Origin of the sequence: Novosphingobium aquimarinum, assembly GCF_009746585.1 — a bacterium.
Classification (GTDB): Bacteria; Pseudomonadota; Alphaproteobacteria; order Sphingomonadales; family Sphingomonadaceae; genus Novosphingobium; species Novosphingobium aquimarinum.
The window spans coordinates 1-115,343 of sequence record NZ_WRPO01000007.1 but is presented as its reverse complement, the minus strand read 5'-3'; the positions used below and the strand labels follow the sequence as shown (position 1 = coordinate 115,343).

93 protein-coding genes (1 of these 93 running past the window's edge) are annotated in these 115,343 nt (G+C 63.7%); 54 read left to right on the top strand and 39 right to left on the bottom strand.

All coding sequences use genetic code 11. From position 1 onward, the window contains the following. The 7 genes from GQO94_RS09900 to GQO94_RS09870 all read left to right on the top strand — a co-directional run. Positions 1 to 337: the 3' portion of a YaiI/YqxD family protein gene (locus GQO94_RS09900; RefSeq protein WP_156841040.1), read on the top strand. Its footprint begins 113 nt before the window's first position; only the last 337 of its 450 coding nucleotides appear in the window; its start codon lies off the left edge, out of view; it ends in the stop codon at positions 335 to 337. A 61-nt stretch (positions 338 to 398) separates the two neighbouring features. Beyond that, a complete protein-coding gene (locus GQO94_RS09895) occupies positions 399 to 1,025 on the top strand; it encodes a TetR/AcrR family transcriptional regulator (protein WP_156840992.1) in 627 nt (208 codons plus the stop codon). 389 nt (positions 1,026 to 1,414) lie between these two features. Next, positions 1,415 to 1,828, top strand: coding sequence for a hypothetical protein (locus tag GQO94_RS09890; protein WP_156840991.1), 414 nt, complete (start codon positions 1,415 to 1,417; stop codon positions 1,826 to 1,828). 65 nt (positions 1,829 to 1,893) lie between these two features. Next, complete coding sequence (locus tag GQO94_RS09885) at positions 1,894 to 3,111, top strand: efflux RND transporter periplasmic adaptor subunit (protein ID WP_156841039.1); 1,218 nt, start codon at positions 1,894 to 1,896, stop codon at positions 3,109 to 3,111. A 41-nt stretch (positions 3,112 to 3,152) separates the two neighbouring features. Further along, entirely contained in the window at positions 3,153 to 6,335 is a 3,183-nt protein-coding gene (locus tag GQO94_RS09880; RefSeq protein ID WP_156840990.1) for an efflux RND transporter permease subunit, read from the top strand. 10 nt (positions 6,336 to 6,345) lie between these two features. Continuing rightward, entirely contained in the window at positions 6,346 to 7,761 is a 1,416-nt protein-coding gene (locus GQO94_RS09875) for an efflux transporter outer membrane subunit (protein WP_156840989.1), read from the top strand. A 195-nt stretch (positions 7,762 to 7,956) separates the two neighbouring features. Beyond that, the gene (locus tag GQO94_RS09870; protein ID WP_156840988.1) at positions 7,957 to 8,658 is read left to right on the top strand and encodes a Crp/Fnr family transcriptional regulator; all 702 of its coding nucleotides are present in this window, start codon (positions 7,957 to 7,959) and stop codon (positions 8,656 to 8,658) included. Positions 8,659 to 8,709: 51 nt separating this feature from the next. Here the strand turns inward: GQO94_RS09870 and GQO94_RS09865 are convergent, their stop codons facing one another. Continuing rightward, a complete protein-coding gene (locus GQO94_RS09865) occupies positions 8,710 to 9,387 on the bottom strand; it encodes an OmpW/AlkL family protein (protein ID WP_156840987.1) in 678 nt (225 codons plus the stop codon). A gap of 226 nt (positions 9,388 to 9,613) precedes the next feature. Here GQO94_RS09865 and ccoN point away from each other — a divergent pair, with 226 nt between their 5' ends. From ccoN to GQO94_RS09820, 9 genes are all read left to right on the top strand, one after another. Continuing rightward, positions 9,614 to 11,278: a cytochrome-c oxidase, cbb3-type subunit I gene (gene ccoN / locus GQO94_RS09860; RefSeq protein ID WP_156840986.1), complete on the top strand. Its 1,665-nt coding sequence runs from the start codon at positions 9,614 to 9,616 to the stop codon at positions 11,276 to 11,278. Between the two features lie 22 nt (positions 11,279 to 11,300). Next, on the top strand, positions 11,301 to 12,050 hold the full coding sequence (gene ccoO, locus GQO94_RS09855) for a cytochrome-c oxidase, cbb3-type subunit II (RefSeq protein ID WP_156840985.1): 750 nt from the start codon (positions 11,301 to 11,303) through the stop codon (positions 12,048 to 12,050). After that, positions 12,047 to 12,229, top strand: a complete 183-nt coding sequence (locus tag GQO94_RS09850) for a cbb3-type cytochrome c oxidase subunit 3 (protein ID WP_156840984.1) — start codon at positions 12,047 to 12,049, stop codon at positions 12,227 to 12,229. The genes ccoO and GQO94_RS09850 overlap by 4 nt, the downstream gene beginning before the upstream one ends. Further along, a complete protein-coding gene (gene ccoP, locus GQO94_RS09845) occupies positions 12,222 to 13,136 on the top strand; it encodes a cytochrome-c oxidase, cbb3-type subunit III (RefSeq protein ID WP_156840983.1) in 915 nt (304 codons plus the stop codon). The genes GQO94_RS09850 and ccoP overlap by 8 nt, the downstream gene beginning before the upstream one ends. Then, entirely contained in the window at positions 13,123 to 14,583 is a 1,461-nt protein-coding gene (ccoG, locus tag GQO94_RS09840; protein WP_156840982.1) for a cytochrome c oxidase accessory protein CcoG, read from the top strand. The genes ccoP and ccoG overlap by 14 nt, the downstream gene beginning before the upstream one ends. Next, positions 14,580 to 15,041, top strand: a complete 462-nt coding sequence (locus GQO94_RS09835; RefSeq protein ID WP_156840981.1) for a FixH family protein — start codon at positions 14,580 to 14,582, stop codon at positions 15,039 to 15,041. Before ccoG ends, GQO94_RS09835 begins: the two co-directional genes overlap by 4 nt. A 4-nt stretch (positions 15,042 to 15,045) precedes the next feature. Continuing rightward, positions 15,046 to 17,184, top strand: a complete 2,139-nt coding sequence (locus GQO94_RS09830; RefSeq protein ID WP_156840980.1) for a heavy metal translocating P-type ATPase — start codon at positions 15,046 to 15,048, stop codon at positions 17,182 to 17,184. Continuing rightward, complete coding sequence (ccoS, locus tag GQO94_RS09825; RefSeq protein ID WP_156840979.1) at positions 17,181 to 17,333, top strand: cbb3-type cytochrome oxidase assembly protein CcoS; 153 nt, start codon at positions 17,181 to 17,183, stop codon at positions 17,331 to 17,333. The genes GQO94_RS09830 and ccoS overlap by 4 nt, the downstream gene beginning before the upstream one ends. A gap of 246 nt (positions 17,334 to 17,579) precedes the next feature. Next, positions 17,580 to 18,896 carry a radical SAM protein gene (locus GQO94_RS09820; RefSeq protein WP_156840978.1) on the top strand — a complete coding sequence of 439 codons (1,317 nt, stop codon included), beginning with the start codon at positions 17,580 to 17,582 and terminating at the stop codon, positions 18,894 to 18,896. Positions 18,897 to 18,969: 73 nt separating this feature from the next. On the opposite strand, the gene GQO94_RS09815 is transcribed toward GQO94_RS09820, so the two are convergent. Both GQO94_RS09815 and GQO94_RS09810 read right to left on the bottom strand, forming a co-directional pair. Further along, positions 18,970 to 19,611 carry a flavin reductase family protein gene (locus GQO94_RS09815; RefSeq protein WP_232332865.1) on the bottom strand — a complete coding sequence of 214 codons (642 nt, stop codon included), beginning with the start codon at positions 19,609 to 19,611 and terminating at the stop codon, positions 18,970 to 18,972. Positions 19,612 to 19,613: 2 nt separating this feature from the next. After that, complete coding sequence (locus GQO94_RS09810; protein WP_156840977.1) at positions 19,614 to 20,552, bottom strand: carbon-nitrogen hydrolase family protein; 939 nt, start codon at positions 20,550 to 20,552, stop codon at positions 19,614 to 19,616. 127 nt (positions 20,553 to 20,679) lie between these two features. Between GQO94_RS09810 and GQO94_RS09805 the strand changes: the two genes are divergently transcribed. Further along, a complete protein-coding gene (locus GQO94_RS09805) occupies positions 20,680 to 21,807 on the top strand; it encodes a cupin domain-containing protein (protein ID WP_156840976.1) in 1,128 nt (375 codons plus the stop codon). 16 nt (positions 21,808 to 21,823) lie between these two features. Continuing rightward, entirely contained in the window at positions 21,824 to 22,735 is a 912-nt protein-coding gene (locus GQO94_RS09800) for a fumarylacetoacetate hydrolase family protein (protein ID WP_156840975.1), read from the top strand. An 80-nt stretch (positions 22,736 to 22,815) separates the two neighbouring features. On the opposite strand, the gene GQO94_RS09795 is transcribed toward GQO94_RS09800, so the two are convergent. From GQO94_RS09795 to GQO94_RS09780, 4 genes are all read right to left on the bottom strand, one after another. Then, positions 22,816 to 23,232: an acyl-CoA thioesterase gene (locus GQO94_RS09795; protein ID WP_156840974.1), complete on the bottom strand. Its 417-nt coding sequence runs from the start codon at positions 23,230 to 23,232 to the stop codon at positions 22,816 to 22,818. A 15-nt stretch (positions 23,233 to 23,247) separates the two neighbouring features. Further along, entirely contained in the window at positions 23,248 to 23,769 is a 522-nt protein-coding gene (locus GQO94_RS09790) for a MarR family winged helix-turn-helix transcriptional regulator (RefSeq protein WP_232332864.1), read from the bottom strand. A gap of 205 nt (positions 23,770 to 23,974) precedes the next feature. Further along, the gene (locus GQO94_RS09785) at positions 23,975 to 26,263 is read right to left on the bottom strand and encodes a bifunctional salicylyl-CoA 5-hydroxylase/oxidoreductase (protein ID WP_156840973.1); all 2,289 of its coding nucleotides are present in this window, start codon (positions 26,261 to 26,263) and stop codon (positions 23,975 to 23,977) included. Positions 26,264 to 26,354: 91 nt separating this feature from the next. Next, complete coding sequence (locus tag GQO94_RS09780; protein WP_156840972.1) at positions 26,355 to 26,825, bottom strand: MarR family winged helix-turn-helix transcriptional regulator; 471 nt, start codon at positions 26,823 to 26,825, stop codon at positions 26,355 to 26,357. An 80-nt stretch (positions 26,826 to 26,905) separates the two neighbouring features. On the opposite strand from GQO94_RS09780, the gene GQO94_RS09775 reads away from it, so the two are divergent. Genes GQO94_RS09775 through GQO94_RS09765 form a run of 3 tightly spaced genes read left to right on the top strand, consistent with a single transcriptional unit; the run spans position 26,906 to position 31,325 of the window. After that, on the top strand, positions 26,906 to 27,685 hold the full coding sequence (locus tag GQO94_RS09775) for a cyclase family protein (protein WP_156840971.1): 780 nt from the start codon (positions 26,906 to 26,908) through the stop codon (positions 27,683 to 27,685). 7 nt (positions 27,686 to 27,692) lie between these two features. Beyond that, a complete protein-coding gene (locus GQO94_RS09770; RefSeq protein ID WP_156840970.1) occupies positions 27,693 to 29,822 on the top strand; it encodes an indolepyruvate ferredoxin oxidoreductase subunit alpha in 2,130 nt (709 codons plus the stop codon). 15 nt (positions 29,823 to 29,837) lie between these two features. Next, positions 29,838 to 31,325: an indolepyruvate oxidoreductase subunit beta family protein gene (locus tag GQO94_RS09765; RefSeq protein ID WP_156840969.1), complete on the top strand. Its 1,488-nt coding sequence runs from the start codon at positions 29,838 to 29,840 to the stop codon at positions 31,323 to 31,325. A 235-nt stretch (positions 31,326 to 31,560) separates the two neighbouring features. Here GQO94_RS09765 and GQO94_RS09760 read toward each other — a convergent pair whose 3' ends face one another. From GQO94_RS09760 to GQO94_RS09740, 5 genes are all read right to left on the bottom strand, one after another. Further along, on the bottom strand, positions 31,561 to 32,886 hold the full coding sequence (locus GQO94_RS09760) for an amidohydrolase family protein (RefSeq protein WP_156840968.1): 1,326 nt from the start codon (positions 32,884 to 32,886) through the stop codon (positions 31,561 to 31,563). A gap of 22 nt (positions 32,887 to 32,908) precedes the next feature. Further along, positions 32,909 to 34,729, bottom strand: a complete 1,821-nt coding sequence (locus GQO94_RS09755; RefSeq protein ID WP_156840967.1) for a DUF885 domain-containing protein — start codon at positions 34,727 to 34,729, stop codon at positions 32,909 to 32,911. A gap of 211 nt (positions 34,730 to 34,940) precedes the next feature. Continuing rightward, positions 34,941 to 37,226, bottom strand: coding sequence for a TonB-dependent receptor (locus GQO94_RS09750; protein ID WP_156840966.1), 2,286 nt, complete (start codon positions 37,224 to 37,226; stop codon positions 34,941 to 34,943). A 122-nt stretch (positions 37,227 to 37,348) separates the two neighbouring features. Next, positions 37,349 to 37,855: a hypothetical protein gene (locus tag GQO94_RS09745; protein WP_232332862.1), complete on the bottom strand. Its 507-nt coding sequence runs from the start codon at positions 37,853 to 37,855 to the stop codon at positions 37,349 to 37,351. A gap of 122 nt (positions 37,856 to 37,977) precedes the next feature. Beyond that, on the bottom strand, positions 37,978 to 39,210 hold the full coding sequence (locus tag GQO94_RS09740; RefSeq protein ID WP_232332861.1) for an amidohydrolase family protein: 1,233 nt from the start codon (positions 39,208 to 39,210) through the stop codon (positions 37,978 to 37,980). Between the two features lie 327 nt (positions 39,211 to 39,537). Here GQO94_RS09740 and GQO94_RS09735 point away from each other — a divergent pair, with 327 nt between their 5' ends. From GQO94_RS09735 to GQO94_RS09725, 3 genes are read left to right on the top strand one after another with little or no spacing between them, the layout of a single operon-like run. Beyond that, positions 39,538 to 41,358: a DUF885 domain-containing protein gene (locus GQO94_RS09735; protein ID WP_232332860.1), complete on the top strand. Its 1,821-nt coding sequence runs from the start codon at positions 39,538 to 39,540 to the stop codon at positions 41,356 to 41,358. Next, a complete protein-coding gene (locus GQO94_RS09730; protein WP_232332859.1) occupies positions 41,358 to 41,585 on the top strand; it encodes a DUF3311 domain-containing protein in 228 nt (75 codons plus the stop codon). Before GQO94_RS09735 ends, GQO94_RS09730 begins: the two co-directional genes overlap by 1 nt. Continuing rightward, on the top strand, positions 41,582 to 43,033 hold the full coding sequence (locus GQO94_RS09725; protein ID WP_156840963.1) for a sodium:solute symporter family protein: 1,452 nt from the start codon (positions 41,582 to 41,584) through the stop codon (positions 43,031 to 43,033). Before GQO94_RS09730 ends, GQO94_RS09725 begins: the two co-directional genes overlap by 4 nt. Here the strand turns inward: GQO94_RS09725 and GQO94_RS09720 are convergent. Continuing rightward, positions 43,001 to 43,954, bottom strand: coding sequence for a LysR family transcriptional regulator (locus GQO94_RS09720; RefSeq protein ID WP_156840962.1), 954 nt, complete (start codon positions 43,952 to 43,954; stop codon positions 43,001 to 43,003). The genes GQO94_RS09725 and GQO94_RS09720 overlap by 33 nt on opposite strands. A gap of 172 nt (positions 43,955 to 44,126) precedes the next feature. Here GQO94_RS09720 and GQO94_RS09715 point away from each other — a divergent pair, with 172 nt between their 5' ends. From GQO94_RS09715 to GQO94_RS09685, 7 genes are all read left to right on the top strand, one after another. Next, positions 44,127 to 45,047: a dihydrodipicolinate synthase family protein gene (locus GQO94_RS09715; RefSeq protein ID WP_156840961.1), complete on the top strand. Its 921-nt coding sequence runs from the start codon at positions 44,127 to 44,129 to the stop codon at positions 45,045 to 45,047. 5 nt (positions 45,048 to 45,052) lie between these two features. After that, positions 45,053 to 46,228, top strand: a complete 1,176-nt coding sequence (locus GQO94_RS09710; RefSeq protein WP_156840960.1) for an NAD(P)/FAD-dependent oxidoreductase — start codon at positions 45,053 to 45,055, stop codon at positions 46,226 to 46,228. Between the two features lie 4 nt (positions 46,229 to 46,232). Continuing rightward, the gene (locus GQO94_RS09705) at positions 46,233 to 46,502 is read left to right on the top strand and encodes a (2Fe-2S)-binding protein (RefSeq protein ID WP_156840959.1); all 270 of its coding nucleotides are present in this window, start codon (positions 46,233 to 46,235) and stop codon (positions 46,500 to 46,502) included. Next, entirely contained in the window at positions 46,495 to 47,865 is a 1,371-nt protein-coding gene (locus tag GQO94_RS09700) for an FAD/NAD(P)-dependent oxidoreductase (RefSeq protein WP_156840958.1), read from the top strand. The genes GQO94_RS09705 and GQO94_RS09700 overlap by 8 nt, the downstream gene beginning before the upstream one ends. Positions 47,866 to 47,982: 117 nt before the next feature. After that, positions 47,983 to 48,471 (top strand): VOC family protein, encoded by a 489-nt coding sequence (locus tag GQO94_RS09695; RefSeq protein ID WP_156840957.1) that lies wholly within the window; start codon positions 47,983 to 47,985, stop codon positions 48,469 to 48,471. A gap of 17 nt (positions 48,472 to 48,488) precedes the next feature. Continuing rightward, positions 48,489 to 48,890 (top strand): RidA family protein, encoded by a 402-nt coding sequence (locus GQO94_RS09690; protein WP_156840956.1) that lies wholly within the window; start codon positions 48,489 to 48,491, stop codon positions 48,888 to 48,890. A gap of 48 nt (positions 48,891 to 48,938) precedes the next feature. Next, the gene (locus GQO94_RS09685) at positions 48,939 to 49,694 is read left to right on the top strand and encodes a hypothetical protein (protein ID WP_156840955.1); all 756 of its coding nucleotides are present in this window, start codon (positions 48,939 to 48,941) and stop codon (positions 49,692 to 49,694) included. Positions 49,695 to 49,771: 77 nt separating this feature from the next. On the opposite strand, the gene GQO94_RS09680 is transcribed toward GQO94_RS09685, so the two are convergent. The 6 genes from GQO94_RS09680 to GQO94_RS09655 all read right to left on the bottom strand — a co-directional run bounded on the left by GQO94_RS09680 (position 49,772) and on the right by GQO94_RS09655 (position 55,850). Continuing rightward, on the bottom strand, positions 49,772 to 50,620 hold the full coding sequence (locus GQO94_RS09680; protein WP_156840954.1) for a TorF family putative porin: 849 nt from the start codon (positions 50,618 to 50,620) through the stop codon (positions 49,772 to 49,774). A gap of 308 nt (positions 50,621 to 50,928) precedes the next feature. Continuing rightward, positions 50,929 to 52,470 (bottom strand): SulP family inorganic anion transporter, encoded by a 1,542-nt coding sequence (locus GQO94_RS09675; protein ID WP_156840953.1) that lies wholly within the window; start codon positions 52,468 to 52,470, stop codon positions 50,929 to 50,931. Further along, entirely contained in the window at positions 52,467 to 53,156 is a 690-nt protein-coding gene (locus GQO94_RS09670) for a carbonic anhydrase (RefSeq protein ID WP_156840952.1), read from the bottom strand. The genes GQO94_RS09675 and GQO94_RS09670 overlap by 4 nt, the downstream gene beginning before the upstream one ends. Positions 53,157 to 53,302: 146 nt before the next feature. Beyond that, positions 53,303 to 54,628: an ATP-binding protein gene (locus GQO94_RS09665; protein WP_156840951.1), complete on the bottom strand. Its 1,326-nt coding sequence runs from the start codon at positions 54,626 to 54,628 to the stop codon at positions 53,303 to 53,305. Positions 54,629 to 54,644: 16 nt separating this feature from the next. After that, positions 54,645 to 55,373 carry a response regulator transcription factor gene (locus GQO94_RS09660; protein ID WP_156841034.1) on the bottom strand — a complete coding sequence of 243 codons (729 nt, stop codon included), beginning with the start codon at positions 55,371 to 55,373 and terminating at the stop codon, positions 54,645 to 54,647. Positions 55,374 to 55,568: 195 nt separating this feature from the next. Beyond that, positions 55,569 to 55,850 carry a hypothetical protein gene (locus GQO94_RS09655; protein WP_156840950.1) on the bottom strand — a complete coding sequence of 94 codons (282 nt, stop codon included), beginning with the start codon at positions 55,848 to 55,850 and terminating at the stop codon, positions 55,569 to 55,571. A 285-nt stretch (positions 55,851 to 56,135) separates the two neighbouring features. On the opposite strand from GQO94_RS09655, the gene GQO94_RS09650 reads away from it, so the two are divergent. Next, on the top strand, positions 56,136 to 57,629 hold the full coding sequence (locus GQO94_RS09650; RefSeq protein WP_156840949.1) for an AMP-binding protein: 1,494 nt from the start codon (positions 56,136 to 56,138) through the stop codon (positions 57,627 to 57,629). Here GQO94_RS09650 and treY read toward each other — a convergent pair. The 5 genes from treY to GQO94_RS09625 are packed head-to-tail and all read right to left on the bottom strand — an operon-like array spanning position 57,626 to position 66,341. Then, the gene (treY, locus tag GQO94_RS09645; RefSeq protein WP_156840948.1) at positions 57,626 to 60,094 is read right to left on the bottom strand and encodes a malto-oligosyltrehalose synthase; all 2,469 of its coding nucleotides are present in this window, start codon (positions 60,092 to 60,094) and stop codon (positions 57,626 to 57,628) included. The two genes, GQO94_RS09650 and treY, sit on opposite strands and share 4 nt — an antisense overlap. Further along, positions 60,091 to 62,073 carry a 4-alpha-glucanotransferase gene (gene malQ / locus GQO94_RS09640; protein ID WP_156840947.1) on the bottom strand — a complete coding sequence of 661 codons (1,983 nt, stop codon included), beginning with the start codon at positions 62,071 to 62,073 and terminating at the stop codon, positions 60,091 to 60,093. The genes treY and malQ overlap by 4 nt, the downstream gene beginning before the upstream one ends. Beyond that, complete coding sequence (gene treZ, locus GQO94_RS09635) at positions 62,060 to 63,778, bottom strand: malto-oligosyltrehalose trehalohydrolase (protein WP_232332868.1); 1,719 nt, start codon at positions 63,776 to 63,778, stop codon at positions 62,060 to 62,062. Before treZ ends, malQ begins: the two co-directional genes overlap by 14 nt. Continuing rightward, complete coding sequence (gene glgX, locus GQO94_RS09630; RefSeq protein ID WP_156840945.1) at positions 63,778 to 65,895, bottom strand: glycogen debranching protein GlgX; 2,118 nt, start codon at positions 65,893 to 65,895, stop codon at positions 63,778 to 63,780. Before glgX ends, treZ begins: the two co-directional genes overlap by 1 nt. Positions 65,896 to 65,903: 8 nt before the next feature. After that, positions 65,904 to 66,341 (bottom strand): DUF2934 domain-containing protein, encoded by a 438-nt coding sequence (locus tag GQO94_RS09625; RefSeq protein ID WP_156840944.1) that lies wholly within the window; start codon positions 66,339 to 66,341, stop codon positions 65,904 to 65,906. 244 nt (positions 66,342 to 66,585) lie between these two features. On the opposite strand from GQO94_RS09625, the gene GQO94_RS09620 reads away from it, so the two are divergent. Genes GQO94_RS09620 through glgB form a run of 3 tightly spaced genes read left to right on the top strand, consistent with a single transcriptional unit; the run spans position 66,586 to position 75,034 of the window. Next, the gene (locus tag GQO94_RS09620) at positions 66,586 to 69,666 is read left to right on the top strand and encodes an alpha-1,4-glucan--maltose-1-phosphate maltosyltransferase (RefSeq protein WP_198045911.1); all 3,081 of its coding nucleotides are present in this window, start codon (positions 66,586 to 66,588) and stop codon (positions 69,664 to 69,666) included. Next, positions 69,663 to 72,866, top strand: coding sequence for a maltose alpha-D-glucosyltransferase (gene treS / locus GQO94_RS09615; RefSeq protein WP_156840943.1), 3,204 nt, complete (start codon positions 69,663 to 69,665; stop codon positions 72,864 to 72,866). The genes GQO94_RS09620 and treS overlap by 4 nt, the downstream gene beginning before the upstream one ends. Then, positions 72,863 to 75,034 carry a 1,4-alpha-glucan branching protein GlgB gene (gene glgB, locus GQO94_RS09610; protein ID WP_156840942.1) on the top strand — a complete coding sequence of 724 codons (2,172 nt, stop codon included), beginning with the start codon at positions 72,863 to 72,865 and terminating at the stop codon, positions 75,032 to 75,034. Before treS ends, glgB begins: the two co-directional genes overlap by 4 nt. A 91-nt stretch (positions 75,035 to 75,125) precedes the next feature. On the opposite strand, the gene GQO94_RS09605 is transcribed toward glgB, so the two are convergent. Both GQO94_RS09605 and GQO94_RS09600 read right to left on the bottom strand, forming a co-directional pair. Continuing rightward, positions 75,126 to 75,734, bottom strand: a complete 609-nt coding sequence (locus GQO94_RS09605; RefSeq protein ID WP_156840941.1) for a flavodoxin family protein — start codon at positions 75,732 to 75,734, stop codon at positions 75,126 to 75,128. A gap of 91 nt (positions 75,735 to 75,825) precedes the next feature. Further along, a complete protein-coding gene (locus GQO94_RS09600; RefSeq protein ID WP_156840940.1) occupies positions 75,826 to 77,217 on the bottom strand; it encodes an alpha,alpha-trehalose-phosphate synthase (UDP-forming) in 1,392 nt (463 codons plus the stop codon). Positions 77,218 to 77,475: 258 nt separating this feature from the next. Between GQO94_RS09600 and GQO94_RS09595 the strand changes: the two genes are divergently transcribed. Both GQO94_RS09595 and GQO94_RS09590 read left to right on the top strand, forming a co-directional pair. Continuing rightward, the gene (locus GQO94_RS09595; RefSeq protein ID WP_232332858.1) at positions 77,476 to 81,069 is read left to right on the top strand and encodes a PAS domain S-box protein; all 3,594 of its coding nucleotides are present in this window, start codon (positions 77,476 to 77,478) and stop codon (positions 81,067 to 81,069) included. Between the two features lie 39 nt (positions 81,070 to 81,108). After that, entirely contained in the window at positions 81,109 to 81,477 is a 369-nt protein-coding gene (locus GQO94_RS09590) for a response regulator (protein ID WP_156840938.1), read from the top strand. Positions 81,478 to 81,536: 59 nt separating this feature from the next. Here the strand turns inward: GQO94_RS09590 and GQO94_RS09585 are convergent, their stop codons facing one another. Further along, positions 81,537 to 81,707, bottom strand: coding sequence for a hypothetical protein (locus GQO94_RS09585; protein WP_156840937.1), 171 nt, complete (start codon positions 81,705 to 81,707; stop codon positions 81,537 to 81,539). A 112-nt stretch (positions 81,708 to 81,819) separates the two neighbouring features. On the opposite strand from GQO94_RS09585, the gene fumC reads away from it, so the two are divergent. Then, positions 81,820 to 83,208, top strand: a complete 1,389-nt coding sequence (gene fumC / locus GQO94_RS09580; RefSeq protein WP_156840936.1) for a class II fumarate hydratase — start codon at positions 81,820 to 81,822, stop codon at positions 83,206 to 83,208. 97 nt (positions 83,209 to 83,305) lie between these two features. On the opposite strand, the gene GQO94_RS09575 is transcribed toward fumC, so the two are convergent. After that, a complete protein-coding gene (locus tag GQO94_RS09575) occupies positions 83,306 to 85,426 on the bottom strand; it encodes a catalase (RefSeq protein ID WP_408636611.1) in 2,121 nt (706 codons plus the stop codon). A gap of 204 nt (positions 85,427 to 85,630) precedes the next feature. Between GQO94_RS09575 and GQO94_RS09570 the strand changes: the two genes are divergently transcribed. From GQO94_RS09570 to GQO94_RS09550, 6 genes are all read left to right on the top strand, one after another. Continuing rightward, positions 85,631 to 86,482, top strand: coding sequence for an SDR family oxidoreductase (locus GQO94_RS09570; RefSeq protein WP_156840935.1), 852 nt, complete (start codon positions 85,631 to 85,633; stop codon positions 86,480 to 86,482). Then, a complete protein-coding gene (locus GQO94_RS21255) occupies positions 86,475 to 86,603 on the top strand; it encodes a hypothetical protein (protein ID WP_269748752.1) in 129 nt (42 codons plus the stop codon). Before GQO94_RS09570 ends, GQO94_RS21255 begins: the two co-directional genes overlap by 8 nt. A gap of 118 nt (positions 86,604 to 86,721) precedes the next feature. Next, positions 86,722 to 87,360, top strand: a complete 639-nt coding sequence (gene paoA, locus GQO94_RS09565) for an aldehyde dehydrogenase iron-sulfur subunit PaoA (protein WP_156840934.1) — start codon at positions 86,722 to 86,724, stop codon at positions 87,358 to 87,360. Further along, positions 87,357 to 88,310 (top strand): FAD binding domain-containing protein, encoded by a 954-nt coding sequence (locus tag GQO94_RS09560; RefSeq protein ID WP_156840933.1) that lies wholly within the window; start codon positions 87,357 to 87,359, stop codon positions 88,308 to 88,310. Before paoA ends, GQO94_RS09560 begins: the two co-directional genes overlap by 4 nt. Before the next feature lie 2 nt (positions 88,311 to 88,312). Next, positions 88,313 to 90,499, top strand: a complete 2,187-nt coding sequence (gene paoC, locus GQO94_RS09555; RefSeq protein ID WP_156840932.1) for an aldehyde oxidoreductase molybdenum-binding subunit PaoC — start codon at positions 88,313 to 88,315, stop codon at positions 90,497 to 90,499. Between the two features lie 114 nt (positions 90,500 to 90,613). Then, positions 90,614 to 93,079, top strand: a complete 2,466-nt coding sequence (locus tag GQO94_RS09550; RefSeq protein WP_232332856.1) for a PhoX family protein — start codon at positions 90,614 to 90,616, stop codon at positions 93,077 to 93,079. A gap of 69 nt (positions 93,080 to 93,148) precedes the next feature. On the opposite strand, the gene GQO94_RS09545 is transcribed toward GQO94_RS09550, so the two are convergent. From GQO94_RS09545 to exbB, 7 genes are read right to left on the bottom strand one after another with little or no spacing between them, the layout of a single operon-like run. After that, positions 93,149 to 93,475 (bottom strand): PepSY domain-containing protein, encoded by a 327-nt coding sequence (locus tag GQO94_RS09545; RefSeq protein ID WP_156840930.1) that lies wholly within the window; start codon positions 93,473 to 93,475, stop codon positions 93,149 to 93,151. Further along, positions 93,459 to 94,064, bottom strand: a complete 606-nt coding sequence (locus GQO94_RS09540) for a ferric reductase-like transmembrane domain-containing protein (RefSeq protein ID WP_156840929.1) — start codon at positions 94,062 to 94,064, stop codon at positions 93,459 to 93,461. The genes GQO94_RS09545 and GQO94_RS09540 overlap by 17 nt, the downstream gene beginning before the upstream one ends. Further along, positions 94,061 to 94,744 (bottom strand): Fe2+-dependent dioxygenase, encoded by a 684-nt coding sequence (locus tag GQO94_RS09535; RefSeq protein WP_156840928.1) that lies wholly within the window; start codon positions 94,742 to 94,744, stop codon positions 94,061 to 94,063. The genes GQO94_RS09540 and GQO94_RS09535 overlap by 4 nt, the downstream gene beginning before the upstream one ends. A gap of 54 nt (positions 94,745 to 94,798) precedes the next feature. Continuing rightward, on the bottom strand, positions 94,799 to 97,135 hold the full coding sequence (locus GQO94_RS09530) for a TonB-dependent receptor (RefSeq protein ID WP_156840927.1): 2,337 nt from the start codon (positions 97,133 to 97,135) through the stop codon (positions 94,799 to 94,801). 12 nt (positions 97,136 to 97,147) lie between these two features. Continuing rightward, on the bottom strand, positions 97,148 to 97,891 hold the full coding sequence (locus GQO94_RS09525) for an energy transducer TonB (protein WP_156840926.1): 744 nt from the start codon (positions 97,889 to 97,891) through the stop codon (positions 97,148 to 97,150). Next, the gene (gene exbD / locus GQO94_RS09520) at positions 97,891 to 98,316 is read right to left on the bottom strand and encodes a TonB system transport protein ExbD (protein ID WP_156840925.1); all 426 of its coding nucleotides are present in this window, start codon (positions 98,314 to 98,316) and stop codon (positions 97,891 to 97,893) included. Before exbD ends, GQO94_RS09525 begins: the two co-directional genes overlap by 1 nt. Before the next feature lie 21 nt (positions 98,317 to 98,337). After that, positions 98,338 to 99,117 carry a tonB-system energizer ExbB gene (exbB, locus tag GQO94_RS09515; RefSeq protein WP_156840924.1) on the bottom strand — a complete coding sequence of 260 codons (780 nt, stop codon included), beginning with the start codon at positions 99,115 to 99,117 and terminating at the stop codon, positions 98,338 to 98,340. A gap of 241 nt (positions 99,118 to 99,358) precedes the next feature. On the opposite strand from exbB, the gene GQO94_RS09510 reads away from it, so the two are divergent. Beyond that, the gene (locus GQO94_RS09510) at positions 99,359 to 101,527 is read left to right on the top strand and encodes a TonB-dependent receptor (RefSeq protein ID WP_232332855.1); all 2,169 of its coding nucleotides are present in this window, start codon (positions 99,359 to 99,361) and stop codon (positions 101,525 to 101,527) included. An 89-nt stretch (positions 101,528 to 101,616) separates the two neighbouring features. Here the strand turns inward: GQO94_RS09510 and GQO94_RS09505 are convergent, their stop codons facing one another. Then, complete coding sequence (locus GQO94_RS09505; RefSeq protein ID WP_156840922.1) at positions 101,617 to 103,797, bottom strand: FG-GAP repeat domain-containing protein; 2,181 nt, start codon at positions 103,795 to 103,797, stop codon at positions 101,617 to 101,619. Between the two features lie 139 nt (positions 103,798 to 103,936). Between GQO94_RS09505 and GQO94_RS09500 the strand changes: the two genes are divergently transcribed. Continuing rightward, positions 103,937 to 104,878, top strand: a complete 942-nt coding sequence (locus GQO94_RS09500; protein WP_156840921.1) for an aminotransferase class I/II-fold pyridoxal phosphate-dependent enzyme — start codon at positions 103,937 to 103,939, stop codon at positions 104,876 to 104,878. Continuing rightward, positions 104,871 to 105,656: an SDR family NAD(P)-dependent oxidoreductase gene (locus tag GQO94_RS09495; protein ID WP_198045910.1), complete on the top strand. Its 786-nt coding sequence runs from the start codon at positions 104,871 to 104,873 to the stop codon at positions 105,654 to 105,656. Before GQO94_RS09500 ends, GQO94_RS09495 begins: the two co-directional genes overlap by 8 nt. Here the strand turns inward: GQO94_RS09495 and GQO94_RS09490 are convergent. Both GQO94_RS09490 and GQO94_RS09485 read right to left on the bottom strand, forming a co-directional pair. Then, the gene (locus tag GQO94_RS09490; RefSeq protein WP_232332853.1) at positions 105,653 to 106,948 is read right to left on the bottom strand and encodes a glycosyltransferase family 4 protein; all 1,296 of its coding nucleotides are present in this window, start codon (positions 106,946 to 106,948) and stop codon (positions 105,653 to 105,655) included. The genes GQO94_RS09495 and GQO94_RS09490 overlap by 4 nt on opposite strands. 4 nt (positions 106,949 to 106,952) lie before the next feature. Beyond that, positions 106,953 to 108,098 carry a polysaccharide biosynthesis/export family protein gene (locus tag GQO94_RS09485; protein WP_198045909.1) on the bottom strand — a complete coding sequence of 382 codons (1,146 nt, stop codon included), beginning with the start codon at positions 108,096 to 108,098 and terminating at the stop codon, positions 106,953 to 106,955. 350 nt (positions 108,099 to 108,448) lie between these two features. Between GQO94_RS09485 and GQO94_RS09480 the strand changes: the two genes are divergently transcribed. The 7 genes from GQO94_RS09480 to GQO94_RS09450 all read left to right on the top strand — a co-directional run bounded on the left by GQO94_RS09480 (position 108,449) and on the right by GQO94_RS09450 (position 114,081). Further along, the gene (locus GQO94_RS09480) at positions 108,449 to 109,036 is read left to right on the top strand and encodes an FMN-dependent NADH-azoreductase (protein ID WP_156840918.1); all 588 of its coding nucleotides are present in this window, start codon (positions 108,449 to 108,451) and stop codon (positions 109,034 to 109,036) included. 241 nt (positions 109,037 to 109,277) lie between these two features. Next, entirely contained in the window at positions 109,278 to 109,541 is a 264-nt protein-coding gene (locus GQO94_RS09475) for a DksA/TraR family C4-type zinc finger protein (RefSeq protein WP_156840917.1), read from the top strand. Positions 109,542 to 110,097: 556 nt separating this feature from the next. Further along, entirely contained in the window at positions 110,098 to 110,595 is a 498-nt protein-coding gene (locus tag GQO94_RS09470) for a hypothetical protein (RefSeq protein ID WP_198045908.1), read from the top strand. After that, the gene (locus tag GQO94_RS09465; RefSeq protein WP_156840916.1) at positions 110,592 to 111,404 is read left to right on the top strand and encodes a relaxase/mobilization nuclease domain-containing protein; all 813 of its coding nucleotides are present in this window, start codon (positions 110,592 to 110,594) and stop codon (positions 111,402 to 111,404) included. Before GQO94_RS09470 ends, GQO94_RS09465 begins: the two co-directional genes overlap by 4 nt. Next, complete coding sequence (locus tag GQO94_RS09460) at positions 111,405 to 111,854, top strand: hypothetical protein (RefSeq protein ID WP_156840915.1); 450 nt, start codon at positions 111,405 to 111,407, stop codon at positions 111,852 to 111,854. A 21-nt stretch (positions 111,855 to 111,875) separates the two neighbouring features. Further along, positions 111,876 to 113,732, top strand: coding sequence for a type IV secretory system conjugative DNA transfer family protein (locus GQO94_RS09455; protein ID WP_156840914.1), 1,857 nt, complete (start codon positions 111,876 to 111,878; stop codon positions 113,730 to 113,732). Next, a complete protein-coding gene (locus GQO94_RS09450; protein ID WP_156840913.1) occupies positions 113,725 to 114,081 on the top strand; it encodes a hypothetical protein in 357 nt (118 codons plus the stop codon). Before GQO94_RS09455 ends, GQO94_RS09450 begins: the two co-directional genes overlap by 8 nt. Before the next feature lie 97 nt (positions 114,082 to 114,178). On the opposite strand, the gene GQO94_RS09445 is transcribed toward GQO94_RS09450, so the two are convergent. Beyond that, the gene (locus tag GQO94_RS09445; protein WP_156840912.1) at positions 114,179 to 115,120 is read right to left on the bottom strand and encodes a hypothetical protein; all 942 of its coding nucleotides are present in this window, start codon (positions 115,118 to 115,120) and stop codon (positions 114,179 to 114,181) included. Between the last annotated feature and the right edge of the window lie 223 nt (positions 115,121 to 115,343).

The following is a 115,343-nucleotide window of genomic DNA, read 5'->3' as shown; positions in this document are numbered from 1 at the left end:
GATCCATGACCTCATCGATCGAGTGGTGGTCGACGACAGCTTCGATGCGGCCGACGACTGGATCGCCGAAGCATCGCACGAGCTGTGCGTCGTGATCACCTCGGACATCCTCCTGGCCGAGCGTTGCCTGAAAACCGGAGCAAGCGTCATCGCGCCGACCGGAAAGCCTTTCACCCGCGCTTCCATCGGCAATGCCGTCGCGGTTCGGGCGATCATGAGCGACTTGCGGGCGGGCGGCGAGCAGATCGGCGGACCGCGACCGTTCAGCAAATCGGATCGATCGCGGTTCCTGCAAGTGCTCGACACGGAACTGACGCGGATGGCGAACCGCCGCTAAACCCGGTTGCTTCAGGGTTGGCAGTGGACGTTCCCGAACGGCGCATTATATACAACACGTTATGCAAGCTGCTTCAGCCACCGCCTGCGCGGGATCCGCGCCGAGAGGCCGTCCCCGGGAGTTCGATCCCGATGAGGCCCTCGCCAGCGCGCTGCGCGTGTTTTGGCAAAAGGGCTACGATGGCGCCTCCATGGCCGAGCTTACCGAAGCCATGGGTATCACGAAGCCCAGCCTCTATGCCTGTTTCGGCAACAAGGAAGCGTTGTTCCGCAAGGCGCTCGATCTCTATGAGCGTGACAAGCTTTGCTATGTCCGATCCGCACTCGAGGAACCGACCGCGCGCCTCGTTGCCGAACGCATGCTCAATGGCGCGCTCGCAACGCATTGCGGCGACAGCGATCCGCAAGGCTGCCTCGGCGTGATCAGCACGATGCCGTGCGGAATCGAAGCGGAAACCATCCGTGCCGACGTGATCGCGCGTCGCCGCTCCTCGGAACAGGCGATGATCGCACGCTTCAAGCAAGCCAGGGACGAAGGCGACTTGCCCGACCATGTCGATCCCGAGGGGCTGGCGAATTACCTGACGACTGTCCTCCAGGGGCTGTCGGTGAAGGCGACCAGCGGCACCGATCGCGAATCCCTCAAACGCATCGTTCAGACTGCCTTGGCTTGCTGGCCCTGCGCCTGACCGCGAAGAATTTTCATTCATTTGCGGTTCAGCCCTTGAAACGGGCTCATCACACCTAATTTACCGCTTGGTACAGAAATAGCCTTGACCAAAACGTCAGGTCTAAATATGTACTGCTTAGTACAGAACGTAGCGTCGGCACGAGCCGAGAAGCGAGGCCGCATGGCACCATCCACTTTCCGCCGGTCGTCCTGACCGGCTGACCTGACGGGGCGCGAGCGCCCTTTCGAAATCACCGAACGGCTGCTGCCGCGCGAACCCTGTTCGTTTGCGATGCATCCGGCCGCCTATTCTCATGTCCGATGCCCCCCGCATCGGCATACCCCGGCGCGCGTATCCCCTTGCCCCCCCCGACGCGCGCCGGGGCTCTTACGACTGGAGACGCACCCATGGCGTTCATCGACTTCAAGGCCATCGAAGGATCCGCGTTCGAGACGCCGTCCTTGGCATCGGCCGGCTTCGCGCCTGTGCACGCAACAACCGAGGCCGAAGACCTCAGCCCGTTCGAATGGCGGGTGGTCGAACTCGCCAAAGAAGATGGACGCAGCACGCTGGCGCCGCGCCGCAAGCGCGGCTGGTTCGCGCGGCTCATTTTCGGGCCGCAGCCGCCCTCGCGCGAGTTGGCAAACGAGAGGCTCGAGGCGCTGCGCCGGCTCGCGGTGCATGCCTGGCATGACGGATACCTGCTGCCGGTATCGGCGATCAAGGATGCCGTCCGCATGGGCTATACCGAGTTGCAGGCCGGGCGCGTCATCGACCGCATCGTCGAACAGCGCCTGCTTCGTAAGGGAGCGGCGGCATGAATCTCCCATTCAAGCCGGACGATGCCACCTCGTACGAACCCGTTTCACAAGACTACCCGGAAGACATGCAAGGCAAGCATCGCCGTGGCCGCTGGCTCGGGATCGCCGCGCTTGCGCTGATCGTCACCGGCGGGATCGTCTGGACGACGCTCGATCACGGGCCGGAAGCGAATGCGGCCATACCGGCCGCGACGGTCGAAGTGGCAGCGCCGCTCAGCCGCGAAGTCCTGCTGTGGGATGATTACGTCGGCCGCTTTTCGGCGAGCAACACGGTCGAGGTCCGCCCGCGCGTTTCGGGCGCCATCACGGCTGTGCACTTCCGCGACGGCGACTACGTTCGCAAGGGCCAGCCGCTGTTCACTGTGGATCCGCGCACGTTCCGCGCCGCGCTCGCAGAAGCGCAGGCGGATGTCGCCTCGGCCCGCAGCGCGCTGGAATTGGCGCGCGCCGACTACGCGCGGGTGTCCGACCTCACCGGCGACGAGGCGATCGCCGCGAGCGAGATCGACGCCCTGCGCGCGAAAGTCCGCGCGACCACCGCCGCGCTAGCCGCCGCCCAAGCCCGCGTGCGCGGACGTGCGCTCGATCTGGAGTTCACCACGGTGCGTGCGCCGATCTCGGGGCGGGTCTCCGATCGTCGCATCGATGCCGGCAACCTCGTATCGGGCGATGGCGGTTCGTCCGCGACATTGCTGACGACCATCAATGCGATCGATCCCATCCGATTCGACTTCGATGCTTCCGAGGCGCTGTTCCTCAAAGCGCAGCGCGATCGCGCGGCCAAGCGCGACTTGTCCGATGTCGACGTTCGCCTGCAGGACGAGGCGAATTATCGCTGGCACGGCCGGCTCGACTTCACCGACAATGCCATCGATCCGCGGTCCGGGACGATCCGGCTGCGCGCCGAATTTGCTAATCCCGACGGGTTCCTCACGCCCGGCATGTTCGGCAACATGCGGCTCGCGAGCGGCGGCAAGGCCCAGGCGATGCTGGTACCCGATGCGGCGGTGCAGCCGGATCAGAGTCGCAAGATCGTCCTTGTCGTCGGCAAGGACGGAACCGTCGCCGCCAAGCCGGTGGAACCCGGTCCGCTGGTCGACGGCCTGCGCGTCATCCGCAAGGGATTGTCGCCTCAGGACAGGGTCGTCGTCTCGAATTTCGGCGCGGCGGTGCCGGGATCGAAGGTCGAGGCACGCCTAGGCAAGATCGTGCCGACGCGTGACACCACGACGCCTACGAGTCCCGAAGCGCCTGCAGCTGCCCAGGCCACGCTGATCGATTGACGCGCCCCCTGCGGCGCGCCTCAACAAACGGACATTCGAACATGCGCTTTTCCCGGTTCTTCATCGACCGGCCGATCTTCGCTGGCGTGATCGCGGTAATCATTACCGTGATCGGCACGCTGGCCTTTCTGGGCCTGCCGATCACGCAATACCCCGATGTCGTCCCGCCGACGGTCACGGTCACTGCCCAGTATCCCGGTGCCTCCGCGGAGACGGTGGCGGATACCGTCGCCGCGCCGATCGAGCAGGAGATCAACGGCGTCGACGACATGCTCTATATGAGCTCGCAGTCGACGGGCGACGGCAAAGTCACGATCACGGTGACCTTCGCGATCGGCACCGATCTCGATGCGGCGCAAGTCCTCGTGCAGAACCGCGTCGCCATCGCGACCCCGCGATTGCCCGAGGAGGTCCAGCGCTTCGGCATCGTCACGCGCAAGACCTCGCCAGACTTCCTGATGGTCGTGAACCTGCAATCGCCCGATGGTACGTTCGATCGCGGCTACTTGTCGAACTATGCGCTCACGCAAGTGCGCGACCGGCTCGCCCGAGTCGAGGGCGTGGGCGATGTACAGCTGTTCGGCGCGCGCGACTACGGCATGCGCATCTGGATCGATCCGGGCCGTGCCGCCGCGCTCGATCTGACGGCGGGCGAAATTCTGGCCGCATTGCGCGCGCAGAACGTACAAGTTTCCTCGGGTGCGCTCGGTGCGCCGCCGGTGGCTAACGGCAGCGCCTATCAAGTCGGCGTCGAGATGCAGGGCCGGCTGGCCGATCCCGAACAGTTCCGCGACATCGTCATCCGCACCGATCCGGACGGGGGGCAAGTGCGCGTGCGCGACGTCGCCCGCGTCGAATTGGGCGCGCAGGACTATACCATCAACACCTATCTCTCGGGCAAGCCGACGGTCGTCATCGCGGTGCTACAGCGCCCCGGCTCGAACGCGCTCGCAGCCGCCGACGCGGTGCGCGCCGAGATGGACAGTCTAGCGACGACCTTCCCCCAGGGTCTCGAGTACTCGGTCATCTACAATCCGACCGAATTCATCGGCCAGTCGATCGACGCGGTCTACCACACGCTGTTCGAAGCGGTCGTGCTCGTGGTGCTCGTCATCCTGGTGTTCCTCCAGAATTGGCGCGCCGCGATCATCCCGATCATCGCGATTCCGGTGTCGCTGGTGGGAACGGCGGTGATGCTCGCCGCGCTGGGCTATTCGCTCAACAACCTGTCGCTTTTCGGCCTGGTCCTCGCCATCGGGATCGTCGTCGACGATGCCATCGTCGTCGTCGAGAACGTCGAGCGGTACATCGAGGAAGGGCTGTCGCCACTGGAGGCCGCCCGCACTTCGATGGACGAGGTTTCGGGCGCGTTGGTCGCGATCGTGCTGGTGCTGTGCGCGGTGTTCGTGCCTACGATGTTCCTGTCCGGGCTTTCGGGTGCTTTCTACCAGCAGTTCGCGGTCACCATCTCGACTGCGACGGTCATCTCGCTGCTGCTTTCGCTGACGCTTTCGCCCGCGATGGCGGCGCTCCTGCTGCGCCCAAGGACTCGAGCAGCAAACGATGCGCCGCGCTGGCGCCGGATACTTCAGGGTGCCGGCGACCGGTTCAATAACGGCTTCGAGCGGCTGTCCGATCGGTATTCCCGCCTGACGAGTAAGTTAGTCTCGCGCCCGCGCAGCGTGATGCTGACCTACGGCGGTCTGATCGCCGCGACGGTCGGGATGTTCTGGGCCACGCCGACCGGCTTCGTGCCGCAGCAGGACCAGGGCTATTTCCTCGCCGCCGCGTTCCTTCCGCCGGGTTCCTCGCTCGAGCGTACCGACGCCGTGACGCAGGATCTGGCCAAGCGGCTCCTGCCGATCAAGGGGATCCGCGGCGCGGTAATGTTCGCCGGCTTCCACGGCCCCTCGCGCACCGCCTCACCCGATGCTGCCGCAATTTATTTCCCCTTCGACAGCTTCGAGGAACGGCAAAAGATCGGCGCCAACTACGACACGATCATCAAGCAGGCGCAGGAAGCCATTGCCGGCTACGACAAGGCGCAAGTGGTTCTGCTTCCCCCGCCCACGATCAACGGGATCGTGCCCGCCGGTGGCTACCGCATGATCGTCGAGGATCGCGAGGGGCGCGGCTACGGCCCGTTAGCGGAGGCCGCTGGCAAGCTGATCGGTCCTGCCAATCAGGCTGAAGGTCTGACGCAAGTCTACAGCCTGTTCAACATGGCCACCCCGCGCGTCTTCGCCGATCTCGACCGCCGGAAGGCCGACATGCTCGGGGTGCCCCCAGGACGCGTGTTCGAGGCGATGCAGATCTATCTCGGATCGGCCTTCGTGAACGATTTCAACCTGCTTGGCCGCACTTACCGGGTAACCGCGCAAGCCGACGCGCCCTATCGCGGCTCGACCGCCGACATCGCCAATCTCAAGACCCGCTCGGCGTCCGGCGCGATGGTTCCGATCGGCTCGGTCGCGACGTTCGAGAACAAGACCGGGCCCTACCGCGTGGTGCGCTACAACCTGCTTCCCGCGATCGAAGTCGATGGCAACTCGCTGCCCGGATTTTCGTCCGGCCAGTCACTGGCGACGATGGAAAAGCTGGCCGACGAGGTGCTGCCCGCAGGCTATGCGCATGAATGGACCGGGATTGCCTTTCAGCAGCAGTCCGCCGCGAATACTGCCGGTGTCGTGTTCGGCATGGCCGTGCTGTTCGTGTTCCTGGTGCTGGCCGCGCAATACGAGAGCCTGACGCTTCCGCTGGCGATCATCCTGATCGTGCCGATGTGCCTGCTGGCCGCGATGGCGGGAGTGAACTTGCGCGGGATGGACAACAACATCCTGACCCAGATCGGCCTGGTGGTGCTGATCGCGCTGGCGGCCAAGAACGCGATCCTGGTCGTCGAATTCGCCAAGCAGGGCGAGGAGGAACGTGGGCTAACGCCGGTCGAAGCGGCGGTCTACGCCGCGCGCACGCGCCTTCGTCCGATCCTGATGACCAGCTTCGCCTTCATCCTCGGCACCATACCGCTGGTCCTGGCCGAGGGTGCCGGGGCCGAGCTGCGGCAAGCACTGGGCACCGCGGTATTCTTCGGCATGGCGGGTGTGACCGGCTTCGGCCTGCTGTTGACGCCGACCTTCTACGTCGTGTGCCGCGCCTTGGGGGATCGGATGTCGCGCCCGCGCCCGGCCCGCGATGCCGGCGCCCTGCCGCAGCCCGCTGAATAGGAGCTTGAAAATGCGATATCGCACAATTTTCGTCGCCCTGCTCGCTGGGGCTAGCTTGGCCGCTTGCGCCGCCGGGCCCGACTATGTCGCTCCGGTCCCCAGCGTGCCGGCGCAGCAAGACTTCATCGGTACCGCGCGCAGCACGGCCGTCACCGCGCAAGCCCCCGAGGGCGACTGGTGGCGGCTTTATGACGATCCCGTGCTCGACCGGTTGGTGGAGGATGCACTTTCGGCCAATACCGACGTTCGTGTGGCCGTCGCGCGGATCGAACGTGCTCGCGCCTCGTTGCGTGGCGCTCGTTCCGACCGCTTGCCGGCGACGACCATTGGTGCCGGTGCGACTTATGGACGCGTGCCCGCAGCCCAGAGCCTGCCGGGGGTAGACCGCGAGCGACGCACCGTCGATGGCGGCATCGAGATCAGCTACGAAGTCGACTTGTTCGGGCGCGTTTCGCGCGGAATCGAAGCTGCGACCGGAGACTGGCAAGCCGCGCGCGAGGATGCGGATGCGGTGCGGGTGACCGTGGTGGCGGACACCGTGCGCGCTTATGTGGAAGCTGCCGCCAATGCCCGGCGCATCGCTGTCGCCCGCAGCACGATAGACCTGCTCGACCGCTCGCTGCGGATCACCGGGGTGCGCGCCGAACGCGGCCTGGCCGACAATCTCGACGTCATCCGCCTGCGCCAGCTTCGCGACCAGCAGGCCGCCGAGATCCCGCCGCTGCTGGCGGAGCGCGAAGGCGCCCTTTTCCGGCTGGCGACGTTGACCGGCCGTACGCCGTCCGAGCTTCCAGGCTATGCCGCCGCGCGCCAGGACACGCCCAAAGTGGCGCAGCCGATCCCGGTCGGCGATGGTCGCGAACTGCTCGCGCGGCGTCCGGACGTCCGGGCTGCGGAACGACGTTTAGCCGCCGATACGGCGCGGATCGGGATCGCGACGGCCGATCTCTATCCGCGCATCAGCTTCGGCGCATCGGCCGGATCGACCGCGGTCGGCGCGACCGATCTGTTCGGCGGCGGCGCGCTGCGCTGGCTGGTCGGGCCGCTGCTCTCGTGGGCGTTCCCCAATCAGGAAGCCATTCGCGCGCGCATCGGCCAAAGCCGCGCCGATGCCGCCGCCGATCTCGCCAGCTTCGACGGCACCGTGCTGCAAGCTCTCGAGGAGACCGAGACGGCGCTGACACGCTACCGCAACGCCCTGCTCCGCCAGGAATCGCTGGAACAAGCTCGCAACGCCGCTGCCCGCGCCGCCAAAGCCAGCCTGGCGCGACAGCGAGTCGGTCGCATCGACTTCCTCACAGTGCTCGATGCGCAGCGGACCCAGGCGAGTGCCGATCTCGACTACGCCGAATCCGAGGCTGCCGTGGCTCTTGCCCAGGTCGATCTGTTCCGCGCGCTTGGCGGACGTTGGGAAACCGCACGGTGATGCGGGCCTGCGTCGCCACAATCGCGCTCGATGCCCACGCGTCTCTCGAAGCGAACGAGCGTCAGCCTATCCCGTCCCAAGGGATCGATTAAGCGCAGATGAAACCGCGCGGAGACCGCCGGGATCGGCGAGCAGATCGGTAGCCCTTTCGCGAACAGTTTGATCGAACAGGTCCCCCGCCATATAGGGCCATGCATGGCATCCTGTGATTTTTGTGTAGTGCGCAACCGCGCGATCTGTTCAGCCCTCGAAGGGGCGGAGCTCGCCGCGCTCAACGCGATCGGCCGCACGCGCACGGTCGAGCCCGGCGAATCGCTGATCTGGGAGGGCGAGGATTCGATCCTCGTCGCCAACGTGATCGAGGGCGTCCTCAAGCTTTCCTCCAACACGGAAGACGGGCGCGAGCAGATCGTCGGCGTGGTTTACCCCTCGGACTTCATCGGCCGACCGTTCGGCGGGACCAGCGGCCACGGCGTCACCGCGCTGACGGAGGCGAAAGTCTGCGTGTTCTCGCGCGGCGATTTCGACGCCTTTGCGCATGAGCATCCCGCCCTCGAACACAAGCTTCTCGAACGAACCTTGGGCGAACTCGACCGGTCGCGGCGCTGGATGCTCCTGCTTGGACGCAAATCTGCTTCGCAAAAGCTGGCAAGCTTTCTGGTCGAACTGTCCGAACGCTTGTCGGGCAACGGCTGCGCGATCGATGCCGAAAAGCCGAACCGACGCACCATCACGCTGCCCTTTTCGCGCCAGCAGATCGCCGATGTGCTCGGCCTGACGATCGAAACGGTCAGTCGCCAGTTCACGCAGCTCAAGCAGGACGGCATCCTCGAACTTCCTTCGCGTCGCGAAGTGATCATCGCGGATTTCGACGCGCTCGTCGCCGAGGCCGGATGAACCGGCCATCGGCGACGCTCGACTGGCAGGAGCACCCTGCATCGACGCGGCTCAGAAGCGATAGCTGACACCCGCACTGAGCACCCAGGGATCGAGCTTGTGCTTGGTGGTCAGCACTTCGGCCTCGCCGGCCTTGACGTGAAGCGTGGTGTTTACCCAGTACTTCTTGGCGTCCAGCGAAAGACCGAAACCGCCATCGCCCAAAGCGACGTCCACACCGCCTTGTAGCGCCACGCCCAGTTCGTTGCTCATCTTCAGGCTGGTGGCACCCAGCGCCCGAGCGGTCTCGCCCGGTTTCTCTCCGAAGATCACGAAAAGGGTCGGGCCCGCACCGATATAAGGCTTGATCGGGCTACCGGTATCGAGGTGCGCTTTCAGCGTCACCGTGGCCGGCAGGATCAGCACGTGATTGACGATCCGCGTGCCCTCGAGCGCGCCCGACCCGTTGACGTGGTGCTGAGTGAAGCAGCAGATCGTCTCCACCGAGAAGCTCTTGTTGAAGAAGTATTCCGCCGCGAGCGTAGGCACGTAATTATCATTGGCCTTGGTCTGGCTACCGGTGGGCAGATTGAGATCGTCGCGCTTGAGCTTGTCGATCTTGCCGTCGGGAAGCACGGCGGTGCCGAGGACCTTGACCTGAATCTTTCCATCCGGACTGCCGGCCTGAACGGGGGTGGAGGCGAGAGCCGTCGCAGCCGCGATTGCGGCCATGGCGAGAGTCTTCTTCATGGATCTTTCACTTTCGAGCCGATGGGGACGCCCCTTGCGTCCAACCTTCGATGCGGCTGCCCATCCCCCCTGCCATGAGTGCGGCATACGCGAATTGATTGCGCTCAAATTCACCGGAATTCGGCCAATCCTTCCCGATTCCCTGCAAATTTGACTCGGGTCAATGTGAGGGAGCCGGCGATGCTGCACGGGGCCGGTCACGTTCAGCTTCAAAGAGTGCAACTTCATGGAAATCGTGCTCCAGCGCGCCGGCTTGTGGTTCGCCGTGCTCCTTCTCGCGGTGGTCGCCGCAGCGATGGCGGTGGATTCGGGCTTCGCCATTCATATGACCATCATCGCCACTGCCGCCTTCGTGGCGCTATGGGTGTCGGTGAGTTCGGCGGACTATGGCGCAATCGCACGCGGCATCCTGCGCATGCCCTCCGATCCCGGTCGATACGACGACGATCCGATTCGCTGGGGCGTCATTGCCACGGTCTTCTGGGGCGTCGCGGGCTTCGCCGCCGGGCTGCTGATCGCGGCGCAGCTGACCTGGCCCTGGCTGAACCTGGAGCCTTACCTCAATTTCAGCCGTCTGCGCCCGCTGCACACCAGCGCCGTGATCTTCGCCTTCGGCGGCAACGCCTTGGTCGCCACGAGCTTCTACGTCGTGCAACGCACGTGCCGGGCCCGGCTCGCGCTGCCCGGCCTCGCGCGCTTCGTGTTCTGGGGCTACCAGCTGTTCATCGTGCTCGCCGCGACGGGATATCTGCTCGGCATCACTCAGAGCAAGGAATACGCCGAGCCCGAATGGTACGTCGACTGGTGGCTGACGATCGTCTGGGTCGCCTATCTGCTGGTGTTCGTCGGCACGATCCTGAAGCGCAGCGAACCGCACATCTATGTCGCGAACTGGTTCTACCTCGCCTTCATCCTGACCGTGGCGATGCTCCACGTCGTCAACAACCTCGACATGCCGGTGAGCCTGCTCGGCTCCAAGAGCTATCCGCTGTTCGCCGGCGTCCAAGGCGCGCTGGTGCAGTGGTGGTATGGCCACAACGCGGTCGGCTTCTTCCTGACCGCCGGCTTCCTGGCGATGATGTACTACTTCGTGCCCAAGCAGGCCGAGCGCCCGATCTACAGCTATCGGCTGTCGATCATTCACTTCTGGTCGTTGATTTTCCTCTACATCTGGGCCGGCCCGCATCACCTCCACTACACCGCGCTGCCCGATTGGGCGCAGACGCTGGGCATGGTCTTCTCGGTCATGCTGTGGATGCCGAGCTGGGGCGGCATGATCAATGGCCTGATGACGCTCAACGGCGCCTGGGACAAGGTCCGCACCGATCCGATCATCCGCATGATGGTGATGGCTCTCGCCTTCTACGGCATGAGCACCTTCGAAGGCCCGATGCTTTCGATCAAGAGCGTCAACAGCCTCAGCCACTATACCGACTGGACCATTGGCCACGTCCATTCCGGCGCGCTCGGCTGGAACGGCATGATCACCTTCGGCGCGATCTACTACCTGGTCCCGCGGCTATGGGCGAGGGAGCGGCTCTATTCGCTGCGGCTGGTGAACTGGCACTTCTGGCTCGCTACCATCGGCATCGTCTTCTACGCGGCGAGCATGTGGGTCGCCGGCGTGACCCAGGGCCTGATGTGGCGCGAATATGGTCCGGACGGCTACCTGGTGAACAGCTTCGCCGACACCGTCGCGGCGCTCCATCCGATGTTCGCCCTGCGGGCGCTGGGCGGCCTCATGTATCTCGCCGGTGCCGGCATCATGGTCTGGAACGTGTGGGCGACGATTCTCGGTCACCTGCGCGAGGAGCCTCCGATGCGGGACGCTTCCTACGACGCCGCGGCCGACCGCCCCATCGTCGCGTCCGCGCCGCTCGGCACCAACTGATCCGAACAGGAAAGAACCTCCCATGACCAGCATGGCAGAACGCCACAAGACGCTCGAAAAGAACGTCACACTCCTGGGTCTGGCCGCCCTCGTCACGGTCGCCATCGGCGGCATCGTCGAGATTGCCCCGCTTTTCTGGATCGACAATACGATCGAGAAGGTGGACGGCATGCGGCCCTATACCCCGCTCGAACAGGCGGGTCGCGACATCTACGTGCGCGAGGGCTGCTACGTCTGCCACAGCCAGATGATCCGGCCCTTCCGCGACGAAGTGGAACGCTACGGCCACTACTCGCTCGCGGCGGAATCGATGTACGACCATCCGTTCCAGTGGGGCTCGAAGCGCACGGGTCCCGATCTCGCGCGCGTCGGCGGCCGTTACTCCGACGAGTGGCACGTCCAGCACCTCACCAATCCGCAGTCGGTGGTCCCGGAAAGCATCATGCCGAAGTTCGGCTTCCTTGCGGAGAACGAGTTGAACGTCGCGGACCCCGCCGCCAATCTCACGGCCCTGCGCCGCGTGGGCGTCCCCTATTCGGACAAGGACATCCAGAGCGCCCAGGCCGACCTCAAGGCGCAGGCCGATCCCGAAGCCGATGCGGGCGATCTCGCGAAGCGCTATCCCAAGGCGCAGATCCGCGACTTCGACGGCGATCCCGCGCGTGTGACCGAAATGGACGCACTGGTCGCCTACCTGCAGATGCTCGGTACGCTTGTCGATGTCGACAGTGCCGCCGCGCAAGAGGAACTGGCTTCGGAGAAAGGGCGATGAACCTCTCCGCGAGCGTACATTCCACCTACGAGTTGCTGCGGCACCTCGCCGATAGCTGGGGCCTCGCCGCGATGGTCCTCGTGTTTGCCACTCTGGCGCTCTGGCCCTTCCGGCCCGGCGCCAGGAGCAAGAACGAGGATGCGGCTCGCATGATCTTCAAGGACGAGAACGATGGCTGACAAGCGTATCGATGAAGCCACTCAGACCGAAACCGTAGGCCATGAGTGGGATGGCATCGAGGAACTCAACACGCCCCTGCCCCGCTGGTGGCTGTGGACCTTCTATGCGACGATCGTCTTCGCGATCGGCTACTGCGTCGCCTATCCGGCCTGGCCGCTGGTGAAGCAGGGCACCGAAGGCGTGCTCGGCTGGTCCAGTCGCGGTCAGCTCGCTGATGAGATGAGCGCCGCCGATCAAGCCCGCACCAGCGTGCGCGAGGCGCTCGCCCGCATCCCGATCGAGCGCCTTCCGGAGGACGGCAACCTGATGCGCCAGGCCGTCGCCGGCGGTGCCGCCGCATTCAAGGTCAACTGCGTGCAGTGCCATGGTTCGGGCGCCGCGGGATCGAAAGGCTACCCCAACCTCAACGACGACGACTGGCTGTGGGGCGGCGATCTCAGAGCGATCGAGACTACGCTCATTCACGGAATCCGGCAGCCCGGCGACGCTCAGACCCGCATGAGCCTGATGCCGGCCTTCGGTGCCGTGCTCGAGCCCGCGCAGATCCAGGACGTCACCAGCTTCGTTCTCAGCCTCTCCGGGCGTGAGGCCCAAAGCGCCGCGGCGCAGCGCGGAGCGCAAGTCTTCGCCCAGAACTGTGCGGTCTGCCACGGCACCGACGGCAAGGGGCTGCGCGAATTCGGCGCGCCGAACCTTGCCGATGCCATCTGGCTCTACGGCAACAGCCGCGAAGCGGTGGCGAGCCAGGTTACCAACCCGAAGATGGGCGTGATGCCCGCCTGGGATCGCCGGCTCGATCCGCCGACGATCAAGATGCTGGCGGCCTATGTCCACTCGCTCGGCGGCGGAGAGGATTTTGTGGAGGTCGCGGCTGATCCTGCGGTGAAAGTCGATGAACAGCCCTGATCCGATCAAGACCGAAGACCGGCCGCTCTCGCTCTACGCGAAGCGCGAGCCGGTCTTCAACAAGCGCATCGACGGCAAGTTCCGGCGGATCAAGTGGGCGATCATGGTGGTCTGCCTGCTGGTCTACTGGATCACGCCGTGGCTGCGCTGGGATCGCGGGCCTTACGCGCCGGACCAGGCCGTGCTGGTCGACCTCGCCCATCGCCGCTTCTACATGTTCGACATCGAGATCTGGCCGCACGAGTTCTACTTCGTCGCCGGGCTGCTGATCATGGCGGGGATCGGCCTGTTCCTCGTCACCAGCGCCGTGGGACGCGCCTGGTGCGGCTATGCCTGCCCGCAGACGGTCTGGACCGACCTGTTCCAGCATGTCGACCGCTTCTTCGATGGCGATCGCAACGCCCGCTTCCGGCTCTACAAGGCCCCGTGGGGACCGGCAAAGATCGCGCGCCGCCTGGCGAAGTGGAGTGTCTATCTGCTGATCAGCTTCGCTACCGGCGGCGCCTGGATCTTCTACTTCGCCGATGCGCCGACGCTGCAGCAGGAATTCTGGTCGGGCACCGCCGCCCCGGTCGCCTACGCGACCGTCTTCGTCCTGACGATGACGACGTTCGTGCTCGGCGGTTTCATGCGTGAGCAAGTCTGCATCTACATGTGCCCGTGGCCACGCATCCAGACCGCCATGCTCGACGAAAAATCGCTGACGGTCACGTACAAGGACTGGCGCGGTGAGCCCCGCGGCAGCCTCAAGAAAGCCGCCAAAAACCCGGGTCAGTTCGGAGACTGCATCGACTGCAATCAATGCGTGGCCGTATGCCCGACCGGCATCGACATCCGCGAGGGTCCGCAAGTCGGCTGCATAACCTGCGCACTCTGCATCGATGCCTGCGACCGCGTGATGGCCGAGACGGGGCGCCCACGGGGCTTGATCGATTACGCGACGCTGGAAGATGCCGAACAGGAAAAGCGCGGCGAACCGCCCACGCGCCACATGAAGCTGATCTGGCGGCCGCGCACGCTGCTCTATTTCGGTGTCTGGAGTGCGATCGGGTTTGCGCTGCTGTTCTTGCTCGACGCGCGCGTGCACACCGATCTCACGGTCGCCAAGGATCGCAACCCGCCCTTCATTCTGCTGAGCGACGGTTCTGTCCGCAACGCATACACGCTGCGTCTTCGCAATATGGAGGGCCGTCCGCGCCGGATGGAAGTGAGCCTCGACGGGCTGCCAGGCGCGGTCATGTGGAACGAGGAAACGTCGGCCAAGCAAGCCGCGCGCACGATCTCGCGCGTGGTCCCAGCCGATGAGACGATGCCGATGCGCGCCTATGTCATGATGCCGCAAGGCGCCACCGGACAGGACTTCACGTTCGTGGTGCGTGCGCTCGACGACCAAGGCGAGGAAGCCCGCGTCGAAACCCACTTTGCCGCCCCCGGAGACGAACGATGAAGCGCGATGCAACCAGCAAGCCGTTTACCGGAAAGCACATGAGCCTCATCCTCGTCGCTTTCTTCCTGGTGGTCTTCGCGATCAACATGGCAATGGCGCGGCTCGCCACTTCGACGTTCGGTGGCGTGGTCGTCGAAAATTCCTATGTCGCCAGCCAGCATTTCAATCGCTGGCTCAACGAGGCTGCCGAAGAAAAGGCGCTCGGCTGGACGGTCGCGGCAGAGCGGCGCCCCGACGATCGGATCGAACTCCAACTCGCCAAGGTCCCGGCGGACGCACGTGTCACCGCAGTGGCCCGCCATCCCTTGGGACGCTTGCCCGATCAGGAGCTCTCGTTCGTCCAGAGCGCCGACGGGGGTTATGTGAGCAGCCAGCCGTTGCCTGCTGGCCGCTGGACCTTGCGGATCCTCGTCCGGGCCGATGCGGCTGTATGGCGTACCGAGCTAGCGCTGCATTAACGCCATGAACGCCCCCATCCCCACGGACCTCGGACCCACCGCCGTTTGCATCGACAGTAGGTTTACCGTGCCCGGCATGCGCTGCGCCGGCTGCATCGGCAAGATCGAGCGCGGTCTCGGTGCCGTGCCGGGGGTCGCGGCCGCGCGAGTCAACTTCTCGGCCAAGCGCGTCGCGGTCAGCCATGTCGCGGATCTCAGCGAAGACCAATTGCTGGAGCATATTCGAAAGCTGGGGTTCGAGGCGGAGCGGGCGTCCGAAAATCCGCTTGCGCGCGATGATGCCGAAACGCGCCGCCTGCTGAGGGCTCTGGCAGTGGCAGGCTTCGGCATGATGAACATCATGCTGCTCTCGGTCAGCGTCTGGGCCGGTGCCGGCGGTGAAACGCGATCCATGTTCCATTGGATCAGCGCGCTGATCGCAATTCCCGTGATTGCTTATGCCGGGCGTCCTTTCTTCGCCTCGGCGGCCATGGCGCTACGCTACCGACGGACGAACATGGACGTCCCGATCTCCATCGGGGTGATTCTCGCCACCGCGCTTTCGCTCTACGATACCGCGACGGGCGGCCCGGAAGCCTACTTCGACGGCGCGGTCATGCTGCTGTTCTTTCTGCTGGCCGGCCGCGCGCTGGACGCGATGATGCGGGCTCGGGCCCGCGCGGGAATCGAGGCGCTGCTCGGGCGCATGGGCCAGGGTGCGCACGTGGTCGAAGCCGATGGCAAGACCCGCTGGGTCTCTGCCGAGCATCTTGCCCCCGATATGGTCGTTCTCGTCGCGGCGGGCGAAGCGCTCGCTGCCGACGGACAAATCATCGAAGGCAACACCAGCTTCGATGCCTCGATGCTGACCGGAGAGAGCGAACCTCACCCTGCCCGGACCGGCGATCGGGTTTACGCCGGCACGATCAACGTGTCCGCCCCGGTGCGTGTGAGAGTCACCGCAGCAGCGCAGGACACCGCGATTGCCGACATCGCGCGGCTGATGGACGAGGCGGGACAATCGCGCTCACGCTATGTGCGAGTCGCGGATCGCGCAGCGAGGCTTTATGCACCTGCAGTCCATAGCCTCGCCGTGCTCGCCTTCGTCGGCTGGCTGGCGGCTGGCGCCGGCGCGCATCAGGCACTGACCATCGCCGTATCGGTCCTGATCATCACTTGCCCGTGCGCGCTGGGCCTCGCGGTGCCGGCGGCGCAAGTCGTGGTCGCCGGCGCGCTGCTCAAGCGCGGCCTGCTGATCAAGGACGGAAGCGCGCTGGAACGGCTGGCCGAAGTGGATATGGTGCTGTTCGACAAGACCGGCACGCTGACTTTGGGCGAGCCACGCCCCGTCGATCTCGGCGTCCTCGACGAAGACATGCGCAGTCTCGCACTGGCACTGGCGCAAGCCAGCCGCCATCCCTTGAGCCGCGGACTGGCTGCGGCACTGCGGGAAACCGGAACCACGCCTGTGCAGCTGGACACCATCGAAGAAACGCCCGGTTCGGGCTTGACCGCGTGCTGGCAAGGAAATTCCATCGCCCTCGTCCCCCCGGAAGACCAGAGCATAGGCCTCGCTTGCGATCTTCTCATCGAAGGCGGTCGCACGCGCATCGCCTTTGCCGATCCCCGCCGCCCGGATCTGCCCCAGGCCCTCACCGCATTGGCCGCTGAAGGCGTGAAGGCAGCGATCCTCTCCGGCGACCGCATCGCGACGGTCGAGGCCTTCGGTCGCGAACTCGATTTGCCCGCTCGCGGTGCCATGACTCCCGCCGACAAGCTTGCCGAGCTCGATCGCCTGCGCGCCGAGGGCCATCGCACGTTGATGGTGGGCGATGGGCTCAACGACGGGCCAGCCCTCGCCGGCGCGCATGTTTCGATCGCGCCGGGCAGTGCCAGCGACGTCAGCCGGCAGGCCGCCGACGCCGTATTCACCGGCGAGCGCCTCATGCCCGTCGTGCTTGCGCTACGCGCCGCGCGGATGACGCGGCGGATCGTGCGCCAGAATTTCGCATTGGCGGCCGGCTACAACCTCCTCGCAGTCCCGCTGGCACTCGCGGGGCTCGTCACGCCGCTTCTTGCCGCAGTCGCGATGTCGGTCAGCAGCCTGGTTGTGGTCGCGAACTCGCTGCGGCTTGCCAACGCGGCGAAGGAGCGGGTGGCATGACGATACTCGGCTTTCTGATCCCCCTCGCTTTGCTGATGGGCTTGATCGGTCTCGGCACGTTCTTCTGGGCGATGAAGAGCGGGCAATTCGAAGATCTCGACGGGGCCGCGCAGCGCATCCTGATCGACGACGAGAACGACCCGGTATGAAGACGATCGCGCTGATATCGCTCGCCGCGCTGGGCCCGGCGATGATCGGACCGCAGGCTGCGCACGCCGAGGGGATCGTCATGGCACTGTGCAGTGGCGGTACGATTTCAATCCCCGTTCAGCCCACGCAAGCGCCGGGCCCCGCACAATCGCCCTGCTGTGCCAAAGGATGCCGGAGCGGCGCTTCGCGCAAGCGGATTGATCGAACGCAATGATTCGCATGGCGCGAGCCGCGATAGTGCTTGCATGTGGTCCTATTATCCCGAGCTGCTGGCCAAACCCGTGCCACGCTACACGAGCTACCCGACGGCGGCCGCCTTCTCCGACGCCGTTGGTCCGACCGACTTCGCTTCCGCTCTGGAAGGCGCAGCGGGCGATGCCTCGCTTTACCTGCACATTCCGTTCTGCCGCAAAGTGTGCTGGTACTGCGGGTGCAACACCAGCGCCGCGGGGCGGACGTCTCGCGTCGACGCCTACCTTGATGCTCTGCATTCGGAGATCGCGCTGGTGGCGGAGCGAGCTTCTCCCGACCTTCGGTTCCATTCGATCGCCTTTGGCGGCGGCAGCCCAAACGCGATTTCGCCGATCCAGTTCGTGCGCCTGATCGACCGGCTGACGGTCGTCTTCGGGCTCGTCGATCCGGCGTTCTCGATCGAACTGGATCCGCGTTCGCTCGACGAGGACTGGGGGCCTTCGCTGATGGCGGTCGGCGTGTCGCGCGCGAGCCTTGGCGTGCAGACCTTCTCGCCCGCGCTACAAGCCGCGATCGGCCGCATCCAACCGGGCTTCTCGATCGAGAGGGCAACCGGCATGCTGCGCAAGTCGGGCGTCACCTCGCTCAATTTCGATCTGATGTACGGCCTTCCCGGGCAGACGCTCGAAGACCTTCAGGACAGTCTCGATCGCACCGTCGCGCTCGGGGCGGACCGCATCGCACTTTTCGGATACGCACACTTGCCGCAGCAAATCGCCCGTCAGCGCCGGATCGACGGGTCGGCGCTGCCCGATCAGCAACAGCGCTTCGCGATGGCGGCATTCGGCTACGATTTTCTCGTCGACGAAGGCTATATTCCGGTCGGCTTCGATCACTTCGCGCGCCCTGGCGATCCGCTTGCACAAGCTGCCCAGAACGGGAATCTACGTCGAAATTTTCAGGGTTTTACCGAGGATCAGTCCGACATCGTCGTCGGTCTCGGCGCGTCGGCGATCAGCAGCTTTCCCGAGCTACTCGCGCAGAACGACAAGAACACCGGGCGCTACCGCATGCGCGCCGGCGCGAAACAACTGGCAACGTCATGCGGCGTTCGACGCACCCCTCGCGATCAGGCGATGGCGCGCGTGGTCGAGACGCTGCTTTGTCAGGGGGCAGCCGTTCTGGATGCCCCGCCCGGCCCGCAACTGATCGCCAACATGCGCCCCTACCTCGAGCGCGGTCTGGTGGACCTGACGGCGGAAGGACTGATCATCACGCCAAGCGGATTGCCCTATGCGCGCTGCATCGCGGCGCAAGTCATTGCGGACTTGCCCGAAAACCCGGCACGGCGGTTCAGCGCGGCCATCTGACACCGACCGAGTCGCGCCACGAGAAATAGCGGCGGCGGCGCCCGCCCTGCCTGCGTTTGCCGGGCGTTTCGCGTCAGCCGCTGGGATCGGGATCCGACGACAACGACGAGTACTGGGGCCGCTCCATCTGGAAGAGATCGGTGGATTGCGCGTAGCAGCCAGCACCGTGCATGCGGGCGACGAGATCCATGCCGAGCGTGTCCAGATGCAGCCGTTCCGTGTCGACGAAGGCTTCGGCAACATGGAAAGTAAGGACTTCGCCAATCACGACCGTGCTTGCCCGGGCCTCGACCGCTTCGAACAGCCGACATTCCATTGCCACGGGGGCAGTGGCGATCCGCGGCGGAGCGACGGTCAGCGAAGCTTCGACGGCAATCCCAGCCTCGGCCAGCTCATCATAGTCGGGCGGAGCATCCACGCTGGTGAAGTTCATCGCCGCGGCATCCGCCTTGGTGACGAGGTTCACCACGAATTCCTTGGTTTCGAGAATATTGGCCGCGCTGTCCTTATGGGTTCCGTCCGGATTGCGCATCATCCCGAGCGCGACCAGCGGCGGGTCCGCGGACATCATGTTGAAGAAGCTGTAGGGGGCGGCATTGCGCACCCCCGCCGCGGAAACTGAGGTCACCCAGGCGATCGGGCGTGGCGTGATCGCGGCCGCCATCAGCTTGTAGCGATCCTGCGTTTGCGTCTTCGAGAAGTCGAAATGCGCCACGACTACTTCCCTCCCGTTCGGCTGACGGCCTGCTGCGGCGCGACGTTGACCGAAAGGTTGAAGACGTCGGGCCGCGCATAGTGGCCGACCACATCGAAATCGAACTTCCCGCGCGCGACTTCGCCCGGATCGATCGTGGCGTAGATAATGCCCTCGCCTTCGTAGGACGGCCCCGCCAAAACCTGACCCAGCGGATCGACGATCATCGAGCCGCCACGCATCAGCACGAGGTCCGGATCATCGCCCAGCGCGCAATCGTAGTCCTCGGGATAGGCGCCGCGCGTGATGTGCTGGCAAGCCGTGAGCACGAAGCAGCGCCCTTCCAGCGCGATATGCTGCATCGTCGCGGGCCAGGTGTCGCGATCGTCGGCGGTCGGCGCGCAGTACAGCGTGACGCCCTGATCGTACATCGCCAGGCGCAGAGCCGGCATGTAGTTTTCCCAGCAGATCACCGCACCGATCTTGCCCAGGGGCGTCTCGATCACCGGCATCGTCGAGCCATCGCCGAAGCCCCAGATCAGTCGCTCCGCGCCCGTCGGCATCAACTTGCGGTGCTTGCCGACCACGCCGTTCTCGCCGTCGATAAACAGCGCCGTGCAATAGACCGTCCCCCCGTCCCGCTCGATCACGCCCATGACGACGAACAGCCCGGTTTCAGCCGTCGCTTCGACCAGCACTGCGATTTCCGGACCATCGAGGTCGATCGCCGCTTCATGATAGGCGCGGTAGTCGTCCCGCCCTTCCGGTTTGCGCATGCCCACTGGCGCACCGAACGAAGAGCCCTTGGGATAGCCTCCGAGGAACGCCTCCGGGAAGACGGCAAGCCGGGCACCGCCTGCCGCCGCATCGCGAATCAGCGCGGCGGCTTTCTCAGCGGCGGCAAGCGAGTCGAAGGGAATGGAAGCTGCTTGGACGACGGCGGCCTTGAACGGCTGGGGCATTTGGGCTCCTTTCGCTGGGAACTGGGCATGACGACCTTCGGACAGAATTGGTCATTAGTTGCATTTGACAGTTTTCTCAAATTGTTTTAAGCCTGTAATATCTCATGCAGGGAAAGGGGAACGGACCATGGCTTCCTCCAGTTATGACCAGTATCGGGAAGACATGATCGGCCGTGCCAACGTGGTCGATACGCCTGAACTGGTGGCATACTACAAGAGGCTCGAAAAGCACGGAACCGGTGCTTTGTGGACCGTGGCCAACAAGATCGAGCCCTGGGAACCCGCCTCGACCTCGGTCCCCTACATCTGGCGTTATCGCGATCTGCGCGACGACGTGATGAAAGCGCTCGAACTCGTGACGCCCGAGCAGGCGGGCCGCCGTGTGGTCTATCTCGAAAATCCCGGACGCGCCGATGTCGTCGCAGCTGTCGGCTGGCTCTACTCGGGGCTGCAAGTGATGGGCCCCGGCGAGATGGCTTCGAGCCACCGCCACTCCGCCTCGGCACTGCGCTTCATCATGGAGGGCCAGGGCGCCTTCACCAATGTCGACGGACAGAAGATGACGCTGGGCGCGAACGACTTCGTCCTCACCCCCAACGGCACATGGCACGAGCACGGCGTTTCCGAGGATGGCACCCCGTGCATCTGGCAGGACGGTCTCGACATTCCGCTGATGAACGCGCTCGAAGCGAACTTCTACGAGGTCCATCCCGACTTGCAGCAGGCGGTTTCCCATCCGGTCGACGCATCCACCTCGACCTGGGCCGGTACCGGGCTGCGACCTGCGGGAATGGCCTGGGCCAAGGCCTATTCGCCTTTGCTGAAATACGAGTGGGCGCCGACATACGATGCGCTTCAGCGCTACGCCAAGGCCACCGACGGCTCGCCTTACGACGGCGTGATGATGGAATACGTCAATCCGCATACCGGCGGCCCGGTCATGCAGACGATCGGCGCCTCGATGCAGATGCTCCGCCCGGGCGAAAAGACCAAAGCGCATCGCCAGACCGGCTGCTTCGTCTACCAGTGCGCCAAGGGCAAGGGCTGGTCGGTGATCAACGGCCAGCGCTTCGACTGGCAGGAACGCGATATCTTCGTGGTTCCCGCCTGGATGTATCACGAACACGCCAATGCTTCCGACACCGAGGATGCGTGCCTGTTCACGTTCAACGATCTGCCGGTGATGCGCGCGCTGGGCCTCTATCGCGAGGAAGCGCTGGGCGAGAACGACGGCCACCAACCGATACTTAACTGACAGACAGGGATATCCGATGCGTCTTGTAACTTACCGCGCCCATGTCGAGGCCGAAGCGCGCCTGGGTGCGCTCGTCGACGATCTCGTGCTCGATCTCGCCGCCTTCGGTGCGGTCGTGGGCGTGCCCTTCCCCTCGACGATGCTCGAGTTCATCGATCTCGGACCGCAGGCAGTCGCCATCGCGACGAAGCTGATCTCGGATGCGGAAGGCATGTTCCCGCTCGGCACTGCGATCCCGGCCAGCAACGTCATCCTGCTCGCGCCGATCCCCCGGCCGCGCAAGAACATCTTCGGCATCGGTCTCAACTACACCGAGCACGTGGCGGAAAGCGCCAAGTCGCTGGACACGTCGGCCGACCTGCCGCGCCAGCCGGTGATTTTCTCCAAGCCGCCGACGACGGTGATCGCACCGGGCGAGCCGATCCGCCACAACGCCGAAATCACGCAGCAACTCGACTGGGAAGTCGAACTCGCTGCGGTCATCGGCAAGACCGCGAAAGGCGTTTCCCGTGAAGAGGCGCTGGCTTATGTGTTCGGATACACCGTCTGCATTGACATGAGCGCGCGCGACTGCCGCCGCGCCGGCCAGTGGATCTATTCCAAGGGTCAGGACAGCTACGCGCCGATGGGCCCGTGCATCGTCACTGCCGACGAGATCCCCGATCCCCAGACGCTCGATCTCAGCCTCGAGGTCAACGGCGTCAGCAAGCAGGCGAGCAACACCGCTTACATGCTGTTCAAGGTCGACGAACTGGTTGCGGACATCAGCAAGGGCATGACGCTCCAGCCCGGCGACATCATCGCCACGGGCACTCCGGCAGGCGTCGGCGCTGGCAGGGATCCGCAAGAATGGCTGTGGCCCGGCGACACCATCGTCGCGACGGTCGAAAAGATTGGCACTCTCACCCACCCGGTGGTGAAGGCCTGAAGACGTCCCTCTGACTGACAAAGGGGGGGATGCTCCGGCATTCCCCCCTTCTTTTTGTCTGTTCGAGTAAGGTGCCGAGTTCAGTCGGCTGGGACGAGGATTCTTTCGATACCCGCGCGCATATCGTCCGGCCAAGGCGCGGACTTGTGGCGATCGAGGTCCATGCACACGAGGGCCACTTCGGCCCTGAAGCGCGGCTCGCCGCCGCAATTCACGGACACGTCGATGGTGCAACTGCTGCGCCCCAGCCGCAGCGGCGTGATCGCGAATTCGAGCACGTCGCCGAGCCGGCTCGCCGCGATGAATTCCGCTTCCAACTTGACGGTCGGCACGCCCACGCGCCGGTCCAAATGCATGGCGGCGAAGCTCACGCCGATATCCTGCGCAAACCAGTCCTCGACGGCGCCGTTGAGCATTTCGAAGTAGCGCGGGTAAAAGACGATTCCGGCGGGGTCGACATCGGCGAAGCGCACCAACGCATCGGTAGTGAACGGCATGCGAAAACTCCGGGCCTAGACCAGCGAGGTCTTGAGTTCGGTAAGGAGGTCAAGCAGTACGCGCTGCTTGTCCTCGGGAAAGTCGGACAGGGCTTCGAGCACCCAGCCGTGATGCGCGCTTGCCAGCTCTTCGAAGCGCACGTGGCCCGTGGGAGTCAGCGAAACGATCGCCGAGCGCCGATCCTCGGGATCGGGTGTCGCGGCGACGAGGCATTCTTCCTGAAGCTGCCGCACCACCGCGGTTACGTTGCCGTTGGAAACCAGCAGCGCGCGCGACAGCTCACCCATGCGCATCCCTGCCTCGCTTCGGGCAAGTGTTGCGAGGACATCGAACCGCGGCAGCGTGGTATCGTACTGTTCCTCGAAATTGCGGCGCAGGCGCTTCTCGATGATCTTGGCACATTCGAGCAGGCGGATCCACGCGCGCAGTTCGAGCGGACCGCCACGTGCGGCTGCACTGCTTGAGCTCGCCGTGCTCTTCGTCATCGCCACCTTCGGACGCCCCTGATCGTCGCCCGCTATCGAACGTGTTGTCATGGCGGATCGCCATAGCGTGCCTCCGTGGGAAGTCGATTCCCAAGCTGCGGCGTCGAGCGTGGGCTTCGACAGGCTCAGTCCTTGCGGATGCGGGGTCAGGCTGACTTGGCGCTGCGGCTGCTGCGGTTCGGCCCCTCGCAATCGCGTTCGCCCCGAGCTTGGCGAAGGGCCTGCGCCAACCGTCCGGCTCGGCACCCCCCGTTCCTCAGCCGCGCGAGCCGGATCGCAACGCCTGATCCTGCCCGGGACGATAAGGAAGGGGCACGAAGAACTCGCCATGCTCTGCTTGTGCCGCAGCGCGCATCGTCCAGTGCGGATCGGCGAGGTGCGGCCGTCCCAGCGCGACCAGATCGGCGCGACCGGCCGTCAGGATCGAATTGATCTGGTCGGCATCAGTGATGTTGCCGACGGCAATGGTCGGGATTCCCGCCTCATTGCGCACCCGATCGGCAAACGGCGTCTGGAACATGCGGCCATAGACAGGACGTGCCGAAGGGCTGGTCTCACCCGCAGAAACGTCGATGAGGTCGACGCCCGCTTCGCGCAGCATCGCCGCGATCTCGACCGCCTCGCTGGCGGTAATCCCCGCCTCGCCCATCCAGTCATGCGCCGAGATGCGCACTGCCAGCGGCTTGTCCGCCGGCCAGGCGCCCCTGACGGCCTCGACCACTTGCAACGGGAAGCGCATCCGCGCTGCAAGATCGCCGCCAAAGGCGTCGCTGCGGTGATTCATCAGCGGCGTGATGAAGCTGGAAAGCAGAGTGCCGTGTCCTGCCTGGATTTCGAGCATGTCGAACCCGGCCGCCTCGGCGCGCTGGGTGGCGGCCACGAAATCCGCGACGGTCGCCGCCATCGCCTCTTCGGAGAGAGCTTCGGGGACGGGTCCGCCCTCGCGCCAGGGTTCGGCGCTGGCGGAAACTATCGGCCATGGCTTGTCGAGCGGCACGTCGTAACCCACGCCGTCGCCCGGCACGGCACAGGCCGCCTTGGCGCCCGCATGCCCGATCTGGGCACACGTATGCGCTTTCGAATGCGTGTGGGCGAAAGCGTTGATATCCGCCCATCCCTCGATCTGATCATCGTTCCACAAGCCCGGGCAAGCGGGTGTCGCGCGGCCCTGTGCCGATACGGCAAGCATTTCGGTGACGATCAAGCCTGCCCCACCCAAAGCCCGAGCGCCGTAATGGACCGCGTGGAACGGTGTCGTGCGTCCTTCCGGATCGGCAGAATACGTCAGCATCGCCGGCATCACGACGCGGTTCGCCAGAGTCAGCGAGCGCAGCTTGAACGGGGTGAACACGGGTTGCACCGGCACGTTGCGCTGCGCGTTGCCTTCCCAGAACCAGCGCTCCATCCCCTCCAGCCAGGTCCGGTCGCGCAGCCGCAGATTCTCATGGCTGACGCGCTGCGAGCGCGTCATCAGCGAATAAGCGAACTGCGGCAGCTCGAAGCCGAGATACCGGTCGAGCGTTTCGAACCATTCGGTCGAATTGCGCGCGCTGTTCTGGATCTTGAGCACTTCGACGTGCCGCTCTTCCTGATACTCGGCCAGCGCGGCACGCAGCGCCTCGCGATCGTCGATCCCCGGCCGATCGAGCACTTGCGCCAGCTTGGTCGCGTCCTCGAGCGCCAGCTTGGTGCCGGATCCGATCGAGAAGTGCGCAGTGTGCGCCGCATCGCCGAGCAGCACGACATTGTCGAAGGACCACTGATGGCACACGACGCGGCGGAAATTGATCCAGGCCGCAGATCCGCGCAGATGCCCGGCATTGCCGATCAGCGGATGGCCATCGAGATGTCGCGCGAAGATCTTTTCGCACAAGGCGATGGCGGCGGCCTGGTCCATCTTGTCGAAGCCGAGCGCTTCCCAGGTTTCGGGCGCGCATTCGACGATGAACGTCGAATGGGTTTCGTCGAAACGGTAGGCGTGGGCCCAGATCCAGCCGGCCTCGGTCTTCTCGAACAGGAAGGCGAAAGCATCGAACAGCTTGGTCGTTCCCAGCCAGCAGAACCGGTTGCGGCGGGTATCGATGTCGACGTCGAACTTTTCGGCATGGGCGGTGCGCACCTTGCTGTTCACGCCATCCGCCGCGACGACGAGATCGAAGTCGGAGTACGCCGAAAGATCGGCCTCGAACTCGTGCTCGAAGTGCATGACGACGCCCAGCTCGGCTGCGCGCGCCTGCAGGATCTGCAGCAAGTGCTTGCGCCCGATGCCGATGAACCCGTGACCCGAAGACGTAATCGAGTCCGCACCGACCGAGACCTCGATATCGTCCCAATGCGCGAAGCTGTCGCGAATCGTGGCGGCGCTGACCGGGTCGTTGGCAACGAGATTGGCGAGCGTCTGGTCCGAGAACACCACACCCCAGCCGAACGTATCGCCCGCCCGGTTGCGCTCGAAAACCTGAACCTCGTGCGCGGGATTACGCAACTTCATCGAAATCGCGAAATACAATCCGGCGGGGCCACCCCCCAAGCATGCGATGCGCATCGACGCCTCCATTCAATTTAGTTTATACCTAAAATATAATGGTTGCATTTGCAAGTGGTTTGAAGCGCCTGCCCCACCGGCCGGTCTACAGTCAGTCCAAGTTGTCGTGCAGCCGGTTGAGCAGTTCGAGCGTGCGCGCGAAATCGCGGGCCGAAAAGCCCTTGATGATCCGGTCGTAGAGCGGCGCCGTCACTCGACGCGCATGCGTCAGCGTGGCGCGTCCCTGATCGGTCAGCCCCACTTCGGTCACGCGGCCATCCTGCGCGCTCGGCATCGTGGTGACATGGCCCGCGTCCGCCATCCGCTCGACGATCCGCATCATCGTCGACAAATTGATCACCGCCGACTTGGCGATCTGCCCGATCGCGACCGGCTCGTGCTCGCCCAGGATCATCAGCACGCGCCAAGTCGGGATGTCGATGCCGATTGCGCGCAGTTCCGGCTCGATCGCGGCATTGTATCGATTGGCGAGTCGATTGATCAGATAGAACGGATAGGCTTCCACCCGGAAATCATCCGATCCGGGATTGCCGAAGGGCCTCAGATCCTCGGTCTTGGCCATGCTCGGCGCCTTTCTCGTTTTTTGTTGCATATGCAAGTATCTGTGTTAGCCTTTTCCGCTATTGGTACACAGGAGATCGCATGTCCACCGACCAACTCCTTACGGATTTCGCGCAAGGCCTCGCTACCGGCGGCATCACCGTGGTCGATCTGACCCAGGAACTGTCCGAGGACACCCCCCTGCTGGTCCTTCCCGAACCCTTCGGCCAGACCGCCGCTTTCTCGCGCGAGGAAATTTCGCGCTATGACGAACGCGGCGTCGCCTGGCATTGGCACAACTTCACGGTGGGCGAGCATACCGGCACGCACTTTGATGCGCCGGTGCATTGGGTCTCGGGCAAGGACCTGCCCGACAACACGGTCGACAAGGTACCCCCCGCAAAGCTCGTCGGCCCCGCCTGCGTGATCGACGTCAGCAAGGAATGCGCGGGAGATGCCGACTTCCTGCTTGAGGAAAGCCACATTGTCGCTTGGGAGGCCGAACATGGGCCAATTCCCGCAGGCTGCTGGGTGCTGCTGCGCACTGACTGGTCGAAGCTGGATGGCGATGCCTATACGAACCGCCGCGAGGATGGCGCGCACACGCCCGGTCCCAACACCAGCGCGGTGCAGGCTCTGATCGACCGCGACGTCCTCGGTTTGGGTGTCGAAACGATCGGTACGGACCCCGGCCAAGCGCATTTGCTCGAGCCGATGTATCCGGCGCATACCCTGCTTCACGGCGCGGGTAAGTACGGACTTCAGTGTCTAGAAAATCTCGACAAGCTGCCACCCAAGGGCGCGATCGTGGTCGCCGCCCCGCTCAAGATCCGAGACGGTTCGGGCAGCCCGATGCGCGTCCTCGCCTTCGTGGCGAACTGAGCGCACGATGGCGGAGCGTTCCTTCAAGTCCGAAGTCAAGAAGCTCACCGCTGGTGAAGGCGAGACCTTCACTGGCGAGGGCATTCTCGCGGTCACCAAGGCGCTGCTGCAATCGGGCGTCGCCTATATCGGCGGCTACCAGGGATCGCCGATCAGCCACTTGATGGACGTGTTCGCCGACGCCAGCGAATTGCTGGAAAGCCTGGACGTGCATTACGAGGCGAGCGCTTCGGAAGCGAGCGCGGCAGCGATGCTCGCGGCTTCGGTCAATTACCCGCTGCGCGGCGCGGTGGCATGGAAGTCGGTGGTCGGCACCAATGTGGCGTCCGATGCGCTGTCCAACGTCGCGTCGGGCGGCGTCACCGGTGGCGCGCTCGTCATCGTGGGCGAGGATTACGGCGAAGGCTCCTCGATCATGCAGGAGCGCACGCATGCCTTCGCGATGAAATCGCAGATGTGGCTGATCGATCCGCGCCCCAACCTGCCCTCGATCGTCGATTCCGTCGAACAGGCCTTCCAGCTTTCGGAGGCCTCGAACACGCCGGTGATGCTGCAGCTGCGTGTCCGCTCGTGCCACATGACAGGCTCGTTCGTCGCCAAGGACAACAAGCGTCCGCCGATGACCGTATCCGATGCAGCCGACGCGCCAATGCGCGACACGCAGCGCATCGTGTTGCCGCCGGCGAATTTCCTCCACGAACACGAGAAGATCGAGAAGCGCTGGCCGGCGGGGATCGACTTCATTCGCGACAACCGGCTGAATGAGTGGTTCGGCCCGCAAGCCGCGCACGGCATCGGGATCATCGTCCAGGGCGGGCTCTACAACAACCTCAACCGCGCGATGGAGCGGCTCGGCTTCGCGGATGCCTTCGGCAAGAGCGACCTGCCGATTTACTGCCTCAACGTCACGTATCCGCTGATTCCCGATGAAGTCGCGGAATTCTGTCGCGACAAGACATCGGTCCTGATCGTCGAGGAAGGCCAGCCCGAATTCATCGAGCATGAGCTTAACACGCTGGTGCGCCGCGCCGGGCTCGACACGCGGATCGTGGGCAAGGATGTGCTGCCGCGCGCGGGCGAATATACCGGCAAAGTCATCGCCGACGGACTGGCCGATTATCTGGCGCAATACGCCCCGGAGATCGCGCCGCAGAAGCTCCCCTCGGATCTCCTGCCCGCCCCCGTCGCCACGGAAATCCCGCAGCGCCCCGCCGGGTTCTGCACCGGCTGCCCCGAACGCCCGATCTTCACCGCGATGAAGCTGGTGGAGCGCGAACTTGGTCCCAGCCACGTTTCCGCCGACATAGGTTGCCACCTTTTCTCGATCCTGCCGCCGTTCAACATCGGCAACACGACGATGGGCTACGGCCTCGGCAGCGCGGGCGCCTCGGCGTTCAAACCCAAGGACAAGCGCGCCATCGCGATCATGGGCGACGGCGGCTTCTGGCATAACGGCCTCACCTCCGGAATCGGCAATTCGGTGTTCAACAAGGACGACACCGTCACGATCATCGTCGACAACGGCTATTCGGCGGCCACCGGCGGGCAGGATATCCTGTCTTCGCGCGCCGATAACGACGAACGCGTCACCAAGACGCCGATCGCGCGCGCGGTGCGCGGCGTCGGCGGCACATGGGTGCGCGAGATCACGCGGACCTACGATGTCGCCCGCATGCGCGATACCTTGCGCGAGGCGCTGACGACGCCCGAGAAAGGCCCCAAGGTCATCGTCGCGCAGTCCGAATGCATGCTCAATCGCCAGCGCCGTGAGAAGAAGCAAACGGCCGCCGCACTGAAGGCGGGCGAACGCGTGGTGCGCGAACGGTTCGGGGTCGATCCAGACACCTGCACCGGCGATCACAGCTGCATCCGGCTTTCGGGTTGCCCTTCTCTGACGATCAAGCCCAACCCCGATCCCTTGCGGCAGGACCCCATCGCGCATGTCGAGAACTCCTGCGTAGGCTGTGGGCTGTGTGGAGAAGTCAGTCACGCGGCGGTCCTGTGCCCGAGCTTTTATCGTGCCGGCATCGTCTCCAACCCGACCTGGCTGGAGCGCACTGCTGACCGCATTCGCCGCGCCGTGATCCGCTGGTTCCAGGCCCGCGAACAGCGCGGCCGCCTCGCCCGCGCCTTTTAAAAGACGAGAGACACCATGGCCCCCGTTCAAGACCGCTACACCATCGCCATCCTTGCCCTCGGCGGACAAGGCGGCGGCGTGCTGGCCGACTGGATCCAGACCGCCGCCCGCCGCGAAGGCTGGCTGGCGCAAGGAACCTCGGTTCCGGGGGTGGCGCAGCGCACCGGGTCGACCGTGTACTACGTCGAACTGGCGAAGCCGGGCGTCGAGGGTCAATTGCCCATCCTTGCGCAGATGCCGATCCCCGGCGATGTCGACGTAGTCCTGGCGTCCGAACTGATGGAAACGGGGCGCGCGCTGCTGCGCGGGTTTTCGACCGCCCAGCGCACCACGCTGATCGGCTCGACCCACCGCATCTATGCCATCGGCGAGAAGTCGGCGATGGCCGATGGTCGCGGCAACGGCGACAAGATCATCGAGGCCGCGCACGCGCGCTCGCGCCGCTTCATCGGCTTCGACATGGACGCCGCGACCGAACGCTCCGGTTCGGTGATCAGCGCGATCCTGTTCGGCGCGCTGGCGGGTAGCGAAGCGCTACCACTGCCGACCGAAGCTTATCGCCACGCGATCGAGGAAAGCGGCATTGCCGTTGCCAGCAATTTTCGGGGTTTCGACGAGGGTTTTGCCGAAGCGCAAAAGCCCGTCGCCTCGCCGATCACGGAAGCGGTGGCCGTTCCCGAACCGACGACCGAGCAGGGCCGCCGGCTCGCAAAGCGCATCGCCGAGGAACTGCCCGAGCCCGCCCGTGAGCATGCGCTGCACGGCGTCGCGCGCCTGATGGACTGGCAGGACGGGGCTTATGCCGCGCTTTATCTCGATCGCCTCGCTCCGATCTCGGCGCTCGATGCGGCGCCTTACGAGCTCACCACCGAAGCCGCGCGTCACCTCGCGTTGTGGATGAGCTACGAGGACACGATCCGCGTCGCCGACCTCAAGACCCGCGCCTCGCGTTTCGCGCGGGTGCAAGGCGAAGTGCGCGCGCAGGACGGCCAGACCGTCACCGTGACCGAATTCATGCATCCGCGCCTTCAGGAAATGTGCGAAATGCTGCCGGCTTCGATCGGTCAGCGCATTCTGTCCAGCGATCGGCTGTCGGGCTTCCTCGGACGCTTCTTCACCAAGGGTCGCCATGTCGAAACCACCAGCCTGCGCTGGTTCCTGATGCTGCGCGCCGTAGCTGCGATGCGCCCGATGCGCCCGCGCTCTCTCCGCTACGGTGAGGAGCAGGCGCGGATCGAGGAATGGCTGACGCTGGTGACCGAGGCGGCGCGTGTGGGACGCCTCGACGTGGCGCTCGAACTCGTCCGGCTGCAGCGCATGATAAAGGGCTATGGCGATACGTTCGAACGCGGCTTGCGCAACTACACGCGGATCGTGGAGCTTTACCGTTCGGAACGGCTCGATGCCGATGCCCTCGCCCGCCTGCAAGCGCTGGCGCTCTCGGGTGAGGATGCGCAGCTTACGCCAAGCGCCGCCGCCCCGCCCGCGCAGCAGGCTGGCTGAGACACACCGCTTGGGGCGGAAAGCCCCTCTTCCTCCTTCCTCCTTCTAACTCCAACCTCCGCTCAGCCTGAGCTTGTCGAAGGCCATGCGCCAAAGCCTTCGACAAGCTCAGGCTGAGCGGAGGTGGGTGCGCAATTTCAATCAGCCAAACGGCAAAAAACCCGCCCCCCGAAGCCTGGCATGCTGGCTTCGGGAGGCGGGTCTCTCTGTCGAGAGCCTTGTAGCGGCGTGGCTGTTAGAACTGCGCCATGTAGCCCTTGCTGTCGTCGCGATAGATCACGCCGTTCTTCATCACGAAGCTGATCGAACGCAGCGCCGAGATGTTCTGCGTCGGATCGCTGTCGACGGCGACGATGTCGGCGAAGTAGCCCGGCTTGATCCGGCCAGCCTCGTTTTCCATCTTGAGCATCTTGGCGGTTTGCGTGGTGCCGGCCTGCAGCGCTTGTAACGGCGTCATGCCCGCCTTCACGTAAAGTTCGGCTTCGGCAACGGTCGCGGTGGTGCCGTCGTTGGGTTCGAAGGGGAACTGATCGGTGCCGAGGCCGATGTTGACGCCGAGACGGATGGCGTTCTGCAGCATCTGCCAGTGTTCCTTGCCGGTCGCATCGACGCGGGCCAGATACCAGTCGGGCGAGCCGATTTTCTTGTAGAATTCGCGGGCGCCGGGCTGCGTCACGACGATGGTCGGAACCAGCCAGGTACCCTTGGCCTTCATTTCCTTGAGGTTCGCTTCGGTCAGGTAATAGCCGTGTTCGAAGCAATCGATGCCGTACTTGAGCGACTGCTCGGCGGCCTGCGGCGAACCGTTGTGCGCAGTCACGGGAATGCCGTTGCGATGCGCGACGTCGATGAGGGTCGAGAGCTCCTCATCCGTCATCGGCGCGGCGGCGATCGCGCCATGCGTGTCGGCGATGCCGCCCGAGATGGCGATCTTGATCCAGTCCGCGCCCTGCTTGATCTGTTCGCGCACCGCGTGCGCCAGCGCATAGGGTCCGTCCGCTTCGAGGAAGCCATGGCCGCCGGTCGGCACGATGATCTCGCCCGCCGTCTTGATACGCGGACCGATCACTTCGCCTTTCTGGATCGCGCGACGCAAGCCGAAGTCGACCCCGTGCGTCTCGCCGGTGAGGCGCACCGTGGTCACTCCCGCCAGCAGCGACTTGCGCGCATTCGAGGCCATCCGCAGCGCTTCTTCGCCCTGCGTTTCGTTCGCCAGTTCAGCGCCCTGTGCGCCGGGCAGGATGAGCCCGAAGTGGACGTGCATATTCATCAGGCCGGGGATCAGCCAGCGCCCTTCCATCGGCACGACCTTGGCATTCGCGGGGACCGCGACGCTGGCCGAGGGACCGACTTCGACCACCTTGCCGTCGCGTACGACCACCGTCGCGTTGCGGATCGGCGCGCCGCCGTCGATGGCGACGACATTCGCGTCTGTCAGCGCGATCGTGGTGTCGTCGTGCGTCGGGGTGACCGGGGCGGCGGTCGGCAGCGCCTGCGCGCCCGTCACCGAAAGCCCGGCCGCGAGGCCGACCATCCAGCGCCGCAGTTTTGCGAATTTCATCGTGACTATCTCCAGTTCGGGGTCAGGTCGCGCCGCCAGCCCATTGGGCGACGGCTTTTTCCAGCACGGCCATCGGCATCGGTCCGGACGTAAGGATGAGATCGTGGAACTTGCACACGTCGAAGCGCGGGCCCATCGTCTTGCGCGCCGCTTCGCGCGCATCGACGATGCGGGTCGCGCCCACTTTGAAGCTGCAGGCCTGCCCCGGATAGACGGCATAGCGCGTCACTTCACGCTCGGTCGCCAAAGGCTGCTCGCCCGCGTTCTCGACCATCCAGGCGATCGCCTGATCCTTGGTCCAGCGTTCGTGATGCAGGCCGGTATCGACGACGATGCGCGCGGCGCGGAACAGCTGCGATTGCAGCTCGCCTATCCGGTTGAACGGCTGCCCGTCGAAAACGCCGAGTTCCGCCGCCACCTGCTGCGCATAGAGCGCGTACCCCTCGGTATACGCCGAAAAGCGCACCACACGCCGGAACAGCGGCAGCGATGGCGCATGGCGCAGCACACTGTACTGGAAGTGGTGGCCGGGCACTGCCTCGTGATGGGTCAGCGTGGGCAACCGCCACAGCGAGTGTTCGCCCGGATGCTGCAGATTGAGCGAATAGATACCGGGCTCGCCTTCGGCCCCTTCGGTGTAGAATGCGCCGGGCGCGCCCGCCTCGATCGCGGGCGGAATACGGCGCACCACGATCGGATCGACCGTGGCGATGCCATAGGCCTGGGGAAGGCGCGCAGTGATGTCCGTGATGTATCCCCGCGCCAGTTCGAGCAGCTTTTCGCGGCCCGCATCGTCGTCGCTGACCTTGAAGCGCGGATCGACGTTGAGCGCGGCGATGCGCTCGCCCACCGTCCCCTGGCTCATGCCTTCGGCCTTGAGCAGCGTGTCGATCTGCGCAATCAGCGAGGCACATTGATCGAGGCCGAGCTTATGCAGATCGCCCGGGTCGATGTCGGTGGTGGTGTTGGCCTGCACTGCGCTGGCGTAATAGGCATCGCCATCGGGCAAGTCCCAGACGCCGGCCGTGCTCGTCGCTTTCGGAGCGATCGCTTCCAGCGCCTCGATCTGGCGCGTCAGTGCGGGGGCAACGCGCTGGTTGAAGATCGCGAGAGCCTTTTGCGCATCACCCTCACGCCCCAGCAAAACGAGCTTCTTCAGCGCGGGCGCAATCAGCGCGGATTCGAGCGGGGGTCGATCCCGCAGCCCCTTCACTTGGGCGATGGTCTTGGCGATCACGAAATCGGGTGGCACCACGCCGATCGCGGCATCGTGCAAAATGCGCTCGCTTTCCTGATCGAGCGCGACGGCCAGCGCGCCAAGCCGGTCGAACCAGGCATCGGCGTCCGCCGCGTCGGTGATCGGGTGACGCCCGCCGATGAAGTCGGGCAGCCAGTAATAGGCGCCGTTCATCTGGCTCACGACATAGGGGCTCGGCCGCAGGTTCATGTCGGCATAGCCGTAGAAGCCGAGTAGCCGGTCGAGCGTTTCGTAAACGTAGAGCGCCACGTCGCGATCGAGCGCGGCGCGCGGCGAGAGCCCGGTAGCCGGGATGGCGCGCAATTCCGCCAAGGCCTGCTTCACGGCGGCCTTGTCCCCCGCCATCGCCGACAGCGAGCGATCGTCGAGGCGCGAGCGCAAAAACAGGTTGGCGCCGGTATCGAAGCCATTGCCCGTCGCCTCTTCGGGCGAGCGGCGCAGGAACGCCTCGGTGTGCCGTTGCAACAGCGCTTCAAGCGCGTCATCGGCGGGAGACGCGGCAAGGGCGCGTCCGGGCCCTGCCATCGCGAAGAATGCGCCGGATGCGGCGCCCGCCTGCAGCAGGCGGCGTCGGTCGGTCAGCATTTGGTCGAATCCCTCACGTCAGCAATTTCCTCTCTTCTCGTATCGACGAGCGGTTCTGGCAGCGATGTCCCGCCCCCTTGCGATCCCGGCGCGGACCGACGCGAAATGCGAGCTCACTGAATTTGTACCCATCCCCGGCCACACTCGCCAGCCGTACGATGGAGCGAAGGAGCGAAAGCCGTTAGGCCCCCGCTCCTTCGCCGCAATCCGATCAGAACTTGAAGCTAACGCTCCCGCCGAACTCGCGGAACGACGGTTCGACCTGCACGCCGCTGTAGAAGGCCTTCTCGTACGCGTTGGCGTAGTAGTCGGCATCGAACAGGTTCTCGACGTAGAGGACCGCGCGGATCGTCTCGTTCTCCACGCCCGCGCGCAAGTTCACGTTGTGATAGCTCGGGCTGAGGAACGGCTCGCCCGGCACATCCTTGTACAGGTAGTAGTACGGGTTAGAGATCATCTTCGAACGGAAGTTCCACTCGCCGCGCACGAAGGCGTCGAACGTATCGGTGATCGGCAGCGTGTACTGCGTCTGCGCACCCAGCGTCCACTCGGGCGCGGTGGTGAGCTGCTCGCCCGACAAGTCGAGGATGTTCCCGTCGATGAGCGCGTTGGGATAGTCCTTGTACTTCGTCTTGTTGTAGCCGACTTGTGCGCCGAGCGTCCATTCGGGCGTGATCCGCGCGTCCATGCTGGCTTCCACGCCGTAGCTTTCGGCCGAAGCAGCGTTGGCGATACCGCTGACGCCGCGCAGAAGGCCGGTGACCGGATCGATGAACTGGAAGCGGATTGTCTGCTGAACGTCGCTCCAGTCCATGTAGAAACCGGTGACGTCGAAGCGCAGACGGTTGTCGAAGAGGCTGAACTTCGTGCCGACTTCGTAGTTCCACAAGGTCTCGGGATCGAACTCGTTGCGCAGCTGCGCCGAGTTGCTGGTCTGCGTGCCGCCCGCCTTGAAGCCGCGCGACGCAGTGGCGTAGACCATCAGATCCGGGTTCGGCTTATAGGTCAGCGTGAACTTGGGCGAGACGTCCTCGAACGAGGCCGAACGGTCGTTGACGCCGGTCACGATGGTGTTCGACCGCGTCTGCGAGTTGTTCGTCACCTTCTCCCACGAATACCGCAAGCCGGCCGTGAACGAAAGCTGCTCGGTGAAGTTGAGCGTGCCTTGCGCGAACATGGCGAAGTAGCGCGAGCTGCTGCGGCCGTCGGCGCCGGTGACTTCGAGCCCTTCGCATTTGCCGCCGGTATCTTCAGGGCAGAGAGGGCTCTTGGCCCCGTGATAGGTGCTCTGATCGCTGACACCCGTATCCTTGCCGTATGAGCTGCCGAAGCTCCAGTCGAGGAAGTTGGTGCCGGTGGAGGCTAGGCGCAATTCGCCGCTGGTGGACTTGCGGCGCAGATCGAGGTCTTCGTAGAAGAAATCGATGCTGCCGCCATCGACGTCGCCGAAATTGAACACACGGGAGCTTAGGTGGCCCCCGACCGCGGTCAGTTCTACCGGCCCGAAGTCCCACACGGCGCGCGTGCTGTAGTAATCGAAATCACCGCCGACGCTCTGCGGACGATTGAAGTTCACTCGCGTTTTGTTCTTCGGATAGAAGCCGACGCCGTCCGGGTTGCCGATGAGGCCGGCGGTCGTGCCGTAGTAGACCGATGCCCACGTCCGCGTGACGAAACCGGTCGGCACGCCGTTGCGCATGCCGATCTCTTCGTCGGAGAAACTATAAGTGAAGTCCCAGGTCAGGTTGTCGAGCGGCGTCAGGCGCGCCTGGATGCGACCGGTGTAATATTCGCTGTCGTTGCCGCCACCGATCGGGTTGATGTTCTTGATGTAGCCGTCGGACTTTTCCCACTGCCCGGAGGCACGCAGCGCCAGCAGGCCGTCGATCACGGGAACGTTGAGCACGCCTTGCGCGCGCTTCGTGTCGAAGCTGGCGTAGCCGACCTGCACCTCACCTTCGAATTCGTTGACCGGCTTCTTGGTGATCACGTTGATCGCGCCGCCGACCGCGTTGCGACCGAAGTAGGTACCCTGCGGACCACGCAGAACTTCGATGCGCTCGAGGTCGACGATCTGCGGGTTGCTGGTGCCGGCAACGACGCTGAACTCGTCGATGTAGAACGCGTAGCTCGACTGACGCACGTCGGCGTAAGGGTTGAGCTGGTTCGAGATACCGCGAATGGAAAGGTCCTTGCGGTCACGCGCGCCGTTCGACTGGAACGACACGTTCGGCGTCATCGCGAAAAAGTCCTCGACGCCGCGCACGTTCTGGTTCTCGAGCTGCTCGGAACCGATCGCGGTGATCGCGATGGGAACGTCCTGGATCGATTCCGTACGGCGCTGGGCCGTTACGACGATAGCGTCAGGAGCGCCCATGCCCGCGTCATCAGCGACTTGCGCATGTGCGGGAGCGGCGGCGAGCACGGCCGCGACCGCCGGAAGCGCACCGAAGCGCAGGGCATTGCGGAGCCCGGAATTGCGATGATTATGCCTCATGTTTTAACCCCTTGATGCGCCGGTCTGCTTTTGCGGTTCGTACCGGCTGTGTTGGATGGTCTAGCGTCTGGATTCCGAAGTGATTGCGGGATGAGCGTCCGGCTGCGGACCGGCTGCGCCGATCATTGCGCCCAACATTGCGGGTCGAGTGTGTCCTTGGCCGGATCGAGCGGCGCGCGCACAAGCACGATCGACGCGATCTTGCCGTCACGCAGCGTCGCATGTCCCGCTGCCAGCATGCAGTCCACCTTGCCCTGCCGGCGCGAGCGAATGACGTGGTATGTGTAGATCCGGTCTCCGGCCTCGAAGACCTCCTTGAACGGAACCACGATCTCCACCACACCGCCGCGAGCCTGGTTCGCCTGGAAGCTCGACGCCCACTGATCGAGCCCCTGGATGGAAACCCGACCGTTGAGCGTGAGAGTTGCATCCTCGGTGAAGAACTTGGCGAAGTTCTCCCTCGTGAAGGCGCCCGGAGTCTTGAATGCGCCGTTCCACCACAGGAACATCTGCGACAGAATGTCGGACGTCGCCACCGGCGCGTCCTCGGCATGGGCGAGGGCTGGCACCGGTGAGGCCATCAGTAGCAAGGCGGTGACGGCGGCCTTGAGGCCAGTCGATCGATACACGCGAAACCCCCACTTCCCGGTTATGCGGACGGCATTTTCCTTCGCCGTCACTCGAAGTGTCTGCCAGTTACAAATTTGTTGCAATGACACCGAACAGTGGAATTCATTGCGACAAACGCAAATTAGAGCTGGCTTTGCGGCGGGGAGGCTCCATCGACGATGGTTTTGCCGCCCTTCATCACGAAACTGATGGAGCGCAGCGCGGCGATGTCCGCCGTGGGATCTGCATCCACCGCAACGATGTCGGCGAAGTAGCCGGGGCGCAGCGCGCCGACTTCGTTGTCGACCCCCAGCATCCGGGCGGATTCAATCGTACCCGAACGCAACGCTTGCAGCGGCGTCATCCCCGCCTGGACGTAAAGTTCCGCTTCCCGGATCGTGGCGGTCGTGCCCGAGTTCGGCTCCCACGGATACTGATCGCTGCCCAGCGCGATCGGCGTTCCGATCCGGATGGCTTCCTGCAGCGTCTTGAAGTGCGTCTTGCCCGCGGTATCGACCCGATCGAGATACCAGTCGGGCGAACCGATCTTCTTGTAGAACTCGCGCGCGCCCGGCTGTGTGACGACGATCGTCGGGACCAGCCAGATGTTCTTCTGCTTCATCTTTGTCAGAACCGGCGCGGTCAGATAGTAGCCATGCTCGAACCCGTCGATGCCGGCATCGATCGCCACTTCGGCGGCGATCGGTGAGCCATTGTGTCCCGTGACCTTGACGCCATTGCGATGCGCGACTTCGATCGCAGTGCGCAATTCGTCATCGGTGAAAGGCGAGGCAGCAATGTCGCCGTGCGTGTCCGAGATACCGCCCGAGATGCCCAGCTTGATCCAGGTCGCGCTCTGCTTGATCTGCTCACGCACCGCGCGCGAGATTTCGGCAACTCCATTCACTTCGTACGAGCCGTGCCCGCCAGTCGGCACGATCGAGGTCCCCGCCGTGTGAATCCGCGGTCCTTCGAAAGTGCCGTTGTCGATCATCTTCTTGACGGTGAAGTCGATCCCTTCCTGCGCGCCGGTCAAGCGGACCGTGGTGACACCGGACCGCAACGACTTCTGCGCGTTGTCGAGCATGCGCAGCGCGATCGATTCATGACTTTCGTTATAAACTCGCGCGGCGCCCGGCAGATTGAGCGCGAGGTGGACGTGCATATTCATCAGGCCCGGAATGAGCCACTTGCCCGGAAGGTCGATGACGGTCGCATCGGCGGGAATGGGCGTCGTGGTGGCCGGGCCGATAGCGGCGATGCGCTCATCCTCGATCACCACTACCGCGTTGCGGACCGGAGCCCCGCCGTCGATATCGACGACATTCGCGCCGGTAAGCGCGACCGTGGCGGCCCATGCGGGAAGGCTCGCCATCAGCGCGATGCATGCCGCACTACCCCCGACGAGCGAGCGAAGCGTGTTTGTCCGGCGCGATGTCATCTTCGTTGTACTCCCGCATACGATGCAATGGTGTGCCTGCGTGGCGTGCTTCCAGCATGACGCAGAGTTTGCTGCGCACAATGCGTGCAAGATGCGTATCTTGTTGCGATTACCGCAATTTAAGTCGTCATTTTTCCCTAACCTACTGAATTATTTCGGTTTTGCTCCATGCGGTCGCGAACGCCACCGAGGATGCGCAAATGCCGCAACGCGCTAGGATCGCGTCCGAAACAACGACGAGGCCTTGCGATGAACCCTGCCGTGACTTCCGCTGCAACCAGACGCGACGCTTTGCGGCTTACAGCCATGCTGGGAACCGCGGTGCTCGTGCCCGGTCTTCCCGCATGGGCGCAAACGCCAGGAAGCGAATCCGCTCGCTTGCGTGCCCTGCTCGAGGCGAGCGAAGCCGCTGCAGCACGGCTCGATCCGCTTTCCGATGCGCGCAAGAGCGCGCCCGACGCGGCCAGCGGGCCCGCTTTCGTGGATCCGTTCAGCGACTATTACTGGGACACGCTAAAGGACGACAAGCAGCGGGAATGGACGGCGCTGCAGGCGATCGACCGCGCCCAGCTCCCTGCGGTCGATCAAGTCGCCTACGATGTCTTCGCCTACCAGCTGCAACAGACCCTTGCGCTGTTCGAGAACGATCTGTTCGAAGTGCAGCGACTGGCGCCGTTCAATCCGTCGTTCGGATTGCAGGTGGAGTTTCCCGACTTCGTATCGGGAGGGCCGGCCCCGTTAGAGACCGTCGCCGATTATGAGCGCAATCTCGAACGGCTCGATGGCTTCGCCGCCTATCTGGGTAATGTCGTCTCGCTGGCGTCGCAAGGTCTCGAACAAGGCTATGCGCAGCCGCGCATCCTCATCGAGAACCTCCTCAAGCAAGTCGACGCAATGGTTGCGACGCCTCCGGAAGAGAGCCCGTTCTGGTCAGCCATCGAGCGTATGCCCGCCAGCTTCAGCGCCGCCGATCGCGCGCGCCTGACCCAAGCCACGCGCGAGCGTGTGGTCGGTAAAGTCTATCCCGGCTACAAGGCCTGGCAGAGCTTCCTTCGCGACACCTACCTGCCGCGAGCCCAGGCCGCTCCGGGGCGCTGGGCGATGAAGGATGGCGACCGGCTCTATGCCTGGGAATTGCGGCGGCACACCACCACGACGCTGTCTCCCGAAACGATCCACCAGCTCGGCGTTTCGGAAGTCGCGCGGATCCGCAACGAAATGGAAGCGGTCAAGGACAAGGTCGGTTTCTCGGGCGATCTCAAGGCGTTCTTCGAGTACGTCCGCACCGCCCCCAAGTTCTACTATAAGACTCCCGAGGAACTGCTCGGACGCTTCAAGGCGATCGAGGCGCGGATCTGGCCCGGTATTCCGACCCTCTTCCACCATCAGCCCAAGGCGCCGTTCGAAGTCCGCCCCCTGCCCGCGCTCGGCGATCAGCGCGGCACCGGCTACTATCGCGCGGGGCCGCCCGACGGGAAAACGCCGGGCGTGCTGTTCTTCAACATGTCGATGCTCAACACGCGCCCGATTCCCACGCTGGAGACGCTGACGCTGCACGAAGGCATTCCCGGCCACCATTTCCAGATCACGCTGGCCCGCGAGAACGAGGCGCTGCCGCCGCTGCTACGGTATGGCTCGTCGACCGCCTTTGCCGAAGGCTGGGGCCTCTATGCCGAATCGCTGGGCCCCGAACTGGGCATGTTCAAGGACCCGATGCAGATGTTCGGTCACTACGACATGGAGATGCTGCGCGCGGTCCGGCTCGTGGTCGATACCGGTATCCACGCCAAGCAGTGGACGCGCGAACGGGCGATCCAATTCATGCTCGACAACACCTCGATGGCGCCTCGCGACGTCGAAGTCGAGATCGACCGCTATATCGCCTATCCGGGCCAGGCCTGCGCTTACAAGATCGGTCAGCTTAAGTTCCGCGAATTGCGGGAGCGCTCTGCCAAAGCGCTCGGCAGCCGCTTCGACGTGCGTGACTACCATCACCAGGCGATCGGCACCGGCTCGCTGCCGATGGATGTGCTGGAAGCCAAAGTCGACCGCTGGATCGCGGGCGGCGGCGGAGCGGCATGATGGCGTCACGTTACGCCCATCGCTGGCTGCTGATACTGCCTTTCGTCTGGCAAGTCGGCGGGGTGCCGTTCGTCAACGACATTGCCTGGCGGCCGCTCTCGCTGCCGTTCCCCATGGTCTGGCAGCTCGTCGGCATTCTCTTCGCGACGCTGATTATCGCCCTCGTCTTCGTGCTCGATGAAAAGGTCGAGGGCGGCGATGATCACGCGGGCGGGCCCAATCCGTGATCCTTATCCTCACTCTTGCGATCGTCCTCGGGACGGTCGCCGGTTCGCTGCTCTACAGCCAGAGACAGGCACGCGCCAAGACGATGACCGAGTGGGCCGTCGGCGGACGACGGTTCGGCATCCTCATCTTCTGGTTCCTCAATGCGGGCGAGATCTACACGACCTTCGCGGTGCTGGGGATATCGGGGTTCGCCTGGGCCTTCGGGGCTCCGGCCTATCTCGCTCTGACTTCGGTCTCGCTATCGGCGGTGATCGGCTACTGGCTGATGCCGCGGATCTGGGAGGAAGGCCATCGTCACAACCTCGTGACCCAGGCCGACTTCTTCGCCGCGCATTACAAGGCGAAATGGCTGAGCGTGATCGTGGCCGTTGCCGGAATCATCGCCCTCATCGTCTACGTCCAGATCCAGATCACGGCGCTGGGCCTGATTCTGCGGCTCACGCTCGGCCCGCAAATCGGCCAAGCGGGCGCGGCGATCATCGCGGCCGTCGTGATGATCGGGTTCGTCTTCCTGGCCGGGCTGCGATCGGCGGCCTTCGCGGCGGGCGTGAAGGACGTGCTGATGCTGATCGTGGTCGTGGTCCTGTGCGGTAGCGCGGCTTCGAGCGCGGGCGCGACTTCGATGCTGGATGTCTTCGACCGCGTGCAGGATCTCTATCCCGGGATCGGCAGCTTTCCGGGCCGCCAGCCCGATGCCGGTCTCACCTCGATCTGGCTGATGACGTCCGCGGTCAACGTGGCGCTGGGCAACTGGATCCTGCCGCACTTGTTCCAGCTATGCTATTCGGCTGGCAGCCGGCGCACGATCCGGCGCAACGCGGTGCTGCAGCCGATCTACTCGCTGTCGTACTTCTTCATCATCCTGCTTGGCTTTGCGGCCCTGCTCGCCGGGATCGAAGCGCCCGGCGGCGATACCAACGCGGTGCTGATCCGCTTCGTCGCGCGTGAGTATCCCGCCTGGGCCGTCGGCCTGTTCGCAGGCACGGCGTGCCTCCTGGCGCTGGTTCCGGGTTCGGTGCTGCTGCTGACTGCGGGCTCGCTGTTCTCTCGCAACGTGCTGACGCCGATGATCCCCAGCTTGTCCGAACGGTCGGCGCTGCTCGCATCGCGGCTCTCGCTGATCGTCTTTGCGGGGATCGCGGTCTGGCTGACGCTGGGGGCGAACCAGTCGCTCGTGGAGATCGGCTTGTCGGCCTACGCGGCCATCGGCATGCTGGCACCGGGGGTTTATTTCGCCTTCCTGTGGCCCCGCGCCAATGCCATCGGCATCGCGGCAGGCATCGCTGTCGGCTATATCGCGCTGCTGCCGCAGATGGCACCCTTCTGGGGAGATCTGCTGCCGGGGTGGGACACGGGACTTGTCGCGATGGCGATCAATGCCGCCGTGGCCGCGATCGTATCGGTCGCGGTCCCCTCACGCGACAGGCTCTCCCCCGCCTCTGCCTGAGGCGGTCTCCAGAGCCGGCGGCTGCGGTGACCAGGTCTTGAGATTGTTCTCCAGCAGCGACAGCAGTCGCGCCGGCGCCCCGTCGAGCTGCCGGCCCAGCCGGTGAATGAGGCTGACGGTGGAATGCTCCAGCTCCTCGTCGCGCAGCGGGCGCGCCACCAGGCTGCCCTCGTCGAGTTCGGTCAGAGCCGAAATGCGTGGCAGCACGGTGACGACACGCCCCGCGCGCGCCATGTCGCGCATCATCTGGATCGAACTCGTCACCACCATCGGCTCGAGCATGACTCGTGCGCGCCGTTCGGCCGCCGCCAGCGCGGCGCGAATGCGAAAACCCTTGGGCGGCAGGCACAGCACATATTCCGCCAGATCCGCCAAGGTTACGGAACCGAGCTTGGCTGCCGGATGATCGGGCGAACACAGCACGGTCAGCGGTTGCTCGACGCTGAGGCGCGTCCGGATCTTGGGCTCGTCGGTCACGTGCAGGATCATTCCGATATGGACTTCGTCCTCCAGCACCATGCGCACGATCTCGGTACTCGCACAGCTTTGGACGGTGACGGCGATTCCGGGATTGCGCTGTTGGAATTGTTCGATAGTGCGCGCAAAGGCATTGCCGATGAACCCCTCGCCGATCGCAAGCACCACGTGCCCCGTCTTGACCTCGCTCAGTTCCTTCAACTGGTTGAGCAGCGATTCCTTATCGGCAAGCTGGCGGCGGTGGAATTCGAACACGAGCCGCCCCGCATCGGTCAGCCGGATCGACCGTCTGCCGGGTTCGATCAAGGTGCTGCCCAGCTTCGCCTCGAGCTGGCCGATCTGGCGGCTGATCGACGAAACCGCCACGCCGATCTTTTCACTGGCCAGGCGCATCGAGCCCAGGTTCGCCGCTTCATAGAAATAGGCGAGCGCTGTATCCCACATCGTCGTCGTCTCCAATCTCAGGGTCTGTCACCGATCCATGCCATCATGACTACTCATTGCGTTTCATGCAACAAAGTCGGCAAGTCATTGTCATTGCCGCGCAAGCGCCTTCATCGCAACACGAAGCGGGGCGGCGGGATCGCTCGACTGATTGAGCGGAGGACAATCCATCTTGAACAAGCGTAACCGTGTCGAGTGGAGGGGCTATCTTCCTGCAATCACCACCCCGTTCAACGACGCGCGCGAGCTGGATCTCGCCGCTCTCGGGCGGCTGCTCGAATGGCTCGAGGCCGAAGGCATGCATGGCCTCGTCATCGCGGGCACGACCGGCGAATGGAGCAGCCTTTCGGCCGAGGAACGCCGATCCGTGTTCAAGGCGGCCGGTGACCAGCTAGCCGGCAAGCTGCCGCTGATCGCAGGCTGCACGGCTTTCACGCCAGGCGAAGTGATCGGTTTCGCCCAGTCCGCTGGCGAGAGCGGTTTCGAAGGCATTCTCGTAACGCCCCCGCCCTACATCCGCCCCGGCCCGGACGAGATCGTCGACTTCTACACCGCAGTCTCGAACGAGAGCCCGCTTCCCATCTGCGTCTACAACTGGCCCCCGGGAACCGGGATCGACATGCCGCCGGAACTGCTGGGTCGGCTGGCCGAGATCGAGAACGTCGTCGCCGTCAAGCAATCCACTTCGGATCTGCGGCGGTTCACGGATACGTTCTTCGCTCTCAACGACAAAGTCCGCGTGTTCGGCCATGCGATGGACGAACACGGGCTGGCCCTGCTCCAAGCGCGCGGCGGGGACGGAACAATGGGCGCCGGCGGTGTGCTCGGACGGATCCAGCCTGATTTCTACAACAACCTGTGGGCCGGCGACATCGAGGCGGCGCGGGCCTGCGGTCGCAAGGATCGCATGATCCTGGATGAATGGTATACGCCGGAACTGACCGGGCGCTTCGGCTCCGGGCCGGCGGTACTCAAGGCCGCGCTGAACCTGATGGGGCTGCCGGGTGGCTACGTCAGGGCTCCGCTGCGCGATGTGGCCGAAGAGTCGCTGGGCGAAATCAGGAAGACATTGGTCGCCGCCGGGCGCATGTAGCACCGATGCAGAACGCCGATGTCCTGATCGTAGGAGGCGGCCTCGTCGGCTGCGCCACGGCATGGCATCTTGCGCGCGGCGGAGCCCAGGTGGTGCTGGTGGAAGCCGGCGACATCGGCATGGGCGCGTCGGGCCAGAACGCGGGTTCGCTGCACTTCCAGCTCGAACGCCGCTTTCTGGAAAACGGCGAAGCCCTGGCCGAGCAGGCAGCGCAGACCGCCGCCCTCAACCGCCTGGCAATCGACGACTGGCGCCGCCTCGAAACCGAGCTCGGCGCCGATCTGCATGTCGTCATGGACGGCGGCCTGATGGTCGCCGAAACCGCCGAGCAGGTGGCCATCCTCGAGCGCAAGGTCGCACGCGAGAATGCCCAAGGCATCAACACCAGGTTACTCGACGGTGACGAGGCCCGGACTCTGGCTCCCTGCCTTTCGCCCGGGATTTTGGCGGCAGGGTTTCTGGCGGACGAGGGTCACGCTGATGCGCGCAGCGTAACCCGGGCTTTCGCGCAAGCGGCTGCGGCAAGCGGCGCATCGCTGCACTCGCGCAGCCCGGTAACTTCGGCCAGCCGTATCGAGCGCCATTTCGAGATCGGCTTCCGGGAATCGACGGTGCGGGCCGAGCGACTGGTGCTCGCCTGCGGCGCCTGGACACCGATCCTATGCGCCAAGCTCAATCTGCATATGCCGCTGTACCCCGTGGCTCTGCAGATGAATGCCACTGAGCGGACCGGTCCGAGGATCGGCCACCTGATCCAGCATGTCGGCCGCCGCCTCTCGATGAAGCAGACGGATGCGGGCAACATCCTCATCGGCGGAGGCTGGCCGGCGCGCCTCGCAAGCGATCCGAGAGGCGCGTTCGATCCCGCCGGCAAGCCCGTGCTGATCCCCGCCTCGCTTGCGGGAAACCTGCGTGCCGCGATCGATACGGCGCCTTTCGTCGAGACGTTAAACCTGATCCGCACCTGGACCGGGGTGACCGCGATCAGTGCGGATCAGCTGCCGATCGTCGGCGAAGTTCCGAGCATGCCCGGCTGCTGGGTCGCGGGTGGGGGTTCGGCCTTTACCTTAGGCCCCACGTTCGCTCGGCTCATGGCACAGGCCATGGTGGGAACCCCGACACCGGAACTCGACATCGTCTCGCCGGCGCGGTTCGAGCACCTCAACAGTTTCATGGGATAGGCCGATGCGCATCGAACGCCGCGTCGAGCGGCAGGCTCCATTCTCAATTATCGTCGAAGGCGAGACGCTTCCCGCCTACCCCGGCGAGACCATAGCCGCAGTCCTCATCGAGCGCTCGCCAACCATCGGCCGAACCGCAAGCGGGGCGGCGCGCGGGATGTTCTGCAACATGGGCACCTGCAGTCTGTGCATGGTGACGCTCCTGCCCGAAGGTCGACGCGTGCGCGCCTGCCTCACGCCCGCCGAACCGGGGCTGGAGATCGGCCTTGGCTGAGCGCTATGATCTTGTCATCGTCGGCGGCGGTCCTGCCGGCCAGGCCGCGGCGCTGGCGCTGGAGGGCAACGGCCTCGCTATCGGGGTGATCGACGAACAGCTTCGCCCAGGCGGCCAGATCCTGCGCCAGCCGCCTCGCGAATTCAGCGTGGCAAGCTGGATGACCGGCAAGGTATATGCGCCGCTGCTGAAGCAGCTCAGACAATTCGAGGCGGCGACCGGGATCGATTGGCTCGGCGGTCGCTCGGTCCTCGGGCTCGCTCCCGATGCGGGACACGGCTTCGCACTGACGGTGTCGGGCCGGGATGGCGTCGAGACCATTCGCGCCAGCCGCGTGCTTCTCGCCACGGGATGCCAGGATCTTGCGGTCCCGCTCCCCGGCTGGACGCTCCCCGGTGTCTATACCGCGGGCGGGATTCAGGCGTTCGTCAAAAGCCAGCAGATTGTTCCGGGAAACCGGATCGTCATGGCGGGCACGCATCCGTTGCAATTGCTGATCGCCGCGCAGATCGTGGCCTCGGGCGGCACGGTGGCTGCCGTCCTGTTCGCGCAGAAGCGCCGGACGATGATGCGACAGCTCGCAGGCCATGCGCTGAAAGCCGCGCGCGAGGCATCTGCGCTGCTCCCGGCAGGAGCAGCCATGGCTCTGCTGCAAAGACATCGCGTCCCTGTCCGTTACGGCGAGAGTCCGGTCGCGATTCTTGGCAAGGATCGGGTGGAGTCCTTGCGCAGCACCGAACGCGAGATCGCCTGCGACGCGATCGGCCTGTGCTACGGCTTCGTCCCCCAGTCCGCTCTTCCGCGGATGGCCGGTGCGGACATGATCGCCGGGAGCCGAGCGGGCGGATGGTCCACCGAGTGCGACGCCTGGTTCCGCACTTCGGTGGCGGGCCTTTATGCCGCCGGCGAAACGACCGGCGTGGCAGGGGCCGCCGCCGCCCGGACTGCCGGAACGATCGCGGGGACCGGCATCGCAATCGATTTCGGACTGGTGAGCGAGGAGGAAGCGACCAGCCGCGTCTCCCACGCCCGAAGCGAACGCGCCAGGCATCTCGAATTCGCCGATCTTCTGGACACCATTGCCGATCCTTCCGGCCATTTCCCGAGAATCGAAGCCGAAACCATCGTTTGCCGCTGCGAAGATGTGCCTAGCGCGACGATCACTCCGCTGCTCGATGGACGCTCGGCCAATGCGGTCAAGCTGGCGAGCCGTTGCGGCATGGGGCTTTGTCAGGGGCGCAACTGCGAGCCGACCTTGCTGCGTTTGCTCGCGGGCAGCGGGAGAACCGATGAGGACAATGGCTTTACCGCGCGTTTTCCGGCAAGACCGGTCATGCTCGGCGATCTGGCGGCACCCAAGTGATTTTGCGTTCAACGCAACGAGGAGGGCAATAACCCCTCATTGCGTGCGCTGTTCGAAGCATGCAGAACCTCAGGCTAGATCATCAGTCGCATGTCAGCCCTTCGGAGTCGCAAACCCATGACCGATATGCCGCCTAAGCCCAACTTCCTCTCGGTCGACCACATCTCGTGGACGGTACCCGACCTGGAATCCGCCGTGGAATTCTATCGGGACGTGATCGGCGCGGAAGAGCTGTTCCGCATGGGTCCGCTCGATGCCGCGGAGATGCCGCTGGACGACGATGGTCGTGACTGGATGGCGACCCACGTCAACGTGCCCGGCGCCCGCCTCACGCTGGTCATGATGAAGCTGACCGACAACATGAATTTCCAGCTGGTGCAGTACGACAAGCCCGACGACATTCGGCAGGACTTGCCGCGCAATTGCGATCGCGGCGGCCATCACCTCGGCCTCAAGGTCGACGATGTCGAAAAGGCGATCGCCTATCTCGAAGCGCATGGCTGCAAGGCGATGGAGATCATTCACATCGACGCCGGACCGCTCGCCGGCAAGAAGAACGTCTACATGACCGATCCGTTCGGCCATAGCCTCGAAATCGTCGACTGACCGGGACACCACACCTCATGATCACGCGCATCAACCCAGAGACGCTATATGACGCCGTAAGCTACGGCTTTTCGCACGCGACCTTGCAGGATGGTGGCAAGACGCTGCATCTCGCAGGGCAAGTCGCGTGGGACGCCGAATGCAATGTCGTGGGTGGCAACGATTTGACGGCGCAGACGCGCCAGGCGCTGGCCAATCTCAAGGCCGTGCTCGCCGAAGTCGGTGCGACGCCGGCGGACATCGTGCGGCTGCGCACTTACGTGGTCGATCACAATCCGGACAAGCTCGGCGTCGTTCTGGGCGAAGTCGGCGCGTTCTACGCAGGCGCGACGCCCGCGCCGAACACGTTCCTTGGCGTGCAGGCGCTGGCCCTTCCCGATTTCCTTGTCGAGATCGAGGCGACCGCCGTCGTCGCCTGAGCCACGATCCCCCGCTTACATAATCATCCTGAAGGAGCGCGCGACGCGATGCCCAAGATTTCCAAACCTGTCCTGTTCGCGGCGTTGGCCAGCTCGTTCCTCGCGCTCGGCGCCTGTTCGACAATGCCGACCACCGGCACCACAGCTTCGGGCGACGTCGCCGCAACCGCCAGCCACGACGTCGAAGGCTACTGGCATCACGATCGCCTGATTTCGTCCAAGGGCCAGGAGATCCCGATCGACGGCGTATTCTTGATGCACGACGGACAATTCATCGAACAGGCCGTGATGGGCGAACCGCTCGATACGCCCGCCGCCATCGGCGCCGAGGCCATGGCGCATTCCGGTCCCTATGTAACCACGCCCAAGGGCATCAAACTCACCGCCGAACAGACGATCGCGATTTCCGAAAAAGGCAGCGATCCGCTCTCGTTCCAGGCGAACAGCGTGCACGACATTACTGCGGAGAATACCGGCAACAACCTGACGCTGACTTTCGGCAGCGGCACAGTGCAGACCTTCACCCGCATTCCCGCGTCCGACATCTCGATCAAGCGCTTCGCCAATGGCCGGATGGCGTTAACGGGCAATCGTTTCGTGTTGGTGGCGGGCGACGCGAACGCAGTCGTCAGCGGGTTCGGCACCTTCGTGCGTACCGGCAACAAGCTGCGCCTGACCGCCGATCGCTGGGCGGAATCGACTCGCCAGAAAGCGGACGTCAAAGCCAATGTAACGATGGATGCTACGTTGACCGACAGCGCCTTCACGCTCGCCGATGGCCGGACGTATCCGATCCTGCGCTGATCGCCGCGCGACCAACCGTTCAAAGAAAACCCGGCGTCAGACGGTCAGTCCGACGCCGGGTTTTCTTTTTGCTCAGATCAGAAGCTAGCGGAGATCGAGAACACCACCGTCGAATCCGCGATCGAGGATCCGTTCTTGGTCGAAGCGAAATTCGGCAGCAGGTACGCCGATTCCGAACGCGAAATGTCGGTGTCGATATACGCCGCGCTTAGCGTGACCGGGCCGATCGCGTAGTCGGCGCCGATCTTCCAGTCGAGGTATTCGCCGGTCGGCGCGACACTGGTTCCCTGCGGGCCAAGGCCCGGATTGCCCCACGAGTAGCCGACATGCGCGTTGAGCGAGACCGGTGTCTGGGGGATGCCCGTGCTGGCGTCGAGGTAGACGTAAGTGTTGTCTTCCTTGTCGCCCGGATCGTCGTAGACGCCGGCAGCGGCGGCGGCGCCGTCAAAGTACCAACGGCCAAGCGCTTCCTGCGGCGGCGCGTAGGCGGCACCCAGCGTCAATTCGGCCGGACCGAGCGTACCGCTCACACTGGCGTAGAACTCGATGAAATCAGTGGTGTCGAGACCGCCGGGATACATGAAATACGTGGCACCGACATCGAGCGCGACACCGCTGGAAAGATCCGCGGAATATCCGGCGTAGAGATCGAGCTCCATGTTCGACCCGGCGAAGGTTCCCCAGCCCGCGAGATTGGAAGCCCAGGCGCCGCCGTAAAGGCCGCTCTCATGGCCGATTTCGATGCCGCCCTGGATCGCCATTTCCTTGTCGGTGTACGAGACACCGCGGAAACGATAGTCGGTCACCAGCGCCACTTCGGCCGAAACGGTAATCGGACCAGTCGCTTCTTCCTGAGCCATCGCCGGCGTGGTCGCAAGGCACATGAACGCGAGCGCCGTAGCGCCTGCCGTAGAGAACGTCTTCATGCTAGAATTTCCCTCATTTTTTGCGGTTGCTTGCGCTCCGCCCTGCGTCCTGAAGGCCGTGCCGCTACGTGGCCGCGACGGTCCTTTCAGGAATGCCCTGTTTATGACCCCACTGTGTCGCCCCATTTTCCGGCATGTAACGAACTGTTTCGCCAGTGCTGCGGTGCAAAACAAATTTTTGCAGTGCGACAATCGCAGCTTCGCGAGCGTCACAGTGGAGTTCCCAAGAATAAGGCGGCCCCGCCAAGCGGGACCGCCAGAGTTCAGGCGGCACGGTTGAGGGCAACGGCCGCCTGGGTTGCACCTGTTTAGCCGAGAGTCGGCAGGGGCCGCAGGACTTCTTCGGAACCGCTGATCCGATCGTTCTGGCCGCTCCTGCGGCGCCGTCCGATCCATTCGCTGAGCGTTTCCGCCGTCGTATGATCCATCGCACTCACGTGATCGAGATCGAGATGGACGGGGCGGTCCGCAGGCTGACGCTCGAGCACCTTGTTGAGCCGGGGCAGCCCCACGAAGGTCGCGGCGCCGCCAAGCGCGACACGGCGATGTTCGCCCTCGTCCGATTCTTCGACCTTGAGCCGGAGATTGCGAACGTGCGGCAGAAGTTCGACCACCGAGAGCGCCAGACCGACCAGCACACCGGTCAGCAGGTCGGTCGTGACCACCAGGACGAACGTCACCGCCCAGATCGTCGCCGGAAGCAAACCATGCGCTTTGAACAAGTGCCGCACGTGCTTCAGGCTCACCAGGCGCCAGCCGGTGATCACCAGCACGCCGCCCAGCGCCGCCATCGGAATCTCGGCCAGTAGCCAGGGCAGCAGCGAGACGAAGCCGAGGATCCAGATACCGTGTAGGATCGTCGAAAGGCGGGTCCGGGCACCGGCCTGCACGTTGGCCGAGCTGCGCACGATAACCCCCGTCATCGGCAGCGCGCCGACCACACCACATAGGAAGTTGCCGATGCCCTGAGCGCGCAATTCCTTGTCGTATTGCGTGCGAACGCCATCGTGCATGCGGTCGACGGCAGCGGCCGAAAGCAGCGTTTCGGCGCTCGCGATGAAGGCGATGGCAACGGCCGCGATGATCAGAGTCGGGCTCGCGAGAGGAGCGAACCACGCGGTGTTGGTCGGCAGGGAAAAGGCCGAACCGAACGATTCCGGCACGGCGATCCGGTCGACTCCAAGCTGGAAGAACCAGGCGACGAACGTCGCGGCGACGACCCCGAGCAAGGCGCCGGGCAGCAGTCCCAACGACTTGGGCCGCAGCTTTTCCCAGCCAATCATGATCGCGATCGTCAGAGCGCCGAGACCCAGCGCCAATTCCGTCGCTTCGACACTGCTGAAATCGAGTCCCAGCACCCGAGCCGGCATCATCGCGATGTTCTCAAGCCCGCTCGAAAGCGGTTTCTCGTCGAACAGGATGTGGAACTGACCGATCACGATCAGCGCGCCGATACCGGCGAGCATGCCATGGACCACCGCCGGGCTGATCGCGCGGAACAGTCCGCCCATCTTGAAGACGCCGGCGATCAGTTGGAGGACACCGGCCAGCAGCAGGACCGGGCCAAGTGCCTCGAGCCCGTTCTCGCGAACGAACTCGAACACGATGACCGCGAGACCCGCGGCCGGGCCCGAAACCTGCAGCGGCGAACCCGCGACGAACCCCACGACGATCCCGCCGATGATACCCGTGACGAGGCCTTTTTCGGGCGGGACGCCCGATGCGATCGCGATGCCCATGCACAACGGCATCGCGACCAGGAACACGACGATCGACGCGGTGAAGTCCCGTCCGAAGTGCGCAAATGGGCCACTGCGCTCCGGCGTAGCGGCAACGGTCGTGCCGCTCATTCGGCAGCCTCTGCATACTCGCTGGCGAGCCGCGACTTGGCGGCCAGTGCGACCGGAAGCGCGCGATCCTGACGCAGGGGCTCGAAAGCACCGGTCTCGCCATCAAGGCCGAGGACTTGGCCGGCATGAATGTCGACGAACCAGCCGTGGAGCGTCATCTCGCCCTTGGCGATCGCAGACGCCACCGAAGGATGGGTCCGAAGATGGTTGATTTGGGCGATGATGTTCTCGAGGCTGATCGCGCGCACGCGGTCGTTGCCTTCGAGGCCATCATGGCAATGAGTGACGATATGCTCCGCAGCCGAGCCGTGACGCAGCCAAGCCGCAACGTTGGGCATCGATTCAAGACCGGTCGGATCGCTGAGCGCTTTCATCGCCCCGCAATCGGAGTGACCGCAGACAATGATGTCGGTGACGCCGAGCGCAGCGACGGCGAATTCCACCGTCGACGTGACGCCGCCGTTCATCGTGGCATAGGGCGGCACGATATTTCCCGCATTGCGGCAGACGAACAAGTCGCCCGGCTCGGCCTGGACGATCTGCTCGGGGACGATGCGCGAATCCGCACAGGAAATCATGAGCGTTTTGGGCGACTGACCGTGCGTTGCGAGCTTGATGTAAAGCTCGTCCTTGGAGGGGAAGATCGACGTCTCGAAATCGAAGACGCGGCCGATGAGTTCGTTCACGTGTGACACCTCTTTGCTTGCGCCATCCCGCACAGGATCAGCCCCGTGCGCGTATGTGTTGCAGAGTTAGGTGCGGGGATTTTCCGACTTCGTGCCCAAATGTTACGAAAGCTTGCTGCGCTGCAACACGTCGCAAATCGGGTTCGTCACGCCTTCGAAAGCGGCAGACGAACGGTCGCGCGAAGGCCCCCTTCGGGCCGGTTGCGCACGTCGAACGAGCCGCCGTCCATGCGCACGGACTTGCGCACGATGGCAAGGCCGAGCCCCATTCCGGCGGTGTCGCGCGTGCGCGCAGTGTCGAGCCGGACAAACGGCTGCAATGCGTCTGTGATGCGATCTTCGGGAATGCCCGGCCCGTCGTCCTCCACGACGATCTCGGCCGCCCCGCCGTCGCGGCGCGTGAACACCCGCACGTTGCCGCCGTAGTGGATCGCGTTTTCGATCAGATTGGACAGGGCTCGACGGATCGCCACGGGCCGAGCCATGACTTCAAGACCGTAGACCCCCGAGAACGTGGCCTCCTCACCTCGATCCGCGGCCGTATCGACCAGCGTTTCCGCCATTGCCGAAATGTCGATGCGCTCGACGGGAATGTTGCGGCCATCGCTGTCGACATAGGCCTGAACCGATTCGAGCAGCAGCCTCATCTCGTCTATGTCTTGGCGGATACCCTCCCGCAATTCTGGCTCGAGCGTTTCGTCCTCGAGCCGCAGATTGAGACGAGACAGCGGCGTCTTGAGGTCGTGACCGATCGCCACCATGGTCTGTGTCCGGTCGAGCAGCGATTGATGGATGCGCTCCTGCATGTCGTTCAACGCCCGGATCAGGGAGCGCAATTCGTCGGGCCCCTTTTCGGGGACGGGTTCGGGCGGCCCCGTGCCCAGTTCGCGCGTCGCGCCGATCAGATCCTGCAGCGGCTTGAGCATCGCGCGCAGCAAGACCCAAGCCAGCGCGATCAGCAGCAGCGTTGGCAGAACCAGCGAAGCGATCCGGCCGGCCGTCAGGCCCCAGGCGCCTTCGGCATGAGTATGAAAGTGCAGGCTGCTGCGATCGGATAGGAGCAGCGATCCGCCAATGTCACCCCTGCCCCGGATCTCCTCGAGATGCAGCTCCAAATCGCCCGAGGCGAGTTCGGGTTCGTTCTCGACGATCTGCGAACGCAGAGTATTGAGATTCAGCGATCCGGCCCGAGGAACACGTTGCGGCCGCCACTCGAGCCAGAACCTGGTGGTGCTGAGAAACCGCGCGAGTTCGGCGCGGTCCGTTGGTTCCGCGCGTTCCATCGCACGTACCGAGAGGACGAGATTCTCGGCGATGCGCTCGGCATCGTCCTGTTGCAGAGCGAAACTGTTGATCCGCTGGAATACCAGCGAATTGGCCGCAAAATCGAAGACGACCACCAGCAACAAAACGGCCAGCAAACGCTCGGGCAGTCCGAGACGTCGCAGCCAGCCCCCTACCGCCCCGATCATCCCGTCATACGGATCATTATTTGCGCTTCACTTCCGATCGAAACATGTAGCCGACCCCGCGGACCGTAATGATCGGTGGCTCGGCACCGTCGCTTTGCAGCTTGCGGCGCAGGCGACTTACCAGAACATCGATGCTCCTGTCCGAACTTTCTCCGATCCGCGACCGCGACAGCTCAAGCAGGCGTTCACGCCCCAGCACTCGTTGCGGATAGCTGAGAAACGTCGCCAGAAGATCGAATTCCGCGCCGGTAAGATCCACGATCGCGCCGCTCGGAGAGCGCAGTTCGCGACGTACGAGCGAGACCTTCCAGCCATCGAAGCCCACTTCGTCGAGCGACTGGCCATCCTCGCCGGTTTCGCCCCCGATCTCGGCCCCGCCGGCGCGACGCAGGACGGCGCCCACCCGCGCGGAAAGTTCGCGCGTGCTGAAGGGCTTGGCGAGATAGTCGTCGGCACCCAGTTCGATGCCGAGCACCCGGTCCTCCTCGCTGCCCCGCGCGCTGATGAAAATGATCGGAACGTCGCTCTCGCGCCGCAGCTTGCGAAACAGATCGAAGCCGTTGGTGCCGGGAAGCATGATATCGAGCACGATCAGATGAACCGTGTTCTCGCGCAAAGTCACCCACATTTCCGCGCCGGTCGCCGCGGTCAGCACGCCGTAACCGCTCTGCCGCAAGGCCCGGGAAGTCAGCAGACGTAGCGGCCCGTCGTCCTCGACCAGAAGAATGGTCTTGGGTCCGCTCATCGCGTCGAGCGAAAAGTGAGGTGACTTAGCGACTGTCATCGTATGGGTTTCAAGAGCCTGAGAATAAGTCGGCCGCGGCGGTTTGCAAACCGCCGCGGTCGAATTGCCTGCGGGATAGCCACGAAGTCATTCGACTTCGGACTGACCCTGGGCAGAAGCGGCGATCGCTACGGCGTGCGAAAGCCGCGGTTTTTGTCAGGGCGCGACTTCGCGCAGCCGCGATTCTTCATGTCCGGATCTTGCAAGCGCCTCGTTTTCGCGCTGCTCGATCTTGGCGACGCGCAGGCGGCAAGAGCGGCCCTTGTGAATGTCGGGATGGCAGCCGAATTCGCTGGCGCGGGTCTTGCGCTCCTCGGTCCGCGCGGGCGCGACCGGGTGGCCCTTGAGATGCGCGATTGCGTCTCGCGCGTAAGCGGCGGTATCGGCCACGGGTAAGGCGGGAACGCTGGCAAAGGCCAGCAAGGCGGCGGCGATCATCTATCTCTCCAGCTTTGGTGTTCGATTGCCCCACGAATTGCGACATAGACATTTCGCGGGTCCGTCAGCCACGTAACGAAATGTTTCGCGAGCCTGTCGGAAGCCAAGCATGGCGGAATCCGACGCACTTCCACTTGCCAGCGCTGCCCACGCCCATCGTCCAGCACGAAATGGTCTATGGGTCCGATGCCATTTCGCACAGCCGGACTCCTTGCACGCCGCAGCCGCTTCGACCATGACAAGCAGCCCCGTCGACACCCCTGCGCAGCGATACAAGGACACGCGATGACCGGCGATCTCTACTCCCGCTTTGCCGCCAGCTTCGAGGCTCATGCGGATCGCATCTTCGTGGAAGAGGACGCACGGCGCTGGACCTACGCCGAAGTCGAAGCGGCCACGGGCCGCCTGGCGAGCCGGCTTGCGGCGCTCGGAGTTCTCGCAGGCGAGCGCGTTCTGGCGCAGACCGACAAATCGGTCGAAGCGCTGATCGTCTATTTCGCGACGATCCGCTGCGGCGCGATCTACCTGCCGCTCAACATCGACTATACCGAAAGCGAAATCGAATATTTCGCCACCGACGCGACCCCCGTCCTCGCCGTCTGTCGGGAAACCAGCCGAACCTTGTTCGGCCGCGTGGCCGGGGGCCGCCTCAAAGTCACGACGGTGGCCGAACTCTTCGCGCAACTGCCCGTCGAAAAGCTGCCGCCCGTGCCGCGCGCGCCCGACGACATCGCGGCGATCCTCTACACTTCGGGTACGACCGGAAAGCCCAAAGGCGCGATGCTGACCCAGGCCAACCTGGCGTCGAACGGCGAGATGCTGATCGATTTCTGGCGCTTCTCGCCCGAGGATCGCCTGATCCACGCGCTGCCGATCTTTCATGTGCACGGACTTTTCGTGGCCGTGCACTGCGTCCTTTTTTCCGGCGCCTCGATAGTGTTCCTGCCCAAGTTCGAGGCGGACAAGGTCCTTGCGCTGATGCCGCAATCGACCGTGATGATGGGCGTGCCGACGTTCTACATTCGCTTGCTCGCCGATCCGGCCTTCACGCGCGAGGTCGCGTCGCACATGCGGCTGTTCGTTTCCGGCTCCGCGCCGCTTTCGGCCGACATCCACCGCGCCTTCGAGCAGCGTACGGGGCACCGCGTGCTGGAACGCTACGGCATGACGGAAACGGGCATGCTGACCTCAAACCCTTACGACGGCGAGCGCCGCGCGGGCTTTGTCGGGCCGCCGCTGCCGGGCGTGGAGTTGCGCGTCGCCGAGCTGGAGTCGGGCACGGTCCTGCCACAGGGCGAAGTCGGCATCGTCGAAGTGCGCGGCGCCAATGTGTTCAAGGGCTACTGGCAAATGCCGGAGAAAACGGCGAGCGAGTTCCGGCCCGACGGCTATTTCATCACTGGCGACATGGGCTTCATCGATGCGGATGGCTACGTGCAGCTGGTCGGGCGCGAAAAGGACCTGATCATCTCGGGCGGGCTCAACGTCTATCCGGCCGAAGTCGAAGCGCTGCTGGACGACCGGTCGGACGTGGCCGAAGCGGCCGTGATTGGCGTTCCGCATCCCGATTTCGGCGAGGCCGTGGTCGCGGTCGTGCAGCCGATCGGCCACTTCGATGGAGACGCCATGCGCGACGCGATGCGCAAGGATCTGGCCGCCTTCAAGGTGCCCAAGACGATCATCGCGCTCGACGAATTGCCGCGCAACACCATGGGCAAGATCCAGAAGAAGCTGCTGCGCGAACGCTACGCCGATCTCTTCGCCGAGGCGAGCGCCTAGCGTCCCGGATCGATCCAGACGCAGGATTGGGCAAAGGCCTCCGCAGCAGCAAGCGGCTCTCCGCCCGGAAGCACGATCGCCGTGTCGCCCCACCAGTCCGCGGGCGCTTGGGCCGCCCCGCTCTCGACGAGAACACGACCGAGCCGGATCGCAATCGCCACGCGCAGCGTGCCATTTTCGTGTGCGCGTTCGAAGGCGAGGATACGCCCGGCCCGCTGCCCGGTGATTTCCAGAGGACAGTAGCTTCCGGTCAGGAACGGCGCCGGATTATCTCGGCGCAAGTCCAGCAATCGAGAGATCAGCTGCAGCTTTTCGCCATCACCCTCTCCGCCCGTTTCGAGCAGCTTGCGGCGGCGCTCGTAATCGACCGGGCGGCGATTGTCCGGATCGACGAGACTGTAATCGAACAGCTCGCAGCCCTGATAGGTATCGGGCACGCCCGGCGCGGTGCATTGCAAGGCGACTTGCGCGATGCTGTTGGCGTGTGCGGCGGCCGCGATCCGGGCAACGAACGCGGCGATGTCGGCGCGCAATCGCTGGCAGCTTGGATCGGTCAGGATGACGCTGGCAAGCTCCATGCAGCGCGCCTCGTAGTCCGTATCGGGGGCGACCCAGGACGAACGCAGTTTCGCTTCGCGCAAAGCCTTTTCCTGCCATGCCTCGATACGTTCGAGAAAGACTTCCGGCTCTGCCTGAACGCTTTCGTCCCAAGCACCGACCAGCGTCTGGAGCAGCATGGCCAGATCGCCGCGATCGACACCCTCGGCCGGTCCGGCGACGCTTCCGATCCACTCCGTGCAACGCTGCGCCCAAATTTCAGGGACTGAGCTGAGCACCATGAGCCGCGCGCGCGCATCGGGGCCACGCTTGTGATCGTGCGTCGCCAGCGCCAGCAGCGCTTGCGGCTCGATCCGCGCGCGCCGCTCCATAACCTCGTGAAACGCGGCCGGACTCATCGTCGGTTGCGCCGGGTTCGCGCCGACCTCGTTGAGCGAAAGCAGCACGCCGTGGCGGTAAAACGCGGTGTCCTCCACCGCCTTTGCCGCGATCGGCGCGGAAAGCTGCTGGAACTTGCGCGCCGCCTCGGTCGCCAACGCCGGATCGCCGGGACCGACCCCCGCCAGCCAGTCGAGCACGAGATCGCTGACGGGCTCTTCGCCCGGCGGCGCCGCCTCGCGCGCAGCCTGGCGCGCCGTATTTCGGATGCGCTCGTCCTCGGGCGGTGCAGCGCCGCCGGTGCCGTAAGTGCGATAGGCCGGCCACACCGCGATAAGCCGTTCGATCGCGCGAGTCAGCATGCCGCGCGTCACCCAGCCCAGCGAGGGGACGCTCGCCGCCAGATCGGCGAAGCTTTCGGCGCAGGCCCCGAGCTGCCCGGAGAATTGCCAGGCCAACAGCTGCGGTCGAGCCAGCTCCTCTTCGGCGGTGAAGTCGCCGGGGCGACCGCTGAGATCCTGCCAAAAGCGGCGCAAGGGCGCGATCCCGTCCGGATCGTGCAGCAGGCCGCCGACTTGCGTCATGAAATCGTATCCGCTGGTACCTGCAATCGACCAGTCGAGCGGCAGGCTCTCCTCCCCCGCCAAAATCTTCTCGACGACGATGTACGGCTCGCGGTTGGGATCGGCCTGTCGCATCGCGGCATTGAGGCGATGGCAGTATCCCGCCGGATCGCTGAGCCCGTCGATATGATCGATCCGCAACCCATCGATCAGCCCTTCGCCGTAGAGCCGCAGGATCAGGTCGTGGGTTCGCGCGAAGACCGCCTCGTCCTCGGCCCGCACGCCGGCAAGATCGTTGATCGAGAAGAACCGGCGCCAATTGAGCTCGTCGTTGGCCCTGCGCCAATGCGCGAGCCTGTAATGTTGGCGATCGAGCAGCGCCGCGAGCGCCGCACGCCCTGCCTCGGTCTCGGGATCGTGCGCAGCGACGGCTTCCGCGATCGGACCTTTGTGGATCGGATCGTCCGGGCGGATCGGCAGCGGGGTTTCGCCATAGAGTTCAAGCCGGAGATCGTTCTCCGTCGTCACGAGGCGCAGCTGGCCTTGCGCGATGACTTCATCCGGCACATCGCCCAGGATCGGCAAGAGCACCGGCGCGCGCCAGTCGATGTCGAAGACCGGGGCGAACTCGCTGGCTTCGCCATTCTCGAGCACGTCCTGCCACCAGGGGTTCTGCCCAAGCGCGATCCCCATGTGGTTGGGGACGATGTCGACGATCAGGCCCATGTCGCGCGCCCGCAACGCGGCGACGAGCGAACGCAGGCCTGGCTCGCCGCCAAGTTCGGGGTTCACTTGCGTCGGATCGGCGACGTCGTATCCGTGACGCGAGCCCTTGATCGCGGTCGTGATCGGCGACGCATAGAGATGACTGATACCCAGCCCGTCCAGATAGGGCACGATCGCCCCGGCATCGGCGAAGGTGAATTCCTCGTGCAGTTGCACGCGATAGGTCGCGCGGATGGTCACGCTTTGCGCTCCGCATCGATCTTCGCGACACGCGCCGCGACTTTGGGGTCATTCAGAAGATCACCCAAGGGTGCAGGCAGCCGCCGCCGCCAGTTGGGGTGCGTATCGACCGTACCGGGCAAGTTGGGCTGTTCGAGTTCCCCCAGCAGATCCTCGAGCGGGAAGATCGCCAGCCGCGCCGGGGTCGAAGCGATATACGCGGTGGCGGCATCGACGACGGGCTCGGGCTGATCGGTGGGCGGCTGCGGCGCATCATCTCCGATCGCGCGCCACAAAGACGCTCGCTCGTGCTCGCGCGAAAGCTCCATCGCATCGAAACCCGAGGAGTCGCTCGCGCCGCGCCCGAGTTGCCGATTCCAGGCCAGGTCGCGCCCCTTCCACCAGCCGGCGATCGTGGCCGTGTCATGCGTGCCCGTCATCGCGACGGCAGTGGTCTGGTAGTCGCCGGGAGGCTGGAATTCACCGTGATCGCGCCGCTCGAACCACAGCACGCGCATGCCGGAGATTGCCTTCTGCGCGATCGTATCGGCAAAGCCATACGGCATCGTCCCAAGATCTTCGGCGATGATGAGCGCGCGGGCGCGGTGCGATTCCAGGGCCAGCAACCGCATCATGTCCTGAAACGGATAGGCAAGATACGCACCTTGAGAAGCATCCGCCCCCGCAGGGACCAGCCAGAGCCGCTGCAGGCCGAACGCATGATCGATCCGCAACCCGCCGCAGCCGTGCAAGGCCGCGCGGATCATCGCCAGCCACGGCGAGAAACCGGTCTGCTTCAGCGCGTGCGGGCTCATCGCCGCAAGCCCCCAGTTCTGGCCGTCGGGGCCGAGCGGATCGGGCGGCGCACCTACGGTGAGCCCGGAAAGATAGGTCTCGGGCGCGGACCAGGTATCGCTACCCGAAGGATCGACACCCACCGCGAGATCGGCGATCGCGCCGATCGCCATGCCGCCCGCCCGCGCGCGCTCCTGCACTTGCTCCAGACCACGATGAACGAGCCACTGCGCGAAGACATGGAATTCCACGTCGTCCGAATGTGCCTGCGCGAATGCTTCGACGGCTTCGCTCGCGGGATCGTGGCACGCTTCCGGCCACTGGCGCCAGCCGTGCAGGCCCTCGCCTTGAAAATGCCGATAGAGCGTATCGTGCCGCGCATGGCGGTAAAGAGCCTCGCCTTCGTTGCGCGCCCATGCTCGCATTCTGTCGAGACCGGCATCATCCAGCGCCGCAAAAGCGGAGCGAAGAGCGGCGTAGTGCGCCGGCAGGCTGCTCGACCATTCGATGAGCGGGGGAGAATCCGCCGCCTCCAGGGGTGGCAAGCCGGCCAGTGTCGGGTCGGCCAAGGCGATATTGTAGAAGCGGCGGCTGGAGGGCGAGTAGGGACTAAACCGATGGCCGTCGCCGGGATAGAGCGCGTGCAGAGGGCTCAGCGCAAGCGCGTCCGCACCGTGTCCGGCGAAGCGCTCCACGGCCGCCGCCACATCGCCAAGATGGCCGTGCGAGAAGCTGTGCGGGCCGCGCAGCGCTGGCACCTGGACGGCAGGCCCCCAGCCGCGCCGCTGACCCAGCATCGTCTCGATCGGCAAGCAAGTCGCCGGGGCTACCGCGAGCGAGATCGTCCGACCGGCAATGTGCAGCCCATAGTAGCCGGGCCGCTCCGGCGCGTGGATGGCGCCTTCGACGATCGGAATCGCGATTTCCTCGCCGGCTTCGTCGATCAGCGATGCGTGGCTTTCCCCGCCGGCAAACGGCAAAGGCAGATGGGCACCGGCATCGATCGTGAGAAAGGCAGGCAGATCGTCGCGCGACTGCCCGATCCGTTCCAGGCCTTCGCGCATCTGCGATTCCGACGCCACCGGAATGCCGAGCGCGCTCAGGACATGGACAAGCGTATCTTCGTCGACGACGTGAGGACGACCGGAAACATCCTGCCACTCGGTGGCGATCCCGGCGGCGCGGGCTAGCTCATGAAGGATCAAGCGGATGTCTCCATACCGCGATGCTGGCGGGTTCACCGGGCGAGCCCTGGGTGAAGATCGGCTTTTCGGCAATGTCGCGAAACGTGATCGACTGGTCGCCCAGATTGACGGCAATCGTCAAGTGGCTCGCGTCCCCAAGCCGCCAACGGGCTTCGATCGCGCCCTCGCCCAGCACGCGCGTCCCGAGCGACGTCGTGCCGGTAAGACGCGGAACAAGATGTTCGAACCGCAAGGCCAGCAGCTGGGCGATGAGCGATTGCCAGGCGCCCGCCTGAGGCCCCGGTTCGGGCCTGGAATCCAGGAACGTCTTGCGCGCGTTGGGATCGGGAATGCGCTCGCGCGTCGCTTCGTCCCTGAAGGCGGCAAAGCCCGCGAACTCCTGGCGACGCCCTTCGCGCACCACATCGGCCAGCTCGTCACTGAAATCGGTGAAGAACAGGAACGGACTGTCGGATCCGGTCTCCTCGCCCATGAACAGCAGAGGAATCTGAGGGGTAAGCAGCAGCAGCGCCATTGCCGCGCGCAAACGCTCGGGCACGATCAGCGTCGTCAGCCGCCCCCCAAAAGCCCGGTTGCCCGTCTGATCGTGATTCTGGAGGAAATTGACGAACGCGGTGGGAGGCAAATGACCGCTCTGGGTCCCACGCGGCACGCCGACATGATTGGGCGACGGCTCGCCCTGATAGACAAAGCCATCGGCAAGGCAGCGGGCCAGCTTCTCGGTCGTCGCGTCGCTGAAGTCCGCGTAATAGGATTCGCGTTCGCCAGTCAGCAGGACGTGGACGGTGTTATGAAAATCGTCGTTCCACTGCGCATCGTAGATTCCGGGGCGCAGGCGATCGGCATCGTTCTCTTCGTTTTCCAGAACCAGATGCACGTGCCGTCCGGGCTCCACTGCTGCGCGGATACGGCGCGCCAGATCGTCGAGAAACGCGGGATTGCGGATCGCGTGGACAGCATCGAGACGAAGGCCGTCGAACCCATAGTCGACGATCCACATCCGCGCGTTCTCGAAGTAGAAGTCGGCGACCGCCGGTTGCTCCACCGCGACCGCCCCACCCCAAGGCGTGTCGACGTGATCGAGGAAAAACTGAGGCGCGTAGAGCCCGAGATAGTTACCGTCGGGTCCGAAGTGATTGTAGACCACATCGAGGAACACCATCACGCCAAGCGCGTGCGCCCGATCGATGAGGTGCCTGAGGTCCGCTGGCGTGCCATAAGCCTCGAGCGGCGCGAATGGCAGCACGCCGTCGTACCCCCAGCCCCGCGCGCCCGGAAAGGCACCGATCGGCATCAATTCAATCGCTGTGATACCCAGCGCCGCCAGCCGCTCGAGCTGGGCTTCGACGCCCGCGAAGCCTCCGAGCACGCCGGCGTGAACTTCGATGATCACCGTTTCTTCCCAAGGGCGACCTTTCCAAGGCATCCGGCCTGCGATGGCGGTTTCGGTTACGACGCTCCACGCATGAACGCCGCCCGACTGCGCGCGTGACGCGGGATCGGGCACTTGCAGCCCATCGGGCAGGATGAAACGGTAGCGCGTTCCCGGCTCAGCCGGAGCCTTAATGGCGTACCACCCGTCGCCGACGCTATCCATTGCTACCGGCTCACAGCCTTCGACCAGCAAATCCAACGAATTCAGGGCCGGCGCCCAGAGTCGAAATTCCCAACAGTCCGCAGTTACATGCCGCGGGCCCCAATTCATCATGCCGGCGCAGCTTTCGTCCGGGACCTCACCAGCGCGCCGCCATGCGCAGCGAGAAGATAGGTGTTCCCGACAGAAACGTCGGCAAGATCCGGTGCGGCACTGTCGATCAGCAGCGTGCGCTCGTCGACATCTCTCGGGAAGTGGAACTCGATGTCGTCATCGCTGGCATTGAGCAGAAAGTTGACCGACTCGATCGTGCCATCCTCCAGAGCGATCGTGCGCCGCATCGACAAGGCCCGCCCAAGGGGATTGCCCCAGTCTTCATCCGAGAGCGGTTCGCCGCGTTCGTCCCACCATTCGATGTCGTTGACGCCGTTTCCTGGCGAGTCGTCGCCGTAGAGGAACACCGGAGCGCGCAACACTTCGTACTCACGCCGCAGCGCCGTCAGCCGCGAGGCAAAGGCGAACAGCGATGTGCCTGCTTCGGTTTCGAGCAGCGACCAGTCGATCCAGCTGATCTCGCTGTCCTGGCAGTAGGCGTTATTGTTGCCTTGCTGCGTGCGCCCGAACTCGTCTCCCGCGACCAGCATCGGCGTACCCAGCGAGGCCAGCAGCGTCAGCAACATCGAACGGCTGACGCGCGCCCTGGTTTCGAGGATCGCGGGATCGTCGGTCGGACCTTCGGCGCCCCAGTTGCGCGACAAGTTGTTGTCGTGCCCGTCGCGGTTGTCTTCCTTGTTGGCTTCGTTGTGGCGCTCTTCGTAAGCGACCGTATCGGCCAGGGTGAAACCATCATGGCTGGTGAGGAAATTGAGCGAAGCCCACGGGCGGCGCGAACGGCGGTCGAAAATGTCGCCCGAACCCGACATCCGCGCGGCCAGATCCGCCCGCTTGCCTTCGTCCCCGCGCCAGTAGCTGCGCACGGTATCGCGATACTTGTCGTTCCACTCGGAAAAGCCGGGCGGGAAATTGCCGAGCTGATACCCGCCCATGCCGACGTCCCAGGGTTCCGTGAGAAGTTTCAGCCGCCCGAGGACCGGATCCTGGCGCAGCACGTCGAAGAAACCGGCATTGGGATCGAAGCCGTGCGGAGTGCGGCCCAGCGTCAGCCCGAGATCGAAGCGGAAGCCGTCGATGCCGTAGCTGGTCGCCCAATAACGCAGCGAGTCCGCCACCATCTGGATGACGCGCGCGTGATTGAGATTGAAGGTATTGCCGGTGCCGGTTTCGTTGAGGCAATAGCGCGGATCGTCGGGCAGCAGGCTGTAGTAGGTCGCGTTATCCAGCCCGCGCCAGCATAGCGTCTGCCCCAATTCGCTGCCCTCGCAGCTATGATTGTAGACGACATCGAGGATGACCTCGATCCCCGCCGCATGTAGGCGACGCACTGCGATGCGCAGTTCGTCCTGCGTATCGCCCGCGAAGTACGACGGTTCGGGCGTGAAGAAGTTGAGCGTGTTGTAGCCCCAGTAATTGCGCAAGCCTCGTTCCTGCAGGAAACGGTCCTGCACGAAAGCGTGGATCGGCAGCAACTCGATTGCGGTCACCCCGAGCGTGTGCAAGTGATCGATGACCTTGGGATGCGCGAGCGCCGCGAACGTCCCGCGCTCCTGCGGCGGCGCGTGCTCGAGCAGCTTGGTCAGACCCTTGGCGTGCGCCTCGTAGATGACCGTCTTCGACCACGGCGTATTGGGCTTGCGGTCCTGCGACCAATCGTAGTGATCGTGCGTGACGACGCACTTGGGCATGGCGGGCGCGCTGTCACGCTTGTCGAACGCGAGGTCCGCACGCCGCGCGCGGAGCGGATAACCATGGAGCACGTCGCTCTGGCGCAAGGTGCCCACCATCCGGCGCGCATAGGGATCGAGCAGGAGCTTGTTGGGATTGAAGCGGTGTCCCTCGGCAGGCTTGTAAGGACCATACGCGCGCAGCCCATAGACCAGTCCGGGTCGCGCATCGGGCAGATAGCCGTGCCAGACCTCATCGGTGCATTCGGGAAGCCGATAGCGTTTGATCTCCCGCTTGCCGCGAGGATCGAAGAGGCAGACCTCGATCATGTCGGCATTGGCGGAGAAGACGGCGAAATTGACGCCTAGGCCGTCGAAGCGCGCCCCCAAAGGATACGGCAAGCCGCTTTCGAGTTGGTCGGGCAGATTGCCCTCGATGAGATCCATATAAGCAGTCAGGCTTTCGGTTTACGGCCGCGCGCAGGCTTCGCGCCGGGCTTGGCTTCCGACTTCGGCTCGGCCTTGGCGGCGGGCTTGGTCTGGGTTTTCGCGGCAGGCTTGGCATCGGCCTTCGGTTTCGCGTCCGCTTTGGGCTTGGCGGGAGCTTTGGGCGCGGGCTCAGCCTTGGACTTGGCGGGAGCCTTAGGCTTGGTGGTTGCTGCCGACTCCGATTTGGGCTTGGCCGGATAGCTCGCCTTGGCGGCAGGCTCAGCCTTGCTCGATCCCGCGGCCTTGGCGGAGGATGCGCGCTTCGGCTTCGAAGCTGGGGCGTCCTCGCTTTCGATCTGCCGGCGTGCTTCTTCCCAGTGATCGTCGTGACGACCATGGGGCTTACCTTCGCTTTCCCAGATTTCGTGCGCTTTCTTACGAATACGGTCAGTCATATCGGTCATCGACGATCCCCTATCGATTGCCCTTCGGCATCCATACGGCAGCTCTGCTTAGGTGCTAAGTGCTCCGTAAGTGCAGCCAGCCCCACCAACGTACGAGTGGTGCTGATGGTTGCCCATTGCCAATGCATCACAGTCGGCGGAATCGTCGTTTCTACGGTGTCCAACGCTAAATTCGCGAACGGTCGGAACGCTGCGGCGAAGGAGGCGTTGCAGAATAGCAGCGCCAAAATGCGGGGAACTTGATTTGCTATCACCAGAGCCCGAAGCGAAAGCGGTTCGCGCCGTCAGCATCGAACAGGAAACGGGACAATTGGGCGAGACGCTTGCCGCCCAACTCCCCATCGCGGCTCAGGCCGGATTCGATGCATTGCTGTGGAAACAGAAAGGTTCGCCCTTTGCTCGCGAACGCCTGGTTCCGGATTTCGTGATCACGCAGGCCGGCGATGCCGGTCTGGCGGTCTGGACCGAAGTCGACGTCACGCACTTTCCGATCGATCATGCCCTGGTCGAGGCGCATCCAGCCCTCTTCGCCATCCGCCACATGGGCAGCGGCGACGCACCGATCGATCCGCGTCGTACCAAACGCGCGACCGGCCTTGCCCGTGCGCGCATGCGGCAAAAGGAAGCCGGCGTGCTGGTGGAGGCGATCGCCAAGGCGCTGATCCCATCGCTGAAAGACGTCTCGGGTTTGCGTCTGCTGGGCGTCGACCGGCTGCGGCCCGAGCTTCTGACGCAGCTCTTGCAACTGTTGCGTGAGGCGCGCGCAGACATCCAGCTGTTTGCGGACATCGCCAACATGCAGCGCGAAGACGCGGTGGCCCTTGGCCGGTCGGGCCTCGATTTCCTCGTCTCATCCTATGCCTGGTGGGATTATCGCGCGGCTTGGTTCGCCGAGGAAACCGAAGCGCTGCGCGGCACTGTCCCGATCGTGGCGGAGACGGGCGCCGGCCAGATCCGCGGCGACAATCCCGCCGCGATCGGTCGCTCCATGATGGCTGCAGCGGCCTTGTCCGACGGCATGATCGCACCGCTGGGCGCCATCCGCGCCGCGCCTGAAGCTGCGAAGCGGGCCAGCGAAATCTCGGCGCTTGGCGCGCGGCATGGCGGCGAGATGCGCCGCCTCACCGGCTCGGGTTCGCCCGTGGTCGCCTGGCTTCGCGCGAAAGGCGGCGACTTGCGCACGGCCCAAAGCGCGCATCTGGTGCTTATCAACACGGCCGAAGATACGCAGGACGCGCCCTCGCGCGAGGTCCTGCTGCCCGGTCTCGGCGGCCGCTTCGCCATGCCCGAAAACGCCTTCGCATCGCTGACCGGCTGCGAAGTGCGCTCGTGCGTCCTGGAGAGTGCCGCACCGATCCTAGACAGCGCCGATTGGGACGTGGCTGCGGGCGCACGCGAGCCGCGTCTCGTGGTCGAAGAGGTCAATCCGCGCGTCGAGGGCGGCGCCTTTCCGGTCAAGCGCGTGGTCGGCGATACCGTCTCGGTGACCGCGAAGGTGTTTGCGGATGGGCACGAACAACTCGCTGCCGAGATCGAATGGCGCGCCGTCGACGGTGAAGCCTGGAACCGCGTGCGCATGGCGCAGCACCCTAACGACGATTGGACCGGCGCCTTCCCGCTCGAACGCATGGGCCGCCACGAATTTCGCGTCACCGCCTGGCTTGATCGCTTCGGCGGTTTCCAGCGTGATTTCCGAAAGAAGCTGGCGGCCGGTGTCGCGCAAAAGGTCGATCACGCCGAAGGCCGTCGCCTTGTCGAGCGCGCCGCGCAACGCAGCGACAAACCCCTGCGCGAGAAGCTGGAAAGCTGGGCGAAGAGGCTGGCGAGCGATACCGACAGCGAAGCGCTGCTTTCGATCGAACTCGGCGATTTGATGGATCAGGCGGACGACCGCCCCCACCTCCTTTCATCGCCTGTCCAACTGGTCGATGCCGAGCGACTGCAGGCCGGCTTTTCGAGCTGGTACGAACTGTTCCCTCGCTCCGAAACGCGCGATCCCGCGCGCCACGGCACGTTCCGCGATGTGATCGAGCGCTTGCCGGCAATCCAGGCGATGGGCTTCGATACGCTCTACTTCCCGCCGATCCACCCCATTGGCCGCGCCAACCGCAAGGGCCCGAACAACAGCCTCGAAGCGGGCGAGACCGACCCCGGCAGCCCCTATGCCATCGGCAGCAAGGATGGCGGGCACACCGCGATCCACCCCGAACTGGGCAGCTTTGAGGACTTCAAGGCGCTCATCGATGCGGCGCATGAGCATGCGCTGGAGATCGCGCTCGATTTCGCGATCCAGTGCTCGCCCGATCACCCGTGGCTGAAAGAGCATCCCGATTGGTTCGACTGGCGGCCCGACGGCAGCATCAAATACGCCGAGAACCCGCCCAAGAAGTATCAGGACATCGTCAACGTCGACTTTTATCAGGACGGCGCAATCCCCGGCCTATGGCTGGCGCTGCGCGACGCCGTGCTGTTCTGGATCGATCATGGCGTGAAGACCTTCCGCGTCGATAATCCGCACACCAAGCCGTTGCCATTCTGGGAATGGATGATCGGCGACGTGCGCGCGAAGCATCCCGACGCGATTTTCCTCGCCGAAGCCTTCACCCGCCCGGCGATGATGTACCGCCTGGCCAAGATCGGCTTCTCGCAAAGCTACACCTATTTCACCTGGCGCGATCACAAGGCGGAGCTCACCGACTACATCGTCGGGCTGACGCAGACCGCGCCGCGCGAGTTCTATCGCCCGCACTTTTTCGTCAACACGCCGGACATCAATCCGCCGTTCCTGCAGACCTCGGGCCGCCCCGGCTTCCGCATCCGCACCGCGCTGGCCGCGACGCTATCGGGGCTGATGGGGGTCTATTCGGGTTTCGAGCTGTGCGAGGCCGCGCCCGTGCCCGGCAAGGAAGAGTACCTCGATTCCGAAAAGTACCAGATCCGCGTGCGCGACTGGGACCAGCCCGGCAACATCGTCGCCGACATCACGCTCTTCAATCGTCTGCGTCGCAGTCACCCTGCGCTGCAGACGCACCTCAACACGCGGTTCCTGACCGCACACAACGAAGCGATCCTCTACTATGCCAAGCCCAGTCCCGATGGCAGCGACATCATTCTCGTGATGGTCAGCCTCGATCCGCATCACGCGCAATCCGCCGGCTTCGAGATCCCCTTGTGGGAGTTCGGCATCGGTGACGATGGCTCGATCGGGGTGGAGGACCTCGCCAGCGGCGGCAAATTCCGCTGGTGGGGCAAGTGGCAGCACATCGGGCTCGATCCGAGCGAACCCTATCGTATCTGGCGCATCGCCCCGGGAGCCGACGCATGAGCGAGATTCTTGCCGGCGACGCCGACTGGTACAAGGACGCGGTCATTTATCAGCTGCACGTCAAATCGTTCTTCGACGCGAACGATGACGGAATCGGTGATTTCGCCGGGCTGATGCAGAAACTGGACTATGTCGCCGAACTGGGCGTCAACACGATCTGGCTGCTGCCGTTCTATCCCAGTCCCCGGCGCGACGACGGCTATGACATCGCCGAATATCGCGACGTCAGCGAAGACTACGGCACGCTCGAGGAAGCGCGCGCGTTCGTCGAGGCAGCTCACGAGCGCGGCATTCGCGTGATCACGGAGCTGGTCATCAATCACACCTCGGATCAGCATCCCTGGTTCCAGGCCGCGCGCAAGGCGCCGGCAGGCAGTCCGGAGCGCGATTTCTACGTCTGGTCGGATGACGACAAGCTCTACTCCGGCACGCGGATCATCTTCTGTGATACCGAGAAGTCGAACTGGACCTGGGACGAGGAAGCGCAGGCCTATTACTGGCATCGGTTCTATTCGCACCAGCCCGATCTTAATTTCGACAATCCCAAGGTTCTCGAAGAAGTGCTTTCGGTTATGCATTTCTGGCTCGAGGCCGGGATCGACGGGCTGCGTCTGGATGCGATCCCCTACCTTATCGAGCGCGACGGAACTTCGAACGAGAATCTTCCCGAAACGCACGTCCTCTTGAAAAAAATCCGCGCCGATCTGGATCAGCATTACCCCGGCAGGATGCTGCTTGCCGAAGCGAACATGTGGCCCGAAGATACGCAGCAGTATTTTGGCGATGGCGACGAATGCCACATGGCGTTCCACTTCCCGTTGATGCCGCGCATGTACATGGCCGTGGCGCAGGAAGATCGCTTCCCGATAACCGACATCATGCGCCAAACCCCCGACATTCCCGAGGAATGCCAATGGGCGATTTTCCTGCGCAACCATGACGAGCTGACGCTCGAAATGGTAACCGATGCCGAGCGCGATTATCTTTGGGATACCTACGCCGCCGACAAACGCGCGCGCATCAATCTCGGCATTCGACGCCGCCTCGCACCGCTGCTGCAACGCGACCGCCGCCGGGTCGAGCTGATGCATGCCCTCTTGCTGACGATGCCGGGCACACCCGTGCTCTATTACGGCGACGAGATCGGCATGGGCGACAACGTCTTCCTCGGCGATCGCGACGGGGTGCGTACGCCGATGCAATGGTCGTCGGACCGCAACGGTGGTTTCAGCCGCGCCGATCCCGCCGGCCTCACGCTGCCGCCAATTATGGACCCGCTCTACGGCTATCAGGCGGTCAATGTCGAAGCGCAGCAGCGCGACCAGCATTCGCTGCTTAACTGGCTGCGCGGCTTCCTCGCGGTCCGCAGCCAGCATTGCGCCTTCGGGCGTGGCACGCAGCGCTTCCTGCGGCCCGCCAACCGCAAAATCCTGGCCTATTTGCGCGAGCACGACGGCGAGACGCTGCTCTGCGTCGCCAACTTGTCGCGCACGCCGCAAGCGGTCGAGCTCGATCTATCCGAGTTCGAAGGCCGCACGCCGGTCGAACTGTCGGGCGGCGCGAGCTTTCCCAAGCTCGGGCAACTGCCCTACCTGCTGACCTTGCCGCCTTATGGCTTCCTCGCCTTCCAACTCTCCGAAGCCGCCGAACCGCCCGAATGGTCGAGCAGCGCGCCGGGCATGCAAGTCGAGCAATTCACTTTCGTGCTGCGTCCAGAGCTTGTGGATGTTCTGGGCGGCGACAACCGGCGGGTTCTCGAAACCGAGATCTTGCCGTCCTACGTCGCTTCGCGGCGCTGGTTCGGGGCGAAGGACGAGACCATCGAGGCCGTCCGGGTCAAGAGCGTCTCGCACTTCCCTGGCGCCGACGACTTGCTGCTCGTCCTCATCGACGTGACGACGACATCGGGTGCGGCAACTTACGCGCTGCCGCTCGGCATCGCCTGGGAGGGAACGTCGCACGGCCAGTTCGCCTCCAACCTCGCGATGGCGCGGGTCCGGCGTGGCCGAAACGTCGGACTGCTGACGGATGGGTTCGCGGTCACGTCCTTCGCGCAGGCCGTCCTCACCGGACTTCGTGACGGTGCGGTCGTCGAAGCCGACGGCGGGGCCATTCGCTTCGAAGCGCGCCCCGGATTCGACCTCGAACCCGATGCCGAGCCGGAATGGATCGCGGCGGAGCAATCGAACAGCACGCTGATCCTCTCGCACACCGCCGTGCTCAAGTTGCTGCGCAAGCTGCAGCCGGGCATCCATCCCGACGCGGAAATGGCCGGCTATCTCAGCGACAACGGTTTCGCCAACGTGCCGCCGGTGCTCGCCACTGTCACGCAGGATACGCCCGAAGGCCCGGTGCTGCTGATGTTGATGCAGGGCTTCGTCTTCAACCAGGGCGATGGCTGGCAATGGACGCTGGGTGCGCTCGACCGGCTCGGCAGCGAGCACGAAGGCGACTGGAGCTTTGCCAACTACAACAACTTCGCCGAAAATCTGGGTCGGCGCCTGGCCGAAATGCACGGTGTTCTCGCTCAGCCCAGCAGCGATCCGGCCTTTGCGCCGGAAGCGATGAGCCTCGAACAGGCCCGTGCCCTGGGCGAGCGCGTCACGGCCCAAGTTGGTAAGGCGATCGACCTGCTTGCGAAGAGCCATGGTCTCGACGAGGCCGCGCAAGCCGAAGCCGAACGACTGGGCGCGATGCGTCAGGCACTGTCCGCGCGGATCGCCGAGATCGCCGAGGCGGCGCAGGGCTGTCGTCTCACGCGCATCCACGGCGACCTGCACCTCGGGCAGGTCCTGGTCACTGGCAGCGATGTCATGATCATCGACTTCGAGGGCGAACCGACCCGGCCGCTGGCCGAACGAAGAGCCAAGGACGTGCCGCTGCGCGACGTCGCGGGCATGCTGCGCTCGTTCGACTATGCCGGCGCCGTGGCCGAACGCAGCCGTCCGGCTGCCGGCGAATTGAAGGAGCAGCGCGCGGAACTGGGCAGCGCCCAATTCCGCGAGAACGCGGTGACCGCATTCCTTGCCGGGTATTTCGGCGAAGGCGCCACTGTCGACCCGCTGCTCGACCTCTTCGTGCTCGAAAAGGCCGCTTACGAAGTGGCTTACGAGGCCGCGAACCGACCCGATTGGCTCGCGGTACCCGCCGTCGGCCTGGCGCGCAGCGCCGACCGAATTCTTGCCGGAGATAAGACATGACCGAACGCGACCAGTCCGCTGCCGCCGCGCTCGACCAAGGACTACTGGACGATCCTTTCGGCTATCTTGGCCGCCACGATACCGGTGACGGGCCCGTCGTGCGGACCTATCAGTCAGGTGCCGAGGCCGTCACGCTGGTTCCCGAAAAGGGCAAGCCGGTCGCCATGACCGAGATCGCCCCGGGGCTTTATACGGCACCCGCGCCAAATTCGGGTTCCTATCGCCTGCGCACGCAGTGGCCAGGGGGCGGCGAGCACGAGGCCGAAGATCCGTACGCGTTCGGCACCGTCCTGGGAGATCTCGATCTCTATCTGTTCGGCGAAGGCCGGCACTGGGATTTGGCCCGTGTGATGGGCGCGCAGCTGCGCGAGATCGACGGCGTGCCGGGTGTCGCCTTCTCCGTGTGGGCGCCCAATGCGCGGCGGGTCTCGGTGATCGGCGACTTCAACAATTGGGATGGCCGGCGCCACCCGATGCGGGTGCGTCACGGCTCTGGCATCTGGGAAATCTTCATTCCCCGGCTTGGACATGGCGCGCGCTACAAGTTCGCGATCCTCGGGGCGGATGGCAGAGTGGTCGAAAAAGCCGATCCCCTCGCCCGGCAGACCGAAGCACCGCCGGCGACCGCCTCGGTCGTGGCAGCCACCCCGGACTTTGCGTGGACCGATGCCGACTGGATGGCCGAACGCGGCCGCCGCCAGGCCAGCGATGCGCCGATGTCCATCTACGAGATGCACGCCAGTTCCTGGCTGCGTCCCGAAGGCGATCCGGAAGGCCATTTCGGCTGGCGCGCGCTCGCCGACCGGCTGATCCCCTACGTCGCCGAGATGGGCTTCACGCACATCGAATTGCTGCCCATCACTGAGCATCCGTTCGGTGGCTCGTGGGGCTATCAGCCGCTGTCGCAGTTCGCACCTTCGGCGCGTTACGGAACGCCCGAGGGCTTCGCCGCCTTCGTCGATGCCTGCCATCGCGCAGGGATCGGCGTGATTCTCGATTGGGTGCCCGCGCACTTTCCCACCGACGCGCACGGCCTGGCCGAATTCGACGGTACGCATCTCTACGAGCATGCCGATCCGCGCGAAGGCTACCATCAGGATTGGAACACGCTGATCTACAACCTCGGTCGGCGCGAGGTCTCGGGCTTCCTGCTCGCCTCGGCGCTGTGGTGGACCGAGACCTTCCACATCGACGCGCTGCGCGTCGATGCCGTCGCCTCGATGCTCTACCGCGATTACAGCCGCAAGCACGACGAGTGGGTGCCGAACATCCATGGCGGGCGCGAGAATCTGGAATCGGTCGCGTTCCTCAAGCACATGAACCAGCTGGTCGCCGAGCGCGCGCCCGGCGCGATCACGATCGCGGAGGAATCCACCGCCTGGCCGGGCGTGACCGCGCCCGTTGATCAGGGTGGCCTGGGCTTTTCCTACAAGTGGAACATGGGCTGGATGCACGACACGCTGCAATATGTGGAGCGTGATCCGATGTACCGGTCCTGGCACCATGGCGAGCTGACCTTCGGCCTCGTCTATGCCTATTCCGAACGCTTCGTGCTGCCGATCAGCCACGACGAAGTGGTGCACGGCAAGGGCTCGATGATCGGAAAGATGCCGGGTGATCGCTGGCAGTCCTGCGCCAATTTGCGTGCCTACTTCTCTTTCATGTGGACCCACCCCGGCAAGAAGCTGCTGTTCATGGGCTGCGAGATCGCGCAGGACCGAGAGTGGAACCACGATACGCAGATCTCGTGGGAGCTGCTCGACCAGCCCGAGCACGCCGCGATGCAGCGCCTGGTTCGCGATCTCAATCACCTCTACGCCGAGGAACCGGCATTGCATGCGCGCGATACCGATCCGGCCGGTTTTGACTGGCTGATCGGTGACGACAGCGATAACAGCGTCTTTGCGTATATCCGCCGCGGGAATGACGGAGACCCGCCGATTGCGGTGGTGCTCAATATGACGCTCAACCCGCATTTCGAATACGAAGTCCCCTTGCCGCATGCGGGGACCTGGCGCGAACTGTTCAACAGCGATGCCAAGATCTACGGCGGCGCCAACATCGGCAATGGCGGCTCGGTGCACGCGCAAGCCGGCGAGGACGGACGAGCCCGCGCGAAAGTGGTGATCCCGCCGCTAGGCGCGGTTATGCTGAAGGCCGAAAGTTAGGCCGTTTCGGCAAGCCCGAACGCAAAAAGGCGGCACCGCTGGGTGCCGCCTTTTTCAGGCTTGGACAGAACGTCCCCGCTGCTTCCCGCCCTCAACCGGGGTAGGGCGACGTCTGCAGTAACTCCGCCAGGTGCGCGGCATTGCTCGCCACCATGTCTGCGGTCTGCTGCACTTTGTCGGGTGTCTTCTTGAGATCCTTGAAATCGACCGATCCCATCGCTTCGCCGACCCAGTAGCACGATGCCACTGGCGGAATCGTCCAGCCGACATCGTTCAGCGACTGGAATATCTGCGCCGCGCTGAAGTGCGCGCCATCCTCGTTGCCGACGATCGCGGTCACCGCGACCTTGCCATAGCTCGGCATCCGGCCGGCATCGTCGGTTTCCGACAGGAACGCATCCATGCGCTCGAGCACGCGCTTGGCGACGCTGCCCACTTGCCCCATCCAGATCGGACCGCCGAGAATGAGGATGTCGTGATCGAGGATGCGCTTGCGCAGAGCCGGCCATTCGTCGCCCTTTCCCTCATCCGACGTCACTCCGGGCGGGATATGCAGTGCGGCAACGCGCACGACTTCCGATACTTCGACGCCTTTCGAGGCGAAGGATTTGCCGAGGACCGCCAGCATTGCATCGGTCGAAGACGCTTGCGAAGGGTCGGCCTTCAGCGTGCAGTTGAGGGGAATGGCGCGCAAAGTCATAGAAAATCTCCCGTCGGTCAGGGTGCGACCACGGCACCCGACCCTTGTGGAAGCTACGACTGACCGGGGGCAATGGTTCCCCCGGTCGAAATCAGTTGGCGATGTGCCACTGCATGATAGAGACAAAGTCGCGCGTAGGCGGTTCGGTCTGCAGGACATGGACGAAGTTCGCGGACCAATGCGCGACATCGCTATTCTCGACCACGGCGAGACAGCGGCGATGGCGTTCCTGCCGTTCCTCCAGCGGCATCTGGAACGCGCGGTCGATGGCCCTTGCCATGTCGTCGATATCGTAAGGATTGACCAGCAGCGCATCGACCATGTCCTCGGCCACGCCGGCAAAGCGGGACAGGATCAGCACACCGGGATCCGCCGGATCCTGCGCGGCAATGAATTCCTTGGCGACAAGGTTCATGCCGTCCGCCAAAGACGTCACGAGACAGCTGCGCGCCTGGCGGTAGAGCCGCGCGAGGCGCGAGCGATCCACCGAGCGGTTGATGAACCGGATCGGCGTCCAATCGAGTTCAGCGAAGCGCCCGTTGATCTGGCCGGTCAGGCCCTGCAGTTCCTCCGTGATATCCTGATAGGCTCGCACTTCCTGTCTCGTCGGCGGAGCGATCTGGACCAGACAGGGACGCATCTCGGGCGGTCGCAGCTCCAGATAACGCCCGAAGGCGCGGAACCGGTTGGGCAGGCCCTTGCTGTAGTCGAGCCGGTCGACGCCGATGGCAAACAGATCGGGTCCGCTGGCGCCGAACGGATCTTCCATCTCCTGCTCGGCATCGGCTTTGAACCCCGCGACGTCGATGCCGATCGGGAAGGAGCGCACCATGGTGCGACGATCGCGGAACTTGATCGAGGCATCCGTCATGAATTCCGCGCGGGGATCGTCGCGAAACATCTCCAGGCAGCGCGCGACATCGCCCCGTGTCTGCAGACCGATCAGATTGTAATGCGCGAGGTTGTCGGCGAATTCCTCGGGATCGGGCAGGATCGACAGGTCCGCCAGAACCGGGAAGGGAATGTGCAGGAACATCCCGATGCGATTCTCAACGCCCAGCGCGCGCAATTCCCGCGCGAGCGGAATGAAATGATAGTCGTGCACCCAGACGAGGTCGTCCGGATCGAGCTCGCTCGCGACCATTCGCGCGACGCGGCGATTGACCTCCTCATAGCATTGGTATGCGTCCGAAGTGATCGAGACGAGATCCGGCCGGCGATGGCACAGCGGCCAGAGCACCGAGTTGGCATAGCCGAGATAGTACTGCTCGAACTCGCGGTCGCTCAGACGGAAGGCGAGACGCTTGTAGCCGACGGATTCGATCTGTTCGAATTGGCCATTGTCGGACCCCGTTTCGGGGTGAGCGCCGATCCAGCATCCGCCCGACTGGGTCAAAGCATCGTGGAGCGCGACCACGAGCCCGCCCGAGGGATTGTCGCCCATCGGCAGACGATTGGAAATAACGACGAGCCGGCCACTCATCTTGCGTCCCCTGTCTTTGTATGTGCAGAGCGCGGACCTGATCCTGCGCCGCGCTGCAACGATAATCGGATTATTCGCGCGACTGTCACACCCCGGAGAGCCAGTACGCGTGGACAAACTTTAACGCAAACATCGCAAGGGAACCAAAGTTCCCAACCGCTCGTTGCACGGCGGGAAGCAGCCGCGGTCGCACCGTCGCTCCGACAGGGATGATAAATGGGGCAAAACCTGAGCACCTGTTTCAGGCACGAAAGCGAAATGTCGAAAAGGATCCTGCAGTTCGACTGGGCTTCGACCCCGGTCGGACCGATGGACCAGTGGCCCGCGAGCCTGACTCATACGGTGGCGTTCATGCTGGCCAGTCCAATGCCGATGGTGCTGCTGTGGGGCGAACAAGGCACGATGATCTACAACGACGGCTATTCCCTGGTCGCAGGCGAGCGGGATAGCGGGCTGTTGGGATCCGCTGTCCGCGAGGGATGGGATGAGGTTGCCGATTTCAACGACCATGTGATGCGCGTCGTTCTGGCGGGTGGAACGCTGAGCTACAGGGACCAGGAGCTCACCCTGCATCGCAACGGCCAGCCCGAACAGGTTCGCATGAACCTCGATTATTCGCCGGTGTTCGGCGATGATGGGAAGCCCGCCGGTGTAATTGCGTTGGTTGTGGAGACGACTGAGGCGGTGCAGGCGCGCGAAGCGCTCGAACGCAGCGAGCGCCGATTGCGGTTGCTCGATGCGATCAGTCTCGAAGTCGGGCGATTGAACCAGGGCGAGGACGTTCTTGCGGCAACGTGTCGGCTGACCGCCGAGCACCTCAACGTGTCGAACTGCGCTTACGCGGACATGGACGAGGATGGTCAAGGCTTCACGATCCGAGGAAACTGGCACGGGCCGTACACGCCCTCGATCGTCGGCCATTACCAGCTGGCGGATTTCGGCGCGCTCGCGATTCGCGAACTGAACGAGGGCCGCCCGCTCATCATCAACGACAATCGCATCGAGATCTCGCCGGAAGAAGCGCGGACGTTCCAGGCGATCGGCATCGCTGCGACGATCTGCATGCCCCTCGTCAGGCAGGGGAAGCTGGTCGCGCTCATGGCCATTCACGACCGCGTCCCGCGGCAATGGTCCGAATACGAACTGTCCGTCATCAGCGAAGTCACCGAACGCTCCTGGGCCCACATCCAGCGCGTCGCCGCCGAAAATACCCTGAGCGAGCGACAGGCCTACCACCGCCAGATCCTCGACGGCGCGGTGGATTTCGGCATCATCGCGACGGACCTCGACGGCAGGATCACGTTATGGAACGCCGGGGCCACCCAGATTCTGGGCTGGACCGAAGCCCAGATGCTTGGCCAACCCAGCTCGACGTTTTTCACCGACGAGGACAGGAACGAGGGCCGCCCGCTCGCGAAGCGTCGCGAAGCGCTCGAACTGGGCCGCACGCAGGATGCTCGCTGGCACGTCTGCAAATCCGGGCGCCGCTTTTGGGGCTTTAGCGAAATGTCCCCGCTGCGCGACGGTGACGGCAAGGCCATCGGTTTCGTCAAGGTCATCCGAGACCGCACCGCGGAGCACGAGGCCAGTGAGGCGCTGGCGCGCAGCGAGGACCAGCTGCGTCGGGCACAGGCAGCAGGCGGCGTCGGTCTTTTCTCGATCGAAATCGCGGACAACACGATCAAAGCCAGCGACGAGATGTGCCGGATCTTCGGCGTCACGGTTGGCGAGCCCCTGACGGTGGAACGGCTCGAGCAACTCGTGATTCCCGGTGATCGCGACAAAGTTTCGAACCAACAGCGGCGAGAGCGGGGTGAAACGGGACTCGATGTCGAATTTGGCATCCGCCGCGCCGACGATGGCGAACTGCGTATCCTCTCGCGCAAGGCAGAGTTCGAGTACGATGCGCAGGGTCGCCCCATCAGGCTCATCGGCGTCGTTCAGGACATTACCGAGCGCCGTCGCACGCAGCGTGCGCTGGAACGGAGCGAAGCGCAATTCAGCATGCTGGCGCGCAACATGCCGATCCATGTCTGGACCGCTCGTGGCGATGGTACGATCGACTGGTTGAACGACAGCACGCACGACTATTGCGGAATGCCGCTAGGCAGCCTGGTCGGCAGGACCTGGATGCGGTTCGTGCATCGCGAAGATCTCGAACGTCTGGCCCAGTCCTGGCAAAAGGCCATCGCGGGGGGCGAGATTTTCGAGGCCGAAGTGCGTCTGCGCGATAGCGAAGGAAACTATCGCTGGCACTTGGCTCGCGCCACTCCGCATATCGATGCAAGCGGTTCGATCGCAGCATGGATCGGTACCAATACCGAGATCGAAGCGCAGAAGCAGGTCGAGGCGAGCTATGCGCAGGATCGCGACCGGCTCTGGTCGATCTCGCAGGACCTGATGCTGGTGTGCGATTTCGATGGTCGGATCACCGCGCTCAATCCCTCGGCGCAGCGGCTGCTCGGCTGGTCGGAAGGCGAAATGCTGGGGCAACCGATCGGCAATTTCGTGCATCCCGACGATCGCACCAGTACCGATCGCGAGGTTTTGCAATTGTCGGATGGCGCGCGCACGCTCGCGTTCGAAAACCGATACCGGACGAAGAGCGGGGAGTACCGCCGTCTGTCCTGGACCGCGGTTCCCTCGAGCGAACGCATCCATGCCGTCGGCCGCGATATCACCGATCAACGAGCGATCGAGGAGGCGCTGCGACAAAGCCAGAAGATGGAAGCGGTCGGGCAACTGACTGGCGGTATCGCCCACGACTTCAACAATCTGCTTCAGGGTATCTCGGGAAGCCTCGACATGATGCAGACGCGGCTCAGCCAGGGTCGCGCGCAGGATATCGAACGCTGGCTGGAAGGCGCGAAGACGTCCGCGGCGCGCGCAGCCGCCTTGACGCACCGGCTGCTCGCCTTCGCGCGGCGCCAGCCGCTCGATCCGCGCATGGTGCGCGCCAACCCCCTTGTCTCCTCGCTCGAGGACATGCTGCGCCGGACGATGGGTGAAACGATCGCGATCGACTTTGTGCTGTGCGAGGACTTGTGGCTCACCAAGTGCGATCCCAACCAGCTCGAAAACGCCGTAATCAACCTGGCGATCAATGCACGCGATGCCATGCCCGATGGAGGCAGGCTGACCGTTGAGACGTGCAACGCGCACCTCGACGATGGCAGCCCATCAAGGACGCGTGAGGTCGCGCCGGGCCAATACGTGTGCATCTGCGTGACCGATACCGGGATGGGAATGGACGAGACGACGCTTTCGCGCGCGATCGAGCCGTTCTTCACCACCAAGCCACCAGGCCAGGGGACCGGTCTGGGCCTCTCGATGATCTACGGCTTCGCGCGGCAGTCGGAAGGCTACGTGCGGATTTATTCCGAGCCGGGCCAGGGCACCACGGTGAAGCTCTTCCTGCCGCGCTATCTCGGCGGCGGTGAAGAGAGCACTCGACTTGCCGCGCGGGAGGACCTGCGCGGCGCCGAAGATGGAGAAGTCGTCCTCGTCGTCGAAGACGAGCCGGTCGTGCGCGGGCTGATCCTCGAAGTGCTCGATGAGCTCGGTTACCGCGCCATCGAGGCGGAGGATGGTCCGCAAGGAGTCGCCATCCTGCAATCGCCGACGCGCATCGACCTTCTCGTCACCGATATCGGCTTGCCTGGTCTCAACGGAAAGCAGGTGGCCGAAGCAGGCCTCGAACAACGGCCCGGCCTGAAAGTGCTGTTCATGACCGGCTATGCCGAGAATGCCGCCCGCGCATCCGGATTTCTGGAGGAAGGCATGGCGATGATCACCAAGCCGTTCGCCATGGACGTGCTGGCCAACCGCATCCGCGACATTCTGGAGGACTGATCCCATTGCACCGCACGCAATTCTTGGCGATGATGCCGCATGAGCGAAAGCAATGTGTCCTTGGATGAGTTACGGGTCCTCGTGGTCGAGGACGAGATCTTGATTGCGATGATGCTCGAAGAAATGCTCGAGGACTTCGGCTGTTTACCGGTTGGGCCCTGCGGCGATCTCGCTTCCGCGCTCGCCTCGTGTGAACAGGCCAATTTCGATGTCGCCCTGGTTGATATGAACCTGGGCGGCGTACCGGCAACTCCGGTTTTGGAAGCGCTGGACAAGTCGGGAATTCCCTACGCCCTGTCCACCGGGGCGGAAGCACAAGGCACTAGCGACGTTCCGCGCCTGCAAAAGCCTTTCAATGTCAGCGATTTGCAGAAGACTCTGCACGAGTTGAGCCGGCGTCGAGGCTAATTTTGACCGCTAAAGCTAGAGCCTAAGCGCAAAGAAGCCTACGCGCTTCCCGCCCCCGATCAAACAGGATTCTGATCGCGGTCCGGGTAATCTCCGGGCTTCACTTTGCTTTGATTCTTGACCGCCTGCCGGCTTTCTTTCTGCAGGCCCGGATCCTCGCTCTTGTCGTCGACGGAGCGCTTCTGCAATGCTCCACCCTCGCCCAGCTTTGCATTTTCTTTATCCGTCATGTCGCAGCGCTCCGTGCAGTTCTTCCTCTAGCAACGACGGAACCGCAGCTTACGTTCCCGGGTGAAGGCCTGGCTGATTACCGCCTTGGCTGATCTCATTGAGGAGCATTTGATGACCGAGACCCGCACCGAACGCGACTCCATGGGTGAAATCGAGGTTCCGTCCGAAAAGCTCTGGGGGGCACAGTCGCAACGCTCGCTTGAGAACTTCCGCATCGGCAGCGAACGCATGCCGATCGCGGTCGTTCACGCGATCGCGCAGATCAAGCGCGCCGCGGCGGGCGTGAACCGGCGTATCGGCACATTGGATGGCCGGATCGCCGACGCGATCGTCTCCGCCGCCGACGAGATCATCGCCGGGCGCCACGACGCGCAATTCCCGCTGGTCGTCTGGCAGACCGGGTCCGGCACCCAGAGCAACATGAACGTCAACGAGGTGATTGCCAATCTGGCGAACATCGCACTGGGCGGGAAGGCTGGCACGTATGATCCGGTCCATCCCAACGATCACGTCAATCGCAGCCAGTCGTCGAACGACACCGTCCCCACCGCAATCCACATCGCGACCTTGCTGGAGATGCGGGACCGTCTGTCGCCGGCGCTTGCCGCCTTGCAGCAGGCGCTGGCCGACAAGTCCAAGGCCTGGGACGATATCGTGAAGATCGGCCGGACTCATACGCAGGATGCGACGCCGCTGACGCTCGGGCAGGAGTTCTCAGGCTACGCGGCGCAAGTGGAAAAGGGCTTGGAGCGCATCGCAGCAAGCCTGCCCGGTCTCCACGAGATCGCGCAAGGCGGGACAGCTGTCGGCACCGGCCTCAATGCTCCGGGGGGATTCGCGGAGGCCGTGGCGGAGGCCTTGGCCGAAGCGACCGGTTTGCCCTTGGTCACCGCCCCGAACAAGTTCGAGGCTCTTGCAGCGCAGGACGCTTTGCTGTTCTGTCACGGCGCGCTGAACACCCTGGCGGCCTCGCTCTACAAGATCGCCAACGATATCCGGTTTCTGGGTTCGGGGCCCCGTTCGGGGCTGGGCGAGCTCGCGCTTCCCGCCAACGAGCCGGGTTCCTCGATCATGCCGGGCAAGGTCAACCCGACGCAGTGCGAAGCGATGACGCAGGTCTGCGCCCAAGTTTTCGGCAATCACGCCACCATCACTTTCGTGGCGAGCCAAGGCCAGTTCGAGCTCAACGTCTACCGCCCAGTGATGGCGTACAACGTATTGCAGTCGATCGCCTTGCTGACCGATGCCTGCGACAGCTTCTGCACCAATCTGCTCGACGGCCTCGAACCGCGCCGCGACATGATCGCGGCGGGCCTCGAACGATCGCTCATGCTGGTGACGGCTCTGGCGCCCGAGATTGGCTACGACGCCGCGGCGAAGATCGCCAAGCGCGCCCGCGAGACCGGCTCGACTCTACGCGAGGCCGCGCTCGAGAGCGGCCTAATCGACGGGGACCAGTTTGACGCTCTGGTACGTCCGGAAGACATGATCGGCCGCTGATCGCCGCGGGAGAATTGCAAGGCTCCAATGCGAAACCGGGCCCCGATCGCGTTATGCGACCGAGGCCCTGCTCATCAGATCACGTGCGCTGGCAGCGTCAGTCCTGCTTGACCTCTTCGCGGTCCCAGAAGCGCAGATCGGCGCACTTCTCGATGAACCCCTTCGCACCTTGCGAACCGGAGAGGTCGATCATGCCATCATCGCGCCGGCTCCAGACACCCGCATTGTCGAACAGGGCTTCGACCTCGGGCACGTAGCCGATGAACTTGGCATGCGCGAAGGCATCGTTGACGAAGTCGGTGCTGGGCTTGTCAGTGCTGTACCGGCTCGCCGAGGCCTCGCTCATGACCACGGCGACCGCATCGTAGACCACCGAAGGTCCGCCATCAATCTTCTCGTCGGCTTCGAGCATCGATCCGTCGGAGAGCTTGGCTCCCGCAATGTGCGGCGCGATGATCTCGACCATCGCCCCGGCCTCGGTCGCGGCGTCCTTGAGCTGCGACACGATCTTCGCGTCTGCCCCTTCCGCCACGTAGATCCCGAGCTTGCGGCCTTTGAAAGTGCCGGGCCCGTTGCGCAGGATCGACAGCGCCGGGCTCTCCGGCAGATCGGTGATCGGTTCGCGAGCGGCCGGCACCTTGTCGGGCAGTTTGGGAAGCCCGATGCCGTCGCACACCTCCTGGGCGAGCCCTTCGTCGATGTGCCGCAGATGGCCGATCATCCGCTTGCGAATGTCCATACGCTGGACCTTCGACAACTCGAACGTCAGCGCATTGGCCATGTGCGTCTGCTCGACAAGGTTCTGCGAAATGTAGAACTGCCGCGCCTGGCTGTAGTGATCGGCAAAGGTCTCGCTGCGCACGCGCACCTTCTCGCCGGAGACGGCAACCGGAGCGGACGAGAACCCGTTCATCGGGCATGCACGCGGTCCGCGATCCGCTTCCGCACCCTCGCCCGAACCCCAGGAATTGGGCTCGTAGTTCACGCGACCCTTGGGATTCTGCATCGCCATGTGCCCGTCCTGCTGGAAGTGACGGACGGGACATTTCGGCGCGTTGATGGGGATATGTGTGAAGTTCGGCCCGCCGAGGCGCTTCAGCTGGGTATCGAGATAGCTGAAGTTGCGCCCTTGAAGCAGCGGATCTTCGGAAAAATCGATTCCGGGAACCACGTTCGAAGTGCAGAAGGCCACCTGCTCGGTCTCGGCGAAGAAATTCTCGACGTTGGCATCGAGCGTCAGCGTGCCGACGATACGGATCGGCACTTGCTCTTCGGGGATGATCTTGGTGGCATCGAGCACGTCGAATTCGAACTTTTCGGCAAACTCTTCGTCGAACACCTGCAGACCCAGATCCCACTGCGGGAAATCGCCGGCGTCGATCGAGTCCCACATGTCGCGGCGGTGGAAGTCGGGGTCCATGCCGTTGATTTTGAGCGCCTCGTTCCAAACGACCGACTGCATCCCTAGCCGCGGCTTCCAGTGGAACTTGACGAACTTCACTTCACCCTCGGCATTTATCAGTCGAAAGGTGTGGACACCAAAGCCTTCCATGAAGCGCAGCGAGCGCGGAATGGTGCGGTCCGACATGATCCACATGATCATGTTCATCGATTCCGGCGAAAGGCTGACGAAATCCCAGAAGTTGTCGTGAGCCGTCTGCGCCTGCGGAAAACCGCGATCGGGCGCGGCCTTTGCGGAGTGGATCAGGTCGGGAAACTTGATGGCATCCTGGATGAAGAACACCGGGATGTTGTTGCCGACGATGTCCCAGTTGCCTTCCTCGGTGTAGAGCTTGACCGCGAAGCCACGCACGTCGCGCGCCAGATCGGGCGAGCCCTTGTTGCCGGCCACGGTCGAGAACCGCACGAATGCCGGCGTCTTCTTCCCCTTGGCCCCCGTGAGCGGGGCGGCACAGGTCAGTTCGGGGACCGGATCTGTCAGTTCGAACGTGCCGTGGACGCCATAGCCGCGCGCGTGCACCACGCGTTCGGGGATCCGTTCGTGATCGAAGTGAAAGATCTTCTCGCGCGCAATGTGGTCTTCGAGCAGGGACGGCCCGCGGGCGCCTGCCTTGAGCCAGTTCTGGTCATCGGCGACAGGGGCTCCCTGTGCCGTCGTCATGATGTCGTCTTTGCCTTTCGGCTTCTGGTGGTTGGCACCACCTTTCGACAGTTCGAAGTCGGCCAATTCGCAATCCTTTGAAACGCGGGTAGGGATGCAGACGAAAGTCTCGCCGAGGCGGAATTGTTTGCCGGCCTTCAGCTCTTTGGGCTCAACAGTGCCGCATGCGCGCTCAACTGAGAACGGCTTCGGAACGGATTAACGCAGGTCAAGTTCGCTGGCTCGCGGGACGCTTGATGCGAACTTTTGGCGAACCTTTTGACCGGCTTTGTCGTTGGATCTTCAAAAGGAGACCTTCAGATGACCGACACCGCCGAAATGATCCATGAGGATTCGCTGCCCGGACACGAGAGCGCCCTGGAGCCGAAGCCCGAATGGCAACCGCGTTATCCGGGCTCGGATCGGCTCAAGGGCAAAGTCGCCATCATAACCGGCGCGGACAGCGGCATCGGCAGAGCCGTCGCCGCGCTTTACGCGCGCGAAGGCGCTAAGGTCGCGATCGTCTACTTGCTCGAGGATGACGACGCGAACGAGACCAAGCGCATCGTCGAAGGGGAAGGCAGCGCGGCCATTCTGATCAAGGCCGACGTCGGATCGAAGAAGATGTGCGAGCGCATCGCCGAGCAGACCCTCGAGGCGTTCGGGCGGATCGATATCCTCGTCAACAACGCAGGGGAACAGCATCCGGACGAAGACATCACGGACATCACCGAAGAGCAGCTCGAGCGCACCTTTCAGACCAATATCTTCGGCATGTTCTATCTCGTGCAGGCCGTACGCCCTCATCTCGAGGAAGGCTCCGCGATCATCAATTGCACCAGCGTCACGATGTACAAGGGCAGCAAGAACTTGCTCGATTACAGTGCGACCAAGGGCGCCATCACCGCTTTCACGCGGTCGCTGTCCGAGAACCTGATCAGCGACGGAATCCGCGTGAACGCGGTGGCACCGGGGCCGATCTGGAGCCCGCTCAACCCCTGCGGTGGCGCCAGTCAGGAAAAGGTCGAGCACTTCGGCGAAGGCACGCCGATCGGCCGGGCCGGCCAGCCCAACGAAGTGGCCCCTTCGTTCCTGTTCCTCGCGTGCGAGGACGCCAGTTACATGTCGGGCCAGGTGCTTCACCCCAATGGCGGGATCGTCGTGAATGGCTGACGAGACGGGCGCGGCAGGCGTTTGCCGTCTGGCCGGGCGCCAGGCGGATACGACCATCCGCGCCCCATTCCCGAACATTCGCGGCAACGGCCTTTGCGCGATCGATCCTGCACCCGATTGATCTTGGAAAGGCGCGCCCCCACATGGCACATAAGGCAATTGCTGACTTCGGGGCTCACTCACTAAGTACGCTCAGCTTGCTCTGCCTTCCATTTGCTAACAGGGACTATCGCCGGATCATGCAAACCACTGGCAAACTGCCAATTTCTCGCCGCGGCATGCTGATTGCCGGCGCCGCTTCCGCCGCCTACACTGGAGTACCGATGTCGAGCCGAGCTCAGACGCCCGCCAAAGCCTCTCCCCCGCCGACCATGCCGGTTAGTTTCACCGTCAACGGCAAGAAAGCCGACCTGAAGCTCGATACCCGTACCACGCTGCTCGATGCCCTGCGCGAGCATTTGAAGCTGACGGGCACGAAGAAAGGCTGCGATCACGGCCAGTGCGGCGCGTGCACCGTCATCGTCAATGGGGAGCGGATCAACTCGTGCCTCAGCCTGGCGATGCAGCACCAGGGCGATGAGGTCACCACGATCGAAGGCCTGGGCATGCCTGACGATCTGCATCCGATGCAGGCCGCCTTCGTCAAGCACGACGGCTATCAGTGCGGCTATTGCACGCCGGGCCAGATCTGCTCGGCCGTTTCGGTGCTGAAGGAAATTGAGGCCAACATTCCAAGCCACGTCACCGGCGATCTCACTTCGCGCATGCGCCCCACCAACATGGAGATGCGCGAACGCATGAGCGGCAACATCTGCCGCTGCGGAGCCTATTCGAACATCGCCGATGCGATGGCCGAAGTGGCGGGAGGCAAGGCATGAGACCTTTCACGTATCAGCGCGCCGGAAGCGTTGCCGAGGCCGTAAAAGCCGTCGGCAGCCGCGACGATGCGATGTTCCTGGCGGGCGGCACCAACCTGCTCGACCTGATGAAGCTGCAGATCGAAACCCCGGCGCACATCGTCGACATTCAGGACACCGGCCTCGACAAGATCGAGAAGACGAAGGACGGCGGCCTCAGGATCGGCGCGCTCGTCAGCAATACGGCGCTGTCCGCGGACGAGCGCGTCCGCAAGGACTATCCGGTGCTGACGCGTGCAATCCAGGCGGGTGCGTCCGGCCAGCTTCGCAACAAGGCGACGACAGGCGGGAACCTGCTGCAGCGTACCCGGTGCTCGTATTTCTACGACACCAACATGGCGTGCAACAAGCGCGATCCGGGTTCGGGCTGCGCCGCGCTGCAGGGCTATTCGCGTCAGCTTGCCGTGATCGGTTCGTCCGACAAGTGCATCGCGACCTATCCCGGCGACATGGCGGTGGGCATGCGCGTGCTCGATGCCGTGGTCGAGACGATGAAGGCCGATGGCTCGACCCGATCGATCGCGCTGGCAGACTTCCACCGTTTGCCCGGGGATCATCCGGAACAGGACAACGTGCTCGAAACCGGTGAGCTGATCACGGCGGTCTGGCTGCCCAAGCCGCCCGGCGGTCGCCATTTCTATCACAAGGTGCGCGACCGCGCGTCCTATGCATTCGCGCTGGTTTCAGTCGCGGCGGTGATCCAGGACGATGGCAGCGGACGTGTCGCCTTCGGCGGCGTCGCGCCCAAGCCGTGGCGTGTCGAAGCCGCCGATGCGGCGCTGGGCCAAGGTGCCAAGGCCGTGATTGCGCGCGCCTTCGCCGATGCCCGCCCCACCGAAGAGAACCGGTTCAAGATCGCTCTGGCGGAGCGCGCGCTCGCCGGCGTCCTGGCCGAAGCGAGGAACGCATAACCATGAAGTTCGAAGCACCCGCAGGTTCGAACCTGTTTGACCGTTCGCAGATCGTCGGCAAGTCGACGCCGCGCATCGACGGTCCGCTCAAGACGACGGGGCAAGCGCCCTATGCCTACGAACGGCATGACATGGCGAACCAGGCTTATGGCTGGGTCGTCGGATCGGCGATCGCAAAGGGGCTGATCGCCTCGATGGACGTTTCTGACGCGCAGAGCGCGCCCGGCGTAATCGCGATCGTCTCCGCCCCGGACACCAAGCCGGTCGGCAAGGGTATCGCTAACAATGCGCCACTGTTCGGTGGGCCGGAGATCGCACATTATCATCAGGCAATCGCCTGCGTGGTCGCCGAGACCTTCGAGCAGGCCCGCTACGCCGCCAGCCTTATCCGAACGACCTACGATCGGTCGCAAGGCGCGTTCGATCTGGCAAAAGTCGCGCCCGACGCGCCGCTCGCGAAAGGAGACGACAGTAAGTCGACGCTGGGCGATTTCGATGCCGCCTTCGCCGCAGCGCCGGTGAAGCTGGATGCGCGCTATACCACGCCGGACGAGAGCCATGCGATGATGGAACCGCATGCGACGATCGCGGCCTGGGAGGGCGACAAGCTCACTCTGCTGACATCGAACCAGATGGTCGCCTGGGCCAAGCAGAGCATGGGCAAGATCCTCGGCATCGACCCCGCCAACGTGCGTATCGATTCCCCGTTCATCGGCGGCGGCTTCGGCGGAAAGCTGTTCATTCGCGCCGATGCGGTGATGGCTGCGCTCGCGGCGAAGAAGGCGGGGCGGCCCGTCAAGATCGCGCTGCAGCGCCCGCTCATCGCCAACAACACGACGCACCGCCACGCCACGATCCAGCACATTCGCATCGGCGCCGAGAAGGACGGAAAGATCACCGCGATCTCGCACGAGAACTGGTCGGGCAACCAGAACGGCAAGAACGGCGAGGACGCAACGCTGCAGACGCCCAAGCTCTATGCCGGGGCCAATCGCCTGACCGCGAACTACGTCGCGACGCTCGATCTGCCCGAAGGCAATGCCATGCGCGCGCCGGGCGAAGCGGTGGGCCATCTGGCGCTCGAAGTGGCGATGGACGAACTGGCCGAAAAGCTCGGCATGGACCCGGTCGAACTGCGCATCGTCAACGAGCCGAAGATGGTGCCGGGTTCGCCCGAGAAGAAATTCTCTGACCGCAATCTCGTGCGCTGCCTGCGCGAAGGGGCCGAACGGTTCGGCTGGTCGCGTCGCTCGAAGACGCCGGGAAGCATGCGCGACGGCCGCTGGTTGATCGGCATGGGTGTCGCCGCTGGTTACCGCGCGGGTCCGACCGAAGCGTCCGGGGCGCATGTCAAGCTGGATGCGGATGGCCGGATCACGGTCGAGACTGACATGACCGACATCGGCACCGGCAGCTACACCATCATCGCCCAAACCGCGGCCGAGACGATGGGCGTTTCGCTCGATCAGGTGAAGGTCGAACTGGGCGATTCGCGGTATCCCAAGTCGTCCGGATCCGGCGGCCAGTGGGGCGCGGCGAGTTCGACGGCGGGTGTCTATGCCGCCTGCGTCAACTTGCGCCGCGCGATCGGTGAGAAGCTGGGCTTCGATGCCGACGCCGCCACGTTCGAAGACGGCAGCATCCGCAGCGGCAACCGGTCCTACAAGCTGACCGAAGCCGGCGCGCTGTCCGCCGATGGCGAGATGACCTACGGCGATTTCAAGGACGATTACGACGTCGGCACTTATGCGGGCCACTTCGTCGAAGTCGGAGTGGATGCCTATACCGGCGTCACGCGCATCCGGCGGATGCTGTCGGTGTGCGATGCGGGCCGGATTCTCAATCCGCTGTCGGCGCGTAGCCAGGTCATCGGTGCGATGGTCATGTCGGCCGGCGCGGCGCTGATGGAGGAACTGGCGGTCGACCCGCGCTTCGGCTTCTTCGTCAACCACGACCTCGCCGGATACGAAGTGCCGGTTCACGCCGATATTCCGACTCAGGACGTCGTGTTCCTCGATACCCTCGACGACATCGTGACACCGATGAAGGCGAAGGGCGTCGGCGAGCTTGGCATTTGCGGTCCTGGCTCCGCGATCGCCAACGCCATCTACAACGCCACGGGTATTCGCATCCGGGACTATCCGCTGACGCTCGAAAAGTACTTGTCGGAAATGCCCGCGGTCGCCTGACCGCCGAGCCCCTGAATTGGGGCATTGTCCGACAACCGTCATCGTTCCTCCCAAGGAACGTCACACACGCATCATATGAGGCCTCCGAGTTTGACAAAACCCGGGGGCCTTACTGTGGGCGAATTGACATACGAAGCCGGCTATAGCGACGGCGATATCGATACCAACCTGACGCAAAACCGCGATCTTTCGAGCATCGTGGATGAGCGTTATTCGCGCCGACAGACCCTGTTCGGTGGCGTCGCCGCCAGCGCGATGGCGTTCTTCGGCACGTCGCTGCTCGCCGCCTGCGGCGACGACAACGATGCCCCGGTGGTCTCCGCCGGCGAGGCCGCCGCGACCACTTCGGGCAAAGTTGTCACGCTTACGGGTACCGCGACCGACGACGATGAGATCGTCACGTCGGGATGGAAGCAGACCGGCGGCCCCGATGTCGAACTGAGCGGGACCAACGGCAATGCCGTGACCTTCATCGCGCCCAGCGTGACGGCGGCGACCGACCTCACGTTCGAGTTCTCCGCCACCGATTCGGATAGCGAAACCACCTCGGCGACCACCAAGGTCACGGTTTCGCCTGCCGCGCTCGGCTTTACGGCCGTCGCCAAGAACATGGCCGACGTGGTGACCGTGCCCGCCGGCTATAGCGTGGCGATCGGCACGCGCCTGGGCGATCCGATCGCGGCCGGCGTCCCGGCCTATGCCAACGACGGCACCGACACCAACTTCGCCCAGCGGATCGGCGATCACGGCGATGCGCTGCATTACTTCGGCCTCAACGCCAGCGCCGCGCGCGACGACACGAGCTCGAACCGCGGGCTGCTGGTGCAAAACCACGAAAACCTCAACGTCCAGTATCTGCACCCCAACGGCCCCTCCCCCGTGCCGCGCCCGGTCAGCGAAGCGATCAAGGAAATCGAGGCGCACGGTGTCAGCGTCACCGAATATGCGGACGCGGGCGATCGCAATTGGAGCTACAAGCAGGACAGCGCCTTCAATCGCCGCATCACGCCCAATACCCCGGTCGCCTTCAAGGGCCCCGTCGCCGGCTCCGATTTCCTCAAGACGGTCGCCGCGCCGCAAGGCAACACCGGCACCGGCACGATCAACAACTGCGCCAACGGCGTGACCGGCTGGGCCACGCTGCTCACTTGCGAAGAGAACTGGGCCGGCTATTTCCGGCGCGACAACTCGGGCGACGGCACCGACAATGCCAACCGCACCGAACGCGAGCTGACGGCGCTGCGTCGCTACGGCGTCAACAGCGGCTCGGGCAACTACGCCTGGTCAAGCGCGGGTAACGATCCGATCTTCCGCCGTTGGGACGCGCGCGCGGTCGGCACGTCGGCCCTCCAGGATTACCGCAACGAGCCCAACAAGTTCGGCTGGGTGCTGGAGATCGATCCTTATGATCCGGGCTCGACTCCGCGCAAGCGCACCGCGCTTGGTCGTTTCGGCCACGAAGGTGCCTGGGTCGGCCGCTTGATCGAGGGCCAGAAGGTCGTGGTCTACATGGGCGACGATTCGCGCCGCGAATACCTCTACAAGTACGTCTCTAACGCTTCGTGGAGCGCGGCCGACGCGCAGTCGGCCGACCGGCTGGCGATGGGCGACAAGTATCTCGACAACGGCACGCTCTATGTCGCGCGGTTCGATGCGAACGGCACCGGCCGCTGGCTGCCGCTGGTCTTCGGACAAGTGCCGAACCGTCCGGCCGTAGGCGACGCTCCCGAATACCAGTTTGCCAGCCAGGCGGACATTCTCGTCAACACGCGCCTTGCCGCAGATGCCATGGGAGCGACCCCCATGGACCGGCCCGAATGGACCGCGGTCAATCCGGCCAATGGCGAAGTCTATCTCACGCTCACCAACAACAACGCCTCCAACCGTCCGCTGGGCGGGACCGATGCGGCCAACCCGCGCCACTACGGCGATCCCAAGATCAACGGGGGCTCGACCAGCTTCGGCAACCCCAACGGCCACATCATCCGTCTGCGCGAGAATGGCGACAGCAACGCCGCGACCGCCTTCGCCTGGGACATCTACCTGTTCGGGGCCGATTCCGCCGATGCCGATCCGGCCAACGTCAACCTCTCGGGTCTCGATGCCAGCAACGACTTCTCGAGCCCGGACGGCCTGTGGTTCTCGCGCAAGTCCAACGCCGCGGGCGCGGCTTCGCCGCTGCTGTGGATCCAGACCGACGACGGCGCCTTCACCGACCGGACGCACAACCAGATGCTCGCGGCCATGCCGGGCCAAGTCGGCGACGGCGGCGCGAAGACGATCACCAACAAAAATGCCGATGGTGCGACGGCGCAGCAGGCCACGATCGTCGGGACTGCGGCCACGGGCACCAATCTGCGGCGGTTCCTGACCGGTCCGAGCGAGTGCGAAATCACCGGCGTGGATACGACGCCCGATGGCCGCACGCTGTTCGTCGGCATTCAGCACCCCGGTGAGGACGGCGAAGCGAATGCGCCGTCCAGCCACTGGCCGCAGAGCCAGAGCGGCACCAACTCGGGCCGCCCGCGCTCGGCGGTGGCGATCATCACCAAGGACGATGGCGGGGTTATCGGCCTCTGATCGATCGCAGCGTCTGATAAAAAGGGCCGGGCTCGCTTACGCGATCCCGGCCTTTTTTGCCTGTCTGCGTCAGCCCTTGAAGCCGGGCGCTCTATAAATTTCCTGGCCGCGGCGGAAGACGACGAGCTTCTTCAAGGTCACCGGGTGGAAGAAGGCCTCGATCGCCTGGCCCTGCTCGGTCCGCGCATAGACTTCGTAGCAATCGCCCTCGACCTGCGTCTTGAGCAGTTCCCAGCCTTCGAGCCAGGCTTGCTTCTTCAGCGCCTTGACCGGCTTCCAGCTTTCCTTGGGACCCGCGCCGCAAACGACATCGCCATCGGCGTAAGCGGGGGCCGAGAACGCGGCACAGGAACCGATCGCGGCCAGAACCATGGCGGACTTACGGAAACGAAACATGGGAAACTCCTTTGAAGCGCGACGAACGAGACAGACGCAGGCACCAGACCGCAAGTAGCGGCCCCACCTGAACTAGCACTGGCAGCCAGGACCATTCGAGCAGCAGCCAGTGGACGAGGCCCAATGCGAAAGCGCCATACGCGGACCGCTGCAGCGTCTTCCAGCGAGCACCTAACACACGCATAGCCCTATCGAAGCTGATCGCCGCCGGGATCGCGAGAAGCAGCAGCGCGAGCCAGCCGGTCCAGATCGCGGTGAGCGACAGCTCGTCAATGATCGCGGCCAGAAACCGCATGTCGGCGCAATAGATCGCGAGATGGAGCAGCCCATAGCAGAACGCCGCTACCCCGATGTTGCGGCGCAACGCGATCCAGGCGCGCAATACGGGCCCGGGGTTCAACACTATCGCGAGCGGCCCGGGCAGCAGGGCAAGGATCAGCAGCCGGACGGACCACTCCCCCGACGGCGCGAGCAAATCCATGAGCAGGGCATCGTCGAACCAGAACTGCCGGGCGATATCGAGCGCGGGCAAGGCCAGAGCAAGCCAGACCAGCGGCTTGAGCGAGATCGGGCCCGCCCGGCTCGTCATACCTGCGCCCAGCGTCTGAGCAGGTTGTGATAGACGTGGATCAGCCGATCGACATCGGCATCGTCCTTGGCACGTCCGGCCGTGAGCGACTGGATCGACTGGTCGAGATCGAACAGCAGACTGCGCGCCGTGGTATCGGCGACTGCACTCTGGATCCAGGTAATCGCGCAAATGCGTTCGCCCCGCGTCACCGGCGCGACCTGGTGCAGGCTCGAAGAGGGGTAAAGTACCATACTTCCCGCCGCGAGCTTGACCTGCTGAGCACCGAACTGTTCCTCGACCACCAGTTCGCCGCCCTCGTATTCGTCCGGCTCCGACAGAAAGAGGGTGGCCGAAAGGTCGCTACGGATGGTGAGGCCGGCTTCCGGCAGGCGCATCAGCGCCGCGTCGCTGTGGGTGCCGTAGTGGCCGCCGTCGCGGTAGCAGTTGAACACCGGCGGCCAGATCTTCTCCGCAAGCGATGCCGAGACGAACAAGGGATGACGCCCGAGCTTGCCGAGGATCCGGTTGCCAAAGTCCTTCGCCACCGGATTGTCCCGGCCGAGCTGCAGGTTCTGCTTCACCGCGATCGAGCGCGTCCCCGCTGACGCTGCGCCATCTGCCCAGCCATCCGGAGCGAGGCTTTGGCGAAATTGCGCGACCTCGCCCTTGGTCAGCAGATTGTCGATCACGATCATCATGATGTCATTCACCCGAAGTGCGGCACGGAGGCTCTCCGTGCCGCACATTTCTGATCAGAACCGAAGGTTCAAGGTTCCCACGATCTGCCGCGCGTCGCCCAGATACAGGAACGAGCCGCTGCGGTAACCCGCCAGATAGTAGGTCTCATTGGTGATGTTGTTCACGTTGAGCCGGAAATCGATGTTCCGATTGAACCGGTATTCGGCGAAGATGTCCCCGACCGTGTAGGCGGGCACCGGCTGGCTATAGTAGTAGCTGCCGTCATCGCGGGTGTTGAAGCCCGGCGCGGTATCGGGCTGTCCGCCGTAGCGCTTGCTCTTGTGCTTGACCGCGAAGCCGAGCGCGAACTGTTCCGTCGCCTGAAGGCGGGTCTGGAACTGCGCCTGGAAGTCGGCGAAGTTCGAAAGCGTCTTGCCGACGTTTTCGGGGTTCGAGGCAGACTTGAGGATCTCGGCATCCATGACCGTAATCCCGCCGAACACCGACCACTGTTGCGTGATATTGCCGGCAAGGCCCAGCTCGAAGCCCCGCACGCGGTTCTTGCCGGAATTGCCGGTACCGCTCGGATCGTAGCCGCTGCCCACCGATTCCAGCACGTCGTCCTTGGTGATCTGGAAGACTGCCGCGGTCAGCAGGAACTTCTCGTCGAACAGGTTGAGCTTGGTGCCCAGCTCGAGATTGACCGACCGTTCCGGCTTGCCGCCGCCGATCTGTTCATCGATCACGAGGCAGCCGCCATAGCCGGAATTGGTGCCGACATCGGATTCGCCGCAATTCACGTCCGCCGAAGTAGCAGCCGAGGCGTAGACCATCGCGCCTTCGGCGAATTCGTACGTCACGCCCAGGTGGCCGTTCCAGAATTCGTCGGAATAGTCGTAGTTCCTGATCGAGAGATCACCTCCCTGCAGGCCCAGATCAAAGCTGAAATGATCGAACCGGACGCCGCCGAACACGGTCAAGGCTTCGGTCAGGTCGAAGGTGTCCATGACGTAGGCCGAGATGGTTTCCATGTGCCATTTCTGGTCGAACCGGCCACGCGTGATTTCACGGCCGAACAAGGTACGCAGCCCGCCAACCACCTCGCCATCGGGAGTGATCGCGCAATAGCCGGCGGAAGTGCCGCGCCGACCGGGCACAATGCAATTCGTCGCGCCGGTATTGTCGATATCGTAGACGCCATTGCGGACCTTGTGGTCGGTGTACTCCACGCCGACGATCAGGTCGTTGCGGCCACCTCCGGTCTCGCTTTCAATATGCAGGTTCGCCTGGTTCGCGAAATAATCCACGTCCTGCCAGCCCTGATGCGTCGAGAGGGAGATCGTCTCGTACGCCCCATTGGGGTCACTCTCGTCGGTCGTCGTCCCCCGCGCACCGGTGACGACGTATCCGTTGTCCGACATGCCGTAACGAATGCGATTGCTCAGCCGGATGTTGTCCGAAAGCTGCCAGTTGAGACGTCCGGTGAAGACGTCGACGTCGGACTTCTGGAAATCCTGCTTCTGCGCGTAGACCGGCGTGCGGACCGGGCGGCGATCACCGGTGCCGGCATCGCCGCTGAGGTAATCGCCCAGATCGGCGTTATCCTCGGCGCGCAGGCCGTAATAGTCCACCGTCAGGTCGATCGCGTCGGTGGGGGTATAAGTGGCAGACACGGCCAGCCCCTTGCGATCACGATCCGCGGGGCCGCGATCCGGGATCTTGGTGTAGCCGTAGAGCACGTTGGCCCGCACGGCGAGCTGATCGCTCACCACGAAATTGGCATCCAGAGTCGCGCGCACGAACCGGTCTTCGCCCAGGCCGATGCTGGCCTTGGTGAAATCGTAGTCGGTCGTCGCCTGCTTGGTGATGAGGTTGACTGCACCGCCCGCAGTGCCGCGCCCGGCGAAGGTGGAGTTCGGCCCCTTGGAAATCTCGATCTGATCGACCGCGAAGCTTTCGCGCGTGGTCATGCCGGGATCTCGCAGACCATCGACGAACACGTCGCTGCGCGCTTCCTGGCCGCGAATGATGTAGCGATCACCGAAGGCATTGCCGTTCTCACCGGTGCCCACCGTGATGCCCGGCTGCGCATCGAGGATGCGTGCAAGATCATAGTACCCGGAATCGTCGATCTGCGATTCCGTCAGGACCGTGATGACTTGCGGCAATTCGGCGATCGGCCGGGTCAGACGCATGTCGCCCGAAGTCCGCGCCTTGTAAGGAGCCCCCGGCTCGGCGTTCGGATTGACGTCGGCGGCGCGGTCTTCGATCCGCAGCGTATCGAGCTCGATCTCTCCCGAGTCCTGCGCGACCGCCGGCATGGCGATCGTCGATGCGACGATGCCGGCGGCCATGGCCACGCCACCCCGGCGCAGGCTCAATGGGCGCAGTTCCCCCCTGGTATTCGACATTTCTGTTCCTTTTCAGCTGGTTTTAAGCGAGTAATCGATCGGCAATGACAGCGTGACGCTGTCGCGCTTCATCGACGACGGAAACTTTGGCAGCGGCGAAACCCGCTGCAGCAAGTCCATGGTTGCGGCATCGAGCAGCTCGTGGCCACTGCTGCGCTTGACCGAAATTCCGGAAACCGTGCCGTCCCGCGCGACCGTGAAGCGAATGGTCACGACGCCCTGCTGCCGGGCCTTCTTGGCCTCGGTCGGATAGCGCTTCTTGCGATTGAGATGCGCGCTGACGAGCGCGAAGTAATCGGCCTCCTGCGCCTTGGCCTTGGGATCGTTCCCCGCGGTCTGGCTCGTGCCCGTGCCAGCTCCCGCCGGCGCAACCGCGATCGGAGTGGGGGCCGGGTTCGTCGCGACAACCGGCGCGGCGCGCGGCGCGCGGGCCGGAAGCGGCGGCGGCGGTGGTGGGAGCGCGACCGCGTCTCTGGGCAGCGGCGCTCGCACGTCAGGCACGTCGAGGCGTGGCGTAACGACTTGGGGCAGCGGCGTTTCGGGCTGCGGTTGCGTGGCTTGCTGCTGCACCGAAGGGGCCGCCGCTGCCTCTGGCGGCAGTTCGAGAAGGACCACGGGTTCGGGCACCGGTGGCTCGGGTGCCCTTCCGAAGGGCATGAGAAACGCGACTGCTGCAAGATGCGCGACACCAGCCGTTCCCAGCGCCAGCAGCCAACGCCGCCGCTCGGCCTGATCGTGGGGATGAGCCGCGTTCATCACCGGTTGCCGCCCTCGGCACCGACCAGTGCGACGTGAAGATAGCCTGCCGAACGCAGCCCGTTCATGGCGTCCATGAGGTCTTCGTAAGCGACCGTGCGATCGGCGCTCAGGTACACGCGCTGCTCACGATCCCCGCCGGTCGCGGCTTCCACGGCCGGCCCGATGCCGGATCGAGCCACCGGATCCTCGTTCACCAGCAAACCGCCATCGGCCTTGACCGTCAGGAACACCGGCTGTTCCGGCTTCGTCGACGGCGCCGCGTTCGAGACGGGCAGATCGACCTTGGTATCGACCGTCGCCAGGGGCGCGGCGACCATGAAGATGATCAGCAGCACCAGCATGACATCGATGAACGGCGTGACGTTGATGTCGTGATTGACCGGCAGTTCGGCGTCGTCGCCGGACGTGAAATGGAATGCCATGGCCCCGCTCCTCGCTCCGGCTCAGTCGTTCAGCTGGCGCTGCGACGGCTTCGCCATGCCGCGCGAAAGATCGCGTGAGACGAGGTTGATGATCGCCGCCGAACAGTCCGAGACCAGCGCGCGGTAGGCTGCGACCTGGCGCGAGAAATGATTGTAGATGACCACGGCGGGGATCGCGGCGACGAGGCCGATCGCGGTGGCGAGAAGCGCTTCGGCAATGCCGGGCGCCACGACCGCGAGGTTGGTCGTCTGCTTCTCGGCAATACCGATGAAGCTGTTCATGATGCCCCAGACGGTACCGAACAGGCCGACGAAGGGAGCCGTGGCCCCGATCGTCGCCAGCACGTTCACGCCTTTGGTCATGGCGCGGGCGGAATCGGCTTCGAGCCGCGAGAACTGGGTGGCGACGCGCTCCTTGACCCCATCCGCATCGTGCAGCGCATCACTGGACAAGCGCAGCTCGGACACGGCGGCGTTGAGGAACGGGCTCTTCAGTTCGGTCTGCGCCTGGGCGGCTTCGAGCGTCCGAGCCGCGCGCAGCTGCTCGCGCATGTCGCGTTGCTGCGCCACGGCGCGGCGCAGTTCGAGCGTTTTGGCGATGAAGATCGTCCAGGTCGCGATCGAGGCGATCGCCAGCCCGATGATCACGAGCTTCACAATCCAGTCGGCTTGCAGAAACATTCCTGGCACGGAAAGCTGCGTGGGAAGGCCGGTGGGCATGGCTGTGGCGGGCAAAGGCGAGGCAGCGACAGCGAGGCCTGCCGCCATAAATGCCATAACGGTACCGCGCTTCTTACTCATCTTGCCAACCCCTTATCGCGAATAGCTCGCATTAGCAGGGAGAGCGGATAGCACCGATAATCCTAATTGCAAATGATTCGCATAACAAATTGCAACAATTTGGGCTGCTCAGATCGAGTGCCGTAGAACTGAACAGGCGCCTCGATGCCCTGTGGGGGCGCATCCACACGAATTTCATCGCATCTCTATTGATATGTTATATCATGCTCGATAAGCGAGCCGGGCCTCAATGGAGAAACCCGTGTTCCGACTCAAATACCTCATTCTCGCCGGCACTGTCCTGGCCACTCCCGCAATGGCGCAGGACGCTTCGAGCCAGCACGATCACGACACCTCCGCCGTCCATGGCGAAACTTCGCGCGACATCGTCGTCACGGCAGACTTCGTCGACCGTATCGATGTCATCGGCGGGGTATCCGTCGTCTCCGGCGATGATCTGGTGAGAGAGGTTCGCGGCCAGATCGGCGACGCGCTGACGTCCCAGCCGGGCGTTTCCGCGACCTCCTTCTCCCCCGGCGCCTCGCGACCGGTGCTGCGCGGCTTTCAGGGCGAACGCATCCGCGTGTTGACCGACGGGCTCGGCTCGCTCGATGTGTCCAACACCTCCACCGACCACGGCGTCACGATCGATCCGCTGACGGCGGAACGCATCGAGATCCTGCGCGGCCCCGCCGTCCTGCTGTTCGGCAGCCAGGCGATCGGCGGCGCCGTCAACGTGATCGACCGAAGGATCCCTCGCGAGGTCCCCGAGAACGGCTTTCACCTCGATGCCCTGGGCGGTTTCGGCTCGGCGGCAGACGACGTCAGCGCCGGAGCTTCGGCCGACGTCGCGCTGGCGTCCAACATCGTCGCGCATGTCGACGGTAGCTATCGCCATTCGAATGACTTGAAGGTCGGCGGTTTCGTGCTGTCGCCCGAACTGCGCGCCGAGCAACTCGCGATCGCTGCGGAAGAAGAGGAAGAAGGCCACCTCGACGAGGCCGCCGATGCGCGCAATCTGGCGGGTCTGAAGGGACGCATCCCCAATACCGGAGTGGAGACTTACACACTCGGTGGGGGCGTCGCGCTGATCAACGATGGCGGTAGTCTCGGCGTTTCGGTTGGCTATTACAACAGCGACTATGGCGTGCCGGCTCGCCCGGGTGCGGATCATGCGCACGGTGAGGACGAAGAGGGCCAAGACGACGGCATGGAGGAAGGCGAAGGCCCGGTCACCATCGGCATGAAGCAATGGCGCGCGGACATCCGCGGTCAGATCAATGTCGATGGGCCCTGGCTCGAGGCGGTGCGCATGCGGGCGGGCTATGCCGATTACAAGCACACCGAGTTCGAAGGGGACGAGGTCGGCACCGTGTTCCTGTCCGATGCGCTGGAAGGACGTCTGGAGCTGGTCCAGGCCAATCGCGACGGCTGGCGCGGCGTCACTGGCGTGCAAGCCTTCGTGCGGGATTTCGAAGCCATTGGCGCCGAAGCCTTCGTGCCGCCCAACCAGACCTCGCAAATCGGCGTTTTCACACTCCAGGAGTTCAAGTTCGGGCCAGTGGGGCTCGAAGTGGCCGGCCGCTACGAACATACCAACGTGAGTTCGAATGCGGTCAAGTTGGCGCTCGGCGAGGATGCGCCGGTCGTAGCCGTAGACCGCTCTTTCGATGCTTTCTCCGGGGCGATCGGCTTGTCCTACGATGTCGCGCCCGACGTGCAGATCGGCGTGACGGGCTCGCGCGCCACGCGTGCCCCATCCGCGGAAGAACTCTTCCCCAACGGACCGCATATCGCGACGCAGGCCTTCGAATTGGGCAATCCGGAATTCAATCTGGAGAAGAGCTGGGGCGCGGAAACGTATGTGCGCGGTCGGTCCGGCCCGGTTCGCTTCAGTCTCAGCGCTTACGCGCAGTGGTTCAAGGATTACATCTACGAAGTCGCGACCGGCGAGGAGGAGGATGGCCTGCCTGTCTATCAATTCCAGCAAGCCAAGGCCCGCTACTATGGCCTTGAAGGCGAACTCGAGGCGAAGCTGGTTGAAAGCGAGGCCTTCAATCTGACTGGCAATCTCGTTGCCGATTACGTCAATGCCAAGATCCTCGATGGCGGCGGAGACGTTCCGCGCATCCCGCCGCTGCGCGTCAAAGGCTCTCTGGCAGCCGACCAGGGGCCATTCGGCGGACGAGTCGAAGTCGAGCACGTGTTCGAACAGAACGACGTCGCGGCCTTCGAAACCCCGACGGACAGCTTCACGCTGGTGAACGCCGCCGTCCAGTGGCACCCGTTCGGCGAACGCGATGAAACGGTACTGATCCTGTCGGCCAACAACATCTTCGATGTCGACGCCCGCCGTCATGCCAGCTTCACCAAGGACTTCGTTCCGCTTGCCGGCCGCGACTTTCGTGTCAGCGCACGCTTGAGCTTCTAGGGACACGTTGCCGGGAGGTCGCGACCCGCCTCCCGGCCCGTTCGTCAAACCCCCGGCGCAAGCTTCTTAAGGGGTGCCCTCTGCGGACGTCAGAGCATCCCCCACCCCTGAAGCTCGCCGCCGATGATACCTGAAGCAAGGATCTGCGTGTCGGCGAGGATCCAGGCCGTGTGCAGGCCATTGGCATCCTTGAAGATCAGATCGTCGCGGCCGTCCTGATTGATGTCCTGGATACCGGCCAATTCGAGGGAAACGCCGGGATTGCCGATGGCGCCGGCTTCGACACCGGCATCGGTCATGTCCCAGCGGACGAAATCGCCCGTGGCATCGCTGCGGAAGAGAATGTCCTCGGCGCCGTCGCCGTCGAAGTCACCCATCCCCGCAAAGCTCAGGCCCGGCGCCTGACCGATCGAGCCCGCGTCCCTGATCGTCGTGCCGGAAGCTAGCCCGGCTGCGAACTCCCCGGTGGCCTGATCACGGAACAACATGTCGGCCTTGCCGTCGCCGTCGAGATCGCCCGCCGCGACGAACGCGAAGCCCGGTGCTTTGCCCAGATCTCCCCCACCGACGATCTCGTCATCCGCCAGATTCCACACGAAGTATCGTCCGTCGGAGTGCTGAAACAAGATGTCGTCGCGCCCATCGCCGTTGAAGTCGTCCAAAGCGCGGAAAGACCAATCCGGCCCCGGATTGCCGATCTCGCCGCCGGCTTCGAGCAACTGCTTTGCATCGCTCTGCCATACCGCGAGGCGACCGTCCTGGCCCTGAAACAGCACGCTGGTCGTCCCCAGCCCGGTCGTATCGCCGTTGGCGAGCGCGGTCCAGAAGGGGCCGGGACTACCCAGGGTGCCGCCGGCCACGATAGTCGTGCCCGAGACCAGCCAGGTCGCGACCGTCCCGTCGGTCGCGACGAACACCAGCGGCGCGAATCCGGGATGCGAAGGGCTGAAAGCCAGATCGACGCCCGGTCCCGGATTGCCGATGGTGCCGCCGCCGACCAGCCTGGTTCCGTCAAGCTGCCACAGCGCCAGCGTGCCTTCCGCGTCCCGGAACAGGATGTCGTCCCGACCGTCGCCGTCGTAATCGCCGGTCCCCGCGATCACCCATTTGCCCGGATCGGCGACGATGCCGCCGCCGGTGATGACGGTCCCGTCGATTTGCCAAGTGCCGACGTTACCGTCGATGTTGCGGAACAGGATATCGTCCTTCCCGTCGCCATCGAAGTCGCCAGTGCCGGCAAAGAACCAGCTGGCGCCCGGATCGCCGATCGCACCGCCGCCCGCGATACCGGCGCCGTCCATGCGCCAGGCGGCATAAGACCCGTCCGCACCGCGAAAGAGCATGTCGTCGCGCCCATCGCCATCGAAGTCGGCGAGTGCGACGAAAGCAAAGCCCGGGCCGGGATTGCCGATATCTCCGCTCGCCTTGATCGTGGTGCCGTCGATCAGCCATGCCGCATAGGCGCCATCCACGCCATTGCGAAAGACGATGTCGGCTCTGCCGTCGCGATCGAGATCCCCCGCCCCGACCGGAACGTTGCCGGGACCTGGATTGCCAATCGCCCCGAATGCGGTACCGATAAGGCCGGCTTTATCGCGAAGCAGCGGTTCGATCTTGCCGTCTCCGCGAAAATTGCCCTTCGCAACGAGAAACTCCGTCGGGTCGGTCGTAATCGCGCCGCTGCCCGTGATCGTAGTGCCGGTAGTCAACCAATACGAAAGCTCGCCCGACGCCGAGCGGAGGACGATGTCCGACGTGCCGTTGCCGTCGATATCCGAGACGACGGCCCGCTGCGGCGCTTCGCTGCCTCCTTCGCGAATGAGAATGCCCGGCTCTTCTTCCGCCAGGTCGAAAGCGCCGTTGGTGAAGGTCAGCGTGGCATCGGCGATCCCGTCGCCGTCGCCATCGCTCATCAGCAAGGTTCGTCCGGCCTGCTTTTCATAGCGCACTTCGCCGGCTACGCCGCTGAAGCGATCGGTTCCGATGAATGCTGCCGGCAGATTTCCGTAGTGGGTATAGCTGAGGTCGATTGCGTCCGACGTGCTGAAGTCGGTGATCACGTCCCCATCGAACAGCGCGCCCTGCAGATTGATGTCGTCCCAAAGCGTATAGGCGCGGTACGTATTGTATCCGCCCGACCCCGTAAAAGTGTCTCGCTCCGATCCGAACTGAAAGGTATCGTCGAAGGCGGTGCCGATGACTTCGATTTCGCCCGTTTGAGACGGGGCATCGCTGGAAAACCAGTCAATCCGCGTTCCGAGCCCGCTCAAGTCAGCCGAAAGAAAGCTGCCGGGAAGCGCCTCGCCTTGGAAAGCGAGAACTTCGAAGTTCGTCAGCAGCGCACCGCCGTCACCCCCGGTGCTGACGAGGTGTCGGCCCGTGGCGTCGGTATAGGGCGCGGAAGACGCGCTGGCATTTGTCAGCGGGCATGCGACGAATCTCGCCGTGATCGATACGGTGATGGGGCAGAGAGACCTCGTTCTCTACGACGAGCTCGCGCACAACAGCATCTTCGTAGGCGCGCAAATGTCGGGTGCGCAGCGCATGGCTTTTGCGCACAACGATCCGGATTCGCTCGAGCGCCTGCTCGTCCAGCATCGCGCGCGGTACCGGCATTGCCTGATCGTGAGCGAAGGCCTGTTCTCGATGGACGGCGACGGCCCCGACCTAGCCCGGTTGGTCGAGATCAAGGCCCGCCACCGCGCCTGGCTGATGATCGACGAAGCGCATTCGCTGGGCGTTCTCGGCCGAACGGGGCGCGGCATCTTCGAAGAACAAGGCGTCGATCCGCAGGAAGTCGACATCTGGATGGGGACGCTTTCCAAGACGCTGGTGAGCTGCGGCGGCTACGTCGCGGGTCCGGCGGCGCTGATCGAATTTCTCAAGTTCCAGGCCCCCGGCATGGTCTATTCGGTGGGACTGCCCCCTACGGCTGCGGTCGCCGCGACCGAGGCGCTCGACCTGATGCTGGCGGAGCCCGAGCGGGTCGCGCGACTGCGCGCCAATGGCCAGCGGTTCATCGGCGCGGTGCGGGCGGCCGGCTTCGATCCGGGCTCGTCCTGGGGGCTTGCCGTGGCGCCGGTCTTCATCGGGGACAGCTTGCAGACGGTGCTGCTTTCGGAACGGATGATGGAACGCGGCTTCGCGACCGTTCCGGTATTCGCGCCGGGCGTGCCCGAAGGCCAGGCGCGCATACGCTTCTTCCTTTCGGCCAGCCATTGCGACGCGCACATCGACGCCGTGGTCGCGACCATGGCCGAAGAGCAACGCGCGGTCGCCCAATCCGGCCTTTCGGTCTCTCGTGTCGCGACCGATGCTATCCGGGCCCGCTCGCAGGATAGCGATGGCTAAGCCACCTCGCACCGCGCTGGTCACGGGCGCATCGAGCGGGATCGGCGCGGCAATCGCCCGCCGTCTGGCAGCGCAGAACTGGAGCCTGGCCCTGACCGGGCGGAACCGCGACCGGCTCGAAGCCGTCGCCAGGCAGTGCGACGCGCTGGGAGCGCACCGCACTGCCCTGCGCTGCTTCGACATGCGCGAGCCCGCGCCGCTGACGGCGCTCATGGACGAAATCGGCGTACCCGATCTGTACGTTTCGAACCATGGCGTGCTCGATGGCCGCCGCGCGGAAGCCCCGGTCGATAGCGGGGCCGCGGATCGCCGCGTGATCGAAATCAATCTCGTGTCCAGTGTCGAGGCACTGCAACTGGTGCTGCCGCGGATGCAGCAGCGTGGCAGCGGGCAAGTGGTACTGGTTTCCTCGCTCGCCGGGCTTTCCCCGCTGCCTGATGCCGCGGCGTACTCGGCCAGCAAGGCGGGTCTGATCGCTTACGGCTTGTCGCTTCGCGAAGCGTTGCGGTCGAGCGGAGTCGGGATCTCGGTGGTATGCCCGGGCTACGTCGAAAGCCCGATGGCGGACGAGCACTTGGGCGAGCGGCCTTATCAAGTCGATGCCGATACCGCGGCGCGCAAGATCCTCGCCAGCGCCGCCAACAACCGCCGGCTGACGGGCTTTCCGGCTCCGCTCTGGCCTGCCGCCCTGTTCTCGATCCTGTCGCCGGAACGCTTGAACCGTTTCTTTACCAAGGGCCTGCGCTTCACTGTCGCAAAGCGCGACGAGGCCGATTAGCGCGCGAGGCCTTGGTAAAGTGCGTCGAGCCGCTCGCGATAGCGTTGCTCAGAAAAGAACGCTGCCTGCGCAAGGCCCCGGCGCGAGATGTCTTCGACGAGGGCATCGTCCGCATCGATCCGCTTGATCGCTGCAGCAATCTCTTCGCTGGCATAAGGATCGACGAGCAGCGCCGCATCGCCCGCGACTTCGGGCAACGAGCTGGTGTTCGCAGTGATGACGGGCGTGCCCATTTGCTGCGCCTCCAGCACCGGAAGCCCGAAGCCTTCATAAAGGGAAGGGAACAGCACCGCGCGGGCCGAACGGATCAGCCGGAACAGCATCGGGCGTGGCAGATACTTCAGCCGGATGATCCGGTCGCGCATCTCCTGACCGTAGATCGTTCCTTTGTCCCCGAACATGCGGGCCTCACTCGCCATCCCCCAATCGCGCGAACTGACGATAACGAGCGGGCGCTGGCTTTGCGAAGCGAGATAGGCTTCGACGATGCGGCCGATGTTCTTCTTGGGATCGAGAGCGCCGAAAAAGAGGTAGAAATCCCGCGCCCGAACCCCGAACACGCTTTCGACGACGGCGGCGTCCTCTTCGAACGAAGTTGTGTGAATCGATTGCGGGACGAGACTCGCCTGATAGGTGTTCACGACGTTCGCCGGATCGGCATCGAGCAACTCGATCGTATCCCGACGGCTCGCTTCGGACACGGTCACGATCCGATCGGCAGTCTCGACGCAGCGCGTGACCAACCTTCGGTAATACACCTTGTCGTCGCGTGTCGTGTGCGGCAGCTTGATCGGTACGAGATCGTGGATCGTGTAGATGTTGCGCGCGCCCCGCATCCGCAGAGGCAGCGGGTAGGTCCAGTGCATGACCTCGGGCGGATCGGGCATCGTTATGGTCAGGAATCGGCCGAGATGACGGAACCGGGCATAAGCGATCTCGAACAGCAGCGGGCTGGTCCAGAAAGCGTCGAACGCCGGAACTCGCGAGGCAAACGCGCGACGTTCGACGTCGCCAATCGCCGCGATTCTGGTCAGCCGCCGGGGAAGGTGATTGAGGGACACCGACAAGGCGACGTCCCGCACGAGCTTCATGCTGCTGAGCTGATGCCCGCGCCCAAGCTGCTCGAAAAACAGCATCTCGCGCATTCTCGGCTTGTTGCCGGCCGCCAGTCCGAACACCCCCTCCACGCCATAGCCCGCGCGTTTCAGCGTGTCGGCCAGCGTCGCGCCATACGTGGCGACACCCGTCCCCTCCGGCATCGCGATGTTGTATCCGTCAATCGCGACGCGCACCCCGCTAGCGAGTCGCGTTGGAAATGGTGGCAGCGGTGATGGCCGGGCTGAGCAATTGGTTGATCATGCTGATCAGCTTCGAGGAGAGATTGGCCGGAGCATTGGCGAACAGCAGCACGTCCTTGTCCTGCATCTCGACCATCTGCGCGAGGAAATAGGATTCGGGACGCATCATGTTGATGCGGTAGGCGACAGGCGTCGCCGGCTCCTCGGGGGATTCGGCCGGTGTCAGGCGAAACAAAAAGACCCCGCGCGGGTTGGCGCGGGCATCGGATGGCCCCGCAGCCCGCGCAATCGCTTCGGCGAGCGTCAGCCGACGTGTTTGGAACGGCACTTGCGAGACTTTCTCGCTCGCCCCGAACACAGTGTAGGTCATCGGCTGATTGAGCAGCTGGATGCGGTCGCCGGGAAGCAGGACCAGGTTGGCAAGACTGTCGAGATCGACATCCGAAAGCCGCGCGGTCTCGATTCGGTCGCCGCGCGAAATCCGCAGGATTACATCGGTGATATCGCTAGTGGCGCCGCCAGCCAGAGCGATCGCGTCCAGCACGCGTTCGCGCGCCTCGCTCAGCGAGTAACGTCCCGGATTCTCCACCGCGCCCGATACATAGACCGCATTCTCGACGCTCTCGCTGATCGTGACGAGGACCTCCGGACTTTGCGAAAACCGCTGGAGTCTGGTGCGAATGGCCGCGGCCAGCTGTTCGGGATATGTGCCCGCAGCTTCGACGGACCCGACATAGGGAATGTCGATCGTGCCGTCTTCGCGCACACGTGAGGTAATGGTCTGTCCGCTGGCTTCCGGAGTGCCGCCCGCGCTGCTGACGGCTTGGGCAACGGGCTCGAACAAGCCAATGCCAACTTCGAAGATCCGGATCTCCAATACGTCGCCCTTGCGGATCGTGTCGACTCTCGGGGGTAGCGGCGATGCGGCGAGATTGCCCATTCGCCCCGCGTCGTCAGTGACTTGCGCCGCGACGGACGGCAACGACTGCGCCGTGATATCGATCACTTGGTAAGTCAGCGTACTTTCGCCGGACTCGCTTCCTTTGAGGACCTGCCCCGTGGTCGGGCCCGAAGTCGGCAGCGAGGCGCATCCGGTGACCAGCGGCAACAGGCAGGCCACGCCTAGGAGGTAGCGCCCGGCCATCAACGGCATCGTACTGCGAGGTGGGGCAAGTGGATTCGACTCTACGAAGGGGACGGAGCGCTTCAAGGCTCGTCGCACTTGCGGCGGGCTCGTTCAGTCTTGCGAAGCATCGATCACGGGCCCCCTGCGCAAACTCGAGCGGCAGATCGGGTCAGAATAGACACGCCCGCTCGCGCCGCAAGCAGGCGAATGCATAAATTCAGGTCCTTTTCGGATCATGTCCCCCTGGTCCAATCAAGCAACGACCAACTTGGCTATTTCGGGTTTCGACGCTTGTGCAACTGCCACACAGACCCGATCTGCGAGTTGACCTGAGTGCCTCTCCCCAAAGCCAGACAGGAAAAAGACTTATGACCACCACTCTCGTGATCCGCAGCGCCGCGACGGGCGCCGCGTCCGCCAGCAACGCCATGATCGACGCCTACCTGGCAGCGCATCCGGACACCGCGGTAGTAGAGCGCGATCTCGATTCTTCGCCTGTTCCGCACATCAACTCCGAGAGCCTGGCCGGAATCGGTCGCGAAGCACCGGAAGGCGACGAATTCGCCGAAACACGGGCGCTGCAGGACAAGCTGATCGGCGAAGTCTTCGATGCCGATGTGATCGTGATCGGGCTGCCGCTCTACAATTTCGGGATGCCTTCGACGCTCAAGGCATGGTTCGATTACATCGCCAGATCGGGGACGACGTTTCAATATACCGAGAGCGGATCCGAGGGTCTCGTCAAAGGCAAGCGCGCTGTCCTCCTTCATGCTCGCGGTGGCAAATACGAGGACGAAGAGGGCTTTCCGTTTGCGATCCCGCACACCAAGGCATTGCTGAATTTCATGGGCATTACCGACATCGAGGTCGTGACCGCGGAAGGTATCGCGTTCGGTCCAGACGTCGCCGAGGCGGCCCTCAACGAAGCCAAAGCGAAGATCGAGGAACTCGGCTGACGCACCAGCGGGCCGGCGGCGCGCAGTGTAACATCGCTGGCGCGATGCCGGCCTGCTGACGACGGTCAAATCGCTAGTACAACTGCGCTCGGAAGCCTGCGCCAGACTCATGACAAGCACGCTTCATGGGAATCGCTGCAAGCTCTCGATACGAAGCCGCAGCAGCCAGCAGCCTCGGGGATTGATTGATCGCTCCCGAACCCCCACCTTTCCTTGACGATAGAAACGCAAGGAAAGTGACATGGCCGGCGGTTGGTCACGCGATGGCGCGGTACAGGATCAGATAGACGATACCGTGAACGACGCCGTGCGTGGGGCTCGCGCCCGGATGCCTGCGGGCGAAGGGCTAGAACATTGCGAAGAGTGCGGAGAAACCATCCCCTTGCGGCGGCGCGAAGCGCTGCCGGGGGTGCGCACATGTGTCACCTGTCAGTCGCAATTGGATAAAACCGTATCGCATTCCCGCATCAATCGGCGTGGCAGCAAGGACAGCCAGCTGCGTTGAAACGCGGTTCAAACGGACTCGCGCCGAAACTGCGGATCGAAGCGCAAGCGCATGGCCAACTTTGACCAAGCCGTTCTCGCAGATCTTCACGCAAGCTGCCAAAGGCGGTCAAACGCAGCCCCAAGACAGTAAGCTGCTTGAATGCAGATATCCCGGCCACGGCTAGGTGACGCATCCGGCAAAGCACGATGACGCGTGATAGCGCACAAAAACGCCACGCCCGATCCTAGCAAAACGGAAATTGCTTGCTGAGCCTGGGCCCCGCTGCGCGAGCGGCCCATGACATGGCGTTCGGAGAACTGAAGGTGGATCGTGGGCTTTGGAGCCGTGGCAAGGTAAAGATGGTTGCGGGGGCTCGCAACCGACGTTGCCTACCTGACCGGAAACCCAGCAAAACCGCTCATTCCTGCGAACCTGTCAGCCAATTTGATCTGCTCTTCAATGCCTATGACCTGAGCAATACCCGCAAAAGCAGGCCACCGCGTCCAAATCCCTAAACGGGATTTGAACTGGCGGCTCGCATGTCGAGCTCAGGTCGATGGCCGGAGAGCTGTCGATGACCAGAACTTATTATATGCGCGAGGGCGACAAGCCTGACCGCGCCCCGCCCTTTTCACTTCGCCTGACGAAGGATGAGCGGCGGAAACTTGAAGAGCGGGCGGGCACCATGCCGCTTGCCTCCTACATCAAATCCCTGATCTTTGCCGAAGACGCGCCGACCTACCGCAAGCGTCGCAAAGGCCCAGTCAAAGATCACCAGAGTCTCGCCGACGTGCTGGCGGCGCTAGGTCGTTCCCATCTCGCGACCAATCTGAGCCAGCTCGCCAAAGCCGCCAACATTGGCGATCTGTATTTCGATGACGAGACCAAGCGGCTGATCGCGCGCGCCTGCGATGACATCAAGGCAATGCGCCAGATGCTCATGACAGCGCTTGGCCTCAAAATCACCGAGCCGCCTGCCAATGAGAGCGTGGCGCAGACCTTCGCGCGGAAAGCCGCACCAGCTCCTGCCGCTGATCCGGCGCCCTCCCCTTCGAAGAGGTATGGGCTATGATCCTCAAAGGCTCGCAGCGCGCAGGCGGTTTGCAACTCGCCGCGCATCTACTCAATGACCGCGACAATGATCATGTCACCGTGCACGAGCTGCGCGGGTTTGTGGCGGGTGATCTGCACGGCGCTTTGCATGAGAGCTATGCGATCAGCCAGGGCACGAAGTGCAAACAGCATCTGTTTTCACTGAGTTTGAACCCGCCCAAGAATGCGGTGCTGGGCGAAGAGGCGTTCGAGTGCGCCGCCAACGCTTGCGAAGAACGCCTCGGCCTCACCGGCCAGCCGCGCGCCATCATCATTCACGAAAAAGAAGGACGGCGTCACGCGCATGTCGTGTGGTCACGGATCGATGGCGAAGAGATGCGTGCGATCAACATTTCGCATTTCAAGAACAAGCTCATGTCGCTGTCCAAGGAACTCTACCTTAAACATGGCTGGGATCTGCCGGACGGCCTCAAGCATATGGGCGGCAAATCCCCGCTCAATTTTACGTTGGCAGAATGGCAGCAGGCCAAACGGGTGGGTCTTGATCCACGCGAGATCAAACAAGCATTCCAGCAAGCCTATCAGCAGGCAGACGGGCTGAAAGCCTTTGCTGCTGCGCTGGAAGAGCGCGGATATTTCATCGCCAAGGGTGACTGGCGCGGACTGGTGGCTCTCGATGTTGACTGCAATGTCTACAGCCTTTCCCGCTACACCGGGATCAAGACCAAAGAGCTGCGCGCCCGGTTTGGGAACGGCGACGGACTTCCTTCCGTCGCCATGGTGACAGCTAACATCAATCAAAAAGCCACCGCCAAGCTCAAATCCTAGATGGCGGAAGAGCGCGCCCGCCAGCAGGACGAATTGCGCCCACTCAAACGCAGAGCCGACCAACTCACTGACGAGCATAAAGCGGATCGCACAAGGCTGAAGACCAAACAGGAAGAGCGGCAACGCGAAGAGATCGCCATTCGCGCCAGAAGGGTTCGCACGGGTCTTGCCGGTTTCTGGGACAGGCTGACGGGTAAGGCGAAAGCCATCTCCCAGCAAAACCAACTCGAAGCCTGGCGCTGCGCCAAACGCGATGCCGCCGAGCGCGATTCCTTGATCCGCACTCAGATGGACGTCCGGCGCAACGTCCAACACCGGATCGAGAAACTGCGAAGGCGGCATATTCAAGAGCGCGCCGATCTGCATGCCGAGATCATGCGGCGCATGACCATCCCCGAACATGACCAGACACCGCTGCGCAAGCCGCGCGGCTTTTCCCTTGATCGCTAACTCGTAGCGGAGACATCACCCATGCATAAGCAAGACTGGAAGCTCCTTCTTCTCGCCCTGAGAATGAAGGCGGAAAAGCTCGTCGAGACCATGACCCGTTGGTCGCCGCGCACATGGTTCTTCGTAATCGCTGCCATCATTTTCTTTCTCAAATCAGCCGAAGGCAGGACAACATCTCGCACGGCGATCATGCAGATTATGATCATCATCGTCTCGACCGGTGCGGGTTATGCCCTTGGCTGGTTTCTGTCGCCGAGCGCCGCCCAGGTTCGCCGGATCATCATGGCTGTGCTGGCGTTGATCGTGATGTATGTCGCTCTTGGAGATACCGGCGCCTTTGGCACGAGCGCGACCTACATCGCCGCCCTTACCGGATTTTGCCTTGCTTTTGGTCTTTGGCTTGGCGGCGCGGCAAAAGCCTTTTTCGAAAAGCCCACCACCTTCGGCTCGGCGGAATGGGCAACGCTTCCTTATCTCGAAGAGAACGGGCTGATCGGCGAGAGTGGTCTTCGGCTTGGCTATTTCCCCGGCGCGGACGCGCCGCAGCCTGTTCACTATACGGGTGATCGTCATTTGCTCACCATCGCCCCCACCCGCGCCGGTAAGGGCACGGCGGCGATTATTCCCAATCTGCTCACCTATGAGGGCAGCGTTTTGGTCATTGATCCCAAGGGCGAAAATGCGATGATCACGGCGGAGCGCCGCCGCGCCATGGGCCATGAAGTGCATATCGTCGATCCGTGGAACATCGCCTCAAACGGCCAGTCTTCCAAGTTTAACCCGCTTGATTGGCTCAACCCTGAAGATCCTGACATCACAGAAAACGCGATGATGCTGGCTGACGCACTCGTCATGCCGAAAAGCGAGAAAGCCGATCCCTTCTGGATCGAAGAAAGCAAAGGCGTTCTGCAAGGCAACATCTTGTACGTCGCCACCGATCCGAATGAAGCAGACCGGCGTCATCTCGGCCGCGTACGCGATCTGCTCCTTATGGATGGGGACGATCTGAAACTGCTCTGGCACCGGATGCTGGATTCGCCGCATCACGTTGTGGCCAGCACGGGCGCGCGTTGTCTTCAGAAAGAAGCGCGGCTCATGTCCAATGTCATTGCCTCCGCACAGGCCGAAACACGCTTTTTGGACTCGGCACGTGTCCGGGAAAACCTGACCAGCTCGGACTTCCGCTTCGAAGATCTGAAGACCAAGCGCATGAGCATCTATCTGGTGCTGCCCGCTGACCGGCTGGAAGCGTTTTCGCGTTGGCTGCGCCTTCTGATCCAACAAGCACTCACTGTGAACGCTCGCAACATCGATCAGCAACCAGACAAGCCGGTACTCTTCCTGCTCGATGAGTTGCCCTCTCTGGGTAAACTCACCATGGTGCGTCAGGCCTTCAGCCTCATGGCCGGGTTTGGCATGCAGCTCTGGGGGATTGCGCAAGATCTCAGCCAGATCCGGGATGTCTACGGCGAAGGCGGCTACGAGACCCTGATCAGCAATTCCGGCGCCATTCAGTACTTCGGCTCGCGCGACAAGCAAACGGCGGAGTATTTTTCCAGCCTGTGCGGCGTCACCACCGTGTGGAATCTCTCCAGCGCGGTGAGCCGGGCTGTTTCCAGCTCAAGCAGCGCCCAAGGCAGCAGCTCAGGAAGTTCAGTAACGAATAGCCAGAACTATGCCCTTGCCCAGCGCCCACTCGCGTTCCCGGACGAACTAATGCGTCTGCCCAGCTACCGGCAACTTGTGTTCATCGATAACCACCATGCGATCGCCGGTATCCGCCAGCCCTGGTTTGAAACCGAAGGCCTGAAATCTCTCGGTCGAAATCTGCGCGCGGGCCAACTCATGCTTCCATTCGAGGAGACAGACCATGCATGACGAGAAAGCCAGGAAGCGCTTCGCGCTTGATGACGCTCAAAACCAGCGAACAAGTTTCACGATGAAAGACCTGCCTGTTCGAGATCAGGATAACGCGAAGCCGGTGCCCAAGCCGCCGTTTCAGATAGACCATCTCCGGCTCGCCCCGCCGGGGATGGCCGGCACAAAGACAAGTAATTATAAGTCGCTTCCAATCAGTGATAAACAAATCAAACCGAAGACGCAGCAGGATCCAGCGGCGCGCACAAGCACGCTTCCTACAGAGGGACGACTTAGACTTGGAAATCAAAATCACATCACAGAAAAGTTCAAGTCATCAGATAGTCACTCGATGGACATTACGCGATAAGATCATGTTGAACAAAAGGCGATAAATGCAATAATTTATGAAACCGAGCACCCATGACCAATAAATTTAACCAATATCAAAGTCACTGTTAATGATACTATCTAACTCTTTTTAGCAATTCCCCCGCACATGATGCTAACTCATCAAATATTTCATCTTCCGGCGTAGTGAAAAGCTCACCATACATCCGTCCAGGGCGCGAAACTCGTTCAGGCAAAAGATCGATGAGTTCTCCTTGCAAAGCGCAGATGGCATTTTGAAATGCAAATCCTCCGCTTGGTCGATCCCTAACCGCCATTCCCAGGATTCCATGTACCGAATTGTGGCTAACCCGCCGAACGCCCTCTTTCAAATCAACGGGTGAAAGTGCAAATTTCAATAGGAATCCAACTTCATTGTCAAAGTATACGGCATCTCGCGTATGCCAGCGGCCATTTTCTATTAAATTACCATCATCAAGTACGTAGTACGCCACAACGTCGTGCAGATGAATGCTTTTACCCCTCGGAAAAGCAAAATTTCCTACGACGCCAACTGGCGATCGCCCCGCCAGATTAACCTCTCGATCAATTCCGTTCATCGTCAATGCATAGACCAGAGTCTTACCACTAAAATAATTTTGATTATTTTCATCAGAGCTGCCGTCTACTCTGGCGATAGGTTTTAGAGAACTAAGACGACTGATAACAACTTCTATATCATCACAATTATCAACATCATCTATCGATACATGCAGTACGGAACCTTTTTCATATAGTTTTGGAAAAACATATTTCATGAAGTATAACGTTGTACGAAGTTTCTTCAAACTAGGAGGCGTCGTCGACGAGTGCTCACCATTGAAAATCTTTTTAATAGTCTGAAAATCAAATATTTCTAGAATATCTCCATTATATTCAGATAACGAGAATTTATTCTTTAATTCCTCGACGCTAGAATTTCTATACATCTTAGTGGCTTCTAAAAAAACCTCCTTAGATCTTCCGACTTCCTCCAAAACATAAATAAACTCATCCCTCACCTGCTCTCCGCGATCCACACTCACCCCCCATAATCACCAATAATCAAAAGATATGTTTTCATATTCGAGATTATCAACGCCCGAATATGTGTCAAGTTGCTTCATTTCTTGATGACTGCTAATATACTGCGAGCAAGGGGGGCTCATGAAAAAAACAGTGATGGTCATCGCAGGTACTAGACCTGAGATAATCAAGCTCGCCCCCATAGTTTATGAGTTGAGAAGGATTCCCACGCTTGAT

What these genes read in the sequence shown, in the direction of transcription:
- GQO94_RS09895 (WP_156840992.1), top strand. Translation starts at nt 399, where the DNA reads ATGCAAGCTGCTTCAGCCACCGCCTGCGCGGGATCCGCGCCGAGAGGC.
- GQO94_RS09890 (WP_156840991.1), top strand. Translation starts at nt 1,415, where the DNA reads ATGGCGTTCATCGACTTCAAGGCCATCGAAGGATCCGCGTTCGAGACG.
- GQO94_RS09885 (WP_156841039.1), top strand. Translation starts at nt 1,894, where the DNA reads ATGCAAGGCAAGCATCGCCGTGGCCGCTGGCTCGGGATCGCCGCGCTT.
- GQO94_RS09880 (WP_156840990.1), top strand. Translation starts at nt 3,153, where the DNA reads ATGCGCTTTTCCCGGTTCTTCATCGACCGGCCGATCTTCGCTGGCGTG.
- GQO94_RS09875 (WP_156840989.1), top strand. Translation starts at nt 6,346, where the DNA reads ATGCGATATCGCACAATTTTCGTCGCCCTGCTCGCTGGGGCTAGCTTG.
- GQO94_RS09870 (WP_156840988.1), top strand. Translation starts at nt 7,957, where the DNA reads ATGGCATCCTGTGATTTTTGTGTAGTGCGCAACCGCGCGATCTGTTCA.
- GQO94_RS09865 (WP_156840987.1), bottom strand. Translation starts at nt 9,387, where the DNA reads ATGAAGAAGACTCTCGCCATGGCCGCAATCGCGGCTGCGACGGCTCTC.
- ccoN (WP_156840986.1), top strand. Translation starts at nt 9,614, where the DNA reads ATGGAAATCGTGCTCCAGCGCGCCGGCTTGTGGTTCGCCGTGCTCCTT.
- ccoO (WP_156840985.1), top strand. Translation starts at nt 11,301, where the DNA reads ATGACCAGCATGGCAGAACGCCACAAGACGCTCGAAAAGAACGTCACA.
- GQO94_RS09850 (WP_156840984.1), top strand. Translation starts at nt 12,047, where the DNA reads ATGAACCTCTCCGCGAGCGTACATTCCACCTACGAGTTGCTGCGGCAC.
- ccoP (WP_156840983.1), top strand. Translation starts at nt 12,222, where the DNA reads ATGGCTGACAAGCGTATCGATGAAGCCACTCAGACCGAAACCGTAGGC.
- ccoG (WP_156840982.1), top strand. Translation starts at nt 13,123, where the DNA reads ATGAACAGCCCTGATCCGATCAAGACCGAAGACCGGCCGCTCTCGCTC.
- GQO94_RS09835 (WP_156840981.1), top strand. Translation starts at nt 14,580, where the DNA reads ATGAAGCGCGATGCAACCAGCAAGCCGTTTACCGGAAAGCACATGAGC.
- GQO94_RS09830 (WP_156840980.1), top strand. Translation starts at nt 15,046, where the DNA reads ATGAACGCCCCCATCCCCACGGACCTCGGACCCACCGCCGTTTGCATC.
- ccoS (WP_156840979.1), top strand. Translation starts at nt 17,181, where the DNA reads ATGACGATACTCGGCTTTCTGATCCCCCTCGCTTTGCTGATGGGCTTG.
- GQO94_RS09820 (WP_156840978.1), top strand. Translation starts at nt 17,580, where the DNA reads ATGTGGTCCTATTATCCCGAGCTGCTGGCCAAACCCGTGCCACGCTAC.
- GQO94_RS09810 (WP_156840977.1), bottom strand. Translation starts at nt 20,552, where the DNA reads ATGCCCCAGCCGTTCAAGGCCGCCGTCGTCCAAGCAGCTTCCATTCCC.
- GQO94_RS09805 (WP_156840976.1), top strand. Translation starts at nt 20,680, where the DNA reads ATGGCTTCCTCCAGTTATGACCAGTATCGGGAAGACATGATCGGCCGT.
- GQO94_RS09800 (WP_156840975.1), top strand. Translation starts at nt 21,824, where the DNA reads ATGCGTCTTGTAACTTACCGCGCCCATGTCGAGGCCGAAGCGCGCCTG.
- GQO94_RS09795 (WP_156840974.1), bottom strand. Translation starts at nt 23,232, where the DNA reads ATGCCGTTCACTACCGATGCGTTGGTGCGCTTCGCCGATGTCGACCCC.
- GQO94_RS09790 (WP_232332864.1), bottom strand. Translation starts at nt 23,769, where the DNA reads ATGACAACACGTTCGATAGCGGGCGACGATCAGGGGCGTCCGAAGGTG.
- GQO94_RS09785 (WP_156840973.1), bottom strand. Translation starts at nt 26,263, where the DNA reads ATGCGCATCGCATGCTTGGGGGGTGGCCCCGCCGGATTGTATTTCGCG.
- GQO94_RS09780 (WP_156840972.1), bottom strand. Translation starts at nt 26,825, where the DNA reads ATGGCCAAGACCGAGGATCTGAGGCCCTTCGGCAATCCCGGATCGGAT.
- GQO94_RS09775 (WP_156840971.1), top strand. Translation starts at nt 26,906, where the DNA reads ATGTCCACCGACCAACTCCTTACGGATTTCGCGCAAGGCCTCGCTACC.
- GQO94_RS09770 (WP_156840970.1), top strand. Translation starts at nt 27,693, where the DNA reads ATGGCGGAGCGTTCCTTCAAGTCCGAAGTCAAGAAGCTCACCGCTGGT.
- GQO94_RS09765 (WP_156840969.1), top strand. Translation starts at nt 29,838, where the DNA reads ATGGCCCCCGTTCAAGACCGCTACACCATCGCCATCCTTGCCCTCGGC.
- GQO94_RS09760 (WP_156840968.1), bottom strand. Translation starts at nt 32,886, where the DNA reads ATGAAATTCGCAAAACTGCGGCGCTGGATGGTCGGCCTCGCGGCCGGG.
- GQO94_RS09755 (WP_156840967.1), bottom strand. Translation starts at nt 34,729, where the DNA reads ATGCTGACCGACCGACGCCGCCTGCTGCAGGCGGGCGCCGCATCCGGC.
- GQO94_RS09750 (WP_156840966.1), bottom strand. Translation starts at nt 37,226, where the DNA reads ATGAGGCATAATCATCGCAATTCCGGGCTCCGCAATGCCCTGCGCTTC.
- GQO94_RS09740 (WP_232332861.1), bottom strand. Translation starts at nt 39,210, where the DNA reads ATGGCGAGCCTTCCCGCATGGGCCGCCACGGTCGCGCTTACCGGCGCG.
- GQO94_RS09730 (WP_232332859.1), top strand. Translation starts at nt 41,358, where the DNA reads ATGGCGTCACGTTACGCCCATCGCTGGCTGCTGATACTGCCTTTCGTC.
- GQO94_RS09720 (WP_156840962.1), bottom strand. Translation starts at nt 43,954, where the DNA reads ATGTGGGATACAGCGCTCGCCTATTTCTATGAAGCGGCGAACCTGGGC.
- GQO94_RS09710 (WP_156840960.1), top strand. Translation starts at nt 45,053, where the DNA reads ATGCAGAACGCCGATGTCCTGATCGTAGGAGGCGGCCTCGTCGGCTGC.
- GQO94_RS09705 (WP_156840959.1), top strand. Translation starts at nt 46,233, where the DNA reads ATGCGCATCGAACGCCGCGTCGAGCGGCAGGCTCCATTCTCAATTATC.
- GQO94_RS09695 (WP_156840957.1), top strand. Translation starts at nt 47,983, where the DNA reads ATGACCGATATGCCGCCTAAGCCCAACTTCCTCTCGGTCGACCACATC.
- GQO94_RS09690 (WP_156840956.1), top strand. Translation starts at nt 48,489, where the DNA reads ATGATCACGCGCATCAACCCAGAGACGCTATATGACGCCGTAAGCTAC.
- GQO94_RS09685 (WP_156840955.1), top strand. Translation starts at nt 48,939, where the DNA reads ATGCCCAAGATTTCCAAACCTGTCCTGTTCGCGGCGTTGGCCAGCTCG.
- GQO94_RS09680 (WP_156840954.1), bottom strand. Translation starts at nt 50,620, where the DNA reads ATGAAGACGTTCTCTACGGCAGGCGCTACGGCGCTCGCGTTCATGTGC.
- GQO94_RS09675 (WP_156840953.1), bottom strand. Translation starts at nt 52,470, where the DNA reads ATGAGCGGCACGACCGTTGCCGCTACGCCGGAGCGCAGTGGCCCATTT.
- GQO94_RS09665 (WP_156840951.1), bottom strand. Translation starts at nt 54,628, where the DNA reads ATGATCGGGGCGGTAGGGGGCTGGCTGCGACGTCTCGGACTGCCCGAG.
- GQO94_RS09660 (WP_156841034.1), bottom strand. Translation starts at nt 55,373, where the DNA reads ATGAGCGGACCCAAGACCATTCTTCTGGTCGAGGACGACGGGCCGCTA.
- GQO94_RS09655 (WP_156840950.1), bottom strand. Translation starts at nt 55,850, where the DNA reads ATGATCGCCGCCGCCTTGCTGGCCTTTGCCAGCGTTCCCGCCTTACCC.
- GQO94_RS09650 (WP_156840949.1), top strand. Translation starts at nt 56,136, where the DNA reads ATGACCGGCGATCTCTACTCCCGCTTTGCCGCCAGCTTCGAGGCTCAT.
- treZ (WP_232332868.1), bottom strand. Translation starts at nt 63,778, where the DNA reads ATGAATTGGGGCCCGCGGCATGTAACTGCGGACTGTTGGGAATTTCGA.
- glgX (WP_156840945.1), bottom strand. Translation starts at nt 65,895, where the DNA reads ATGGATCTCATCGAGGGCAATCTGCCCGACCAACTCGAAAGCGGCTTG.
- GQO94_RS09625 (WP_156840944.1), bottom strand. Translation starts at nt 66,341, where the DNA reads ATGACCGATATGACTGACCGTATTCGTAAGAAAGCGCACGAAATCTGG.
- treS (WP_156840943.1), top strand. Translation starts at nt 69,663, where the DNA reads ATGAGCGAGATTCTTGCCGGCGACGCCGACTGGTACAAGGACGCGGTC.
- glgB (WP_156840942.1), top strand. Translation starts at nt 72,863, where the DNA reads ATGACCGAACGCGACCAGTCCGCTGCCGCCGCGCTCGACCAAGGACTA.
- GQO94_RS09605 (WP_156840941.1), bottom strand. Translation starts at nt 75,734, where the DNA reads ATGACTTTGCGCGCCATTCCCCTCAACTGCACGCTGAAGGCCGACCCT.
- GQO94_RS09600 (WP_156840940.1), bottom strand. Translation starts at nt 77,217, where the DNA reads ATGAGTGGCCGGCTCGTCGTTATTTCCAATCGTCTGCCGATGGGCGAC.
- GQO94_RS09595 (WP_232332858.1), top strand. Translation starts at nt 77,476, where the DNA reads ATGTCGAAAAGGATCCTGCAGTTCGACTGGGCTTCGACCCCGGTCGGA.
- GQO94_RS09590 (WP_156840938.1), top strand. Translation starts at nt 81,109, where the DNA reads ATGAGCGAAAGCAATGTGTCCTTGGATGAGTTACGGGTCCTCGTGGTC.
- GQO94_RS09585 (WP_156840937.1), bottom strand. Translation starts at nt 81,707, where the DNA reads ATGACGGATAAAGAAAATGCAAAGCTGGGCGAGGGTGGAGCATTGCAG.
- fumC (WP_156840936.1), top strand. Translation starts at nt 81,820, where the DNA reads ATGACCGAGACCCGCACCGAACGCGACTCCATGGGTGAAATCGAGGTT.
- GQO94_RS09570 (WP_156840935.1), top strand. Translation starts at nt 85,631, where the DNA reads ATGACCGACACCGCCGAAATGATCCATGAGGATTCGCTGCCCGGACAC.
- GQO94_RS21255 (WP_269748752.1), top strand. Translation starts at nt 86,475, where the DNA reads ATGGCTGACGAGACGGGCGCGGCAGGCGTTTGCCGTCTGGCCGGGCGC.
- paoA (WP_156840934.1), top strand. Translation starts at nt 86,722, where the DNA reads ATGCAAACCACTGGCAAACTGCCAATTTCTCGCCGCGGCATGCTGATT.
- GQO94_RS09560 (WP_156840933.1), top strand. Translation starts at nt 87,357, where the DNA reads ATGAGACCTTTCACGTATCAGCGCGCCGGAAGCGTTGCCGAGGCCGTA.
- paoC (WP_156840932.1), top strand. Translation starts at nt 88,313, where the DNA reads ATGAAGTTCGAAGCACCCGCAGGTTCGAACCTGTTTGACCGTTCGCAG.
- GQO94_RS09545 (WP_156840930.1), bottom strand. Translation starts at nt 93,475, where the DNA reads ATGTTTCGTTTCCGTAAGTCCGCCATGGTTCTGGCCGCGATCGGTTCC.
- GQO94_RS09540 (WP_156840929.1), bottom strand. Translation starts at nt 94,064, where the DNA reads ATGACGAGCCGGGCGGGCCCGATCTCGCTCAAGCCGCTGGTCTGGCTT.
- GQO94_RS09535 (WP_156840928.1), bottom strand. Translation starts at nt 94,744, where the DNA reads ATGATGATCGTGATCGACAATCTGCTGACCAAGGGCGAGGTCGCGCAA.
- GQO94_RS09530 (WP_156840927.1), bottom strand. Translation starts at nt 97,135, where the DNA reads ATGTCGAATACCAGGGGGGAACTGCGCCCATTGAGCCTGCGCCGGGGT.
- GQO94_RS09525 (WP_156840926.1), bottom strand. Translation starts at nt 97,891, where the DNA reads ATGAACGCGGCTCATCCCCACGATCAGGCCGAGCGGCGGCGTTGGCTG.
- exbD (WP_156840925.1), bottom strand. Translation starts at nt 98,316, where the DNA reads ATGGCATTCCATTTCACGTCCGGCGACGACGCCGAACTGCCGGTCAAT.
- exbB (WP_156840924.1), bottom strand. Translation starts at nt 99,117, where the DNA reads ATGAGTAAGAAGCGCGGTACCGTTATGGCATTTATGGCGGCAGGCCTC.
- GQO94_RS09495 (WP_198045910.1), top strand. Translation starts at nt 104,871, where the DNA reads ATGGCTAAGCCACCTCGCACCGCGCTGGTCACGGGCGCATCGAGCGGG.
- GQO94_RS09485 (WP_198045909.1), bottom strand. Translation starts at nt 108,098, where the DNA reads ATGGCCGGGCGCTACCTCCTAGGCGTGGCCTGCCTGTTGCCGCTGGTC.
- GQO94_RS09480 (WP_156840918.1), top strand. Translation starts at nt 108,449, where the DNA reads ATGACCACCACTCTCGTGATCCGCAGCGCCGCGACGGGCGCCGCGTCC.
- GQO94_RS09475 (WP_156840917.1), top strand. Translation starts at nt 109,278, where the DNA reads ATGGCCGGCGGTTGGTCACGCGATGGCGCGGTACAGGATCAGATAGAC.
- GQO94_RS09470 (WP_198045908.1), top strand. Translation starts at nt 110,098, where the DNA reads ATGACCAGAACTTATTATATGCGCGAGGGCGACAAGCCTGACCGCGCC.
- GQO94_RS09465 (WP_156840916.1), top strand. Translation starts at nt 110,592, where the DNA reads ATGATCCTCAAAGGCTCGCAGCGCGCAGGCGGTTTGCAACTCGCCGCG.
- GQO94_RS09460 (WP_156840915.1), top strand. Translation starts at nt 111,405, where the DNA reads ATGGCGGAAGAGCGCGCCCGCCAGCAGGACGAATTGCGCCCACTCAAA.
- GQO94_RS09455 (WP_156840914.1), top strand. Translation starts at nt 111,876, where the DNA reads ATGCATAAGCAAGACTGGAAGCTCCTTCTTCTCGCCCTGAGAATGAAG.
- GQO94_RS09450 (WP_156840913.1), top strand. Translation starts at nt 113,725, where the DNA reads ATGCATGACGAGAAAGCCAGGAAGCGCTTCGCGCTTGATGACGCTCAA.